Origin of the sequence: Rhizobium sp. TBD182 (genome assembly GCF_001950375.1) — a bacterium.
GTDB classification, from domain to species: Bacteria; Pseudomonadota; Alphaproteobacteria; order Rhizobiales; family Rhizobiaceae; genus Agrobacterium; species Agrobacterium tumefaciens.
Genome location: NZ_BDLN01000001.1, coordinates 1639856 through 1749130, shown reverse-complemented (window position 1 = coordinate 1749130; position 109275 = coordinate 1639856). Strand labels below are relative to the sequence as shown.

102 protein-coding genes, 1 tRNA gene, 1 other RNA gene and 1 pseudogene (1 of these 105 running past the window's edge) are annotated in these 109275 nt (G+C 59.0%); 44 read left to right on the top strand and 61 right to left on the bottom strand.

Annotation, left to right across the window (positions count from 1 at the left end; all coding sequences use genetic code 11):
• Positions 1–146: SH3 domain-containing protein (locus tag T18_RS27625; protein ID WP_323455213.1), on the top strand; the 146-nt coding region annotated here is incomplete at its 5' end.
• On the opposite strand, the gene T18_RS08745 is transcribed toward T18_RS27625, so the two are convergent.
• On the bottom strand, positions 139–1131 hold the full coding sequence (locus T18_RS08745) for an adenosine kinase (protein WP_038489318.1): 993 nt from the start codon (positions 1129–1131) through the stop codon (positions 139–141). The genes T18_RS27625 and T18_RS08745 overlap by 8 nt on opposite strands.
• Positions 1132–1666: 535 nt before the next feature.
• Between T18_RS08745 and T18_RS08740 the strand changes: the two genes are divergently transcribed.
• Entirely contained in the window at positions 1667–2611 is a 945-nt protein-coding gene (locus T18_RS08740; protein WP_013635221.1) for an AEC family transporter, read from the top strand.
• 15 nt (positions 2612–2626) lie between these two features.
• Here T18_RS08740 and T18_RS08735 read toward each other — a convergent pair whose 3' ends face one another.
• The 9 genes and pseudogenes from T18_RS08735 to rimP form a co-directional block, all read right to left on the bottom strand.
• Positions 2627–3643: a class I SAM-dependent methyltransferase gene (locus T18_RS08735; RefSeq protein ID WP_038489321.1), complete on the bottom strand. Its 1017-nt coding sequence runs from the start codon at positions 3641–3643 to the stop codon at positions 2627–2629.
• A 75-nt stretch (positions 3644–3718) separates the two neighbouring features.
• Positions 3719–5866 (bottom strand): polyribonucleotide nucleotidyltransferase, encoded by a 2148-nt coding sequence (gene pnp, locus T18_RS08730; protein ID WP_003514278.1) that lies wholly within the window; start codon positions 5864–5866, stop codon positions 3719–3721.
• 271 nt (positions 5867–6137) lie between these two features.
• Positions 6138–6407 (bottom strand): 30S ribosomal protein S15, encoded by a 270-nt coding sequence (gene rpsO / locus T18_RS08725; RefSeq protein WP_003514294.1) that lies wholly within the window; start codon positions 6405–6407, stop codon positions 6138–6140.
• Positions 6408–6570: 163 nt separating this feature from the next.
• A complete protein-coding gene (gene truB / locus T18_RS08720; RefSeq protein ID WP_038489324.1) occupies positions 6571–7518 on the bottom strand; it encodes a tRNA pseudouridine(55) synthase TruB in 948 nt (315 codons plus the stop codon).
• A gap of 3 nt (positions 7519–7521) precedes the next feature.
• On the bottom strand, positions 7522–7938 hold the full coding sequence (rbfA, locus tag T18_RS08715) for a 30S ribosome-binding factor RbfA (RefSeq protein ID WP_003507167.1): 417 nt from the start codon (positions 7936–7938) through the stop codon (positions 7522–7524).
• A gap of 75 nt (positions 7939–8013) precedes the next feature.
• Positions 8014–10761, bottom strand: coding sequence for a translation initiation factor IF-2 (gene infB / locus T18_RS08710; RefSeq protein ID WP_003514296.1), 2748 nt, complete (start codon positions 10759–10761; stop codon positions 8014–8016).
• Positions 10762–10863: 102 nt separating this feature from the next.
• Positions 10864–11565 (bottom strand): RNA-binding protein, encoded by a 702-nt coding sequence (locus T18_RS08705; protein WP_003514297.1) that lies wholly within the window; start codon positions 11563–11565, stop codon positions 10864–10866.
• Positions 11562–13178, bottom strand: a complete 1617-nt coding sequence (gene nusA, locus T18_RS08700) for a transcription termination factor NusA (RefSeq protein ID WP_025592018.1) — start codon at positions 13176–13178, stop codon at positions 11562–11564. Before nusA ends, T18_RS08705 begins: the two co-directional genes overlap by 4 nt.
• A 64-nt stretch (positions 13179–13242) precedes the next feature.
• Positions 13243–13838: pseudogene (gene rimP / locus T18_RS08695) on the bottom strand (ribosome maturation factor RimP).
• Positions 13839–14125: 287 nt separating this feature from the next.
• On the opposite strand from rimP, the gene T18_RS08690 reads away from it, so the two are divergent.
• Both T18_RS08690 and T18_RS08685 read left to right on the top strand, forming a co-directional pair.
• Positions 14126–15754: an MFS transporter gene (locus T18_RS08690; protein ID WP_075807519.1), complete on the top strand. Its 1629-nt coding sequence runs from the start codon at positions 14126–14128 to the stop codon at positions 15752–15754.
• 86 nt (positions 15755–15840) lie between these two features.
• The gene (locus T18_RS08685; RefSeq protein WP_038489340.1) at positions 15841–16302 is read left to right on the top strand and encodes a GNAT family N-acetyltransferase; all 462 of its coding nucleotides are present in this window, start codon (positions 15841–15843) and stop codon (positions 16300–16302) included.
• 15 nt (positions 16303–16317) lie between these two features.
• On the opposite strand, the gene T18_RS08680 is transcribed toward T18_RS08685, so the two are convergent.
• Positions 16318–17556: a lytic murein transglycosylase gene (locus T18_RS08680; protein WP_046205576.1), complete on the bottom strand. Its 1239-nt coding sequence runs from the start codon at positions 17554–17556 to the stop codon at positions 16318–16320.
• A 123-nt stretch (positions 17557–17679) separates the two neighbouring features.
• A complete protein-coding gene (gene recR / locus T18_RS08675) occupies positions 17680–18285 on the bottom strand; it encodes a recombination mediator RecR (RefSeq protein WP_003514308.1) in 606 nt (201 codons plus the stop codon).
• A 37-nt stretch (positions 18286–18322) separates the two neighbouring features.
• Between recR and T18_RS08670 the strand changes: the two genes are divergently transcribed.
• Complete coding sequence (locus T18_RS08670; protein WP_038489346.1) at positions 18323–18958, top strand: MOSC domain-containing protein; 636 nt, start codon at positions 18323–18325, stop codon at positions 18956–18958.
• Between the two features lie 13 nt (positions 18959–18971).
• On the opposite strand, the gene T18_RS08665 is transcribed toward T18_RS08670, so the two are convergent.
• The 3 genes from T18_RS08665 to ffs form a co-directional block, all read right to left on the bottom strand.
• The gene (locus T18_RS08665) at positions 18972–19295 is read right to left on the bottom strand and encodes a YbaB/EbfC family nucleoid-associated protein (RefSeq protein WP_003514318.1); all 324 of its coding nucleotides are present in this window, start codon (positions 19293–19295) and stop codon (positions 18972–18974) included.
• 27 nt (positions 19296–19322) lie between these two features.
• A complete protein-coding gene (locus tag T18_RS08660; protein WP_038489348.1) occupies positions 19323–21200 on the bottom strand; it encodes a DNA polymerase III subunit gamma/tau in 1878 nt (625 codons plus the stop codon).
• 162 nt (positions 21201–21362) lie between these two features.
• Positions 21363–21459, bottom strand: an RNA gene (gene ffs, locus T18_RS08655) — signal recognition particle sRNA small type.
• 65 nt (positions 21460–21524) lie between these two features.
• On the opposite strand from ffs, the gene T18_RS08650 reads away from it, so the two are divergent.
• Both T18_RS08650 and nudC read left to right on the top strand, forming a co-directional pair.
• Entirely contained in the window at positions 21525–21953 is a 429-nt protein-coding gene (locus T18_RS08650) for an HIT domain-containing protein (protein ID WP_161986907.1), read from the top strand.
• Entirely contained in the window at positions 21953–22915 is a 963-nt protein-coding gene (nudC, locus tag T18_RS08645) for an NAD(+) diphosphatase (RefSeq protein ID WP_003514323.1), read from the top strand. Before T18_RS08650 ends, nudC begins: the two co-directional genes overlap by 1 nt.
• 15 nt (positions 22916–22930) lie before the next feature.
• On the opposite strand, the gene T18_RS08640 is transcribed toward nudC, so the two are convergent.
• A complete protein-coding gene (locus T18_RS08640; protein ID WP_025592029.1) occupies positions 22931–23806 on the bottom strand; it encodes a prephenate dehydratase in 876 nt (291 codons plus the stop codon).
• Between the two features lie 11 nt (positions 23807–23817).
• Positions 23818–24573, bottom strand: coding sequence for a 3-deoxy-manno-octulosonate cytidylyltransferase (locus T18_RS08635; protein WP_038489351.1), 756 nt, complete (start codon positions 24571–24573; stop codon positions 23818–23820).
• A gap of 150 nt (positions 24574–24723) precedes the next feature.
• On the opposite strand from T18_RS08635, the gene T18_RS08630 reads away from it, so the two are divergent.
• On the top strand, positions 24724–25296 hold the full coding sequence (locus T18_RS08630; protein ID WP_003514328.1) for a c-type cytochrome: 573 nt from the start codon (positions 24724–24726) through the stop codon (positions 25294–25296).
• A gap of 78 nt (positions 25297–25374) precedes the next feature.
• On the opposite strand, the gene T18_RS08625 is transcribed toward T18_RS08630, so the two are convergent.
• The 3 genes from T18_RS08625 to T18_RS08615 all read right to left on the bottom strand — a co-directional run bounded on the left by T18_RS08625 (position 25375) and on the right by T18_RS08615 (position 29306).
• Positions 25375–26103, bottom strand: coding sequence for a sugar transferase (locus T18_RS08625; protein WP_003514330.1), 729 nt, complete (start codon positions 26101–26103; stop codon positions 25375–25377).
• Between the two features lie 302 nt (positions 26104–26405).
• Positions 26406–28709 (bottom strand): transglycosylase domain-containing protein, encoded by a 2304-nt coding sequence (locus T18_RS08620; RefSeq protein ID WP_038489354.1) that lies wholly within the window; start codon positions 28707–28709, stop codon positions 26406–26408.
• Between the two features lie 138 nt (positions 28710–28847).
• Entirely contained in the window at positions 28848–29306 is a 459-nt protein-coding gene (locus T18_RS08615) for a YbaK/EbsC family protein (RefSeq protein ID WP_038489357.1), read from the bottom strand.
• Between the two features lie 481 nt (positions 29307–29787).
• Between T18_RS08615 and T18_RS08605 the strand changes: the two genes are divergently transcribed.
• Positions 29788–29997 (top strand): cold-shock protein, encoded by a 210-nt coding sequence (locus tag T18_RS08605; protein ID WP_003514335.1) that lies wholly within the window; start codon positions 29788–29790, stop codon positions 29995–29997.
• Positions 29998–30412: 415 nt separating this feature from the next.
• Here the strand turns inward: T18_RS08605 and T18_RS08600 are convergent, their stop codons facing one another.
• Together T18_RS08600 and T18_RS08595 are read right to left on the bottom strand one after the other, a co-directional pair.
• Complete coding sequence (locus T18_RS08600) at positions 30413–31804, bottom strand: dipeptidase (protein ID WP_003514337.1); 1392 nt, start codon at positions 31802–31804, stop codon at positions 30413–30415.
• Positions 31805–32044: 240 nt separating this feature from the next.
• The gene (locus tag T18_RS08595) at positions 32045–32479 is read right to left on the bottom strand and encodes a MarR family winged helix-turn-helix transcriptional regulator (RefSeq protein WP_003514340.1); all 435 of its coding nucleotides are present in this window, start codon (positions 32477–32479) and stop codon (positions 32045–32047) included.
• Positions 32480–32893: 414 nt separating this feature from the next.
• On the opposite strand from T18_RS08595, the gene polA reads away from it, so the two are divergent.
• The 10 genes from polA (at position 32894) to T18_RS08545 (ending at position 44575) form a co-directional block, all read left to right on the top strand.
• Positions 32894–35881 (top strand): DNA polymerase I, encoded by a 2988-nt coding sequence (polA, locus tag T18_RS08590; protein WP_038489363.1) that lies wholly within the window; start codon positions 32894–32896, stop codon positions 35879–35881.
• Between the two features lie 75 nt (positions 35882–35956).
• Entirely contained in the window at positions 35957–36676 is a 720-nt protein-coding gene (locus tag T18_RS08585; protein ID WP_038489366.1) for a DUF1868 domain-containing protein, read from the top strand.
• A gap of 193 nt (positions 36677–36869) precedes the next feature.
• Positions 36870–37055 carry a 50S ribosomal protein L32 gene (rpmF, locus tag T18_RS08580; protein ID WP_003514347.1) on the top strand — a complete coding sequence of 62 codons (186 nt, stop codon included), beginning with the start codon at positions 36870–36872 and terminating at the stop codon, positions 37053–37055.
• A 185-nt stretch (positions 37056–37240) separates the two neighbouring features.
• Entirely contained in the window at positions 37241–39043 is a 1803-nt protein-coding gene (locus T18_RS08575; protein ID WP_038489369.1) for a sensor histidine kinase, read from the top strand.
• On the top strand, positions 39040–40386 hold the full coding sequence (locus tag T18_RS08570; RefSeq protein ID WP_038489372.1) for a sigma-54-dependent transcriptional regulator: 1347 nt from the start codon (positions 39040–39042) through the stop codon (positions 40384–40386). Before T18_RS08575 ends, T18_RS08570 begins: the two co-directional genes overlap by 4 nt.
• A 197-nt stretch (positions 40387–40583) precedes the next feature.
• Positions 40584–41567, top strand: coding sequence for a tripartite tricarboxylate transporter substrate-binding protein (locus tag T18_RS08565; protein WP_038492621.1), 984 nt, complete (start codon positions 40584–40586; stop codon positions 41565–41567).
• Between the two features lie 100 nt (positions 41568–41667).
• Complete coding sequence (locus T18_RS08560; RefSeq protein WP_003514354.1) at positions 41668–42129, top strand: tripartite tricarboxylate transporter TctB family protein; 462 nt, start codon at positions 41668–41670, stop codon at positions 42127–42129.
• Positions 42130–42138: 9 nt separating this feature from the next.
• Positions 42139–43644 (top strand): tripartite tricarboxylate transporter permease, encoded by a 1506-nt coding sequence (locus tag T18_RS08555; RefSeq protein WP_013635241.1) that lies wholly within the window; start codon positions 42139–42141, stop codon positions 43642–43644.
• 153 nt (positions 43645–43797) lie between these two features.
• Entirely contained in the window at positions 43798–44010 is a 213-nt protein-coding gene (locus tag T18_RS08550; RefSeq protein WP_013635242.1) for a SlyX family protein, read from the top strand.
• 13 nt (positions 44011–44023) lie between these two features.
• Entirely contained in the window at positions 44024–44575 is a 552-nt protein-coding gene (locus T18_RS08545) for a DUF924 family protein (RefSeq protein WP_038489374.1), read from the top strand.
• A 67-nt stretch (positions 44576–44642) separates the two neighbouring features.
• Here the strand turns inward: T18_RS08545 and dnaJ are convergent, their stop codons facing one another.
• The 3 genes from dnaJ to T18_RS08530 all read right to left on the bottom strand — a co-directional run bounded on the left by dnaJ (position 44643) and on the right by T18_RS08530 (position 48145).
• On the bottom strand, positions 44643–45776 hold the full coding sequence (dnaJ, locus tag T18_RS08540) for a molecular chaperone DnaJ (RefSeq protein ID WP_003514371.1): 1134 nt from the start codon (positions 45774–45776) through the stop codon (positions 44643–44645).
• 90 nt (positions 45777–45866) lie between these two features.
• Complete coding sequence (gene dnaK, locus T18_RS08535) at positions 45867–47768, bottom strand: molecular chaperone DnaK (RefSeq protein ID WP_003514373.1); 1902 nt, start codon at positions 47766–47768, stop codon at positions 45867–45869.
• Between the two features lie 287 nt (positions 47769–48055).
• Positions 48056–48145: transfer RNA gene (locus T18_RS08530), tRNA-Ser, on the bottom strand.
• Positions 48146–48365: 220 nt separating this feature from the next.
• Here T18_RS08530 and T18_RS08525 point away from each other — a divergent pair.
• From T18_RS08525 to deoA, 10 genes are all read left to right on the top strand, one after another.
• Positions 48366–48683, top strand: coding sequence for a hypothetical protein (locus T18_RS08525; RefSeq protein WP_013635245.1), 318 nt, complete (start codon positions 48366–48368; stop codon positions 48681–48683).
• Positions 48684–48760: 77 nt separating this feature from the next.
• A complete protein-coding gene (gene msrA / locus T18_RS08520) occupies positions 48761–49411 on the top strand; it encodes a peptide-methionine (S)-S-oxide reductase MsrA (protein WP_019564547.1) in 651 nt (216 codons plus the stop codon).
• A gap of 214 nt (positions 49412–49625) precedes the next feature.
• A complete protein-coding gene (locus T18_RS08515; RefSeq protein ID WP_003514392.1) occupies positions 49626–50618 on the top strand; it encodes a BMP family lipoprotein in 993 nt (330 codons plus the stop codon).
• Between the two features lie 83 nt (positions 50619–50701).
• Positions 50702–52207 (top strand): ABC transporter ATP-binding protein, encoded by a 1506-nt coding sequence (locus tag T18_RS08510; RefSeq protein WP_003514394.1) that lies wholly within the window; start codon positions 50702–50704, stop codon positions 52205–52207.
• 7 nt (positions 52208–52214) lie between these two features.
• On the top strand, positions 52215–53318 hold the full coding sequence (locus tag T18_RS08505; RefSeq protein ID WP_003514397.1) for an ABC transporter permease: 1104 nt from the start codon (positions 52215–52217) through the stop codon (positions 53316–53318).
• A 6-nt stretch (positions 53319–53324) separates the two neighbouring features.
• Complete coding sequence (locus T18_RS08500; protein WP_003514401.1) at positions 53325–54296, top strand: ABC transporter permease; 972 nt, start codon at positions 53325–53327, stop codon at positions 54294–54296.
• Between the two features lie 19 nt (positions 54297–54315).
• Complete coding sequence (locus T18_RS08495) at positions 54316–54705, top strand: cytidine deaminase (RefSeq protein WP_003514404.1); 390 nt, start codon at positions 54316–54318, stop codon at positions 54703–54705.
• Positions 54705–55505 carry a purine-nucleoside phosphorylase gene (locus T18_RS08490; protein ID WP_003514406.1) on the top strand — a complete coding sequence of 267 codons (801 nt, stop codon included), beginning with the start codon at positions 54705–54707 and terminating at the stop codon, positions 55503–55505. Before T18_RS08495 ends, T18_RS08490 begins: the two co-directional genes overlap by 1 nt.
• Positions 55506–55507: 2 nt before the next feature.
• Positions 55508–56281, top strand: coding sequence for a deoxyribose-phosphate aldolase (gene deoC, locus T18_RS08485; protein WP_003514408.1), 774 nt, complete (start codon positions 55508–55510; stop codon positions 56279–56281).
• Positions 56278–57594 carry a thymidine phosphorylase gene (deoA, locus tag T18_RS08480; protein WP_075807516.1) on the top strand — a complete coding sequence of 439 codons (1317 nt, stop codon included), beginning with the start codon at positions 56278–56280 and terminating at the stop codon, positions 57592–57594. Before deoC ends, deoA begins: the two co-directional genes overlap by 4 nt.
• Here the strand turns inward: deoA and T18_RS08475 are convergent.
• The 9 genes from T18_RS08475 to cyoA form a co-directional block, all read right to left on the bottom strand.
• On the bottom strand, positions 57587–58108 hold the full coding sequence (locus T18_RS08475) for a TIGR02281 family clan AA aspartic protease (protein WP_013635250.1): 522 nt from the start codon (positions 58106–58108) through the stop codon (positions 57587–57589). The genes deoA and T18_RS08475 overlap by 8 nt on opposite strands.
• 135 nt (positions 58109–58243) lie before the next feature.
• On the bottom strand, positions 58244–58873 hold the full coding sequence (upp, locus tag T18_RS08470) for a uracil phosphoribosyltransferase (protein ID WP_003493096.1): 630 nt from the start codon (positions 58871–58873) through the stop codon (positions 58244–58246).
• Positions 58874–58969: 96 nt separating this feature from the next.
• Positions 58970–59947 carry an adenosine deaminase gene (locus tag T18_RS08465; RefSeq protein WP_038489391.1) on the bottom strand — a complete coding sequence of 326 codons (978 nt, stop codon included), beginning with the start codon at positions 59945–59947 and terminating at the stop codon, positions 58970–58972.
• On the bottom strand, positions 59944–61164 hold the full coding sequence (locus tag T18_RS08460) for a phosphopentomutase (RefSeq protein ID WP_038489394.1): 1221 nt from the start codon (positions 61162–61164) through the stop codon (positions 59944–59946). Before T18_RS08460 ends, T18_RS08465 begins: the two co-directional genes overlap by 4 nt.
• Positions 61165–61278: 114 nt before the next feature.
• A complete protein-coding gene (locus T18_RS08455) occupies positions 61279–62049 on the bottom strand; it encodes an SURF1 family protein (RefSeq protein WP_038492624.1) in 771 nt (256 codons plus the stop codon).
• A gap of 195 nt (positions 62050–62244) precedes the next feature.
• A complete protein-coding gene (gene cyoD / locus T18_RS08450; RefSeq protein ID WP_003514416.1) occupies positions 62245–62640 on the bottom strand; it encodes a cytochrome o ubiquinol oxidase subunit IV in 396 nt (131 codons plus the stop codon).
• Positions 62640–63266: a cytochrome o ubiquinol oxidase subunit III gene (cyoC, locus tag T18_RS08445; protein WP_003514417.1), complete on the bottom strand. Its 627-nt coding sequence runs from the start codon at positions 63264–63266 to the stop codon at positions 62640–62642. The genes cyoD and cyoC overlap by 1 nt, the downstream gene beginning before the upstream one ends.
• A gap of 5 nt (positions 63267–63271) precedes the next feature.
• Positions 63272–65275, bottom strand: coding sequence for a cytochrome o ubiquinol oxidase subunit I (gene cyoB / locus T18_RS08440; RefSeq protein ID WP_003514419.1), 2004 nt, complete (start codon positions 65273–65275; stop codon positions 63272–63274).
• A 76-nt stretch (positions 65276–65351) separates the two neighbouring features.
• Positions 65352–66425: a ubiquinol oxidase subunit II gene (gene cyoA / locus T18_RS08435; RefSeq protein ID WP_003514421.1), complete on the bottom strand. Its 1074-nt coding sequence runs from the start codon at positions 66423–66425 to the stop codon at positions 65352–65354.
• Between the two features lie 306 nt (positions 66426–66731).
• Here cyoA and T18_RS08430 point away from each other — a divergent pair, with 306 nt between their 5' ends.
• The 3 genes from T18_RS08430 to T18_RS08420 all read left to right on the top strand — a co-directional run bounded on the left by T18_RS08430 (position 66732) and on the right by T18_RS08420 (position 75735).
• Positions 66732–68060, top strand: a complete 1329-nt coding sequence (locus T18_RS08430; protein ID WP_038489397.1) for an MFS transporter — start codon at positions 66732–66734, stop codon at positions 68058–68060.
• Between the two features lie 407 nt (positions 68061–68467).
• Positions 68468–73972 carry a glutamate synthase-related protein gene (locus tag T18_RS08425; protein ID WP_038489403.1) on the top strand — a complete coding sequence of 1835 codons (5505 nt, stop codon included), beginning with the start codon at positions 68468–68470 and terminating at the stop codon, positions 73970–73972.
• The gene (locus T18_RS08420) at positions 73969–75735 is read left to right on the top strand and encodes a sulfite reductase subunit alpha (RefSeq protein ID WP_075807515.1); all 1767 of its coding nucleotides are present in this window, start codon (positions 73969–73971) and stop codon (positions 75733–75735) included. Before T18_RS08425 ends, T18_RS08420 begins: the two co-directional genes overlap by 4 nt.
• A gap of 19 nt (positions 75736–75754) precedes the next feature.
• On the opposite strand, the gene T18_RS08415 is transcribed toward T18_RS08420, so the two are convergent.
• The 5 genes from T18_RS08415 to fabA form a co-directional block, all read right to left on the bottom strand.
• Positions 75755–76348, bottom strand: coding sequence for a TadE/TadG family type IV pilus assembly protein (locus T18_RS08415; protein WP_003514432.1), 594 nt, complete (start codon positions 76346–76348; stop codon positions 75755–75757).
• Positions 76345–76941 (bottom strand): TadE/TadG family type IV pilus assembly protein, encoded by a 597-nt coding sequence (locus T18_RS08410; RefSeq protein ID WP_038489405.1) that lies wholly within the window; start codon positions 76939–76941, stop codon positions 76345–76347. The genes T18_RS08415 and T18_RS08410 overlap by 4 nt, the downstream gene beginning before the upstream one ends.
• Positions 76942–77130: 189 nt before the next feature.
• Entirely contained in the window at positions 77131–77937 is an 807-nt protein-coding gene (fabI, locus tag T18_RS08405) for an enoyl-ACP reductase FabI (protein ID WP_003514436.1), read from the bottom strand.
• A 5-nt stretch (positions 77938–77942) separates the two neighbouring features.
• Positions 77943–79166 carry a beta-ketoacyl-ACP synthase I gene (gene fabB, locus T18_RS08400; RefSeq protein WP_003514438.1) on the bottom strand — a complete coding sequence of 408 codons (1224 nt, stop codon included), beginning with the start codon at positions 79164–79166 and terminating at the stop codon, positions 77943–77945.
• Between the two features lie 75 nt (positions 79167–79241).
• Positions 79242–79757 carry a 3-hydroxyacyl-[acyl-carrier-protein] dehydratase FabA gene (gene fabA, locus T18_RS08395; RefSeq protein ID WP_003514441.1) on the bottom strand — a complete coding sequence of 172 codons (516 nt, stop codon included), beginning with the start codon at positions 79755–79757 and terminating at the stop codon, positions 79242–79244.
• A 316-nt stretch (positions 79758–80073) separates the two neighbouring features.
• On the opposite strand from fabA, the gene irrA reads away from it, so the two are divergent.
• Positions 80074–80493, top strand: coding sequence for an iron response transcriptional regulator IrrA (gene irrA, locus T18_RS08385; protein ID WP_003507276.1), 420 nt, complete (start codon positions 80074–80076; stop codon positions 80491–80493).
• Between the two features lie 72 nt (positions 80494–80565).
• On the opposite strand, the gene T18_RS08380 is transcribed toward irrA, so the two are convergent.
• Entirely contained in the window at positions 80566–81204 is a 639-nt protein-coding gene (locus T18_RS08380) for a trimeric intracellular cation channel family protein (protein ID WP_003514444.1), read from the bottom strand.
• 77 nt (positions 81205–81281) lie between these two features.
• On the opposite strand from T18_RS08380, the gene T18_RS08375 reads away from it, so the two are divergent.
• The gene (locus T18_RS08375) at positions 81282–81800 is read left to right on the top strand and encodes a hypothetical protein (RefSeq protein ID WP_046205505.1); all 519 of its coding nucleotides are present in this window, start codon (positions 81282–81284) and stop codon (positions 81798–81800) included.
• A gap of 12 nt (positions 81801–81812) precedes the next feature.
• On the opposite strand, the gene T18_RS08370 is transcribed toward T18_RS08375, so the two are convergent.
• Positions 81813–82523, bottom strand: coding sequence for a YoaK family protein (locus T18_RS08370; protein WP_038489408.1), 711 nt, complete (start codon positions 82521–82523; stop codon positions 81813–81815).
• Between the two features lie 205 nt (positions 82524–82728).
• Here T18_RS08370 and T18_RS08365 point away from each other — a divergent pair, with 205 nt between their 5' ends.
• The 8 genes from T18_RS08365 to T18_RS08330 all read left to right on the top strand — a co-directional run bounded on the left by T18_RS08365 (position 82729) and on the right by T18_RS08330 (position 90091).
• Positions 82729–83670: an ABC transporter substrate-binding protein gene (locus T18_RS08365; protein ID WP_003514451.1), complete on the top strand. Its 942-nt coding sequence runs from the start codon at positions 82729–82731 to the stop codon at positions 83668–83670.
• Between the two features lie 141 nt (positions 83671–83811).
• Positions 83812–84585, top strand: coding sequence for an ABC transporter permease (locus T18_RS08360; protein WP_003514452.1), 774 nt, complete (start codon positions 83812–83814; stop codon positions 84583–84585).
• Positions 84585–85370 carry an ABC transporter ATP-binding protein gene (locus T18_RS08355; RefSeq protein WP_013635262.1) on the top strand — a complete coding sequence of 262 codons (786 nt, stop codon included), beginning with the start codon at positions 84585–84587 and terminating at the stop codon, positions 85368–85370. Before T18_RS08360 ends, T18_RS08355 begins: the two co-directional genes overlap by 1 nt.
• A gap of 35 nt (positions 85371–85405) precedes the next feature.
• Positions 85406–86143 (top strand): histidine utilization repressor, encoded by a 738-nt coding sequence (gene hutC, locus T18_RS08350; RefSeq protein WP_019564534.1) that lies wholly within the window; start codon positions 85406–85408, stop codon positions 86141–86143.
• 193 nt (positions 86144–86336) lie between these two features.
• Entirely contained in the window at positions 86337–87500 is a 1164-nt protein-coding gene (gene exbB, locus T18_RS08345; RefSeq protein WP_038489411.1) for a tonB-system energizer ExbB, read from the top strand.
• A gap of 6 nt (positions 87501–87506) precedes the next feature.
• Positions 87507–87992 (top strand): TonB system transport protein ExbD, encoded by a 486-nt coding sequence (gene exbD, locus T18_RS08340; protein ID WP_038489415.1) that lies wholly within the window; start codon positions 87507–87509, stop codon positions 87990–87992.
• A complete protein-coding gene (locus tag T18_RS08335; protein ID WP_038489418.1) occupies positions 87989–88915 on the top strand; it encodes a TonB family protein in 927 nt (308 codons plus the stop codon). Before exbD ends, T18_RS08335 begins: the two co-directional genes overlap by 4 nt.
• Before the next feature lie 186 nt (positions 88916–89101).
• Complete coding sequence (locus tag T18_RS08330) at positions 89102–90091, top strand: Ldh family oxidoreductase (RefSeq protein WP_019564530.1); 990 nt, start codon at positions 89102–89104, stop codon at positions 90089–90091.
• A 223-nt stretch (positions 90092–90314) separates the two neighbouring features.
• Here T18_RS08330 and T18_RS08325 read toward each other — a convergent pair whose 3' ends face one another.
• From T18_RS08325 to phnG, 16 genes are all read right to left on the bottom strand, one after another.
• Positions 90315–90560, bottom strand: a complete 246-nt coding sequence (locus T18_RS08325; protein WP_003514469.1) for a LuxR C-terminal-related transcriptional regulator — start codon at positions 90558–90560, stop codon at positions 90315–90317.
• A 383-nt stretch (positions 90561–90943) separates the two neighbouring features.
• Positions 90944–91984 carry an AraC family transcriptional regulator gene (locus T18_RS08320; RefSeq protein ID WP_013635267.1) on the bottom strand — a complete coding sequence of 347 codons (1041 nt, stop codon included), beginning with the start codon at positions 91982–91984 and terminating at the stop codon, positions 90944–90946.
• An 87-nt stretch (positions 91985–92071) separates the two neighbouring features.
• Complete coding sequence (gene phnN, locus T18_RS08315) at positions 92072–92683, bottom strand: phosphonate metabolism protein/1,5-bisphosphokinase (PRPP-forming) PhnN (protein WP_038489421.1); 612 nt, start codon at positions 92681–92683, stop codon at positions 92072–92074.
• The gene (locus T18_RS08310; RefSeq protein WP_003514474.1) at positions 92680–93816 is read right to left on the bottom strand and encodes an alpha-D-ribose 1-methylphosphonate 5-triphosphate diphosphatase; all 1137 of its coding nucleotides are present in this window, start codon (positions 93814–93816) and stop codon (positions 92680–92682) included. The genes phnN and T18_RS08310 overlap by 4 nt, the downstream gene beginning before the upstream one ends.
• Entirely contained in the window at positions 93813–94511 is a 699-nt protein-coding gene (locus T18_RS08305) for a DUF1045 domain-containing protein (protein WP_038489424.1), read from the bottom strand. Before T18_RS08305 ends, T18_RS08310 begins: the two co-directional genes overlap by 4 nt.
• Positions 94512–94777: 266 nt before the next feature.
• Positions 94778–96127 carry a phosphonate ABC transporter, permease protein PhnE gene (gene phnE / locus T18_RS08300; protein WP_038489427.1) on the bottom strand — a complete coding sequence of 450 codons (1350 nt, stop codon included), beginning with the start codon at positions 96125–96127 and terminating at the stop codon, positions 94778–94780.
• Entirely contained in the window at positions 96127–97113 is a 987-nt protein-coding gene (gene phnE / locus T18_RS08295) for a phosphonate ABC transporter, permease protein PhnE (RefSeq protein ID WP_046205506.1), read from the bottom strand. The genes phnE (T18_RS08300) and phnE (T18_RS08295) overlap by 1 nt, the downstream gene beginning before the upstream one ends.
• 69 nt (positions 97114–97182) lie before the next feature.
• Entirely contained in the window at positions 97183–98088 is a 906-nt protein-coding gene (phnD, locus tag T18_RS08290; protein WP_003514479.1) for a phosphonate ABC transporter substrate-binding protein, read from the bottom strand.
• Between the two features lie 85 nt (positions 98089–98173).
• Entirely contained in the window at positions 98174–99034 is an 861-nt protein-coding gene (gene phnC / locus T18_RS08285) for a phosphonate ABC transporter ATP-binding protein (RefSeq protein WP_003514481.1), read from the bottom strand.
• Positions 99035–99271: 237 nt separating this feature from the next.
• The gene (locus tag T18_RS08280) at positions 99272–99889 is read right to left on the bottom strand and encodes a DapH/DapD/GlmU-related protein (RefSeq protein WP_038489430.1); all 618 of its coding nucleotides are present in this window, start codon (positions 99887–99889) and stop codon (positions 99272–99274) included.
• On the bottom strand, positions 99886–100593 hold the full coding sequence (gene phnL / locus T18_RS08275) for a phosphonate C-P lyase system protein PhnL (RefSeq protein WP_019564521.1): 708 nt from the start codon (positions 100591–100593) through the stop codon (positions 99886–99888). The genes T18_RS08280 and phnL overlap by 4 nt, the downstream gene beginning before the upstream one ends.
• Before the next feature lie 4 nt (positions 100594–100597).
• A complete protein-coding gene (gene phnK, locus T18_RS08270) occupies positions 100598–101374 on the bottom strand; it encodes a phosphonate C-P lyase system protein PhnK (protein ID WP_003514488.1) in 777 nt (258 codons plus the stop codon).
• Positions 101371–102273 carry an alpha-D-ribose 1-methylphosphonate 5-phosphate C-P-lyase PhnJ gene (locus T18_RS08265; protein ID WP_003514490.1) on the bottom strand — a complete coding sequence of 301 codons (903 nt, stop codon included), beginning with the start codon at positions 102271–102273 and terminating at the stop codon, positions 101371–101373. Before T18_RS08265 ends, phnK begins: the two co-directional genes overlap by 4 nt.
• 133 nt (positions 102274–102406) lie before the next feature.
• A complete protein-coding gene (locus T18_RS08260; protein WP_038489435.1) occupies positions 102407–103516 on the bottom strand; it encodes a carbon-phosphorus lyase complex subunit PhnI in 1110 nt (369 codons plus the stop codon).
• A 1-nt stretch (position 103517) separates the two neighbouring features.
• Positions 103518–104126, bottom strand: coding sequence for a phosphonate C-P lyase system protein PhnH (gene phnH / locus T18_RS08255; RefSeq protein WP_038489438.1), 609 nt, complete (start codon positions 104124–104126; stop codon positions 103518–103520).
• Positions 104126–104587: a phosphonate C-P lyase system protein PhnG gene (gene phnG, locus T18_RS08250; protein WP_038489441.1), complete on the bottom strand. Its 462-nt coding sequence runs from the start codon at positions 104585–104587 to the stop codon at positions 104126–104128. Before phnG ends, phnH begins: the two co-directional genes overlap by 1 nt.
• An 82-nt stretch (positions 104588–104669) precedes the next feature.
• Here phnG and phnF point away from each other — a divergent pair, with 82 nt between their 5' ends.
• Entirely contained in the window at positions 104670–105407 is a 738-nt protein-coding gene (phnF, locus tag T18_RS08245) for a phosphonate metabolism transcriptional regulator PhnF (protein WP_038489443.1), read from the top strand.
• A gap of 22 nt (positions 105408–105429) precedes the next feature.
• Here the strand turns inward: phnF and dapB are convergent, their stop codons facing one another.
• The 4 genes from dapB to mepA form a co-directional block, all read right to left on the bottom strand.
• A complete protein-coding gene (gene dapB / locus T18_RS08240; RefSeq protein WP_038489447.1) occupies positions 105430–106257 on the bottom strand; it encodes a 4-hydroxy-tetrahydrodipicolinate reductase in 828 nt (275 codons plus the stop codon).
• A gap of 115 nt (positions 106258–106372) precedes the next feature.
• Entirely contained in the window at positions 106373–107395 is a 1023-nt protein-coding gene (locus T18_RS08235) for a glucokinase (RefSeq protein WP_038489449.1), read from the bottom strand.
• Positions 107396–107416: 21 nt separating this feature from the next.
• Positions 107417–107800 carry a methylglyoxal synthase gene (locus T18_RS08230; RefSeq protein ID WP_003514504.1) on the bottom strand — a complete coding sequence of 128 codons (384 nt, stop codon included), beginning with the start codon at positions 107798–107800 and terminating at the stop codon, positions 107417–107419.
• A gap of 101 nt (positions 107801–107901) precedes the next feature.
• Complete coding sequence (gene mepA, locus T18_RS08225; RefSeq protein ID WP_013635279.1) at positions 107902–108951, bottom strand: penicillin-insensitive murein endopeptidase; 1050 nt, start codon at positions 108949–108951, stop codon at positions 107902–107904.
• A 206-nt stretch (positions 108952–109157) separates the two neighbouring features.
• On the opposite strand from mepA, the gene T18_RS08220 reads away from it, so the two are divergent.
• A protein-coding gene (locus T18_RS08220; protein ID WP_038489452.1) for an extracellular solute-binding protein crosses the window boundary here: on the top strand, positions 109158–109275 show its 5' portion. Its footprint extends 1727 nt past the window's final position; 118 of the gene's 1845 nt are visible here — the first part of the coding sequence; it begins with the start codon at positions 109158–109160; its stop codon lies off the right edge, out of view.

Here is a 109275-nt window from a genome sequence, read left to right as displayed (position 1 = left end):
CCGTCATCGCCCGGCTGGAGCCGGGCGTCGTCTTCAGGATCGGTGAATGCAACGGCGACTGGTGCCGCGCCGAGGCCGGTCAGGCCTCAGGCTGGGTGTCGCAGGGTGAAATCTGGGGTGCTTATCCCGGCGAGGCCTTTAAATAAGGCCGTTTTTCTCGCCCAGCGCCTTGAGCGATGACATCGGACGCGGCCCGACCTGCTGAATGACGGCGGCAGCAGCAAGGCAGCCGAGTTTGCCGCAATCTTCCAGAGACCGATCCTGCGTGTAACCGAACAGGAAGCCGGCGGCGAAAAGATCGCCGGCGCCTGTTGTGTCGACCACGTCATACACTGGATAGGCTTCTACCTTCACGCGTTCCGTGCCGCGCAGGATAACGGCGCCTTCTTCGCTCATCGTTACCGCTGCGATCTTGCAATCGGCAGCGATTTTCGTCAGCGCCAGCTCGAAATCGTCGGTTTCATAGAGCGAGAGAGCTTCCTGCTTGTTGGCGAAAACGATGTCCACGGTGCCGGAACGCATCAGGTCGAGAAATTCTTCGCGGTATCGGCCTACGCAGAAACTGTCTGAAAGCGTCATGGAGACTTCACGGCCGTTCTCATGCGCAATGCGGGCGCAATCGCGAATGGCATCCTTGGCGCGCGGCGGATCCCACAGGTAACCTTCGAAATAGGTGACCTTCGTGTTCGCCACGACGTCTTCTTCTACATCTTCCGGACCGAGATCGACGCAGGCGCCGAGATAGGTGTTCATCGAGCGCTCACCGTCTTCCGTGACGAAGATCATCGAGCGGGCAGTCGGCGGAAACGTGCCTTCCGGCTTCGTTTCGAAATAGACGCCCTGCGCGCGGATATCGTGCTGGAAGATTTCGCCGAGCTGATCTTCGGCCACCTTGCCGAAATAAGCCGCCCTGCCACCGAAATTCGCCACGCCCGCCGCCGTGTTGCCCGCACTTCCGCCGGAGGCCTCGAGAGCGGGTCCCATCAGCGAATAAAGCAGTTCGGCCCGCTCCGCGTCGATGAGGTTCATCGCGCCCTTGGTGATGGCGTTATCATTGAGGAAGCGATCATCACAACGGGAAATGATGTCGACGATGGCATTGCCGACAGTCAGTACGTCGGATTTCGTCATAGGCCCTATCCGGTTTGCAGGGTGCACATTTTTGAACGGTCTTAAACAATTCTGGCGGCAAGAAAAGCCCAAAGGGGAAATATGCGGTTCTCCACCAGAGACAGAAACGCGTCATGTGCCTGTAATGTGGTTAAGCTATCACTCCGATCAGAGCAAACGGTGCGTGAATACGGACCAGAATAGAAGACATGAGGTCTTCTGGCTCACCCGTTATCTCCGTCACGGATGTACTGACGGCGTATAACGGATATGACAAAAGGCGGGGGAAACCCCGCTTTTTCTTTTGGTCCACCTTTGGTGCGCCCCTTTCTAGAGTGCCGCAAGCGGGTTTTCATTATAGACGGTACTCGAAAGACCGACCGCAGCGCCACTTGATCCAGTGACCGGTTTTGAGGGGCTTTCTGCAAAAATACCTGACGGAGCTACGTCGCGTATTGAATGAAACATCCGGGTGCAGCGTTTTCGCGATTCCATTCCCTTGGAAAAGGCTCTAAAGCGGAGTATCTCCCGCAAAAGCCGCGAAAGCTCTCCCTCCATGTCTGCCGTTGCCGCGAACGTCGCTCCGATTTTCATTCTTATCCTGATCGGCTGGCTCACCGTCAAGGCCGGCTTGTTCAGGGCTGATGCCGGTGAGATTCTCAGCGATTTTGTATTCAAGATCGCCGTGCCGACTTTGATCTTCCGCACTCTTGCGGAGGCGAATTTTCATGGCGCATCGCCCTTCCGGCTGTGGCTGACCTATTTCGCCGGCGTGGCCGTAACCTGGACGGTTGGGCATATCGTCACGCGGTACATCTTCAAGCAGGATAGTCGCATCGCCGTCATAGCCGGCATATCCTCGGCCTTTGCCAACAATATCTTCATCGGCCTGCCGCTCGTCGGGCGGTCCATCGGGGATGAGGGGCTGGTCGCCCTCTCCATTCTGCTGGCCATCCATCTGCCGGTCATGATGATTGCCGGTACCATCCTGATGGAGAACGCCACGCATAAGGCGGTGGGCGGCGAAAAGCGCAGCATGGCTTCTGTCTTCAGGCAGGTCGGCCGCAACCTCATCACAAATCCGCTGGTGATCGGACTTTTCATCGGGCTTTCGACCAATGTTTCAGGCGTGACGCTCACGCCCATCCTCAAGACCGTGGTTGATCAGATCGCGTCCATGGCGGGACCGGCAGCGCTCATCTCGCTCGGCATGGCGCTGACGAAATACACCATTCGCGGTAATCTGGGGATTGCTGTCACCATGACGGTTTTCAAACTGCTGCTTCTGCCCGCCTGCGTGTGGGCCATGGGCCATGCTCTCGGTCTCAGCCGGGAATGGACAGCTGCCCTCGTGCTCACCTCGTCGGTGCCGACAGGGGTGAATGCATGGCTGATCGCCAACCGCTTCGGCATCGGCCACAGCGTTGCGGCCTCCACCATCAGCATTTCCACGGCGACCGGTGTTCTCTCCGTGTCGCTGTGGGCATGGCTGTTGAGCTGATGATGCTCGAATTGCTTACTTCTGGGCGCTCAGGATCTTGAAGCGCGCGTTGCGGCATACCTCGGCGCTGGTGCGGAATTCCGCCGCCAGCACCGGCTCATAGGGCATGCCGCGATTGGCGACCAGCAGCAGCTTTCCACCGTTGCGAAGCGCGCCGGCAGCCGTCTTGATAAAGGCCTGACCGAGAGCGGGTTCTGCCGCCTGTCCTGCCGCGTGGAAAGGCGGGTTCATGATGATGAGGTCGTATTTTTCTTTCGGCGGCTCGTTTGCAAGGTCCTGCCAGAAGAAGCGCGCCGTCAGTCGCGGATTGTTTTCAAGAAGATTGGTCTTGGCGAATTCGAGCGCGTTCCAGTCCGCTTCGAAAAGATCGATACGCGCCGTGCGCGGCGATTTTTCCGCCAGCATGACCGAGAGATAACCCCAGCCTGCGCCGAAATCGGCGGCGTTGCCGTCAAAGTCGGTCGGCAGGCGCGAGGCGAGCAGCTCCGAGCCATCGTCCACGCGGTCATGCGAGAACATCCCGGGCATGGCGGTGAAACGGCCAGCAACCGTAACGGAATGTTGCGCGAGTTTCGACACGGCAGATGCAACGTCTTCCGGCCGTTTGAACCAGAGGGCGACGCCGTGGTACTTCGGCGTCGATTCCGCCTCGATGCCAAGCTTTGCCAGCGTCTTGCGCAGCGTCAGAATGCCGTCTTCTTTCGATCCCGCCGCCACGATCAACCCACCCGCCTTGACGCGAGAGAGCGCTTCAGCGACGCGGTTTTCGTTCTCGCCGCGATGTTTGCCGCAAAGCAGCAACGCCGCATCGTAGTCCTCGCCGGAAATATCCGGCGTGACCTCTGCGTTCTGCGCCTGAAGAGCCCGGTAAAGCGGTCGAAAATTCTGAACCGAGACGATGTCAGCGTTAAAACCGTCTAGCCGCGGGCCGGCTTCCGCTCCCAGAAACAGAACGCGCTCGCCCTCTTTCGGCAAGTCGAGCATCTCTGCGGCAAAGGGATGGAAAAGGGTTTTAACAGCATCACGGCTCATTGGAGCGTCCTCAAGATGGAATAGAAAAAAGGCGCGGGCAAAACCCGCGCCTCGATAGGGTCTGGCGAGGCTGCCTTACTCGGCAGCGGCTTCGCCATCTTCCTTCTTCTTGTCTGCGGCAACTTCCTTGCCGGTTGCCTGGTCGACAACCTTCATGGACAGGCGAACCTTGCCACGCTCGTCGAAGCCCATCAGCTTGACCCAGACCTTGTCGCCTTCCTTGACGACGTCGGAGGTCTTGGCGACACGCTCGGAAGCGAGCTGCGAGATGTGAACGAGGCCGTCGCGGGCGCCGAAGAAGTTGACGAAAGCGCCGAAGTCAGCGGTCTTGACGACCGTACCTTCGTAGATCTGGCCGACTTCCGGTTCTGCAACGATCGAATGGATCCACTTGCGGGCCGCTTCGATTTCCTTGCCGGAAGCAGAAGCGATCTTGACGGTGCCGTCGTCTTCGATGTTGATCTTGGCGCCGGTCTTTTCGACGATTTCGCGGATGACCTTGCCGCCCGAACCGATGACTTCACGGATCTTGTCGACCGGAATGTTCATCACTTCGATGCGCGGTGCGAATTCGCCAAGCTGGCCGCGGCTCTCGGTGATGGCATTCGCCATTTCGCCGAGGATGTGCTTGCGGCCACCCTGTGCCTGCTCCAGAGCGATCTTCATGATCTCTTCGGTGATACCGGCGATCTTGATGTCCATCTGCAGCGAGGTGATGCCGTCGGCAGTACCTGCAACCTTGAAGTCCATATCGCCGAGGTGATCTTCGTCACCCAGGATGTCGGAGAGAACCGCAAAGCGCTCGCCTTCGAGGATAAGGCCCATGGCGATACCGGCAACTGGCTTGGCCAACGGTACGCCAGCGTCCATCAGTGCAAGCGAGGTGCCGCAAACCGTTGCCATCGACGAAGAGCCGTTGGACTCGGTGATTTCGGAAACGACGCGCAGCGTGTAGGGGAACTGTTCCGCAGTCGGCAGCATCGGACGGATAGCGCGCCATGCGAGCTTGCCGTGACCGATTTCGCGACGGCCCGGGGAGCCCATACGGCCCGTTTCACCGACCGAGTAGGGCGGGAAGTTGTAATGCAGAAGGAAACGTTCCTTGTACATGCCGGTCAGGCTGTCGACATACTGTTCGTCTTCGCCGGTGCCGAGCGTCGCAACAACGATCGCTTGGGTTTCACCACGGGTGAACAGCGCCGAGCCGTGCGTACGCGGCAGGATGCCAACTTCCGAAACGATCGGACGAACGGTCGACAGGTCGCGGCCATCGATGCGGCTCTTGGTGTCGAGAACGTTCCAGCGAACGATCTTCGCCTGAAGGTGCTTGAAGACAGCGCCGATTTCTTCAGGGCTATACTTCGCTTCGCCTTCTTCCGGCAGGAAGTGAGCCTTGACCTTCGCCTTTACGGCGTCGACGGCGGCGTAACGGGCAGCCTTTTCGGTGATCTTGTAGGCGGTGCGCAGTTCGGTTTCGGCAAGGCCGAGCATTTCGTTTTCGAGCGCGGAGAAATCTTCCGGTTCGAACTCGCGCGGTTCCTTGGCGGCAACTTCAGCGAGCTTGATGATCGCGTCGATAACCGGCTGGAAGCCGCGATGGCCGAACATGACGGCGCCGAGCATGACGTCTTCGTTGAGTTCCTTGGCTTCCGACTCCACCATCAGGACGGCGTCCTGCGTGCCGGCAACAACCAGATCCAGAACCGATTCATCCATCTCATCAAGATGCGGGTTCAGAACATATTCGCCGTTGATGTAACCAACGCGCGCGCCGCCGACCGGGCCCATGAAAGGAATGCCAGACAGTGTGAGCGCAGCGGATGCGGCAACCATCGACAGAACGTCCGGGTCATTTTCGAGGTCGTGCTGAATGACCGTTACGACAACCTGCGTGTCGTTCTTGTAGCCTTCAGGAAACAGCGGGCGGATCGGACGGTCGATCAGGCGGGAAACCAGCGTTTCCTTTTCCGACGGACGGCCTTCGCGCTTGAAATAGCCGCCGGGGATCTTGCCGGCTGCGTAGGTCTTTTCCTGGTAGTTCACGGTGAGCGGGAAGAAGTCCTGTCCCGGCTTCGGAGACTTTGCGGAAACCACCGTCGCAAGAACCATCGTCTCGCCGTAGGTTGCGATGACGGCGCCGTCAGCCTGACGGGCAACCTTGCCTGTCTCGAGCTTCAGCGGGCGGCCAGCCCATTCGATTTCCACGGAGTGTTTATTGAACATATCTTGTCCTTGTTTGTGTATGCCCGCCTTGCGAGGGGGCAACGAACGACGCAATCACGGGCAAGACAGCCGGAGGCTTTTCAAGGTGCAAGCATCCGGCAATCCTGCCCCATGACAGGTCTGCGGTTGAAAAGGCTGCACCGGCCCATCCGGGGCTGCCTTATCGTCCGGGGGCCACATCTATGGCGAACGCCCGGAAATTGAAGATGACCTTCAAAAGGCCAGATATAAAAACCGGCGGGTATCGTTGCGAAACCCGCCGGATAAGGTTTTAGCGGCGAATGCCGAGAGCACCGATCAGCTTGCTGTAACGGGCTTCGTCCTTCTTCTTCAGATAGTCGAGAAGCGAACGGCGGCTCGAAACCAGCGTCAGAAGGCCACGACGGGAGTGGTTGTCCTTCTTGTGGTCCTTGAAGTGACCGGTCAGGTTGTTGATCCGCTCGGTCAGAATAGCGACCTGAACTTCCGGAGAACCGGTGTCGCCTTCGTTCGTTGCATATTCCTTGATGAGGGCGGCTTTGCGCTCTGCAGTAATCGACATCGGACGATCCTTTCTATTTTAAGGAAAAATGGGACGCCTAGAGCCGGGATGTCGTCCAGCTCTGGCCATTCGGCAGCATAGGCAAAGCCCAAGCTGGCGCTGCCTATAAACTATTCCGGGTACAATTGAAAGAGGCGATTGACGCCGCCCCTCAAGGCTCGTCTCAACCGAAAACGCGCTTCGGCCGGAATTCGCCCTCGCCGATCTCGCCGATGGCAATGAGCTTGCCATGCGCAGTGGCATAGGCCTCCGGGTGATTGGCCGGCGCATCACGCCCGCGCAGCAGGATCGGGTTGCCCATCTTCAGCCGGTGTGCCTGATCATCATTGATGATGAGGTGGGGAAGGGATGAAAGCGCTTCCGCCGTGTCGATCAGAAAAGCATCGAGCGCTTCAAGCCGCTCGTCGCGGTCTTCGATGGCTTCGAGCGCCGTCAAGGTTTCGAGCGGTACCATCATGTCCTCGCCGAATGGCGCGACCATTGTACGGCGCAATTGCGAAATATGACCGAAACAGCCGAGATCCCGGCCCATGTCGCGCGCAAGCGCCCGCACATAGGTACCCTTGCCGCATTCCACTTCGAAATGCGCTGTGCTGGCGTCGGGGCAGGCGAGCAGCGTCAGGCGGTGAATTTCCACCTCGCGCGCGGGAATCTCCACCGTTTCGCCTTCACGCGCCAGATCATAGGCCCGCTCACCGGCAATCTTGATGGCGGAAAACTGCGGCGGCGTCTGCATGATCACGCCGGTATAATTGGGCAGAATATCGCGGATCGCCTGTTCGTCCGGGCGCTGGTCGGAGGAGTTGACTACCTCGCCTTCCAGATCGTCGGTTGCGCGTTCTTCACCCCAGGTGACGGTAAACTCGTAGATTTTCCGGCCGTCCATGACGTAAGGAACGGTCTTTGTGGCGTCACCGAGTGCAATCGGCAACATGCCGGACGCCAAGGGGTCGAGCGTTCCGGCGTGACCTGCCTTCTGGGCGTTGAACAGCCATTTGATCTTGGAAACGGCTTCGGTTGAGCCGAAATCGAGCGGCTTGTCGAGAATGAGCCAGCCCGAAATCGGGCGGCCCTTGGGTTTGCGGTTCTGCTGTTTGCGTGGTTTGGACATGCTTCAGTTCTGTTCGTCGTCTTTTTCGTTCGAAGGTCCCAGATCGCGCTGCACCTCCGGTGACCGCAGGAGTGCGTCGATCTTCTGGTAGTTGTCGAAACTCGTATCGTCGCGGAAACGCAGTTCCGGCATGTACTTCATCTGCCGCAGCTGCGGGCCGAGGCGGCCGCGCATGAACTTGGCATGGCGGTTGAGCGCCGTGATGATGTCGGTATGATCCGCAACGCCAAGCGGCGTCACGTAAGCGGTCGCGATCTTGAGATCGGGTGACATGCGCACTTCCGAGATGGAAATGACGGTGCCTTCGATCAGATCGTCGCGGACTTCACCGCGCTGGAGAATTTGGGTCAGGGCGGCGCGCACCTGTTCGCCAACACGCAGCATGCGTTGCGAAGGGGCCGATGATGTTGCTTTTGCCATGGGTAATGCCTCAAACGGAGCGAGCGCCGGTGAAGCCGGCGCCCGACAGAAAAGTCCTGTTTTGCGGCGAGACGCTTAGAGCGTTCTCGTGATGTGTTCGACGCGGAAGCACTCGATGGTGTCGCCGGCGCGAATGTCTTCGTAATTCTCGAAGGCCATACCGCACTCCTGACCAACAGGCACTTCGTTGACTTCGTCCTTGAAGCGCTTGAGGGTCTTGAGCTTGCCTTCGTGGATAACGACGTTGTCGCGCACCAGACGCACACCCGCACCACGTTCCACCTTGCCCTCGACGACGCGGCAACCCGCGACCTTACCGACCTTGGTGATGTTGAACACCTCGAGAATTTCGGCATTGCCGAGGAAGGTCTCGCGACGTTCCGGCGAAAGCAGACCCGACATCGCCGCCTTCACGTCATCCACCAGATCGTAGATGATGTTGTAGTAGCGGATTTCGATACCGGCGCGTTCGGACGCCGTACGCGCCTGTGCGTTGGCGCGAACGTTGAAGCCGATGATCGCGGCGTTCGATGCCTCGGCAAGCGAGATATCCGATTCCGTGATGGCACCAGCACCAGAGTGAACGACACGAGCGCGGACTTCGTCTGTGCCGAGCTTGTCGAGCGAAGCGATAATGGCTTCGACCGAACCTTGCACGTCCGCCTTGATGACCAGCGGGAATTCCTTCAATCCCGAAGTCTGCAACTGGCTCATCATCTGTTCCAGCGAGCCGCGCTGACCGGTCTGACGGGCAACAGCCTTGTCGCGAGCCAGACGCTGGCGGTATTCGGAGATCTCGCGAGCACGACCTTCGTTTTCGACAACCGCAAAACGGTCACCGGCCGACGGCGTACCGGAAAGGCCGAGGATTTCGACCGGCATGGCCGGACCGGCTTCCTTCACGTGGTCGCCCTTGTCGTTGACGAGCGCGCGCACACGGCCCCACTGATCGCCGGCAACGATGATCTGGCCGGGCTTCAGTGTACCCTTCTGCACGAGAACGGTCGCGACGGCACCACGTCCACGGTCCAGCTCGGCTTCGATGACCGTGCCTTCCGCAGTGCGGCTTGGATCCGCCTTGAGATCGAGGATTTCCGCCTGAAGCAGGATCGCTTCGAGCAGCTTGTCGAGGTTGAGCTTGTTCTTGGCCGACACTTCGACATCAAGAACTTCACCACCCATCGATTCCACGAACACTTCGTGCTGCAGCAGCTGCTGGCGAACCTTTTCAGGGTTTGCCTCGTGCTTGTCGATCTTGTTGATCGCAACGACGATCGGAACACCGGCCGCCTTCGCATGGTTAATCGACTCGATCGTCTGCGGCATCACGCTGTCGTCGGCTGCGACAACCAGCACGGCGATGTCGGTTGCCTGCGCACCACGGGCACGCATTGCCGTAAAGGCGGCGTGGCCGGGGGTGTCGATGAAGGTGATCTTCTGACCGTTCTTTTCGACCTGATAGGCGCCGATATGCTGGGTGATACCACCGGCCTCGCCAGCAACGACATTCGCCTGACGGATAGCGTCGAGCAGCGAGGTCTTGCCGTGGTCGACGTGGCCCATGATGGTCACGACCGGCGGACGGGAAACCATCTCGCCTTCATCGTCAGCCTTGTTGAAGAGACCCTCTTCAACGTCGGATTCGGAAACGCGCTTGACCGTATGGCCGAATTCGACCGCGATCAGTTCCGCCAGATCGGCGTCGATCACGTCGCCCGGCTTCAGCATCTGGCCTTCCTTCATCAGGAACTTGATGACGTCAACGGCGCGCTCGGACATACGCTGCGACAGTTCCTGAATGGTGATGGTTTCCGGCAGGATGACTTCGCGCAGAACCTTTTCGCGGGTTTCCTGCATCTGGCTGCGACGGAATTTCTCCTGGCGGCGGCGCATGGATGCCATGGAGCGGCCACGCGGCGTACCATCTTCTTCCAGATTGGCGGCGGTCACGGTCAGCTTGCCACGACGGCGCTCTTCTTCGGTCTTCAGGCGGGCTGCAGGCTTGGCCGGAACCGGAGCCACGACCTTGCCACGAGCCGGAAGGCTGCTGCCGCGACGGACTGCGCCGCGATCGTCCTCGTCGTCGCCACCGGTGCGGCGTCCGCGGGGAGCGGCGGCGTCGGGCGTGGCGGGAGCGGAACGGGGAGCAACAGGCTGGGGACGGGCGTCAGCGCGTGGCGCCGGCGCAGCGGCCGCAGCCGGCTTTTCGCCGGACAGATCGGATTTCGCTTCCGTAACAGGCTGGCTCGCAGCGATCTTTGCCGCAGCAGCCTCTTCGGCAGCGCGGTTTTCGGCTTCGATCTTTTCAGCGGCGATGCGTTGTTCTTCTTCCACCTTGCGGCGGGCTTCGTCTTCGGCGCGCTGCTTGGCTTCGATAACATCGCGAGCCTGCGCTTCTATCAGCGCACGGCGGCGGGCTTCCATCTCGCCTGCGGACAGGTCGTGCAGAACGTTGCCGCGCGGACGGTCAGGCTGGCGCTGCTGCGGTGCGGACGAGCCGGGGCGCTGCTGCGAATGGGAAGAACCCGGACGCTGCTGTTGGTTGCTCGGCTGTTGAATGCGTTGCTGTGGGGCCTGCGGACGCGGTGCCGAAGGGGCAGGCGCTGCCGGCTTCGGCGCCGGAGCTGCCGCCACGACAGGCTGAACCGGCTTCTCGTCTTCGGGACGCAGGGGGCGGCGCTTGCGTGTTTCCACGACAACCGCGTTGGTGCGACCTCGACCCATGTCCTGCCGCACGGTGCCCTGATTCATCCCGCCCGGTTTCAGGGTAAGAGTCTTCTTGGCCGGCGCATTGAGTGTCTTGTCGTCGTTGTTGTCGGTCATTCCGTTCCCGTTCCTACGGACGAGAACCGGATGACATCCATCAGGTCTCGTCGTTCAATTGCTGCATCGGAACGCGGCGGCCGTTCATGTTTGGCAACCGCGTCATTGTACTGTCCGGGCAGCGTCGCGTTCCGCCTCAGGCTGACCGCCAAGGCGGTACTGCTTAAGCATCTTTGCGCGCTTCACTACACCCTCACCCGCCTGCCCCGCAAGCGCGCAAGCATGGATAAAAGCATTCTGGCCCATCAACTCGTCCATTTCGGCTTCGCTAAAGAGCCGGAAGGACGGAATTTCATTGCCGGCATCGCTGCCGAGCTCCCAGGCCTTGCGGGCCTGGTCCAGTTTTCGCACGCCGTCTGCCGCGGCATCGGTTGCGTGGAACACGGCAATCGCATTCCCCGAACGGACGGCGGCATCGACTTTCGTCGCGCCGCTGATGAACTGACCCGCCTTGCGCGCCATGTTCATCATTCCGGCAAGCTGCTGCGACATAAGCCGGTCGAGAAGAGCGAGAAGCTCCGGCCCGGCCTTGACGTCGCGTTTGAGCGCCCGTGCGAAGATCTTCTTCGCGATGGCTTTCTCTATCAGGGCGCGCTCCGGTTTTACCCAGCATCCGCGCCCCGGCAATTGGCGTTTCAGGTCCGGAACGACGTTGCCGTCCGGCCCTGCGACGAAGCGGATCAACTCGTCTGGAGATCCGCTCTGCCTTGTCACAATGCACATACGTCCATTGACGTTGCCTTCCAGCCGCCCGTCCTCATCGGTTTCGGGCAGCTCGTCCGGCTCATGCACCTGCGATGTCATTCCTGTCCGGCGGTATCCGCCTCCTCAGTAGCTTCCGCATCGACTTCTTCTTCGGAAGCCAGATCCTCGGCCGTGATCCAGCCTGCCAGAAGACGGGCCTGCACAACCATGTTCTCAGCTTCGACGCGCGATACGTCGAGCTTGGAGAAGATGCCTTCGAACTTCTTCGTCTCGCCGTCCTTGCGTTCGCTCCAGCCGACCAGATCGTCTGCGGCGCAACCGGCAAAGTCCTCGATGGTCTTGATACCGTCTTCACCAAGGGCGACCATCATCTGCGAGGTCAGGCCTTCGATCTGGCGCAGCTCGTCGGCAACGCCGAGTTCCTTGCGCTTGGCGTCCATTTCGGCTTCCAGGCGTTCCAGATATTCGCGGGCGCGGGTCTGGATTTCATCGGCGGTGTCATCATCGAAGCCGTCGATCGAGGAAATTTCGCCAAGATCGACATAGGCAAGTTCTTCAACCTGCGCGAAGCCTTCGGAAGCCAGAACCTGACCAACCATCTCGTCAACGTCGAGGGCGTCCATGAAGAGTGCCGTGCGCTCGTTGAATTCCTTCTGGCGACGCTCGGATTCTTCCTGCTCGGTCATGATGTCGATATCCCAGCCGGTCAGCTGCGATGCCAGACGTACGTTCTGGCCGCGGCGGCCGATGGCGAGCGAAAGCTGCTCGTCGGGAACCACAACTTCGATGCGCTCGGATTCTTCATCCAGAACGACCTTGGCCACTTCAGCGGGCTGCAGAGCGTTGACGATGAAGGATGCCGGCTCCTGGCTCCACGGAATAATGTCGATCTTTTCGCCCTGCAATTCGCCGACAACGGCCTGAACGCGCGAACCGCGCATACCGACGCAGGCGCCGACCGGATCGATCGACGAGTCGTTCGAAATGACGGCGATCTTGGCGCGCGAACCGGGGTCACGGGCAACCGACTTGATCTGGATGATGCCGTCGTAGATTTCAGGAACTTCCATGGTGAACAGCTTCACCATGAACTGCGGATGTGTACGCGACAGGAAAATCTGCGGGCCACGCTGCTCGCGGCGAACGTCGTAGACGTAAGCGCGTACACGGTCGCCATAACGCATGTTTTCCCGCGGAATCATCTCGTCGCGACGGATGATGCCTTCGCCACGGCCCAGATCAACGATGACATTGCCATATTCGACGCGCTTGACGGTGCCGTTGACGATTTCGCCGATGCGATCCTTGAACTCGTCATACTGACGGTCGCGTTCTGCTTCGCGCACCTTCTGAACGATGACCTGCTTGGCGGACTGTGCGGCGATACGGCCGAAATCCATCGGCGGCAGCGGATCGGCGATGAAATCGCCGAGCTTGGCGTCCGGGTTACGGTCGCGGGCAAGTTCGAGCGGAATCTGGGTCGAATAGTCTTCGGCCGTCTCTACCACTTCCAGAAGACGCTGCAGGCGGATTTCGCCGGTCTTGGAGTTGATGTCGGCGCGAATGTTGGTTTCCGAACCATAGCGCGAGCGGGCGGCTTTCTGGATAGCGTCGGCCATTGCGGCAAGCACGATTTCGCGGTCGATGACCTTTTCGCGCGCCACAGCATCGGCGATCTGCAGAAGCTCAAGCCGGTTAGCACTCACTGCCATTTTTTTGTCTCCGTAAGTCGCATAATTGCGGGGATCACCCGTTTTCCGGGCTTTTACGTTGGAATTAGTCTTCGTCTGCTTCGTTTTCGTCGTTCTGGTTTGCGGCGGCGGCCTTTGCCGCCTTGTCTGCCCGCAGCGCATCACGAATAAGGTCGTCCGTCAGAATGAGCTTCGCGTCGGAAAGCGCGCTGAACGGAATGGTGACTGTCGGTTCGTCGCCATAGGCGATCTGGTCGCGTTCCAGCTTGAAGCCGTCCGCATCCACCTCGACGATCTTGCCGCGAAACCGCTTGCGATTTTCGACCAGAATGGATGTTTCGGCCTTCACCAGATGGCCCTGCCAACGGGTGAAATCCGACTTGCGAACCATCGGCCGGTCGATGCCGGGCGAGGAAACTTCGAGATGATACGCCTTATCGACCGGATCTTCCACATCAAGAACCGGTGAAATCGCCATTGACACGGCTTCGCAGCCCTCGACGGTCATGGTGCCGTCTTCCCGCTCGGCCATCACCTGCAGGGTCTGCCGTTCTGGTTGGAGAGCCGCACGCGCACCAGAAGATATCCCATGCCCGTCAAAACAGGCTCGATGATTTCGGCGATGCGCTGGTCGATTCCCGTTTCGGTTATCAGTCGCGGTTCATGTACGGTGTCTGCCATCTGGCCTTCCGGTCTTTAGATTTTCACCGGGCGCTCAGCCCGTGGTTTCCGGTTCGCCTAACGAAAAAGAGCGGAGCCTTGCGGCCCCACTCTTCATCAAGCGATCAAGAATTTCAAAGGTCATATAGACCCATCAGGGCAGGATTGCAAGGTTTTCGCGGGCAGGGCGCTTCAGTCACGGCTTCGGCCACATTTTCACCGTCACCGTGTCGGAAAGGGTGGCATGATTTCCGGCACTGTCTATAGTTGCCGTTTGACAAATCGCAGTTGCATCAAGTGGACTGATCGTGCCTGACCGTAAATCGCCACTCGCGCCTTTAAGGCATTTGACTTACAGACGAATCTGGATCGCGAGCCTTGCCTCGAATTTCGGCGGTCTGATCCAGGCGGTTGGCGCCGCGTGGATGATGACCTCGCTGTCGAGTTCCGAAAACATGATCGCGCTGGTACAGGCCTCCACCTCGCTGCCGATCATGATGTTTTCGCTGATTTCAGGCGCACTGGCCGATAGTTTCGACCGCCGCCGCATCATGATTTCCGCTCAGATCCTGATGCTGACGGCTTCCGTGCTGCTGACGGTTTTTGCCTGGTCCGGCTGGCTCACTCCGTGGTTGCTGCTCTTCTTCACCTTCATGATCGGCTGTGGCACGGCGCTCAACAATCCGTCCTGGCAGGCGTCCGTCGGCGAAATGGTGCCGCGTGAGGATCTGCCCGCTGCCGTGACACTGAACAGCGTGGGCTTCAACATCACCCGCAGCGTCGGTCCTGCCATCGGCGGCATCATCGTCGCTGCCGCCGGCGCCGCGGCCGCGTTTTTCGTGAACGCGCTCAGCTATTTTGCCCTCATCTACGCGCTGGTTCGCTGGCAGCCGCCCAAATATGCCTCGACCTTGCCGCGCGAGCAGCTTCTTGCCGCCATATCGGCCGGGATGCGTTATGTGGCGATGTCGCCGAATATCGGCAAGGTTCTGGTGCGTGGCTTTCTCTTCGGCCTTTCCGCCAGCGCCATCCTGGCGCTGATGCCGATCGTTGCCCGCGATCTGGTCGAGGGTGGCCCGCTGACCTACGGCGTCATGCTCGGTGCGTTCGGTGTCGGCGCTATCGGCGGCGCACTCGTCAGCGCCAGACTTCGCGAGGTTTTGTCCAGCGAATGGATCGTGCGTGTCGCCTTTTTGGGCTTCGCCTTCAGTTCCGGCGTGACGGCGGTCAGCACGAACGCGATCGTAACCTCGCTTGTTTTGACTATTGCCGGTGCCTGCTGGGTTCTGGCGCTTTCCCTGTTCAATACCATCGTCCAGCTTTCTGCCCCGCGCTGGGTGGTGGGCCGGGCGCTGTCGCTTTACCAGACGCTGACCTTCGGCGGCATTGCCGTCGGCAGTTGGCTGTGGGGCGAGCTGGCGGAAGATTACGGTATTTCCTATTCCCTTCTCGGTTCGTGCGTGCTGATGCTGCTGGGCGTCGTCGTCGGCCTCAAACTCGCCATGCCCGCTTTTGCTTCACTCAATCTCGATCCGCTCAACCGTTTCGTCGAGCCGCCGCTAAGGCTCGATATCAAGCCGCGCAGCGGGCCGATTGCCATTCTCATAGACTATGAAATTCATGACGAGGATCTCGGCGAATTCCTGCCGTTGATGGCCGAGCGTCGCCGCATCCGTCTGCGCGATGGCGCGCGCAATTGGAACCTGATGCGTGATCTGGAAAATCCAGATATCTGGACGGAAAGCTACCATGTACTGACATGGGTGGAATATGTCCGCCACAACCACCGCCGCACCCAGGCGGATGCGGAAGCCTGGGACCGGCTGCTGGCCCTTCATCGCGGCAAGACACGGCCCCGCGTGCACCGGATGATCGAGCGGCAGACCATTTCGCCGACAGATGACATCTTCCACAAGCCGCATACGGACCAGCACTAAAGGGAGTTCGATCCCAGCCCTCTGGCTATTCCTGTCATCCCGCCGTTGCAGGATGCGTATATTGCCTCGAACGACAGGGGAACGATATGGAAGACCAGAAGGTTATTTCAAGGCGTGCGACACTTATGGATGCCGACGATGTCGCCGCAATTTTCCGTACGTCACGCAGGCATTTTCTTCCCTATTTACCAGACTTGCACAGTTTCGAGGAAGACAAGGACTATTTCAGCAATATCGTCTTCAAGGAAAATGAGGTCTGGGTTGCGGAGGAAGACGGCGTTCTCGTCGGCTTTTGCGCTTTTCGGAAAGAATGGCTGGATCATCTTTATTGTCTGCCCGCTCGCGTAGGCAGAAATCTGGGCGCGACCTTACTAGACAGGGCAAAGCAAGAGCAACAACTCCTTCAATTGTGGGTGTTCCAGCAAAATACACGCGCCACTAGCTTTTACGAGCGTCATGGGTTCCGCAAGGTGCGGGAAACGGATGGGTCCGCCTGCGAGGAAAAGTTGCCGGACGCACTCTATGAATGGCGCAGGCAAACCGCCTGACTGGAGCGGGGGAAATCAGCGCAGGCGGTTCTTCAGTGTCACATCGGGAAAGCAGGTCGGTGACAGACCGTTTTTCGCCTGCCAGTCGCCCAGTGACCGGCGTGTCTTGAAGCCGGCCAGCCCGTCCGCTTTGCCGACATCATAGCCCTTGGCGACGAGTGCCTTCTGCATGGCAAGAACGTCGGAGCGCAACATCGATCCGACATTGCCCCATTCGCCCTTGAACGGCCCCGCCCCATGGGAGATGCGGTCGGCGAGATTGCCGATGAACAGCGCGTAGAGATCGGAATTATTGTATTCCTTGATGACGTAGAAGTTCGGCGTGACCACGAATTCCGGCCCGTGCCGCCCGGCCGGCACAAGCATCATGCCGTCGGCGGAGACGTCGTTGGATGGAAAGGCCTTTCCGGAAATGCGGGTGATCCCCATCTTCGCCCACGCACTCACCGGCCGGGCAAGATCCGGGCCTTCCTGGGCGCAGGAGACGTTGCCGGGTATAGACACTTCGAAGCCCCAGTCGCGATCCCTCTGCCAGCCGCGCTGCGAAAGATAGTTCGCTATGGATGCCAATGCGTCCGGCACGGAGTTCCAGATATCGCGGTGGCCGTCGCCATCGAAATCAACGGCATATTTGAGATAGCTCGACGGCATGAATTGCGGCTGACCGAGCGCGCCTGCCCAGGACCCCATCATGCGCGAGGCCGCAATATCGCCGCTTTCGACGATCTTCAGCGCATCGATCAGCTCGGTGCGGAACATCTCCTTGCGGGTCGACATATAGGCTTTCGTCGCCAGCACATCGACAACCGAATGCGGCAGTTTCGCACGGCCGAAACCGGATTCGCGGCCCCAGATCGCCACGACGACATCGCCGGGCACGCCATATTTGGCTTCGATCCGGCGAAGGGTGGCGGCATGCGTCGCGGCCAGAGAGCGGCCGGTGGCGGCAAGCCCCTGCAATCGTTTTTCGGAGAAATAAGCGCCGGGCGATGAAAATTCGGCCTGGCTCTGGCTCTGTTCCTTCGGCGGCTTCTGGCCGGGGATGACGAGATCAGGCAGACTCCAGTTGATGGAAAGGCCGCTCAGCGCAGCCTCCAGCGTCTTTTGCGAAATTCCCGCCTTGCGCGCTTCCGGCCAGATTTCCTTTTTCAGCCACGCATTGAAATCGGCATCGTACCGGGCAGCAGCGGCACCTGTCGGCGCGGATTGCGCCAGAGCGTCCGTTGCTGAAAAAACGGAAAGAATGGTGGCCAATGCCTTGAGGCTTTTCCAGGAAAAGTGGAGGCCGGTTTTCCGTCTGGAAATGCGCCAAAACAAAGAATCAAATCGGTTTCGCATTCGGTCTCCTCTTCGAGTGACGGACAGGGAAAGAAGGCGTCAGATCGTTGTGCGAGCGCGCAGCGCCGCCGTCAATGTGCCCTCGTCGAGATAGTCCAGCTCGCCGCCAACAGGCACGCCATGCGCAAGCCGGGTGATCTTGATGCCGAGATCGGCCAGGCGGTCGGTGATGTAATGGGCTGTTGCCTGTCCCTCCACCGTCGCATTGACGGCGATGATGAGCTCGCGAATACCGCCGGCGCTGACGCGATCGATCAGTCCCTTGATGTTCAGATCTTCCGGCCCGACGCCATCGAGCGGCGATAGCGTGCCACCAAGCACATGATATGCGGTATTCATTGCGCCTGCTCGCTCCAGCGCCCACAGATCCGACACGTCTTCCACCACGATGATGACCGACTGGTCACGTCTATCATCGGCGCAGACCGTGCAGGGATCGATGGTATCGACATTGCCGCAGCACGAGCAGATCTTCACCTTGTCATAGGCTTCACCCATCGCGTGGCCCAGCGGTCCAAGAAGCTGTTCCTTCTTCTTGATGAGATGCAGCGCCGCCCGCCGCGCCGAGCGGGGCCCAAGCCCCGGCACTTTTGCAAGCAGCTGGATCAGTTTTTCGATTTCGGGACCGGTGACTCGTTTTGCCATGAGCGCTTTCTACTGCATAAATCGGGAAACGGGAATCATGAAGCGCGAAGGGCAGTCCATGAAAATACGGGCAGTGTGCCGGGGCGAGGCGAAGGCCTTGCCGGGAAAGACGGCGAAGACGGGTATTTTCAAACATGCCGTGCAGGGCGCGGTGATGGTGGATGCGCAAGGCATCGTCAGCGACGCTGTCTGCAATCGTAAACATCACGGCGGGCCGGATCAGGCGATCTACGCCATGGGTTCCGTCGATCTCGATTTCTGGTCGCGTACGCTGGGTTTTGTGGTTGAGCCCGGATTTTTTGGGGAAAATCTGGTTCTGGAAGGTGTCGATAGTGCAAAACTGCATGTCGGCGACAGGTTTTCAGCCGAGGAAGTGGTGCTGGAAGTGACCGCCGCCCGCATTCCCTGCGCCACCCTGTCAGCCCGGCTCGGCGATCCCGGCTTCGCGCCGCGTTTTCGGCAGGCGGGGCAGCCGGGCTTTTATTGCCGGGTTCTGAAAGGTGGAATGCTCAGCGCCGGCGAAGGCATCGCTTTCGAACCCTATCAGGGAACGAAGCTGCCGATACCGGTCATTCTCCAGCGCTTCCGCCCCATGCAGCTTACCAGGGACGAACGTGCCGCATATCTCGGCACCCCGCTTGCGAGCCGGTTCCGCGCCATGCTGGAAGTCTGAATTCGTAAGAATATCAGAACGGCAGCTTCATGCCGGGCGGGATCGGCAGGCCAGCCGTGATTTCCTTGGTCTTTTCAGCGGTGATGGCCTCGGCGCGCTCCTTGGCGTCATTGTGGGCGGCGACGATCAGGTCTTCGAGAATTTCGACGTCGTCTTCCTTGAAGAGAGACGGATCGATCTTCAGGCCCAGCAGGCTGCCCTTGCCATTCAGCTTCACGGTGACGAGACCGCCACCGGACTTGCCTTCGACTTCAAGCGCGGCGATATCCGCCTGCATCTTTTCCATCTTGGCCTGCATTTCCTTGACCTTGCCCATCATGCCCATGATGTCGCGCATGTGCCAAACTCCTGTTTTTGTTATGTATTAAAATTCGATATCGTCGCCGGGAAGGATGTCGCCCTCGCTCGATTCGGCAACCGAAGGCGGCGGGGCGATCTCGTCCGGCTCGTCCTGCTGGGTGACGCGAATGCGCACGTCGGTGATTTTTGCACCTGGAAACTGTTGAAGAATGGCTGCCACGTCAGGGTCCTGCCTCGCATCCACGAGGCGGGCGTCGCGCGCACTCCCCTCGGCTTCAACCAGCGTCGGCTGACCCTGTTCCTTGCTAAGGCTGACGATCCAGTGGATACCGGTCCACTCTTTCAGCTTCACACCAAGCTCGCCGGGGAGCGATCCGGGTGCGCCATCGCCGAGGCGCATGTCGAGCCGGCCCGGCTCCAGCCGCACCAGCCGTACGAAGTTGCGAACCTTCGCCCGCATGACGGGATCGCGATTTTTCTGGCACAGGTCGGCAATGTCCTGAAGAGAGTTGACGGGAACCTTCGGCTCCGGCCGTTCTTCGGTTTTCGGTGCCGCGACCTGCATTTCCTGCGGGCGGCTGTCAGGCACGGCGCGCAGCATGGTCGAAGGCTGCGAGCTTGCCGGCCTCTGGGCGGAAAGCTCCACAGGTCTTCCTGCGGCCACTGTCTGCCCTGAGGAATAGGCGCGAGTGCCGCCGCCATTGCCGCCACCCGAAGGCGCGCCATTGGAATAGCCGCCATCGCTGTTGGAAAGTTCGAGCAGGCGTCGCGCCGCGTCTTCCGGTGCCGGAAGATTGGCGGCGTGCGAAAGGCGGATCAACACCATTTCGGCCGCACCCGCAGGACGTGAGGCATTTTCAGTTTCCGGAATACCCTTGAGCAGCATCTGCCAGATACGCGACAGCGCAGTCACGGCGATTGTCTCGGCAAATTCCGCGCCACGCACGCGTTCGATCTCGGACAGCGAGGGATCTTCCGCCGCATCCTGCACATATTTCATGCGGGTGACGAGGTGAGTGAAATCGGCAAGGTCGTTCAGCACGACGACGGGGTTGGCGCCTGCCTCGTATTGACCATTGAATTCAGAAAGTGCCGCCGCGACATCGCCTTTGATGATGTGCTGGAAAAGATCGACGATGCGCGCCCGGTCGGCAAGACCCAGCATGCCGCGCACCGCCTCGGCTTCCACGCGTCCGCCGCCATGGGCGATCGCTTGATCGAGCAGGGAAAGACCGTCACGGGCGGAACCCTCAGCCGCGCGGGCAATCATTGAGAGCGCCTGCGGTTCGGCCTCGAAACCTTCCTTGCCGGCAATGGCAGTGAACAGGCCGACGAGATCGGCGGCGCTGATGCGGCGCAGGTCGAAGCGCTGGCACCGCGACAGCACGGTGATCGGAACCTTGCGGATTTCAGTGGTTGCGAAGATGAATTTCACATGCTCCGGCGGCTCTTCCAACGTCTTCAGAAGACCGTTGAAGGCCTGCGTCGAGAGCATGTGCACTTCGTCGATGATATAGACTTTATAGCGCGCCGAAACCGGGCGGTAACGCACCTGCTCGATGATCTCGCGAATGTCGTCAATACCGGTATGGGAGGCGGCGTCCATCTCGATCACGTCGACATGACGGCCTTCCATGATCGCCTGACAATGTTCGCCGGGGATACGCAGGTCGATGGTCGGTTTGTCGATGGTGTCGGTCTTGTAGTTCAGCGCACGGGCAAGAATACGCGCGGTGGTCGTCTTGCCCACACCGCGAACGCCGGTCAGCATATAGGCCTGCGCGATGCGGCCGGTCTCGAACGCATTCGTCAGCGTGCGGACCATCGGCTCCTGGCCGACCATCAGATCGGAAAAATCCTTCGGACGATATTTGCGTGCCAGTACCCGGTAGCCGGTCCCGCCCTGGGATTCGCTTGATGTGGTGGGTAAGGTGTCGCTCATCGCCTCGCCAGTTTATTTTGCCAGTTTGTCCTAGAGCGCCGTGCGTCCCATTGGACGCATCAGGCACGCTCTATTCCTCTAAAGTCTGCACATCATGCCGATACGCAGGGGCCGCTTTCAGGCTGAACTGGCCCGGCGAAAGCTGAGCGGAATTTAAAAAAGGTGGGAGGCTGGCACGGCGACCCGTGCCTGGCTCGTTAGGGCTGCTTCCTTCCGGACCTGACCCGGTTGGCGAGTGGCTCGTCCACCACCAACCTCCCGGGGCCACATATCGGCAATATCGAAAGCAAATGCAAGCCAAGCCTTCAAAAAACTGCTATCACAATGAAAACAAACATGGAGGACGCCTTGGAGACATTCCGGCTGGACGACAGGCTGGCGCGCGACAGTGCGCTTGTAATGCGTTTGGGACTATGCGAGCTGCGTTTGCAGAACGACAGCCGCTGGCCCTGGCTGGTGCTGGTGCCACAGAGAGGCGGCGCCAGCGAGCTGTTCGATCTTACTCCGCTCGATCAGGCCGTGCTGACGTTCGAGACCAATCTCGTCGCGTCCGCGCTGAAGGACGTTACCGGGGCCACCAAGATCAATGTCGGCGCGCTGGGCAATATCGTCCGGCAACTTCACGTCCATATTATCGCCCGCAACGAAGGCGACACCTGCTGGCCCGGCCCAATCTGGGGTCACGGGACGCCAGTGCCCTATGGCCCGGGCGAAAAGGAATCCTTGATGAAAAAAATATCCGGCGCGCTCTGATGATATCAATGACTATTTTCGAAACCACTGCTCCCCATCCCGAAGCAAGCCTGCTGACAGCCTTTTCCAAGAACGCCCTCAACCGGTTCGCCGAAAAGCGGACGGAAGACTGCGTTGCCGATGCGCTGAAAGTCGATGGCACCCATATTTTTGCCTTCTCCGGCAACCGGCTTGTCCTGAAACATGACGAGCAGGTCATAGATCCCCTGTTTTCCGCCTATGAGCTGGCGGAATTGCAGCCGGATTTCGACAATGCCGTTCTGCTTGGATACCGCGAAACCGGCGAACCGAGAATTGCGGTGCCGGTGGCCGTCACGGAAGACACGCTAGCGAGCCACTATAAGCTGGCCGATGCCCGCACCCTTTATCGCGATCATCTTCTCGATGAGGAATTGCTGAGCGAGGTAGCCCAGGCCGTCAGCCTTACGCACTGGAATGCCGACAACCGCTTCTGCGGACGGTGCGGCGGCACGATGGAATTGCGTATCGGCGGCTACAAGCGCATCTGCGCCGCCTGCAATCACACTATTTTTCCCCGAACCGATCCCGTCGTCATCATGATGACGATCGATATCGAGCGCGATCTTTGCCTGCTCGGACGCGGCGCGCATTTTGCGCCGGGCATGTATTCCTGCCTCGCCGGTTTCGTGGAGCCGGGCGAAACCATCGAGCAGGCCGTGCGCCGCGAGACGCATGAAGAATCCGGCGTCGAAATCGGCCGCGTGCGCTATCACGCTTCCCAGCCCTGGCCGATGCCGCACACGCTGATGATCGGCTGTTATGCCGAGGCTCTCTCGTTCGATATTTCCCGCGATGAGATCGAGCTGGAGGATTGCCGCTGGTTCACGCGGGCGGAGGTTGCCACGATGCTGGAGGCTGCTGCGGGCGAGGGCTTTTCCGCGCCTCCGGGCGGTGCCATCGCGCACCGGCTGATGCGCGACTGGGTGGAATGGACGAAATGAAGATTTGCGGCAGGCTCAGCTCTGGTTGAGCTTGCCGCGCATCGCATGACCCTTGTAGACGCCGAGAATTCGGACCTTCTCGGAAAAGAAGCGCAGCTCGTCCAGCGCGTGCCGCACCGGCTCGTCATCCGGATGGCCTTCGATATCGGCATAGAACTGTGTTGCCACGAACCTTCCGCCGAGCTGGTAGCTTTCCAGCTTCGTCATGTTGATGCCATTCGTCGCGAAACCGCCCATTGCCTTATAAAGCGCCGCCGGAATGTTGCGGACATTGAACACGAAGGTCGTGACGATGGTTTCATCCGGTGCTTCGCCTTGGGACTGGCGTTTGGCCCAGTTCTCATCGCGCGAAAGAATTACGAAACGGGTAATGTTGTTTTCTGAATCCTCGACATTTTCAGCCATGATATCAAGGCCGTAGAGACCGGCGGCAAGACGCGGTGCAAGCGCTGCCATGCTGCGATCACCCTTTTCAGAAACCAGTCTCGCCGCTCCAGCCGTATCGCCGGCAACGACTGGCTTCCAGCCGTTGGAACGGATGATCTTGCGGCACTGGCCAAGCGCGTGGATGTGGCTGTGAACGGTGCGGATCTCGTCTTTCTTCACGCCCGGTATAACCATCAGCTGGAAGCGGATCGGCATGAAATATTCACCGATGATGTGAAGGCGTGATTCCGGCAGCAGATGATGGATATCTGCAACGCGACCGGCCAGCGTGTTCTCGATCGGGATCATGCCGAGATCGGCTTCGCCGTTTTCGACGGCATTGAAAGCATCCTCGAATGTCGGGCACGGCAAAGGCTCCATATCCGGGAACATGTCGCGGCATGCCATGTCGGAATTCGCGCCAAATTCGCCCTGAAAGGCAATGCGGTTTGTGCTCAAGGTCATGGAATTATCCATCAGAGGGTTCGGTTTGCGAGAATAGTGCGGGCTTTTTCGAGATCGTGCGGCGTATCAACGCCAAGCGGCACGGAGTGAACGATTTCGGCATCAATACGCATGCCCGCTTCCAGCGCGCGCAATTGTTCCAGCCTTTCGCGCTTCTCGAGTGGCGAAGGCTGAAGCCTCACGAACGTTTCGAGGGCGGCGCGGCGATAGGTATAAAGGCCGATGTGATGATAAAGCGGTCCGTCGCCATAGGGCGCAGTCGCGCGGGTAAAATAAAGCGCGCGCAATCGCGTCTCGGAAAGCGGGCTGCCAACCACTTTCACCACGTTCGGATTGGTCTTTTCTTCCTCGTCGGTGATCTCAACCGTCAGCGTGGCAATGTCGACGGCGGCATTTTCCAACGGGCGCAACGAGGCGCGGATCGTTTCCGCTTCGATGGTCGGAAGGTCGCCCTGAACATTGATGATATATTCGGCGTTGCCATAGGGGTCGGCCTTCTGCAGCGCCTCGAAAATGCGGTCCGAACCGGATTGGTGATCATCTCGCGTCATCATTACGTCGAAACCGGCATTTTTTACGGCTGAAAATACCTGTTCGTCATCGACTGCAACGACGATGCGCGTCGCGCCAGCTTCACGCGCCCTGAGTGCAACCTGCACAATCATCGGTTTGCCGCCAATATCCGCGAGAGGCTTGCCCGGAAGCCGTGTCGATGCCATCCGCGCCGGTATAAGGACGACAGCTTTCTCGAATTCCCGATTCTTCATCCGACACCCTTCAAATCCCAACCGAAAAGTGTCAAAACGTCACGGAGTGGGGAATATTATTCAAGTTGCGCAGGCTGTGCAAAAGCCATAGCTTTTGAATAATTTCAAGATGCCCGGTTATATGGAGCGGATGCGAGGGAGCGCATATAGATGAATTCTTATGTAAATATGGGCGTTGGGGCGTTGCTGGGCACGGTTTTCGTTCTGATGTCGGTGTCAATTGCGTCTGAGGGCATTTTTCATGCGCCCACCCCGGAAAAGGAAGGTTACGCCATCGTCGCGGAAGCGAGCGGCGGCGAGGCTGCAGGCGAACCCGCTGCAGCGGCAACCCCGATCGCGAAATTGCTCGCCAGCGCGGATGCTGCCAAGGGTGAGGCGGTCTTCAAGAAGTGTACGAGCTGTCATACCGGAGAGAGTGGTGGTGCAAACAAGGTCGGCCCCAATCTCTTCGATATCGTCAACCGGCCGATCGCCAGCCATGCGGGTTTCAGCTACTCCGCAGCAATGAAGGATTTCTCCAAGGGCGGTTCCGTGCACTGGGATTACGATCATCTCAGCTACTTCATCGAAGCTCCCAAGAAACACGTTCCCGGCACGGCCATGGGCTTTGCGGGTGTGAAGAAGGAGACGGAACGCGCCGATCTCATCGCTTATCTGCGCACGCTGTCGGCAAACCCGGCGCCGCTGCCGGATCCGGCTGCGGCTCCCGTGCCGATAAACTGACGGAAATGGTGATTTCATAAGAAAAGCCCGGCATCGCTGCCGGGCTTTTTTGATTCTATCTGTCTGATTTCTGAAAGATCAGAAACCCTTGCCGCCGCGCAATTCGGAAATGACCGTTCCGATCATGATCTTGATATCCAGCCAGACGGAAAAATTGTCGACGTAATAAAGATCGGACACGATGCGGGCACGCGCCTTGTCACTGCGATCCGTCGGGCCGCGCAAACCCCGCATCTGGGCAAGACCGGTAATGCCTGGTCGCATCCGGTGCCGCAGGTGGTAGTGGGGAACAAGTTCCTCATAAAGACGGCCGGCGGCCAGCATGCCGATCGCATGGCAGCGCGGACCCACCAGCGACATGTCGCCTTTCAAGACGTTGATGAGCTGTGGCAGCTCGTCGACATTTGTGCGGCGAAGCACGGCGCCGATCCGGGTTATCCTCGGATCGTTCTTTACCGTTTGCGCCACGCCGGTGGCATCGCCCAGTTCGGTCCGCATCGAGCGAAATTTATAGACCCTGATCTTTCGCCCGTTCATGCCCCAACGGACTTGTGAGAACAGGACCGGCCCTTTGCTGTCGAGTTTGACCAGCGCCGCGACGGTCAACAATACGGGCGCGAGTGCGACAAGGGCGATGGACGCCCCTGCAATGTCGATCGTTCTTTTGAGCACAAACTGGCTGCGCAGGAACACCGATGTGTTGGTTTCTGAAATGGAAGGTTGTGTTTCCGCCGCGTCGAAAGTGACAGCCGCAGGATAAGGGGCGCCGTAAAACACGGCATGCGATGAGCTTTTAGTACCCAGCATAATATGAAGCCCTGAAAAGTTATTTTGAAACAAGAAAATTAATTTATATGAACGATTAATAATTCATTTACCGTAAAAAGTCATCCGAAATGTAATCGTTTTTGCGCAAATAGCAATCTACGGTTAACGTGGATGCACGCATATGTTGCAAACACAAGTGCGGTCTCCGCTCTTGGCTGCGTTGGCTGCCCATTCGGTGTAATCAAGTCTTTGGAAAATTGAGTATTTGCGGGAAAGGCGACAGGATCGTTGCCGGCCCTTCGCTTGCCGGGTAACCGGTGAGCCGATTACCCAAAAGGCAATTAATTTCCCATCAGAATATCAAGAAGGGTCGTCTGCTTCGGTCCGGAAGTTGCCGGCGCCCGGCCGCCGATATCGGCTGGCGGCACAGGTCCATTGTCGGCTGAATAGCCGGGTTCGATATCGCGGGAAGGGATGTTTCCAGGCGGCATGGGGACGCCCGGCTGACCAGCGTTTGGCGAGACGGGCGCTTCGGGATAGGCTCGAGTGTTTGTCGTTCCGCCGCCGCCGAGAGCATTGGAAATGATGTCGCCGATGGAGGAAGGCGCGCTCTCGGGCGCCGGTTGCTGTATTTCCCCAAGCGGCGGCACGCCGCCTGCGCCGAGACCGAAGAGCGGCGATGGCGAGAGCCCGGAATGGGCGGCGGTCATGAAATCTTTCCAGGCCTTTGCAGGCAAGCCGCCGCCGGTGACCTTTTTCATCGATGTGCCGTCGTCATTGCCGAACCAGACGCCCGTTGTCAGGTTGCTTGTGTAGCCGACAAAAAGCGCGTCGCGGAAAGACTGTGTCGTGCCGGATTTTCCCGCTGCCTGCCAACCCTGGAGGCGGGCGGCTTTCCCTGTTCCTTCGGTGATGACGCGCGACAACATGCCGTTCATCGTCGCGGCGATCTCCTCGCTCAGCACGCGCGGCGGGTTGTCGTATCTGTTTTCATAAAGCACCTTGCCGTCAGCATCGGAGATGCGTTTGACGATATGCGGCGTCGCCTTGTAGCCGCCATTCATGAAGGGAGCGTAGGAGGCGGTCAGCTCCATCAGCGATACTTCCGAGGTGCCGAGTGCGATGGAAGCGTTGTTCTGAAGCTCCGATTCGATACCCATGCGATGCGCCACCTGCGTCACCCGCTCAGGACCGACTTCCATCACCAGTTGCGCGGCGATCGTGTTCAGAGAATTGGCAAGCGCAGTGGCAAGCGTCACTTCGCCGCGATATTTCTTCTCGTAATTTTCCGGTGTCCAGTTTCCGATGCGGACCGGCCCGTCATTGCGAATGGTGCTGGGGGTCAGACCCGATTCGAGCGCGGCGACGTATACGAAGGGTTTGAACGCCGATCCGGGTTGCCGTTTCGCCTTCGCGGCCCGGTTGAACTGGCTTTCGGCATAATCCGCCCCGCCGACCACGGCCCGGATTGCGCCTGTGCCATCGATGGAAACGAGAGCCGCTTGCGAGGCGCCCTGCTTTTTACCATCACCCTGGAGAACATGGGTCAGTGCTTTTTCGGCGTCGCGTTCAAGATTGGGGTCGATGGTCGTATCGACGACGATGTCCTGCTTGACGTCGCCAATCAGGCCACGAACTTCCTCCATCACCATATCGGCAGCGTAATGTTCGGCACCGGACCAGAAACGTTTGGCCTTGGTCGGCGGCTGCGACATCGCGGTCTTGATCTCGTCATCGGTGATGAACCCGACATCGCGCATGGATCTCAGAACGACCTGCGCCCGCTCCTCCGCCGCCTGCGGGTCGCGCGCCGGTGAAAGGCGCGAGGGGGCCTTGAGAAGTCCGGCAAGCGTTGCCGCCTCGCCAAGATTGACGTCGCGCGCGGATTTGTTGAAGTAGCGTCTGGAAGCGGCTTCGACGCCAAAGGCGTTGGAACCGAAATAAACGCGGTTGAGATACATCGCGAGGATCTGATCCTTGGTGTATTTATGCTCCAGCCAGAAGGCCAGCAGCACTTCCTGCACCTTGCGCTCCAGCGTCCGGTCCTGTGAGAGGAACAGGTTTTTTGCCAGCTGCTGCGTCAGCGTCGAGCCGCCCTGCACTGTTCGTCCCGTCATCACATTGGTCACGATGGCGCGGGCCAGGCCGAGCGGATCCACACCGAAATGGGAATAGAACCGCCGGTCTTCGATCGCCATGACCGCTTGTGGAAGGTAGGGCGACATGTCTTCAAGCGCGAGAGCCTCGCCACCCGTGGTGCCGCGATTGGCAAGCACGCTGCCGTTCACCGAAACGATCTTCACATTCGGAGGGCGTTCGGGAATGGTCCAACTGCTGGCACTCGGCATGCGCGCGCCGTAATAAAGGACAAGACCGGCAACGCCGATACCGCCCCAGATGCCGAGCACGATGCACCAGTAAACGAGGGACCGGATAAAGCCTGTTGTGCCACCGCCGGAACTGCGTGTGCGCTTTTCCTTTTTTTGCGGTTTGGCGCGGCCGGATGTGGACTTCGGTTTTCTGGCGGGCTGCTTTGCGGTTCCGCCAATGCGCTCGCTGGCATCAAGACGCAGATCGTCACCGGATTCGTGGAAATCCCCGAAGGAAGGCTCTACCCGATCGCGTGATTTACCCTTGCCTGCCATCCAGCCGAAGTCGCTCCTTATATTCGCGAAACCGTTCGCACTTCAGGCTTCTATGCCTGCGCGATCCTTAATCCAGGATGAAGAGTTTAAATGCGGCAATTTAAGGCGGGGTTAAGTCCTCGCCGGATCAAATCGGCGTCATTGGCAGACGTCGACCCATTCCGCTCCCGTCAGTCGCGCCATCATGTCAGGCGAAATCCTTACCGCCGCATTGGTGGCACCCGCTGCCGGAACCACCTCGGGATAGTTTTTCAGGGATATGTCGCAAAACACCGGAAGGGGAGAAGGCAATCCGAAAGGACACACGCCACCGATGGGATGGCTGGTCACCGCAACGACTTCTTCCGCCCCCAGCATGCGCGGCTTGGCGCCGAAATGATCGCGGAATTTACGATTGTCGAGCCGTTTCGTGCCGGCGGCAACGACGAGAAGAATTGTGTCGCCCGCCTTCAGGCAGATCGTTTTGGCAATCTGGTCGGGATCGACGCCGTGCGCTTCTGCAGCCAAAGCGACTGTCGCCGAACTCGTTTCCGTTTCGATAACGGTCACTTCGGGGGAATTCTCGGTGAAAAACGCTCTGACGGATTCGATGGTCATGCGTATTTATTAGGCGGTATGCCAAGAGGCTTCAAGGTGTCGCGAAGTAGCTATGCATTTTATGCAATGCTGCGCTGCGATGAAACGTCTGTTTTTTGAGCGAAGATCCTGTATCTTCAAATCATCGAAGCGACGCACTCCTCCTCCCAGCGTCGCCCGATTGGACTGACAATACTCCTCCTCCCAATTGTCAGTCAGTTTCAAGAACCCGGCGCACCTCCTCCCGCGCCGGGTTTTTGCTGTTTAAGGCCTTGTTTCCCGCGACTTTCATTTGCCGACGCTTCACAAAAATCGCCGGGCTTTTTCAAAGAAACTTGACTTTCAGGCCCTTCCAACCTAGGTGTTCGCGCATCGATATTTGTTTGACGACCAGAGCTTCGGCGCCTTTTCTAAGGTGCACACGACGATCTTTCCTTCAAATTCGACCCAAGACCGCACTGCGCGCAGTGCAAATACAATTTGCCAACGGAAGGAAATCGTTATGGCGACTGGTACAGTAAAGTGGTTCAACGCAACCAAGGGCTACGGCTTCATTCAGCCTGACGACGGTTCGCAGGACGTATTCGTTCACATCTCCGCCGTTGAGCGCGCTGGTATGACCTCCCTCAACGACGGTCAGAAGCTCTCCTACGAGCTGACGCAGGACCGTCGCTCGGGCAAGATGTCTGCAGGCGAGCTCGTCGCTTCCTGATAAGCGGCTTGGCCTGAACGGGTCATTCGTATGAATATGAAAGGCCGGATTTTTCCGGCCTTTTTCTTTTGGAAGGTGCACCGGGTCCGGCCGCTCTTGAAAAAGCTGGAGTGCATACCAATATAGGGTTCAACAGTGCTCCGCACGGAATTGCTAGGCTGGTGCTTTTAAAGTGCCGCTGTTGTTGTGTTAACCAAAGATTAACCAAAGCAGCCGATCCTGGTCGTGAAAAGCAGCGTCGACTTTGTTGGCGCGCTCTGGAGCATCGGACCGTTTGAACGCTTTGACCACGGATGTACTGGCACTGACGAAAAACGGATGGAAAGGTCGGGCTTGCCCGGCCTTTTTGTTTTGAACCACCAAAATATAAGAGAACGGGGAGGCATCGGGTAACCGGCGCCTCCTTTCTTTTTGACTACTTCGCGGCCAGGGCGTCGAGAATGCGGATCCAGGAGCGGATGCCCTTGTGGAACGACTGCAGGTCATATTTTTCATTCGGCGAATGAATGCGGTCATCGGTAAGGCCGAAACCGACGAGCAGCGAATCCATGCCCAGCATCTTCTGGAAATCGCCGACGATGGGGATCGAGCCCCCCATGCCGATCACGACGGCAGGTTTGGGCCACTCTTCCGAAAGCGCGTTTTTCGCCTTCGTCAGCACTGGCGAATCATAGGAAAGCTGGATAGCCGGCGATGCACCATGCTCGTGAAATTCCACCGAGCAATCGGCTGGAATTTTGGAGCGGACATAGTTCCGGAAGCTCTCGCGGACCGCTTTCGGGTCTTGCTCTCCGACGAGACGGAAGGACACTTTAGCAGAGGCTTTTGCGGCGATAACCGTCTTGAAGCCGTCGCCGGTATAGCCGCCGATGATGCCGTTGACTTCCGCTGTTGGCCGCGCCCAGGTCTGCTCCAGCACGGAGCGGCCCTTTTCGCCCGATGGAATCGAAAGGCCGACTTCGCCGAGGAAGGCCTCAGCGGTGCGGCCCAGCGTTTCCCAGGAAGCCTTGATGTTGGCGGGGGTTTCTTCCACGCCGTCATAGAAGCCGGCAAGTGTCACGCGGCCGGTCTCGTCATGCAGGCCGGCGAGAATATCGGTCAGGATGTGAATGGGATTTGCGGCCGCACCACCGAAAAGGCCCGAATGCAGGTCGCGGTCGGCCGCCGTGATTGTGATTTCCTCGCCGACCAGGCCGCGAAGGGCGGCGGCGATGGCGGGCGTATCGCGGTCCCACATGCTGGTATCGCATACCAGTGCATAATCGGCCTTCAGCTCATCGGCATTGGCATCGAGGAACGGCTTCAGCGAGGGCGAACCGGATTCTTCCTCGCCCTCGAAAAGAATGGTGACGCGCACGGGCAGACTGCCATTGACTGCCTTATAGGCCCGGCAGGCTTCCACGAAGGTCATCAGCTGACCCTTGTCATCAGCCGTTCCACGCCCGGTGATCACCTGCCGGCCGCCGCCGATATCTTTCACGGCCGGTTCGAACGGATCGTTTTCCCAAAGATTGAGCGGATCGACCGGCTGCACGTCGTAATGGCCGTAGAAAAGCACATGCGGCGCGTCTTTTGTCGCGGCGTCGTGATGCGCCACCACCATTGGATGACCGGCCGTGTCGCGGACGGAAGCCGCAAAGCCCAGTGATTCAAGCGTTCTGACCAGCCATTCCGCCGCCTTGCGGCACTCCGCCTTGTAGGCGGGGTCCGTGGAAATGGACGGGATGCGCACCAGTTCGAACAATCGCTCGAGGCTGGAGGTGAGGTTGTCGTCGGCCGTGGAAAGAATGGGGGAAACGTCTGTCATCGCTGATCCTGTCATGTCTGTCGCAACCCGGCGATGGACGAAACATCCTGGTATCGCGCATCGCGTGGGAACAAGGGGCTGACGTGTCGTTGAATCGGCAAGCGCGCAGCCGCCGGAACGATAGAGCAGTTCAAGAAAAGTGCGAAGTGGTTTTCCGTCCTAAACTGCGCGGAAACAAAACCTTGGAGGCTGCAGGCGATAGAAGGCCAGGAGCAAAGAAAGCGTTTCGAGTTGTAAATGCTATTTCGCTTTTTTGGCGCGGTCGATCGCCCGGCGCATATATTCCAGCAGAAGCTGCTTTTCGAAACGGCGGAAATCCGCCAGCAGCGTATCTTCCGTGGCTTCGGAAGCGGCAATGGCGTTCGCCTCGAGATCCCTGCCGCGCTGGGTCAGTTCGATGATCTGCGCGCGGCGGTCGCTTGGGTGGGATTTGCGCACGATCAGCCCGTCGCGCTCCATGCGGGACAGCGTATTGGCAAGCGTCGCCTGCTCCACGTCGATTCTATCCAGCAATTGCCGTTGCGTCAGTCCCTCCTCATGCCACAGTTCGATGAGGATGGGGAATTGTCCAGGAGAAAACCCCAGCGCGGCGGCTCTCTTCTGGAGCGCCATGGTGAATTCCCTCGCCATTTTTGCGGCGAGATAGATCGCCGATTCGTCCCGGGAAAAACCCATTCATCAATCCGTCTGGCATCTGGCCGGCGCAATCGCGCGATTTCGATAGTGGGATATATATCGCATGATATGTTTATGCCAGTCAGAAACCCGGCACAAATAAAAACCGCCATGGCCGGGAGGGGACGGCCATGGCGGTCATATAAGAGGACAAAGGCCCGGAGAGGGGGGAAAGGCCTTTGTCCGGTCTGATGCGGCGGGGGACGAGCCTACAATCAGACTACGGCGTGATCAGGCGCCGTCCACTAAGAAATGTGTGTGCAAATGCGGCTTTTCAAGGGAAAATCTATTACAAATTCGTAAGGTTCACGCGAATTTTGCCGGTGCCTCCAGCGGCTTAGCCCCGCGCGCTTTGCAGTGCGTTGTTTGAACTTTCTGTGGACGTCAAAACGGCCCCGCGCTATCCATATCGCCATGAAAAAAGGCGATCATCTCTTCCTCGTTGACGGCTCCGGTTTCATTTTCCGGGCGTTCCATGCCATTCCCCCGCTGAACCGCAAGTCGGACGGGCTGCCGGTCAACGCCGTTTCCGGCTTCTGCAACATGTTGTGGAAGCTCCTGAAGGATGCGCGCAATACTGATGTCGGCGTCACGCCCACGCATTTTGCCGTGATTTTCGACTATTCGTCGAAAACCTTCCGCAACGAGCTGTACGATCTATACAAGGCCAACCGCACCGCACCGCCGGAAGATCTGGTGCCGCAGTTTGGCCTGATCCGCGAGGCGACACGGGCCTTCAACCTTCCCTGCATTGAGACGGAAGGCTTCGAGGCGGATGACATCATCGCCACTTACGCCCGTCAGGCGGAGGCGATTGGCGCCGATGTCACCATCATTTCTTCCGACAAGGATCTGATGCAGCTCGTCACGGCCAATGTGCATATGTACGACGCCATGAAGGACAAGCAGATCGGCGTTCCCGATGTCGTCGAAAAATGGGGTGTAGCCCCGGAAAAGATGATCGACCTTCAGGCGATGACCGGCGATTCCACCGATAATGTTCCGGGTATTCCTGGTATCGGGCCGAAAACGGCCGCGCAATTGCTGGAAGAATACGGCGATCTCGACACGCTGCTGGCGCGGGCAGGAGAAATCAAGCAGCAGAAACGCCGCGAAAACATCATCGCCAATGCGGAGCTTGCCCGCCTTTCCAGACAGCTCGTGGCGCTCAGAACCGATGTGCCGCTGGAGCAGTCTCTGGAAGAACTGGTGCTCGAACCGCAGAACGGGCCGAAACTCATCGCTTTCCTGAAGGCGATGGAGTTCACGACGCTGACGCGCCGGGTAGCTGAAGCCACCGATAGCGATGCCTCTGCCATCGAAGCCGCCAATGTGCCGGTGCAATGGGGCGCTGATGCCCATGGACCAGACCTCGACGCCGCGCCTGCAGTTGCCGCAGCTGATGACAAGACCGCTGTGCCGGCGTCAACCACCGCTCCGGCACGGAAGGTGACAGGGGAGGGCAGTGCGCCCACCGATCTCGCCACGGCACGGCAGACGGTTTTCTCCGCCGCCAAGATCGACACGACCGCCTATACGACGATCAGGGATCTGGCGGAGCTGGATCGTTGGGTTGCCGCTGCCCGCGAAACAGGTGTCGTCGCCTTCGACACGGAAACGACCTCGCTCGACCCCATGCAGGCGGAACTCGTCGGTTTCTCGCTGGCGATTGCCGATAACGGCAAGGATGCCTCAGGCACCGATATCCGCGCTGCCTATGTGCCATTGACGCACAAGACCGGCTCCGGTGGCGATCTTTTCAGCGATGGAATCAGGCTTGCTGAAGGACAGGTGCCGTTTGCCGAGGCGCTGACACGTTTGAAGGATCTTCTTGAAGACGAAGCCGTTCTGAAAATCGCGCAGAACCTCAAATATGACTACCTGCTGATGAAGCGCCACGGCGTCGTCATGCAGAGTTTCGACGATACCATGCTGATTTCCTACGTTCTTGAGGCGGGAAAAACCACGCATGGCATGGATACGCTTTCCGAACGCTGGCTCGGCCACACGCCGATCGCCTACAAGGACGTGGCGGGATCGGGCAAGTCGAGCATCACCTTCGATTTCGTCGATATTGACAAGGCGACCGCTTACGCCGCCGAAGACGCGGATGTCACTCTGCGGCTTTGGATGGTGCTGAAGCCCCGGCTTGCCGCAGAGCGGCTGACCAGTGTGTATGAGCGGCTGGAGCGCCCTCTGGTGCCTGTACTGGCGCATATGGAGGAGCGTGGCATCACCGTGGACCGACAGATCCTGTCGCGTCTCTCCGGTGAACTCGCCCAGAAGGCGGCTGCTTTCGAAGAGGAAGTCTACCAACTGGCAGGCGAGCGTTTCAACATCGGATCGCCGAAGCAGCTCGGCGATATCCTGTTCGGCCGGATGGGTCTGCCTGGCGGCTCCAAGACCAAGACGGGCCAATGGTCCACATCGGCGCAGGTTCTCGAAGATCTGGCGGCGGAAGGTGCCGAATTACCGCGAAAGATCGTCGACTGGCGGCAGCTGACCAAGCTGAAATCGACCTATACGGATGCGCTTCCCGGCTATGTCCATCCGCAGACGAAACGGGTGCACACTTCCTACGCGCTGGCCTCCACCACCACGGGGCGCCTGTCGTCCTCGGAGCCGAACCTTCAGAACATTCCGGTGCGCACGGCGGAAGGCCGCAAGATCCGCACGGCCTTCATCTCCACCCCCGGACACAAGCTTCTTTCCGCCGATTACAGCCAGATCGAGCTACGTGTGCTTGCCCATGTCGCCGATATTCCGCAGCTTCGCAGCGCATTCGAAAACGGCATCGACATTCATGCGATGACCGCATCGGAAATGTTCGGGGTGCCGGTGGAAGGCATGCCGTCTGAAGTGCGCCGACGTGCCAAGGCCATCAACTTCGGCATCATCTACGGTATTTCCGCTTTCGGCCTTGCCAACCAGCTCAGCATCGCGCGCTCCGAAGCGGGCGAATATATCAAGAAATATTTCGAGCGTTTTCCTGGCATTCGCGATTACATGGAAGCGACCAAGGCTTTCGCCCGCGAGAACGGCTATGTCGAGACGATTTTCGGCCGCCGCGCGCATTATCCGGAAATCCGCTCCTCCAACCCTTCCATGAAGGCCTTCAACGAGCGTGCGGCCATCAACGCACCTATCCAGGGGTCTGCAGCCGATATCATTCGTCGTGCGATGGTCCGTATCGAGCCGGTGCTGGAGGCGGAAAAGCTTTCTGCCCGCATGCTGCTGCAGGTACATGACGAACTCATCTTCGAAGTCGAGGAAGGGGAAATCGAAAAGACCCTGCCCATCGTCGTCTCGGTGATGGAAAATGCAGCCATGCCGGCTATTTCCATGAGGGTTCCGCTCAAGGTGGATGCCCGCGCGGCCGACAACTGGGACGAGGCGCATTGACGGGAATTGACCGATGGGTGTCATTGGTTTGTTGCGTGCGCAGATTAGGGGAAACATCTCAAAAGGAGTTCCCCCATGCACGCCCCTCTCGTTTCAAAAGACCTGGAATCTTTTTCCGCTGCCAGCCACTATCAGCCGCCGCGCCATCTGGGTCGCCGCTATAATACGGATGGTGAATTCCTGCTCGAGCCGGGCAATACAGTGGTTTGCCATCTCGTTGAAGGGTCGAAAACCGAAAGCGCAATCATCGGGACACGCCAGCGTTTTCTGGATATGACCGAGGCATCGCAGCTGGCCTTCACACCGGTTTCCAGCCTGCATATGACGGTATTTCAGGGCATTATCGAATATCGCCGTGCATTTCCCTACTGGCCGGAAGATATGCCACTCGATACTCCGATCGACACGATGACGGATTATTATTGCGATCGTCTGGCGGATTTTCCGGGCCTGCCTGGTTTCAATATGCAGGTGACTGGTCTCAAGCCGACGGGGCTTGTGCTGAAGGGTGCCAGCGCCGAAGACGACCGGATCATTGCGCTGTGGCGGGATACCTTTGCCGAAGCTTTCGGTTATCGGCATCCCGATCACAACACCTACCAATTCCATATTACGCTGGCTTATGTCACGCGCTGGTTCGATCCGGAGTGCCTGCCTCGATGGCAGGCGATGCTGGATGAAGAGCTGGAAAAACTGCGTGCGGCAGCGCCGATAATCGAGATGCGCGCGCCAGCTTTCTGTGAATTCAGGGACATGAACCACTTTAGGGAACTCGTGGTTTTTGATAGGAAGTGAAGCATGATTTGCAAAGGCCTGCCGCCCGCCCGTCGCAGCAAACCGGCTTAATCGGAAAAAATGCGCGTCAGGGCTGGTCAAAGCCCGTTTGGGCATGTATAAGCGCGCCAAATTTCCGATATCGAGACACCCGACATTCGGCCTTTGGTTATGGCCGGTTACGTTGTTTCGCCGCTAAAGTGGAGTAACAAAAATGGCTGTACCAAAAAGAAAAACAAGCCCGTCCAAGCGCGGCATGCGCCGCTCGGCTGACGGTCTCAAGGCTTCGACCTACGTTGAAGACAAGAACTCCGGCGAACTGCGCCGTCCGCACCATATCGATCTGAAGACCGGTATGTATCGCGGTCGTCAGGTTCTGACGCCGAAGGAAAGCGCATAAGCTTTCTGAAATAATCTTTACGGAAAACCGGCCCTCGTGGCCGGTTTTTTGTTTTCAGGCCGTTTAGCTGCTTTTTTCGGTTACTTGGAAAATCCGATCACTCCTCCTACACTCTGTTCGGGAGAGCAGGTCTGGTGCCTGCAACGGGGAGGGGAGCTTCGGTGAAATATCGCTGGATTTTATTGATGCTGCTCAGCCTCGGCCTCGGTTACGGCGCCGTGACCAAGGGCAGCGGCATCATTGCGGAAAGCTATTTCGGCGAAGTCTCCGATCAGGGCCGCACCACCCTCAGGCTGGCCGTCTCGGCTCTTGGCGGGCTTTTGAGCCGTTTCGAGCCGCTGCCCGCGCTGATCGCCGATCACGACGACATTGAGGAGCTTGTCGCGCATCCGCAGGATGAGGCGATGCGCCAGCGCGCCAATATCTATCTCAAATCCATCAATACATTGCTGGAATCCTCCGACATCTACATCATCACGCTGGACGGAGTGACCATCGCCGCCAGTAACTATGATGGACCCACGAGCTTCGTCGGTGAGAATTTCAGCTACCGTCCCTATTTTCAGGATGCCGCCAAGGGCTTCCCGTCGCGTTTCTTTGCGCTAGGCACCACCTCCCACAAGCGCGGTTATTATTTTTCCGCGCCTATTCTCTTCAACGAGGAGATCAAGGGCGTCATCGTCTTCAAGGTCGATATTGAAGGCATAGAGGCGTCGTTCGGCGATGGTGAAAACCGCATTCTCGTATCGGACCCGGAAGGCATCATCTTCATGACCGGAACGCCGCAGTGGCTTTATTCCGGCCTGATGCCGCTGACACCGGAAAGGCTTGCGCGCACGGCTGCATCCCGGCGTTACGCCAATGCCGACCTGAAGGAACTGCCGCTGAAAAACGGCAATTTCGGCTCTCATCAGTTGATGACGATCAGCCAGAACGACGGTGACAGGGAATATCTCGTCTTGTCGCAGCCGATGCCCGACGCGGGCTGGACGGTCAGCGTGCTGATGGATACCGGCTCACTCAGGACGCAGGTCAAGACGGCGATGATCGCGATCATCCTCTGCCTGTGTCTTGCGGCTGCCGTGGTCGCCGCCATGCTGCAAAGACGGCGGCGCGTGCGCGAACGCCTGACGCACCAGGCCGAGGCTCAGGCGGAGCTGGAGCGGCGTGTGGAGGAGCGCACAGCCGATCTGGCGCGGGTGAACCGTGAGATCGAACACGAAATCGCCGAGCGTCGCCAGACGGAGAAACAATTGCGCAAGATGCAGAATGACCTGGTTCAGGCGGGCAAGCTTGCAGCGCTCGGACAAATGTCGGCAGCACTTTCGCACGAGTTCAACCAGCCGCTCGCAGCCGCCAAGAATTATGCGGAAAACGCCTCTCTTCTCGTGGAACGTGGACGTCTGGAAGAGGTGACGGAAAACCTCAGGCGTATTTCGGGCCTTATCGATCGCATGGCTTCTATCAGCAGGCATCTGAGAAATTTTGCCCGCAAACCCAATGAGAAAATGGCTGCGGTCGCGCTCGATGCTGTCCTTCGCGATACGCTGGAAATTGTTGGAGCACGGCTGAAGGCCGCCGATGCGGTGCTGGATGTTGATCTTGGTCCGGTGCCGCTTGCGGTGAAGGCCGGGCCGGTGCGGCTGCAGCAGGTGCTGGTCAACATCATCTCCAATGCCGCCGACGCGGTGGAAGGGCGCGAGGATCGTCGCATCGCTTTGAAAGCCGTGCTGCACGGTCAGACGGTGTCGATTTTCATTCGTGACCGAGGTCCGGGCGTTCCTCCGGCGATTTCGGAGCGCATCTTCGATCCCTTCTTCACCACCAAGGGCGTGGGGCGTGGCCTGGGTCTCGGCCTTTCCATCACCTACAACATCATCAAGGATTTTGGCGGCCAGCTGCGTGTCAGAAACCATGAAGACGGCGGCGCGGAATTCGAGATCGAATTACCGGCAGCAGCCTATCGTGTGGAGGTGGCGGCGGAATGACCATGTCGCGGGTTCTGTTGATTGATGACGAGGAGGAACTGCGCTTTTCCACCGCGCAGGCGCTGGAACTTTCCGGTTTTGCGGTCACCATGCTGGCAAGCGCCGAACATGCGCTTGAACTCATCGGCTACAGCTTCGATGGCGTCGTGGTCAGCGATATCAGGATGCCCGGCATGGATGGCATGACGCTGCTGCAGAAGGTGCGGGAGCTTGACCCGGAAATACCTGTCATCCTGATGACGGGCCATGGCGATGTGCAGCTTGCCGTCAATGCCATGCGCAACGGTGCTTATGACTTCATCGAAAAGCCCTTCACCCCGCAATATCTCGCCGGCATCATAAAAAGAGCCAACGACCGGCGGGCACTGGTACTGGAAAACCGCCGCCTGAAGGCTGTGGCGGGCAAGCATGACGATCTCGAAACGCGTCTGCCCGGCAGAACCCAGGTCATGGTCGATCTGCGCTACCGCATTCGCGCCATCGGTGCGACCGATGCCGATACGCTCATTGTCGGCGATACCGGTGCGGGCAAGGAAGTGGTGGCGCGCGCACTTCACGATATCAGCGCCAGAGCCAACCGGCCCTTTGTCGCCATCAATTGTGCCGCCCTTCCGCAAACGCTGATCGAAAGCGAGCTGTTCGGCCACGAGGCTGGCGCTTTTCCCGGCGCGCTGCGCCCGCGCTACGGCAAGTTCGAGCATGCCCGCGGCGGCACCATATTGCTGGACGAGATCGGCTCCATGCCCTTTGAATTGCAGGGCCGGTTCCTGCGCGTGTTGCAGGAACGGGTGATCACCCGTCTCGGCTCCAATGAAACAGTCGAGCTCGACGTCCGCTTTATCGCCACCAGCAAGGTCGATCTGGAGCAGGAAGTCGCGGCAGGGCGGTTCCGTGCCGATCTTCTATACCGCCTGAACGTGGCGACGCTTCTCGTGCCGTCCCTCTCGCAGCGCAGTGCCGACATACCGCTGCTTTTCCTGCATCTGGTGCGGGAGGCTGCTGCCCGTTACGGTCGGGAAGATATGGACGTTCCGCAGCATCTACTCTCAGTCATTTCCCTGCGTGAGTGGCCGGGCAATGTCCGGGAATTGCGTAATGCGGCGGACCGTTTCGTTCTCGGTCTGGAAAGCGATGTCTCCGAAACCTCGCTGCCATTTGAGGGCGATGGCAAGGCGGCGCTTGCCGCAAGGGTCGCGGCATATGAAAAAAGCCTTATTGCGCGCGCGATCGCCGCCCACGGCGGAAATCTGAAATCCGTCTATGAGAGCCTCGGCATTTCACGCAAAACGCTTTACGAAAAAATGCAGAAATACGAGCTGCACCGGCACATGACCGAGGTGTGATGGGTGGATTTCCACCCATGGATGAGCCCGTATGGGTAGAAATCCACCCATTGCTGCCCATGATGGCGATAAAAGCGCGCCTTGCCGCAAGACCGCCGTTGCTGAACGGCAATCCCGGATCGCAAATGGCTCACCCCGGTCGCCATGGAGGAGCATGCGCGGCTGAAGTGGCGAACATTTTCATCCGGGAGGAATCGATGAAAATACTGAAGACAGTTACCGGCGTTGCTGCCGCCGCTGCCGTTTCCCTTTTTGCGCTTTCTGCATCCGCTCAGAACTACCCCGAGCGCAACATCACCATGGTCGTGCCCTTTGCCGCCGGTGGCCCGACAGATACGGTCGCGCGTCTTGTCGCTGAATCCATGTCGAAGGATCTCGGCCAGCAGATCATCGTCGAGAATGTTGGCGGCGCTGGTGGCACGCTGGGCGCTGGCCGCGTGGCGGCGTCGGATCCGGACGGTTACACCGTTCTGCTGCATCACATCGGCATGGCGACGAGCGCCACGCTTTATCGCAAGCTCGCCTATGATACCCTGAACGCTTTCGAATATGTCGGTCTGGTCACGGAAGTGCCGATGACCATTCTGTCGCGCAAGACGCTCGAGACCAAGGATCTCAAGGGTCTGATCGACTACGCCAAGGCGAACAAGGACAAGGTCACCGTTGCCAATGCCGGCATTGGTGCTGCTTCGCATCTGTGCGGCATGTTGTTCATGAGCGCGATCGAGACACCGCTGGTCACTGTTCCCTACAAGGGCACAGGCCCGGCCATGACCGACCTGCTCGGCGGACAGGTCGATATCATGTGCGACCAGACCACCAACACCACCAAGCAAATCCAGGGCGGGACCGTTAAAGCCTATGCCGTAACCTCGGCCAAACGGCTCGACGTGCTGCCGGACGTACCGACAGTTGCCGAATCGGGCCTGCCGAAGCTTGAGGTGGGTATCTGGCACGGTATCTACACGCCGAAGGGTACACCCGCCGAGATCAACGAAAAGCTCTCCAAGTCGCTGCAGGTCGCGCTGAAGGACAAGAACGTGGCGGCCCGTTTTGCCGAACTTGGCACCACGCCTTCCCCGGAAGCCGACGCGACGCCCGCAGCGCTCAAGACCAAGCTTGAAAGCGAAATCGCCCGCTGGAAGCCTGTGATCGAGGGCGCCGGCCAATATGCCGACTGATGGTTGGAGCAATTGCCGGCGGCACCCTGCCGCCGGCTTCTTGCCGTCAATTTAACGCGCGGAACGGTGTGTGACCGGCCGCAGTGGAGGGGCATCTTTCATGAAGTCGTTTTTCATTGACCCTGCCGAGGCAGCCTGTGGGGCAATTTTCATCGGTTTTGGCGCTTTTTTCGCGTTGCAGTCTTTCGGGCTGGATATCGGAACCGCCTTCCGCATGGGGCCGGGTTATTTTCCGCTTGTTCTGGCAATCGTGCTGATCCTGCTTGGCGGGGTAATATTCATTCGCGCCACCCGTGTGCAGGGCGATGCCCTCGGTGCAATCGCCTGGCGGGGGATTTTTTTCATCCTGCCCGCGCCGATCTTTTTCGGCTTCACGGTCCGGGGGCTTGGTTTCGTACCGGCGCTTTTTTTCAGCGCCCTTATCGCAGCCTTCGCCTCGCACAAGATGAGCCCGCTCATGGCCGTCATTATTTCCGCCGCCATCACGGTCTTTTCCGTTGCTGTGTTCAATTATGGTCTCGGCCTGCCATTCCAGCGCTTCGGCCCCTGGCTTAAATTTTGAGGTGCCGCAATGGAATTGCTTGATAATCTTGCTCTCGGTTTCGTCACGGCCACGTCGCTGGCAAACCTGTTTTTCTGCCTGATTGGCGTGCTGCTCGGCACGCTGATTGGCGTGCTGCCGGGCATCGGCGCAACCGCAACCATCGCCATGCTGTTGCCGATCACCTTTCAGCTTGAGCCCGTCTCATCGCTCATCATGCTCGCAGGCATCTATTACGGCGCGCAATATGGCGGCTCCACCACGGCGATCCTCATCAACATGCCGGGGGAATCCTCATCCGCCGTTACCGCCATTGACGGCTACCAGATGGCGCGCAAGGGCAAGGCGGGTGCCGCACTTGCGATTGCCGCCATCGGCTCGTTTTTCGCCGGCACGGTTTCCACCTTTCTCGTGGCAGTCTTTGCACCGCCTTTGACGGCGATTGCGCTGGAATTCGGCGCGGCGGAATATTTCTCGCTGATGGTCGTCGGCCTCGTCTCATCCATCGCGCTTGCCCATGGTTCCATCGTCAAGGCGCTGGCCATGGTCGTGCTTGGCCTGCTGCTTGGTCTGGTCGGTACGGATATCTACAGCGGCGCGCCACGCTTCACTCTTGGCATCCGTGAATATGCCGATGGGCTGAATTTCGTTGCGGTGGCGGTGGGCGTATTCGGTATCGCCGAAATCCTGCGCAATCTCGAAAACGAGCGCACGCGCTCGGTGCTGATCGCCAAGGTCAGCAGCCTGATGCCGTCGAAGGAAGACTTCAAGGCCATGGTCGGCCCGGTGCTGCGCGGTACGGTCATCGGTTCGGCACTGGGCATCCTGCCCGGCGGCGGTGCAATTCTCGCTGCCTTCGCATCCTACACCGTCGAGAAACGCGTCTCCAAGCATCCTGAGGAGTTTGGACACGGTGCCGTCGCCGGTGTTGCCGGTCCGGAATCCGCCAATAATGCCGGTGCCCAGACCTCGTTCATCCCGCTTTTGACGCTCGGCATTCCCGCAAACCCGGTGATGGCGCTGATGATCGGTGCGATGATCATTCAGGGCATCGTGCCCGGCCCGAACGTTGCGACCGAGCAGCCGGCGCTGTTCTGGGGCATCATCGCCTCGATGTGGATTGGCAATCTGATGCTCGTCATCCTCAACCTGCCCCTGATCGGGCTTTGGGTGAAGCTGCTAACGGTGCCTTATTACGTGCTTTTCCCCATCATCATGGCCTTCTGCGCCATCGGGGTTTACAGCGTTAATTCCAACGTCTTCGATCTCTACGCCGTCGCCTTCTTCGGCTTCATTGGTTATGTGCTCGTGAAGCTGCGCTGCGAGCCGGCGCCGCTGCTGCTGGGCTTCGTGCTTGGGCCGCTGCTGGAGGAAAACCTGCGACGCGCCATGATCCTGTCACGTGGCGATCCGACGACCTTCGTCACCCGACCGATCAGCGCTACCCTGCTGTTTATTGCTCTGGCCGTGCTGATCATTGTCTTCCTGCCCAGCGTGAAGAAAAAGCGCGAAGAGGTTTTCGTAGAAGAAGACTGAGCAGGTCTCGAAATATTCGGAACGCCGGTGATGGAAATGTCGCCGGCGTTTCTGCGTTGATGGGATCGCTGTGAGGAATCCGGTTCACCGAAGCGGCATATGGTTGACTTGAAGCTTTTTAGGGCCAAGGAAGGGCGGGAAAGAGAGGTCGATATGACGTCGGAAACCGAAAAACGGATCATTGCGCTTGAGGAAACGATCGCGCATCAGGCCAAGACTATAGAGGAACTGTCCGACCAGCTGACGGAACAGTGGAAGGTGGTGGAACAGACCCGCGCCAAGCTCGACCGGTTGACGGAAAGGTTCCTGAGCCTCGAGGAGCAGTCGCTGGACGCGCCCGCAATTACCCGGCCGCCGCATTATTGATGAGGGAGACCCCATGACGAGCGATACAGCCGCACTTGCCGCCGAAATTGTGGATTTCTGGAAGAAGGCAGGACCGGACAAGTGGTTCGACAAGGACGCCGCCTTCGACGATCACTTTCATGACCGTTTCCGCGATGCCCATTTTGCCGCTGCAAGGCGCGAATTGGATGGCTGGCTGGACGGTGCGGAAAGCAGCCTCGCGCTGATGCTTCTGCTGGATCAGTTCCCGCGTAACTGCTTTCGCGAGACAGCGCATATGTATGCGACCGATCCGCTGGCACGCGTGTTCGCCAGCGAGGCCATCCGTCGCGGCCACAATCAGGCGGTGACCGAGGATTTGCGGGTCTTTTTCTATCTGCCCTTTTCCCATTCGGAAAGCATCGAGGATCAGGAGCGTGCCTGCGCGCTCAACCGGCCGCTTGGCGGGCTTTATCTCCACCATGCCGAAGAGCATCGCGATATCGTCGCGCGTTTTGGCCGCTTTCCGCATCGCAACGACATATTGCTGCGGGAAACGACGCCGGAGGAACGGCAATATCTTGATGCGGGTGGTTTTACTGGCTGATATCAACGAAAAACGCCGCCAGTCCCGAAAGACGGCGGCGCTTTTTTTGGTGGGTAACGGTCGCAGATCAGCCGTCGAAGAATTCCTTCATCCGGGCAAAGAAGCCGGTCGATTCCGGATTATTCTCCTGGGACGAGAGTTGCTCGAACTCCTGCAACAGCTCGCGCTGGCGCTTGCTGAGCTTCTGCGGTGTCTCGATCTGGATCTGGATGTAGAGATCGCCAGTCTGCGCCGAACGCAGCACCGGCATGCCCTTACCCTTCAGGCGGAACTGCTTGCCTGGCTGGGTGCCTTCCGGAACCGTGACGCGAGACTTCGTGCCGTCGAGCGTCGTCACATCGAAGGTGCCGCCAAGAGCGGCCGTCGTCATGGAGATCGGCACGGTGCAATAGAGATCGGCACCGTCGCGCTGGAAGAACTCATGGGGACGCACGGACAGGAAGATGTAGAGATCGCCCGCCGGGCCGCCACGCATGCCGGCTTCGCCTTCGCCCTGCAGGCGAATGCGGGTGCCATCCTCGATACCCGAGGGAATGTTGACCGAAAGCGAACGCTCTTCCGTCACGCGGCCCTGGCCGTGACACTTGCTGCACGGATCGGAAATCGTCTGTCCACGCCCGTGGCAGGTGGGGCAGGTGCGTTCTACCGAGAAGAAGCCCTGGGCTGCGCGCACGCGGCCGGAACCCTGACAGGTGCCGCAGGTTTTGGGTTGCGTGCCGGGTTTTGCGCCGGAACCGGAACAGACATCGCAGGTTATCGAGGTTGGAACCCTGATCTGCGCCGTCTTGCCGGCAAAGGCTTCTTCCAGCGTGATTTCCATGTTGTAGCGAAGGTCGGCGCCGCGCTCGCGACCGCCGGAAGAGCGGCGTGCGCGTCCGCCGCCCATCATCTCGCCGAAGATGTCTTCGAAGATATCCGAGAAGCCGCCATTGGCGAAACCGCCGCCGCCCATACCACCGCCGCCCATGCCGCCATTTTCAAAGGCGGCGTGGCCAAAACGGTCATAGGCCGCGCGTTTTTGCGGGTCCTTCAGCGTTTCATAGGCTTCGTTGATTTCCTTGAACTTCCGTTCGGAATCAGCATCATCCGGATTCTTGTCCGGATGGTATTTCATCGCGAGTTTGCGGAAGGCGCTTTTCAGCTCTTTTTCGTCCGCGGTCTTGCTGACGCCGAGTGTTTCGTAAAAGTCTGCTTTCGCCATTAAGATAACAAGCCTCGCAAATGGATTTCCGGCTGCACTTCGGCAGCCGGATGTCTTGCATGTATCGACAGGAGACGGGAAGCCACGCTATTACGCGGACTTCTTGTCGTCCTTGATTTCCTCATAGTCGGCGTCGACGACGTCGTCCTTGCCGCCTTCTCCGTTAGCGCCGGCTTCAGCCTGCTGCGCTTCGTAGATGGCCTGACCGAGCTTCATGGAAACTTCCATGAGGGTCTGGGTCTTTGCCTGAATGTCGTCGGCATCCGGTTCGGAAGCCTCAACGGCCGTCTTCAGGCTGGCAATGGCGTCTTCTATGGCCTTGCGGTCGGTTTCGGAAACCTTGTCGCCATATTCTTTCACCGATTTCTCGGTGGAGTGAACGAGGCTTTCGGCTTGGTTCTTGGCTTCGACACCCGCACGACGCTTCTTGTCGGCTTCGGCATTGGCTTCAGCGTCCTTGACCATCTTCTCGATGTCGGCGTCGGAAAGACCACCGGAAGCCTGGATACGGATCTGCTGTTCCTTGCCGGTGCCCTTGTCTTTCGCCGAAACCTGCACGATGCCGTTGGCGTCGATATCGAAGGTCACTTCGATCTGCGGAACGCCGCGGGGTGCCGGCGGCAGGCCGACGAGGTCGAACTGGCCGAGCAGCTTGTTATCCTGTGCCATTTCGCGCTCGCCCTGCGAGACACGGATCGTCACGGCCGACTGGCTGTCTTCGGCGGTCGAGAAGGTCTGGCTCTTCTTCGTCGGGATCGTCGTGTTGCGATCGATCAGACGAGTGAAGACGCCACCCAGCGTTTCGATGCCGAGCGACAGCGGGGTCACGTCGAGAAGCAGAACGTCCTTGACGTCGCCCTGCAGAACGCCGGCCTGAATGGCGGCGCCCATGGCAACCACTTCATCAGGGTTCACGCCCTTGTGCGGCTCCTTGCCGAACAGCTGCTTGACGACTTCCTGTACCTTCGGCATGCGGCTCATGCCACCAACGAGAACGACTTCATCGATCTCGGCAGCGGTAACGCCGGCATCCTTGAGGGCAGCCTTGCAAGGGGCGACGGTGCGCTGCACCAGATCGTCCACCAGGCTTTCGAACTTGGCGCGGGTCAGCTTCAGCGTCAGGTGCTTCGGACCGGAAGCATCAGCCGTGATGAACGGCAGGTTGATTTCGGTCTGCTGCGAGGACGAAAGTTCGATCTTGGCCTTTTCGGCAGCTTCCTTGAGGCGCTGCAGAGCGAGCTTGTCGTTCTTCAGGTCGATGCCCTGATCCTTCTTGAACTCGCCGGCCAGATATTCGACCAGACGCATGTCGAAGTCTTCACCGCCGAGGAAGGTGTCGCCGTTGGTGGACTTCACTTCGAAAACGCCGTCGCCGATTTCCAGAACGGAAATATCGAAGGTGCCGCCGCCAAGGTCGTAAACGGCGATGGTCTTGCCGTCCTTCTTGTCGAGGCCGTAAGCGAGGGCTGCCGCGGTCGGCTCGTTGATGATGCGCAGGACGTCCAGACCGGCGATGCGGCCGGCATCCTTGGTTGCCTGGCGCTGGGCGTCGTTGAAGTATGCCGGAACGGTGATGACGGCCTTCTCGACCTTTTCGCCGAGATAGGATTCAGCCGTTTCCTTCATCTTCTGAAGGATCATCGCGGAAATCTGCGAAGGGGAATAGTTCTTGTCCTGAGCCTTCACCCATGCGTCGCCATTGTCGCCCTTGACGATTTCGAAGGGAACGAGAGCCTTGTCCTTTTCGACGGTCGGGTCTTCATAACGGCGACCGATGAGGCGCTTGACCGCAAACAGGGTGTTGGTCGGGTTGGTGACCGCCTGGCGCTTGGCCGGCTGGCCGACAAGGCGTTCGCCATCGTCGGAAAATGCCACCATGGATGGCGTAGTGCGCGCGCCTTCCGCGTTTTCAATAACTTTCGTGTCCTTGCCGTCCATCACTGCAACGCAGGAATTGGTTGTGCCAAGGTCGATACCGATTACTTTTGCCATGCTCTTCTCTCCTTGAAGCTAGCTGTCGGAACCCCGTGAGGCATTCCATGGACAACTCCTTGACTTGGATTTGCAGTATTCGCTGCTGTTATGCGGCGTATATAAGGAGCGATTTTTCCTGCTGCAAGGCGCAAGAGAGGGTGAAGCGCTGCAAAAAAGCGGATGAAACCCCTGTCTGTGCAGAAGCATAGCCATCAAGGCGTGCAGAAGGGCAAAAACGTGACTTTGACTGCCACGGTCATGGCGATGCGGAGGCGCGTTTATAAAGTCATTGAGGTGAGGTGAAATGGCGGACAGGGTGGGATTCGAACCCACGGTACGCTTTCACGCACACACGCGTTCCAGGCGTGCGCCTTAAACCACTCGGCCACCTGTCCTTTTTTCAAATCTGCATGTTTTGAGGAATGCAAATCACTGGAACGGCGCGATATATACCGATGAATTCGCTAGGATCAACACGAATCTGACAGTTTTTTGAATTGTCGGCAATTTCCTGCCTTTCGATGCGATTGCAAACCGGTTTTCCCGCCTTTATCGATGCAATATATCTTTCAAAACATGGCTGTCGAAACGACGGGCCGCAACCGAGGTATCCTGATGAAAGCTTTTTTGCGGTTTTTGAGCTTTCTTCTTCTCATTGCAGCTGTTTTTCTTGGCGTACTCGATTCGATCCGCTCGGTTTCCACATCCTCGGTCAACATCACCGGCATCCTGTCCGTCTGGAACTATCTTCTTCCTGCCTCGCGCACCATGGTGGAAACGGCCTTGGCTCACTATATTCACCCTGAAGCGTGGCGCTTCATTGAAAATGCCCTGTCGGGACTGCCGGCATTTGCTTTTTTCCTCGCGCTATCCCTGCTTTGCTGGATGGCCGGTTACAGGAAGCGCAAAGTGATGAGGCGTTCGTCAGTCTGAATTTATCAACTGACAGCGCGCGCGCCCCGCAGATGTGAACCCTGAGAAGCGGCATAATCGGCCGCACGGAGGACCGAATGTTCCTGTTCGATACGCTTTCAAAAAAGACGACGATGCCGACCGAAGAGACGGCTTTGCCCGGCCGTGAAGAGGCGCTTGCCGTGCCCGAGACCCATTTCGTCAATGGCCGGCCCTTGAAGGGGCCTTATCCCGATGGTTTGGAAATCATCTATCTGGGTATGGGTTGCTTCTGGGGTGCGGAGCGCCTGTTCTGGCAGACGCCGGGTGTGTGGGTGACGGCGGTGGGTTATGCCGGCGGTTTTACCCGCAATCCCACCTATCAGGAGACGACGACGGGCCAGACGGGCCACGCCGAAGTGGTCAAGGTCGTCTACGATCCGGCCGTCATCTCGCTGTCAGGCCTGCTTAAGATATTCTTCGAGGAGCATGATCCGACGCAAGGGATGCGGCAGGGCAACGACGTCGGCACGACCTATCGTTCCGCCATCTATGCCAATACCGAAGGCCAGTTGCAGCAGGCGCAGAAGGCGCACGACGCTTTTCAGCAGGCTTTGGACGAGGCGGGGCATGGCCGCGCCATCACCACCGAAATTGGACCGCTTGAAACATTTTATTACGCGGAAGACTATCACCAGCAATATCTTGCCAAGAATCCGGGCGGCTACTGCGGGCTCAGGGGAACCGGCGTAAGCTGCAATATCGACTAGATTTTTTGCACGTTGCCCAGGTGGAAAGACCAAAAAAACGCCAGAATAAAGTTTTTCCACCGGGTCAAAAAAACCGGATGAATTTTTCATTGAGCCATGCAAGGATATGAGCCAAGCACAGCCGGGATAACGGCTGGCGGTTCCGCAGACATTCCCGGTCAACGGGTTTGCGGGAGGACCCTTAAAATATCAATTGCAACAACAGGGCTGCACAATGAAAAAATCCCTTCTGACGCTTTTTGCGCTCGCCGCCATGTCGGCTTCCGCGCTTGCTGCCGATATCAAGCCGGCATTGGTTTATGGTACGGGCGGCAAGTTCGACAAGTCGTTCAACGAAGCCGCCGCGGCTGGCGCTGAAAAGTTCAAGGCAGAAACGGGCATCGAGTTCCGCGATTTTGAACCGACCAGCGATACGCAGGGCGAGCAGGCTATCCGCAACTTCGCCAGCAAGGGCTTTAACCCGGTTGTTGCCGTGTCCTTTGCCTGGACGTCGGCCATGGAAAAGGTTGCAGCCGAATTCCCTGACACCAAGTTCGTCATCGTCGATTCCGTCGTCGAGCTGCCGAATGTCCGCTCGGTCGTCTACAAGGAGCACGAAGGCTCTTATCTCGTCGGTCTTCTGGCAGGCATGGCCTCCAAGACCGGTAAGGTCGGCTTCATCGGCGGCATGGATATTCCGCTGATCCGTAAATTCGCCTGTGGTTATGCGCAGGGCGCCAAGGCTGCCAACGACAAGATCGAAGTCTTCCAGAACATGACGGGCACCACCGGTGCGGCTTGGAATGATCCGGTGCGCGGTGGCGAACTGACCAAGAACCAGATCGACCAGGGCGCTGACGTGATCTACGCGGCAGCTGGTGCGACCGGTATCGGCGTGTTGCAGACCGCTGCCGACAACAAGAAATTCTCGATCGGCGTCGATTCCAACCAGAACCACCTGCACCCCGGCTCGGTGCTGACCTCGATGGTAAAGCGCGTCGATCTGGCTGTCTACAACGCCTACAAGGATGCCAAGGACGACAAGTTCACCCCCGGCATCGTTGCTCTCGGCGTCAAGGAAGACGGCGTTGCCTATGCTCTCGACGACAACAACAAGGCCCTGATCACGCCGGAAATGACCGCCGCCGTGGACAAGGCGAAGGCCGACATCATTGCCGGCACCATCAAGGTTCATGACTATATGGCGGACAATTCCTGCCCGAAATGATATGATATGTGTCTGGGGCGCATGGTGATTTTTCACCTTGCGCCCTTTTCATATCCAGCCTTCGGAGAGGTTTCGGTTTGAGTATGGACCCAGCAATCGAACTCGTGGGCATCGATAAAAAATTCGGTGCCGTTCACGCCAATAAGAATATCAACCTGACCGTTGCCAAGGGTACGATCCACGGCATCATCGGGGAAAACGGTGCCGGAAAATCGACCCTGATGTCGATCCTCTACGGTTTTTACCAGGCTGATGCCGGTGAAATCCGGGTAAACGGCGCGCCGGTATCGATCCGCGATAGCCAGGCTGCGATCAGTGCTGGCATCGGCATGGTCCATCAGCATTTCATGCTGGTGGAAAATTTCACCGTGCTGGAAAACGTCATGCTGGGCGCGGAAGGCGGCGCATCGCTTGCCAAGGGCAGGGCGGCTGCGCGCAAGGAGTTGAAGCGCCTTGAAGACGACTACGGGCTGGAAGTCGATCCGGATGCTGTGATCGAGGAACTGCCGGTCGGCCTGCAACAGCGCGTCGAAATCCTGAAAGCCATGTATCGTGGCGCCGAAATCCTGATCCTCGACGAGCCGACTGGCGTTCTCACGCCTGCGGAAGCCGATCATCTTTTCAAGATCCTCGGTGTCCTGCGTGAGCAGGGCAAAACCGTCATCCTCATCACCCACAAGCTGCGCGAGATCATGGCGATCACGGATTCCGTCTCCGTCATGCGCCGCGGCGAAATGGTGGCGACCCGCAAAACTTCCGAAACCAGCGTTGAGGAACTGGCCGAACTGATGGTCGGCCGTCGCGTGCTGCTGCGGGTGGAAAAAGGCGAGACGACGCCGGGCGAAGTTCTCCTTTCCATCCGTAATCTGACCGTCAAGGACAGCCGCGGCGTCACCATGGTCGACGATGTCTCGCTGGATGTCCGCGCCGGTGAAATCGTCGGCATCGCCGGTGTGGCCGGCAATGGCCAGTCTGAGCTCCTCGAAGCGATCGCAGGCATCCGCAAGCCTTACTCGGGCGAGATATGGGTGGCCGGGCAGAAGGTTGATCGGCCCGATCCGTCCATTCTGCGCGAACTCGGTCTCGCACATATTCCGGAAGACCGGCACCATATGGGGCTGGTGCTGAAATTCGAGGAATATGAAAATTCCATCCTCGGCTATCACCACGACGAGCGATACGGCAAAGGCCCTTTCCTCAACCCCGAGGCCATCCGCAAGGATGCGGTCGAAAAGATCGAGAAATACGATATCCGCCCGCCGAACCCGCAGCTGAAGACCGCCAATTTTTCCGGTGGCAACCAGCAGAAGATCGTCGTTGCCCGCGAAATCGAGCGTGACCCCAAGATGCTGATCATCGGCCAGCCGACCCGCGGTGTGGATATCGGCGCCATCGAATTCATCCATCGCCGCATCATCGAAATGCGCGATGCCGGCAAGGCGATCTTGCTGGTTTCGGTCGAACTCGATGAAATCCGTTCCCTTTCGGACCGGATCATGGTCATGTTCGCCGGGCGTGTCGTTGGAGAAAAAACGGCGGAAGCCGAAGAACAGACGCTGGGCCTGATGATGGCCGGCATCGCCGCATGAGGCATGAATGAGCACCGCTTCCGTACCCCTGCCAAACTGGATCACCTACGGCCTCCTGCCGTTTTTAAATGTAGTTACCGCATTTCTGATTTCCGGCCTCGTCGTCTGGTCGATCGGTGAAAATCCGCTCGCGGCGCTTCGCCTGCTCATCGAAGGGGCGCTAGGTCGTGGCGATGCCATCGGCTTCACGCTGTTTTATACGACGAGTTTCATCTTCACCGGCCTCTCTGTGGCGGTCGCCTTCCATGCCGGTCTGTTCAACATCGGCTCTGAAGGTCAGGCCTATATTGGCGGACTGGGCGCGGCGCTGGTGGCGCTGGCGCTCGACCGTTATGTGCCGTGGTATGTGACGATGCCCTTCGCCATCATCGGCGCTGCGGTTTTCGGCGCGGCCTGGGCGTTTATTCCGGCATGGCTGCAGGCAAAACGCGGTAGCCACGTCGTCATAACCACCATCATGTTCAACTTCATCGCTGCGGCGTTGATGGTCTATCTGCTGGTGAACGTGCTGATCGTGCCGGGCAAGATGGCGCCGGAAACGCGCACCTTTCTGCCAGGTGGGCAATTGCCGAAGCTCGACTGGCTGATGGCGCTGTTCGGCCTGAAGCTCGGGCCGGCGCCGTTCAACGTCTCCTTCATCATCGCACTGGTCATGTGTTTTCTCGTCTGGGTGCTGATCTGGCGCACCAAGCTCGGTTATGAGATGCGCACGCTCGGCGTCAGCCCCTCGGCCGCCGTCTATGCCGGCATTCCCTATGCGCGCACCGTCATCATCGCCATGCTCATTTCCGGCGGTCTGGCAGGTATGATGGCGCTGAACCCGGTCATGGGGGCTTCCGCCCGCTTGCAGGTGGAATTTGTCGGCGGTGCGGGTTTCGTCGGCATCGCCGTGTCTCTGATGGGGCGAAGCCACCCGCTCGGCATCCTATTTTCGGCGCTGCTGTTCGGCATTCTCTATCAGGGCGGTGCAGATCTCTCTTTCGAGATGCCGAATATTACCCGTGAGATGATCGTCGTCATCCAGGGTCTGGTTATCCTGTTTGCCGGCGCGCTTGAATATATGTACCGGCCGGCGATCGTCCGCATCTACCAGCGCTTGGCAAAGGGGTGAGCTGATATGGATTTCTTCGATATGCTGGTCAGCATTCTCGGCTCGACCGTCCGTCTCACCATCCCGCTTCTGTTCACGGCGCTTGCCGGGCTGTTTTCCGAACGCGCGGGCGTGTTCGATATCGGCCTTGAAGGCAAGATGCTGGCGGCAGCCTTTGCTTCGGCTTGTGTCGCCTATCTCACCGCAAATCCTTGGGCCGGCCTGCTTGCGGGCATTGCCGTCTCCATCCTGTTTTCGCTGATCCACGGCTTTGCCGTCATCACAAATCGCGGCAACCAGATCGTGTCGGGCGTGGCGCTCAACTTCATTGCCGCCGGTCTGACGGTGGTTCTGGGGCAGGCGTGGTTCGGGCAGGGCGGGCGCACGCCGCAATTGCCGGGCGAAGGCCGTTTCGCACCGATCATCCTGCCTGGTGCGGATGCGATGCGCGAAGTGCCTTTCATCGGCCCGCTCTACGCCAATGTCATTTCCGGCAACAACATCCTGACCTATCTCGCCTTTCTGGCGGTGCCGCTGTCCTGGTGGGTGCTTTACCGCACCCGTTTCGGCCTTCGCCTGCGCGCGGTGGGTGAAAATCCGGGCGCGGTCGATACGGCGGGCATTTCGGTGACATGGATGCGTTACCGCGCCGTCATCGTTGCCGGCTTCCTCTGCGGTTTTTCGGGCGCCTATCTCGCCGTTGCGCAATCGGCGGCCTTCATCGCCAACATGTCGGCCGGCAAGGGCTATATCGCACTCGCCGCGCTGATCTTCGCGAAATGGAAGCCGGTGCCGGTCATGTTCGCATGCCTGCTCTTCGGTTTCCTGGATGCTTTCGCCAACTTCATGCAGGGCAAATCCGTGCCGGGTATCGGTGAAGTGCCGGTGCAGATTTTCCAGGCAATGCCCTATATTCTGACCTGCATCCTGCTTGCCGGTTTCATCGGCGTCGCCAAGCCCCCCAAGGCCGGTGGCGTTGCCTATGCGAAGGAGCGTTAAATCCATGTCCCGTGAACCAATGTCCCATCAGTTGTTCGAGGCAGCGGTGGAGGCCATGGCCTTTGCCTATGCGCCCTATTCGAAATTCCCTGTCGGTGCGGCAATCCGCGCTGAAGACGGCAAAATCTACAAGGGCGCCAATATCGAGAACCTCTCCTTCCCTCAAGGCTGGTGCGCCGAGCCTTCGGCCATCAGCGCCATGATCATGGGTGGAGCAAAGAAGATAAGCGAGATCGCCGTCATCGCGGAAAAGCTTGCTCTTTGCCCGCCCTGCGGCGGCTGCCGGCAGAAGATCGCCGAATTCGCCTCGCCAGACACCAAGGTCTATCTCTGTGACGAAACCGGTGTTCAGAAGGTCATGACCATGGATGAACTTTTGCCCTTCAGCTTCAAGACCGAGCTGCCCTGATGCCGGATACGCTGATCGATATTCTGGTGGAGCGTCTGAATGGCCTGATGCCGCGCATCGCCATCGTGCTGGGCTCAGGCCTGGGGTCGCTTGTGGACGAGGTCAGCGATGCGATCCGCGTGCCCTACGCCGAACTTCCCGGTTTCCCTGCAAGCGGCGTTTCCGGCCATGCCGGCGAGTTGGTGGCCGGTTATCTCGGTGGCGAGCCGGTGATGATGCTGTCCGGCCGGGTGCACTATTACGAAAAAGGCGATCCGGCCGCCATGCGCGCGGTCATTGAGGCGCTCGCTGGTCTTGGCGTGCAGTCGCTCATCCTCACCAATTCGGCAGGCTCGGTCAGGCAGGACATACCGCCCGGCTCGGTCATGCAGATCACCGATCATATCAATTATTCCGGCATGAACCCGCTGATTGGCGAAGAGAGTGACAACCGCTTCGTCGGCATGACCACGGCTTATGATCCGGACCTGATGCTCGCGATGCGTAATGCCGCGATCCGCGCGACGGTGCCCTTGTTCGGCGGCGTCTACATGTGGTTTTCCGGCCCAAGCTTCGAAACGCCGGCGGAAATCCGCATGGCGCGGCTGCTGGGTGCGGATGCCGTCGGCATGTCCACCGTGCCGGAAGTCATCCTCGCCCGCTTTTTCGGGATGCGCGTTGCCGCCGCATCGGTTATTACCAATTACGGTGCCGGCATGACTGGCGCTGAACTGAGCCATGAGGAAACCAAGGACATGGCTCCGGTGGGCGGCAAGAGGCTTGCCGCCATCTTGAAAGAAATGATCGCAGGAGGAGCGTGACCATGGAACTCCAGCGTCCGCGCGAAGCGGCTGCCCTGACACTATCCTTGCTGGACCTGACCAACCTCAAGGAAGACTGCACGCCCGAGCAGATTGCTGCTTTGTGCCAGAGGGCTCATACCGAATACGGCAATACCGCCGCGATCTGCATCTGGCCGCGTTTCGTCGCCCAGGCGCGTGCCGCTTTCGGAAAAGACCATGCGATCCGTATCGCCACGGTCGTCAATTTTCCGTCGGGCGATCTGGATGTTGCGACCGTGGTGGCGGAGACCGAGGCGGCCATCCGCGACGGTGCCGACGAAATCGATCTGGTCATCCCCTATCGTAAGTTCATAGCAGGCGATGAAACGGCTGTTTCCGAGATGGTGGCTGCCGTACGCAAGGTCTGCGTCGCACCCGTTCTTCTCAAGGTCATTCTCGAAACCGGCGAGCTGAAGGACAAGGCTCTCATTCGTCGTGCTTCCGAACTCGCCATTGCCGAAGGGGCCGATTTCATCAAGACCTCAACAGGCAAGGTCGCCATCAACGCCACGCTGGAAGCCGCCGATATCATGTTGCAGGCGATCCGCGACAGCAGGCAGAAGGTGGGCTTCAAGCCTGCCGGCGGTGTCGGCACGGTGGAAGACGCCACGCTTTATCTGCGGCTGGCGGAAACAATCATGGCGCCCGACTGGGCCATGCCGTCCACGTTCCGCTTCGGCGCTTCCGGCGTTCTCGATGATGTCCTGAACGTGCTGGCCGGTGGCGAACCGGCCAAGGCCGCCAGCGGGTATTGAGCTTGATCCCGCAGGAAATCATCCGCCGCAAACGTGATGGCCTGTCTCTTGCGCCGCAGGAGATTGCCGCTTTCATCGAGGCGCTGTCCAAGGACGGCATATCGGAAGGCCAGGCCGCTGCCTTTGCCATGGCGGTGTTTTTCCGGGGTATGAACCGCGACGAGATGGTGGCGCTGACACTCGCCATGCGCGACAGCGGTGATGTCCTGTCCTGGAACGATATTGGCAGGCCGGTGGCGGACAAGCACTCGACCGGCGGCGTCGGCGACAACGTCTCCCTGATGCTCGCCCCGATCGTTGCCGCCTGCGGTCTTGCGGTGCCGATGATTTCCGGCAGGGGTCTTGGCCATACCGGCGGCACGCTCGACAAGCTGGAAGCGATCCCCGGTTACGATGTGATGCCGGACGAAGCCCTGTTCCGCCGGACGGTCAAGACGGTCGGCTGTGCCATCATCGGCCAGACGGGCGATCTCGCCCCCGCAGACAAGCGCCTCTATGCTATCAGGGACGTGACCGCGACGGTGGATTCCATCCCGTTGATCACCGCCTCCATTCTGTCTAAGAAGCTTGCGGCCGGGCTTCAGACGCTGGTTCTGGATGTGAAGGTCGGCAACGGCGCTTTCATGCAGAGTGTGGAGGATGCCCGTAATCTCGCCGTCGCGCTGGTCGATGTGGCAAATGGCGCAGGCCTGCCGACGACGGCTCTTATAACCGACATGAACCAGCCGCTTGGCGATGCCGCAGGCAATGCGGTCGAAATCGTCAATTGCCTGGACTTTCTGGCTGGCCGCAAGGCGGGAACACGTCTCGAAAAGGTGGTTCTTGCCTTTGCTGCGGAAATGCTGGTGCAAGCGGGCAGCGCGGCCACTCTGGATGAAGGCGAGGCGCTGGCTGAGGCCGCCCTTTCCTCCGGTCGTGCCATGGAAGTCTTTGCGAAAATGGTCGCAGCACTTGGCGGGCCTGCGGACTTTGTCGATCATCCATCGCGTTACCTGCCATCGGCGCCGGTCATTCTCCCGGTTTCGGCTGAGCGCGGCGGCTGGCTGGCATCCTGTGCGACGCGCGATCTCGGCATGGTCGTTGTCGAGCTTGGCGGCGGCAGAAGAATGCCGTCAGACAAGATCGACCCTTCGGTCGGGATTTCCGATATCCTGCCGCTCGGCACAAAAGTGGAAAAAGGCGAACCAATCGCCTGCGTCCATGCGGCCTCTAAGCAAGAAGCGGAACTTGCCGTCAAAAGGATTACGGCCTGCTATGGGGTTGCTGACACTGCGATGGAAACCAGCACTGTGGTCCTCGAGCGAATTACCTGACCAGCCTCATTTCGCCACCCGATACCTTGAATGACGATAGTTGTTTCAGGAAGCTCATGCCAACAAGCATGTTGCTCAACGCATTATCTTTCAGCACCATGGCGTCGACATTCTGAACGCGGATCGTGCCGATTTCCACCCGGTCGAGCTTCAGATAGGCCGCCATGGTCTGACCGTTGGCGGTTGAGATCGGATATTTGAAATCGAGGCTGTTGACGCCGAAACCGAGCCGCCGGGCGATCGTCTCATTGATGGCAACCATGGAGGCACCGGTATCGACAAGCCCGTCGAAAGATTTGCCGTTGATACGGAAGGCGGCGTTGAAGTGGCCGCGTGCGTCCGCTTTCAGATTGACGCCGCCAAGCGAAACGGGTTCCGGTTTGACGGCTTCCGATTTGACTTCGGCTTTTTCCACCTTGGCTTCCGGGCGCGGCTGAAATTTTTCCACCAGCGCCGGAATCTGCGTGGCGCTGACCGAAAGACCGATGAGCAGAAAAATCGTACGCGCCAGCAAGTCGTCGCTCCTGAGAAGGCAGGGTTATCCCTATGCAGAATAGACGCAAAACATGCTGAAATCTTAAAAGAAAAAAGCCATTCGCCGCTTGTTGGTCGGCGAATGGCTCAAACGGTTAAGCGATGATGAACGGTGTTATTTCGTTCCGTACATGCGGTCGCCCGCATCGCCGAGGCCGGGAACGATATAACCCTTTTCATTCAGTTGCTTGTCGATTGCGGCAGTATAGATCGGCACATCGGGATGCGCTTCACGGAAATTCTTGATGCCTTCGGGTGCAGCCAGCAGACACAGGAAGCGGATGTTCTTCGCGCCCCGCTCTTTCAGCTTTTCAACCGCAGCGATGGAGGAGTTGCCGGTCGCCAGCATTGGATCGACGACGATGATAAGGCGGGCATCGAGGCTTTCGGGAGCCTTGAAGTAATATTCGACCGCCTCCAGCGTATCGTGATCGCGATACACACCGATATGCGCAACACGCGCCGAAGGCACGAGCTCGAGCATGCCTTCCAGAAGGCCGTTGCCGGCACGCAGGATGGAGGCGAAAACCAGCTTCTTGCCCTCCAGCACCGGAGCCTCGATGGTTTCGAGCGGCGTATCGATGGTTTCCATCGTCATTTCAAGGTCGCGCGTCACTTCATAGCAGAGCAGCGTCGAGATTTCCCTGAGCAGGCGGCGGAAGCCGGCTGTCGAGGTTTCCTTCTTGCGCATGATGGTAAGTTTGTGCCGCACCAGCGGATGTTCGATGACTGTGACGCCGTCCATGAAACTGGCCTTCCTTTTTTATCCTGTGCCCCTGTAATTCACCGAAAGCAGGCTTTTCGCAAGCCTTCTTCGCGGTTTTACCCCGCCAACCGATGCCTAGTGGCTATCGAGTTTCGCAAGCAGCCGGGCGCGTGTGACTTCATCCACAAAGGCGCTTTCCAGTGCGGTTCGGGTCATGCGGTTGATCTCGGCATCGCTGAAACCGAAAGCATCCGCAGCCAGCGCATATTCCCGGGCAAGCGAGGTAAAGAAGAATGGCGGATCGTCGGAACTGATGCAGACGCGCACCCCGGCATCGCGCAACGCCCTCAGCGGATGGCTGCCGAAATCGGGATAAACGTTGAGCGCGATATTTGATCCGGGGCAGACCTCAAGCACTGTTCCCGCCTCAACCAGCCGATCGACGAGAGCGGCGTCTTCGATGGCGCGCACGCCATGGCCGATGCGCGACGGCTTTACGAGGTCGAGCGCATCGACGACGCTTTCCGGTCCGCACACCTCACCCGCATGGATGGTCAGCCCAAGGCCGGCATCGCGGGCAATGTCGAAGGCGCGTGCATAATCGGCGACGCGGCCCATGCGCTCCTCGCCCGCCATGTTGAAACCGGTCACCAGCGGGTGTTTCGTCCGTGCTGCATATTCAGCCGCCGCGATGACCCGTTCAGGACCGAAATGCCGCTCGCCGGTCACGATGATGCGGGTTTCGATACCGGTCTTTTCTTTCGCGATCCGGATGCCCTCGGCGATACCGGAGAGATAGGCGTCAGCGCCGAGCCCGATGCGGTCGCCATGATCGGGCGAGATGATGAGCTCGCTATAGATCGTATTGGCCTCGGCAAGTTCGGTCAGATAGGTTTGCGTCAGAACCGCATAGTCCTCATCGGTCTTGAACACCTGCGCCACCGCATCGTAGCACTGGATGAATTGCGCAAAATCCGACCAGACGTACTGGCCGTCGCGCAGAAAGCTACTGGTGTCTATGCCGTATTTCTCGGCCTGTTTTGCGACGAGGGCAGGGGGTGCCGCACCTTCCAGGTGGCAGTGAATTTCCGCTTTCAGCAAATGCGATGTCAAATGAAGCTCCTGCCGTGCGAACCGGCCTCGATACCTAGATGGTGGGCGATGCTTTCGCCGATGTCGGCGTAGCTTGAACGAATGCCGACATCGCGGGAGCGGATGCCCGGGCCGAATGCCATGATCGGCACTCTTTCCCGTGTATGGTCCGTGCCCCGCCATGTGGGATCGCAACCATGGTCGGCGGTAAGAATGGCGATGTCGCCGGGCGCCATTTTGCGATGGATTTCCGGAATGCGCGCATCGAAGGCTTCAAGCGCCGCCGCATAACCGGCAACATCGCGTCGATGGCCGTAGAGCATGTCGAAATCGACGAAATTGGTGAAGACAAGATCGCCGTTTTCGGCTTCGTCAATAGCGTGCAGCGTTGCATCCATCAGGGCGCTGTTGCCATTTGCCTTGATGACGCGCGAGACACCCTTGTGGGCATAGATATCGCCGATCTTGCCGATCGCGTGCACTTTCCTGCCAGCCTCCACAAGGCGGTCGAGCAACGTCGGTTCGGGCGGCGGAACGGAGAAATCGCGGCGGTTGCCGGTGCGTTCGAAGGTTGCGACCGTCTCGCCGATGAAGGGACGGGCAATGACACGGCCGATATTCAGCGGATCGAGCAGCTTGCGCACCGTCTCGCAGAGCGTGACGAGCCGCTGCAATCCGAAATGGGTCTCGTGCGCGGCGATCTGGAACACGGAATCGGATGAGGTGTAGCAGATCGGCTTGCCGCTCCTGATATGCTCTTCGCCAAACTCCGCGATGATCTCGGTGCCGGAAGCGTGGCAATTGCCGAGAATGCCTGGAATATCCGCTTGCGTGCAGATGGCTTCCACCAGTTCGGGAGAAAAGGCGTCGCCTTCTGTCGGGAAGTAGCCCCAGTCGAAGGTGACGGGCGTGCCCGCGATCTCCCAATGGCCTGAGGGCGTATCCTTGCCCTTCGATATTTCGCTGGCAGAGCCATGCAGGCCGAAAATACGCTCCGGCGGTTCCATGCCGGCGGGAATGTCGCCGCTTGATTGTCGTGCAATCTCCAGAAGACCAAGCGAAGACATGTTGGGCAGCTTCAGCGGACCCGCCCGAAGGCCCGGCCTGTCGGCAGCACCTGCCGCGCAGAATTCGGCGATATGACCGAGCGTATTGGCGCCAAGGTCGCCATAATGCTCCGCGTCAGGCGCACCGCCGACACCGAAGGAATCCAGAACGAGAAGAAATGCTCTTGCCATAACTCACCGAAACGAAAATGCGCCGACGGGCAATGTCAGGCCGAACTGTCGTTATAGATCAGCAAAACGTGAAGAAGGAAGTGATTTTATGAACCATCCGGTAAAACCGGCTGTTCAATCCTCTTCCCGTTTCGATTTCGGCGCGTTGAGATTGCGCAGCACATACCATCCAGCGGCAATTACCATGACCGCCAGAATATACCATGTGATGGCGTAGGACAGGTGGTTGTTGGGGAAGGTAAGCATGGTCTTGCCGCCGACCGGTAGGCCGCCCGGATTGGGCGTCGCATCGGCATCGACATAAAAGGGCGCCACGCCGGAAAGGCCGGATGCCTGCGATATCTGCGGGATATTGCGGGAGTACCAGCGCCGATTTGCCGGATCGTTGGTTCGAAGGAAAAGCCCGCCGGTTTCTGACGCGCGCATCAGCCCGACGATCTCGACCTGCCCGGTTGGCTCGCCTTCCCGGCGCGAGGATGGATCGCGTTTGTCGGAAGGCACGAAGCCGCGATTGACGATGATATTCGATCCGTCATCGCGTCTCAGCGGCGTCATCACCCAGTAGCCGGGCCCGAGATCACTGACCGTATAGACCTGGACCTCCTTGTCGTTGAGGAAGGTGCCTGACAGTTTCACGCGGCGATATTCATACTCTGCGGGATCGGCAAGGGCCGGCCATTCGCGGGCTGCCGGTGCATCCACAGGTGCGGCTTGGGCGCGAGCTTCGACGCGTTCGATGAGATCGAGCTTCCAGAAGAGGCGTTGAACCTGCCATGTTCCAAGCGCCAGCAGGAAGCCTGTCAGTACAATAGTCAGAAGCAGGACGACGATTGCTGCGGGGCGGACGCGTCGCGTGTGCGGGGCGGTTGTCGACGGATCGGTCATGGTTTCACAGTCCTTGCAAGGCCATGCGGTTTGCTGCGGCAACACTGTCGGCTGTCGGCTGTCGGCATCCGGGTCTTCCAGCAAATAACCCCATAAATCGCGCCGACGATTCATGGGGTTATGCGCTGCGGGGGTCGTGTGCTGGCGCAGAAAGCGGCCCGCCAGAAATCCGGCAGGCCGTTGATCTATGGCTGCTCAGGGCAGGTTTTTCACATCCTCGATGTGCAGCGGCATCATGTTCTTGTTCATGTTGTACATGACCCAGAGTGAGCCGGAGAGCGTGATCAGCAGCACCACGACGGTGAAGATCAGCGCCATGAAGGTCCAGCCGCCTTCGGATTTGGTGTCCATGTGCAGGAAGTAGATCATGTGCACGAAGATCTGGATGACGCCGAGACCCATGATCGCGATGACCAGCAGCGTCTTGTTTTCAAGAACGTCGCCCATGACCAGCCAGAACGGGATCGCCGTCAGGATGACCGACAGGACGAAGCCGATCATATAGCTTTTGAACGTGCCGTGGCTGGCGCCATCATGGTGATGATGGTCGTCGCCATGCGCGTCGTGGTGTGCGTGTGCTTCGGAACTCATCAAAGAACTCCCATGAGATAAACGAAGGAGAAGACGCCGATCCAGATGACGTCAAGGAAGTGCCAGAACATCGACAGGCACATCAGGCGACGCTTGTTTGCGGCGATCAGACCATGCTTTGCGACCTGGAACATCAGTGTGACGAGCCAGATCACGCCGAAGGTGACGTGCAGACCGTGCGTTCCAACCAGCGCGAAGAAGGCGGAAAGGAACGCTGAACGCTGTGGACCTGCACCTTCTTCGATCAGGTGATGGAACTCGTAAAGTTCCACGGCGAGGAAGGCGAGACCGAAGAGACCGGTGATGCCGAGCCAGATCAGCGTCGTCTTCACCTTCTGCTTTTCCATTTCCAGCATGGCGAAGCCATAGGTGATGGAAGAGAAAAGCAGGAAGGCCGTGTTGATCGCCACAAGCTTCAGATCGAACAGATCTGCGCCCGACGGGCCGGCCGCGTAGTTGCGACCGACAACCGCATAGGTGGCAAACAGCGTTGCGAAGATGAGGCAGTCGCTCATCAGATAGAGCCAGAAGCCCAGCGAGGTGCCGTTCTCCGGATGGTGGTCTTCTTTCAGGTAGAAGACCGGTGTTTCCGCGCCCGCGGCGCTTTGTGCAGGTGTATGAGCCATATTCGTTACGCCTGTTCCGCAAGCAGCTTCGTACGTTCCGCCTCGACTGTCGAAACATCGGATGCAGGAATGTAGTATTCGCGGTTGTAGTTGAAGGTATGGGCGATCGAGACCGCGATGATGGCGAGCATGGACAGAGCCGCCAGCCACCAGATGTGCCACACCAAGGCAAAGCCAAGCACGACGCTGATGGCGCTGATGATTACGCCCGCACCGGTGTTCTTCGGCATATGGATCGGGATGAAGCCTTCCTTGGGACGGTCGTAACCGCGCTTCTTCATATCCGCCCAGGCGTCGACGTCATGCACAACCGGCGTGAAAGCGAAGTTGTAGGCAGGCGGAGGCGACGAGGTCGACCACTCCAGCGTACGCCCATGATAGGGATCGCCGGTCACGTCACGGAGCTGATCGCGCTTCAAGAAGCTGACGATGAGCTGGATGACGAAGGAAGCGATGCCGAGCGCGATCAGGAAGGCGCCGAAGGCTGCGATCAGGAACCAGATCTGGAGCGAATTGTCTTCGAACTGGCTGATACGGCGGGTCACACCCATCAGGCCGAGAATGTAGAGCGGCATGAAGGCGAAGTAGAAGCCGATGAACCAGAACCAGAAGGACAGCTTGCCCCAAAACGGATCCAGGCGGTAGCCGAAGGCCTTCGGGAACCAGTAAACGATACCCGCAAGCACACCGAACACCACGCCACCGATGATGGTGTTGTGGAAGTGGGCGATGAGGAACAGCGAGTTGTGGAGCACGAAGTCCGCCGGCGGAACAGCGAGAAGAACGCCGGTCATGCCGCCGATGACGAAGGTGATCATGAAACCGATCGTCCACAGCATAGGAACGTCGAACTTGATGCGGCCCTTGTACATGGTGAAGAGCCAGTTGAAGATCTTCGCACCGGTCGGGATCGATATGATCATCGTGGTGATGCCGAAGAAAGCGTTGACGCTTGCGCCGGAACCCATGGTGAAGAAGTGGTGCAGCCACACGATATAGGCGAGGATGGTGATGACACCCGTCGCATAGACCATCGAGGCATAACCGAAAAGACGCTTGTTGGAGAAGGTCGAGACGATTTCCGAGAAGACGCCGAAGGCCGGCAGCACCAGGATGTAAACTTCGGGATGGCCCCAAATCCAGATGAGGTTGACATACATCATCGGGTTGCCGCCGAGATCGTTGGTGAAGAAATTCGTGCCAACGTAACGGTCAAGGGTCAGAAGGGCGAGCGTGCCGGTCAGGATCGGGAAGGATGCCACGATCAGGATGTTCGAACACAGCGACGTCCAGACGAAGATCGGCAGCCGCATCATGGTCATGCCGGGTGCGCGCATCTTGATGATCGTGACGATCAGGTTGATACCAGAGAGCGTCGTGCCCACACCGGCGATCTGCAGACCCCAGATGTAATAATCCACACCCACGCCCGGACTTCCATCAATGCCGGAAAGCGGCGGATAGGCAAGCCAGCCAGTCTGCGCATATTCACCGATGAACAGCGAGATCATGGTGATGACGGCGCCGGCCGTGGTCATCCAGAATGAGAAGTTGTTGAGGAAGGGGAACGAAACGTCGCGGGCGCCGATTTGCAGCGGCACGACGAAGTTCATTAGACCGGTGATCATCGGCATGGCCATGAAGAAGATCATGATGACGCCATGGGCCGTGAAAATCTGGTCGTAATGGTGCGGCGGAAGATAGCCTTCCGATCCACCGGAGGCGATCGCCTGCTGGACGCGCATCATGATGGCATCTGCGAAACCGCGCAGCAGCATGACGAGTGCCAGAATGATGTACATGATACCGATCTTCTTGTGATCGATGCTCGTGAACCATTCATTCCAGAGATAACCCCACAGCCGGAAATAGGTGAGGGCGCCGACGACGGCGATGCCGCCAAGAGCCACTGCCGCGAAGGTCGCGACGAGAATGGGCTCGTGAAGCGGGATGGACTCCCATGTCAGCTTCCCGAACAGGAATGACGTTTGATCGGAATTGACGATCATTTTTAGCCTCTTGCGATTCTAAGACATAAGATCGGCGCAGCCATTGGCCGCGCCGCATAATGCCGGGACTTATCCGTCAGCCAGCGACTTGTTTCGTTTCCGGCAGCGCCGCGGGTTCGAAAGTCTGTCCTTCGATCGCAGCCGGAGTGGATTGGGGTCCGCTGGCGACACCGTAAGGTGAAAGCGGTGTGCAGACGACGGAGTTCAGCGCCTTGGCGATATCGATGCCTTCCTTGCCGCCGCCGCCCTTGGCGTCGATATGCATCATGTCACGCATGCAGAGCTTGTTGGGCTCGACACAGCGGTTGAGGATGGCATCGTAAAGCTGCGGATCGACGGAGGCGAAATATTGCACCGGCTCACGTTCCGAAGGCTTGGCAAAGTCGAGATATTCCTGGCGACCGAAGCCTTTGCCGCCATCCTTGATCTTCGCAACCCACTGATCGAAGCCCTGCTGGCTGAGACCATGGAACTTGAAGCGCATATGCGAGAAGCCGGGGCCGGAGAAGTTGGCCGAGAAGCCGTCATAAACGCCTTCCTTGTTGATGACCGCGTGCAGCTTGGTCTGCATGCCACCCATGGCGTAGATCTGGCCGGCGAGTGCCGGAACGAAGAACGAATTCATCGCGGTCGTGCCGGTGATCTTGAAGTTGATCGGAACATCGACCGGAGCTGCGAATTCATTGACGCTGCCAATGCCGAGCTCGGGGTAGAAGAACAGCCACTTCCAGTCCATGGCCACCACTTCCACCGTAAGCGGCTTGGTTTCGGCGGTAACCTGACGGTTTTCGTCGATACGCTCCAGCGGGCGGTAGGGGTCGAGACGGTGGGTGGAAATCCAGGTCACCGTGCCTAGCATCAGGATGATGGCGACCGGGGCGGACCAGATCACCATTTCAAGGCGCGTCGAGTGATGCCATTCGGGATCGTAATCCTCGGCCTTCGCCGATTCGCGATACTTCCATGCGAAGAACAGCGTCAGGGCGATAACCGGGACGATGATGAGCAGCATCAGAACCGTGGACGTGATGATGAGGTCGCGCTGCTGGATGGCGACGTCGCCCGAAGGGTTCATCACCACGAGGTTACAGCCGCTAAGCAGCAGCAGTGCGGGGATTGCCAGAAGGGCAGATGTGATTTTCTTGATCATGCGCACGTTCTTTGAACTCGTACAGTTTGGATTATGCCGCGATTAATTGCCGAACATCATTTTTGAAATGAGGTATATTGTCGCGGTGCAGCGAAACCTTCGCGATGCACCATAGGCTTAGCGGAGCCGCGTTTGAAGGCGGAGCGGCTGCATTATCGCATAGGGAGCTTGCGGAGCAAGCCTTTCTTATCAAACTTCAATTGACGTTACGTAGGGTGCATGTGACAATCCGTCGCATCGTAACGCTAAGGAAGAGGAGCCGGCGCGTTACAGGAAATGGTTCGTCCATGACGCAGGAGGGATATTATGAGTTATACTGATGCTGCTCCATCTTTTGGGCAGGCGCCGGAAGCGAAGGGACATGGGACCGATCCGGTCAAGGTCGATCCGGATCGAATTACAATTGCTGTCATTCTTGCGAGAATGACGGAGTTTTTCGACTTTTTCATCTACGCCATCGCCTCCGCGCTCGTTTTTCCGCATGTCTTCTTTTCCTTCGTCGATCCGCTGACGGCGACGCTTTATTCCTTTGCGGTCTTCTCGCTGGCCTTCATCGCAAGGCCGATCGGTTCATTGATCTTCCTCCAGATCGACCGAAAGTTCGGCCGTGCCGTCAAGCTGATGGCGGCCCTGTTCACGCTGTGCGGTTCCACGATGGCGATCAGCTTTCTTCCGTCCTATGCGGAAGCCGGCATGCTTGCCCCCTGTCTTCTGGCGGTACTCCGTATCGGTCAGGGACTTGGTCTTGGCGGTGCCTGGGATGGTCTTGTCTCGCTCCTCGCCATGAATGCACCGCCGAAGCAGCGCGGCTGGTACGCCATGATGCCGCAAATTGGTGCGGCGATGGGCTTTGGTCTTGCTAGCGCATTCTTCATCGTGTTCGTGACGCAGCTCTCCAGCGCGGAATTCTTGGCCTGGGGCTGGCGTTTCCCGTTCTTCGTTGCACTGGCGCTCAATGTTCTCGCGCTCTTTGCCCGCCTGCGCATGATTGTCACGCCGGAATTCCAGTCCATGCTTGCACAGCATGAGCTGGAGCCGCGCCCCGTGTTCAAGATGCTGCGCTCGCAGTTTCCGGTCGTGCTGACGGGCGCTTTCGTGCCGTTGGCAAGCTTCGCGCTCTTCCATCTTGTCACGGTCTTCCCGCTGAGCTGGGTTTCCCTCAATACCACCCAGCGGGTTTCGGACTTTCTGTTCGTGCAATTCGTCAGCGCCATCATCGCCGGCGGCATGATCGTCGTGTCTGGTATTCTCGCCGACAAAATCGGCCGGCGGAAGCTGCTGGCTTTCGCCGCAGTGCTGATCGGTCTTTTCAGCCTCGTGGCGCCGCTTCTGCTGAGTTCGGGCGATATAGGGCGCTATCTTTTCGTCTTGGTCGGCTTTGCATTGCTTGGCCTGTCCTTCGGCCAGGCGGGCGGTGCGCTCGCCTCCCGCTTCAGCCGCGAATACCGTTATACCGGCGCTTCGCTCACCTCGGATATTTCCTGGCTGATCGGCGCTGGTTTTGCACCGCTCGTGGCGCTCGGATTTTCGTCCAAATTCGGACTGTTTGCGGTCGGGATTTACCTGATGTCGGGTGCAGTCTGTACACTGGTCGCACTGTGGTTCAGCCGAACACTGGACATGCCCTCGGAGTGACCAGGGCAATATAAACATCTCTGCAGCCATCGCGCCGCGGAATCCTGTCGGATTTCGCGGCGTTTTTGTTTTTTTATTGCGTGGGACCGATTTTAATCTTGACTCGGCCAATCATGAAATATTATGTAAGCAATACTGACGTAATTCAATGTGTCTCACTGCCGGAATTGCCGGCCATCAGGGAACGCAATGCGAACGATGACGATCATTATTTGCGAGAAAGCGGCCAATGCCGCCACGCCGTTTGGCGGCCGCAAAACGACCGTTCGCGCCATTAAACGCCGATAAGCAGAAAAGAAGAGGAGCAGCCAGGTCGCCTGCGGCTCCGCCCGCAGAGTGCCGGCTGACGCGCCGGGTTTCGGGAAAAGGGCGATGCCGCGCGGAATGCGCAACGAGAGGAGAGAACCTTGAGCGTGACGGAGCAAAAATTCGGCCTTTACGATGCGGCTTTTGAGAAAAGCAGCTGTGGCGTCGGTTTCATCACCCGCAAGGACGGCGTGCAGACGCATGATGTGCTGAAGCGCGGTCACGAGGCGCTCTGTGCCGTGCCGCATCGCGGCGGCATGTCGGCGGAGGGCGTGGGTGATGGTGCTGGCGTGTCGCTCGATCTTTCACTCTCATTTTTCCGGAAGCTGACGGACAACGATTCCTTGCAAGCCGGCCGGTTCGGCGTCGGCAATTTTTTCCTGCCGCAGAACCCTGCTTTTCATGACCAGGCGATCGGCATCATCGGCAGTGCTCTGGAGGAACAGGGCTTCTCGATCCTGCTCGTCCGCAATGTACCGGTGAATGACGCGGCCATCCGCGCGGCCGCCATTTCCTACCAATTGCCGATCCGGCAATGGGTCTTTTCGGCCCCAGCGGAATGCGCAACCCTTGCCGAGTTCGACTGGCGTATTCACAAGGCGCTGCTCGCTATCGAGGCGCTTGCCTATACTGCGCCGGAACTTGCCGGTTTTTATCCGCTGTCGCTCAGCGCACGCACGCAGGTTCTGAAAGGGCGTTTGAACTCGCATGAGGTCATGCCCTATTTCTGCGACCTGACCGATCCGCGCCATGAAGTGCATACGATGTATTTCCACACGCGGTTTTCCACCAATACGGATCCGCACCCCTCCATGGCGCAGCCCTTTCGGCTGATGGCGCATAATGGCGAACTCAACACCGACAAGAAGAACCGGCTGTCGGAAGCGGCCGTGGCGTTGGCGAAAAATGCCAGCATCATCCGGCCGAAGGGCCAGTCTGACAGCTGCCGTCTGGACCAGACATTGCAGGCGCGGGTGATGGAAGACGGTCTCGACCTCGTCACCGCCGTCGTCTCGATGATGCCGCCCGCCTGGGAAAACGACGACACGCTCTCGCCCGGCGTCAAGGCGATGCTGGAATATTTCTCGCTCTACGAGGAGAAGAATGACGGCCCGGCTGCGCTGATTTTCGGCGACGGCACCATCATCGGCGCACGGCTTGATCGCCTCGGCCTGCGCCCGCTGCGGACCGTCGAGACAGACGATTATCTCTGCGTCATGTCGGAGGCGGGGCAGATCGCCTTTCCGGCCGAAAGCGTCATTCGTCGCGGTCGCATCGAGGCCGGCGGCATGCTTTATTACGACCACGCCGAACGGCGCGCCTTTTCCACCGTCGAGGCGCTGGAGCTTCTGGCGGCGCGGCGGGACTACCCGTCGCTATTGTCTGAAGCGCGCGTCATGCTTGCGGATTTGCCGGAGGTGCCCGCCGAAAAGCAGGGATCGCCGCTTCGATACAATGGCGATCTGGAACGGCATCAGCGCTATGTCGCCTATTCGCACAATCAGGAAAGCTTCAAGTTCCTGATGGATCCGATGCTGGCGTCGGGTGCTGAAAAAATCTCGGCCATGGGTTATGGCAATGCCATCAACGCGCTCTCCGATCAGGAAGGCGGGGTTGCCAAATATTTCTCGCAACGCTTTGCGCAGGTCACCAACCCCCCACTCGACAGCATTCGTGAGGCCGATGGCATGACGCTGCGCGTGGCGCTTGGCGCAAAGCCGAATAGCGGTGCGAAAGCGGCCCGCCAGATTGTCGTGCGCTCCCCGATCCTGACCCATCTCGACATGCTGCGCATTCGCGAGCAGTCGGAGACGCCAGTTCGTCGTTTCGAGATGCTTTATACGCCAATCTTTGATGCTGCGAGTGCCAACGAAGCGGCCTTGCGTCAGGCGATAGATGGCCTCTGCGGTGAGGTTGTGGCTTTCGCGGCCGGGGAGGGCGGTATTGCCGTCGTCACTGACCGGCACGTTTCGGCAGGTCGTGCGGCGTTGCCTATGATCATGGTCGTCTCCGCCATCAACCAGCGGCTGATCGAGGAGGGGCTGCGGCTACGCGTGTCCCTGATCGTTGAAAGTGGGCAATTTTCTTCCTCGCATCACATCGCAGCGGGCCTTGGTTTCGGGGCTTCGGCTGTCTACCCACTCGGCGTGCAGTTCCGTGCCGAGGAGAAATTCGGTGCCGATGCTGACAAGGCCTTCAAGCGTTTTGCCAAGGCGGCTGAAAAGTCGCTGATGAAGACCATGGGCAAGGTCGGGCTGTGCACGGCGGAAAGCTATATTGGCGGCGAGTTCTTCGAACCGAACTTCCTCGACACCAACGATCCTGTGCTGAAGCGTTATTTCCCCAATGTTAAGACCCCGGTCGGTGGCGTTACCTTCGCTGTCATCGCGCAGGCGGTAGTGGACTGGCATCGCAAGGCGCTGTCGGTAAAGGGTGAAAACGACATTCCGCTACTCGGTCTCTTCAAGGAGCGCGCCGAAGGTGCGGGCCATTCCTATGGCACGACGGCGGTTCGCGGTTTCGTCGATATGACGGAGGAAAAGATCAGTTTCGACAAGGGAACCGACAACGAAGAGGCGCTGCGTCTCCTGCCGCTCAACCGGCTAGAGGATGCTTTCGGCCTCAACGATGCGGCCTATTATCATAACAGCTTCGACCGGCTGACGCCCGAGGCAATCGACGCTTTCGAGGTAACGCCGGGTTACCGCGCCTTCGCACGCATGATGGCCGAAGAAAGGGCACGCCGTCCGGCAGCCCTGCGTGATGTTCTGGAATTGCCGGCTGATGTGACCTTTGCCGGTTCGGCCGAAGAATTCCGCCGCGAGATGGGGCGCTTTTCCAGACGTGGCAACAACAGCTTCATGGTGCGCGGATTGCTCTGCGAAAGTGCGGGCGAAGGCGCGTTCCGGCTGGAATTGACCGGGCCGCACGGTCATGAGCTTGCCCGGCTTGCCGCACTCGGACAGTCGCTACTTGATCGTTTCGGTGAGGATATTGCCGGCCATTGGCTGGAGGGCGGCGCGCTTCTGGTTCAGGCGAAGGGTGAAGCATTCACCTATCTGTCGCTGATCCGCACCGCACCTGACAGCATTGCGCTCGACGCTGTGCAAAAGGCGAGTGAGATCACCAAGACCCTCGCTTCGGGTGCGATGAGCCATGGCGCGCTGGTCGCAGCCGCCCATGAGGCGGTGGCGCATGGCACCAATATGGTTGGCGGCATGTCGAATTCTGGGGAGGGCGGCGAGCATATTTCCCGTTACGGCACCATCCGCGCCTCGCGCATCAAGCAGTTCGCCTCTGGCCGTTTTGGTGTCTGGGCGGGTTATCTTGCCGACCCGATGCTGGAGGAAATAGAGATCAAGATCGGCCAGGGTGCAAAGCCCGGCGAGGGCGGGCAATTGCCGTCTCCAAAGGTAACGGTGGAAATAGCCGCGGCCCGTGGTGGCACCCCAGGCGTCGAGCTGGTTTCGCCGCCGCCGCACCATGATACCTATTCGATCGAGGATCTGGCCCAGCTAATCCACGACGCCAAGGCGGCGCGCGTGCGCGTCATCGTCAAGCTCGTCTCGTCGGAAGGCATCGGCACGATTGCAGTCGGTGTTGCGAAAGCGGGTGCGGACGTCATCAATGTTGCCGGCAATACCGGTGGCACGGGTGCGGCCGCTGTCACCAGCCTCAAATATACCGGCCGCGCGGCGGAAATCGGCATCGCCGAGGTGCATCAGGCGCTTTGTGCCACAGGCCTTCGTGCCAAGGTGCTGCTGCGCTGCTCCGGCGCGCACCAGACGGCGAGCGACGTGGTGAAATCGGCCCTTCTCGGCGGCGACAGCTTCGAGTTCGGCACCACGGCGCTGATGATGCTGAAATGCGTCATGGCGAAGAACTGCAACATCAAGTGCCCCGCCGGTCTCACCACCAATCAGGAAGCCTTCAACGGCGATCCACGCGCGCTGGCGCAGTACCTCATGAACATCGCCCATGAAACCCGCGAGATCTTGGCCGCACTCGGGCTGCGCTCGCTGCGCGAAGCTCGGGGCCGCTCCGATCTTCTTCACCTCCTCGATCATCCGGCGAGCGTCGGCCAGCTTGACCTGCGGGCGATGCTTTCGGTGGTGGAGGAAGTGAAGATCGACAGCCCGGTCTATATGGAAAAGGACTTCGCGCTGGACGATGCCTTCATTGAACTGGTGCGCTCGGCTCTGATCGACAGCAAGCGGGAGAACATCGAGCTTGGCGGCAATCGTTTCCTCAACAATTGCAACAAGAGTGTTGGCGGCCAGCTCGCCGTCGATATCGAGCGCATGCTGAACCACGAACTTTCCGACGAAGAGGCGGATGCGCTTCCGGCTGTGAAGCGGGATAGCCGTGGCCGCCGTTTTCTGGAGGCGGGTTCGGTGCGCATCGACACATCAGGTTCAGCCGGGCAGTCCTTCGGCGCTTTCTGCAATGACGGCATGGTCATGGTCCATACCGGTACCTGCAATGATGGCGTCGGCAAAAGCGCCTGCGGCGGCACCATTGTAGTGCGCTCCCCCGGTGGCGGTTCGCAAGATGCTGATGGCAATGTGCTGGTCGGCAATTTTGCATTGTTCGGCGCCACCGGCGGTCGCACTTTCGTGGAAGGGCAGGCGGGCGACCGTTTTGCGGTGCGCAATTCGGGTGCGACAGCCGTTGTCGAAGGTGTGGGCGACTTCGCCTGCGAATATATGACCAATGGCGCTGTGCTTAACCTCGGCAGTTTCGGCAAGGGTTTCGGCAACGGCATGAGCGGCGGCTTCGTCTATCAATATGACCCTTACGGCGATCTGCCGAAGAAGGTGAGCCATGATTCCATCCTGCTCGGCTCCATCACCGGCGAGGACGAACAGGCATCTATCCACAATCAGGCCGTTCACCAGCTTTTGACCTGGCATGTCGACGAAACAGGGTCGGCCAAGGCCGCATGGATTCTGGAAAACTGGGAAAGCGAACAGCACAATTTCGTCTACGGCATGCCGCGCGCCCTGCTGCTTTATCAGGACAGCGACGAAATTCTGAAAGCCAAGCCCCGCAAGGAGCTGCTGGAGGAACTGGCGTCCGCGCTTGCCGCCCATCAGGTGCGGAAGTTCAAGCTGGCCTATCGCGACCGCAAGGCCGTGTTGAACGGAACCGTCCCTGGTTATGGTGAGACGGATACGGAAGACATGTATGCGCTCATCAACAACTACACGGTTTTGAGTATGGCGCAGGCCATTGCTCTCCAACGGTTGCCGATGGCATCCGGTCCTTCCGATCCCGCCATCGAAAAAGCCGTGCGCAATCTCGTCCTCACGGAGGACTATGCGCTGATGCAGCGGCTGCTGAAATATGCGCGCGAGGCGCTTTCCGATCATGATGACGAGCAGCTTGCGGTGATGATCGCCGCCAAGCGGCTCGACGATTACAAGCAGGCGCTTGCGCGCCGTAACATCTGGTCGGTGGATAGTCCCGGCACCTATGGCTGGATCATTCAGCAGAACCGCAAAAACATCGAGAAGATTGGTCGTCTGCCGGGCTTTGAGGAGCTTTTCGCGGCGCGTGCCATTCCCGACCTTGCCACCGCATCCAGCCAGAACAGGGCAGCATGATGAAGATACCTTACATTCCTCAAGATGCCCCTTTCAATGGCGACCAGCGCGCCTGGCTATCCGGCTTCCTGGCCGGGCTTCATTCCCGCGCAGCAATGGGTATGGACACATCGGTTGCCGCTGCCGCTCCCAAGGCGGCGGCCAGCGTGCTGAACATTCTCTTTGGCACCCAGACCGGCAATGCCGAGGCGCTGGCGATGGATATAGCCGACGCCGCCCGTGCCCAGGGCATGCAGCCTGTGGTGACAGCCTTGGACGATGTTTCCATGGATAGTCTGGGCGTCATGAAGCGCGTCATTGTCGTCACCTCCACCTACGGCGAAGGTGAAATGCCTGACAATGCCCAGCTTTTCTGGGAGGCCCTTTCCAAGGAGGCCGCACCCCGGCTGGATGAGATGAACTTTGCCGTGCTTGCGCTTGGCGACACCGGTTACGATGGCTTCTGCCAGGCGGGCAAGCTCATCGATACCCGCTTCGAGCAGCTTGGCGGCAAACGGATGAAGACGCGTATCGATTGCGATATCGATTTCGAAGATGTCGCCGCCAACTGGATCGGCGAGACCCTGCCACTCGCGCTCGCCATCGATGGTGGCAATAAGGCGGCGGTTGTGCCGGCGATCGCCGAGGCGCCCGCGCGGGCAAAACAGGGCTGGAGCCGCAAGAACCCCTATGCTGCGCAGGTGAGCGTCAATCGCCTTCTTTCCGGGCCTGCTTCGTCCAAGGAAATTCGCCACTACGAATTTGATCTCGGCGAAAGTGGTCTCGATTATGAGGCGGGGGATGCTCTGGGCGTCGTTCCCCTAAACGACCCGAAACTGGTAGGCGCGCTGCTCGAACGCTTCGGAGTGAGCGCGGATGGCGAAGTCGTCGGACTCGACCGTCCGGCCGGCGATGCGCTTCTCAATATGTTCGAGATATCGACACCGTCGCGTGAACTGGTCGCGGAGATCGGCAAGCGCGCAGGGCACGATGAACTCAGCCACATCCTTGCGAATGGAGACAGGGAACAGCTTGCCGCCTTTCTCTGGAGCAAGGATATTCTCGACCTGCTTAGTCTCGGTGAAAAACCCGTATTCGAGCTTGCTGAATTCGTGACGTTCCTGAAGCCGTTACAGCATCGCGCCTATTCGATCTCTTCCAGCCCTCTGGCCGCGCACAACAGCGTGCATCTGACAGTCGCCAGCGTGCGTTATCGCGCCGAAGGTCGCGAGCGTGGCGGCGTGTGTTCCACCTATCTCGCGGACCGGGTAGAAGCGGGGCAGAGTGCCGGGATTTTCGTCTCTCCGAACAAGGCGTTTCGCGTGCCTCAGGACAATGACGCACCTGTTATCATGGTGGGACCCGGCACGGGCATTGCGCCATTCCGGGCTTTTTTGCAGGAACGGCAGGCGCGGGGCGCAAATGGCCGGAACTGGCTGTTTTTCGGCGATCAGCACCGGCAGTCGGATTTCATCTACGAAGACGAACTTGGAAAGATGAGTCGCGATGGCGTGCTGACCCGTCTCGATCTCGCTTTCTCGCGGGATCAGGCCGAAAAGATCTATGTTCAGACCCGTATGCGCCAAAACGGCAAGGCACTCTATCAATGGCTCGAAGAGGGCGGCCATTTCTATGTTTGCGGCGACGCGACCCGCATGGCGAAGGATGTTGACGATGCCCTGCACCAGATTGTTATTGACGAGGCGGGCATCTCTGCAGAAGCGGCAAGCGACTATGTAAACCGGCTGAAGCGCGAAAAACGTTATCTGCGCGATGTTTATTAGAGCAAAGCGCTGAGGCGCATCAGCAATTGGAGCAGGTTATCTCAGCGTCGCGCTGCTTGAAGAAATAATCGCGTGCGATCGTGATCGATCTTACGCCGGACGAAGAAATATCTGGCATGAACATCAACAACTCATGCGGCACGGAAAGCTCGACGTGGATGAGGAAACTGTCCGCTACAAGCAAACGTGTGGGAACGGAGACTGGCGATCCCACCACATAGGGCCGCGCGTTTTTCTCGTTCCAGGACCAGGCGATAGTCGCCTGTTTCTGCTTGTCGATCTTGATGCCGCTGATCTTCAGCTGCAGACCCTTGGTGCTGTAGGGCGCAAAGACGGCAGCCGTTACGTCCTGCATGCTTGTCAGATAAGCCTTGTCGACGGAATTTGTTTTGGAGATCAGGTCGTTGATCGTTGCGGACGCGCTGCTTGCCCGCTTGTAGGTATTATAGCCGATGGTGAGTTCGAAGGACGTCAGATAAAGCGCAAGCAATATCGGGAAGACGATTGCAAATTCTACCGCACCCACGCCACGGCGATCCCTTGCGAAGCGTGCAACGAGCGCGATGAAACGAAGTCGGCCGTTCGTGATGGTGGAAACAAGACCTGCCATCATGAGCCCCCGCTCGTGGTGTATTTCTCATTCATGAAAGCGTCGGTCGCGACAATGAGGAAATGCGACGGCATCGACCCGTCGGCTGGGCGTATTTTGGTAAGATATGGTCGGATGATATCTGCGACTACACGCCAGCGATAATAGACGCGCAGCATGTTGATCGTGTCCGGCCCACCCGGCTTGAAGCCGAATTGCGCCGTGTCGAGATCGTAATATTCGCCGTTAGCTTTCAAGGGTATCGTAGTTGGAATATCCTTGAAGGCGGTGAAGGAGCGAAGGTCGATATAAAGCTTCTGTTCTTTTTTGATCTCATCATCCGAGCAGGTGATAATCACCGAAACTTCGTTGCAGAAACTCTTGCGAAAATCCTCTTTGGAAATCGAACTGCTGATCTGCCCGGTGCGCAGACGCCTCGCCATCGTGTCGGTAGCATTGACGACCACTTGCTCCGCCATCAAGGCGATGAAAGTTTCGATGATCGCGAAGACGACGAGGAAATAGGGAAGCGCCAGGATCGCGAATTCGATGGCTGCTGTCCCGTCACGCGAGAGCCCGAATTTTTCCAGCAATGGCTTCAATTTGGCCAGTCGCATATGTCGGTGTCGATCTTTAGAATATGCGGCAAGCGCAACCGTTGAATTTGTTGCGGACCATAACCAGCCGGTGTTTAAATTCAGTTACCCCGACGAGTTATACTTTATCAGTTCGCAAAAATGGCACAGGCTATAAACGCAAAAAGCCCGGCATATCGCCGGGCTTTTACTTACTGGAAAAAGGATAGCTTATTCAGCATCCGCTTTTGAGAGAACCTCAAGGGTGGGTGTGGAGGTGATATTGTAGCCGCAATCCACGTAGTGGCACTCGCCGGTAACGCCGCGCGACATGTTGGAGAGCAGATAAAGAGCCGATCCGCCGATATCGTCGATATCCGCTGTTCGCCGCAGCGGTGCGTTTTTCTGGTTCCACGCATAGATTGCGCGCGCATCGGAAATGCCGGCGCCCGCCAGTGTGCGGACCGGTCCGGCCGAGATGGCGTTGACGCGAATATCGCGCGGGCCATAGTCGGCAGCGAGATAACGCACGGACGCTTCGAGAGCTGCCTTGGCAACGCCCATGACGTTGTAGTTGGGGATGACCCGCTGCGAACCGTTATAGGTCAGCGTCAGCATGGATCCGCCATTCGTCATCAGTTCGGCGGCACGCTTGGCGATTTCCGTGAACGAGAAACAGGAGATGACCATAGTGCGGCTGAAATTCTCGCGGGTCGTATCCGCGTAAAGACCCTTCAGCTCGTTCTTGTCGGAAAAGCCGATCGCGTGCACGACGAAATCCAGCGTACCCCATTTTTCGCGGATTGCCGCAAAAAGCGCGTCAACCGAGGCGATATCCTCGACATCGCAAGGCACGATAAAGTCGGATCCGAGCTCGGCGGCGAGCGGCTTTACCCGCTTGCCGAGCGCCTCACCCTGATAGGTGAAGGCGAGCTCTGCGCCCTGCGCCGCAAGAGCCTTGGAGATACCCCAGGCGATAGAGTGATTGTTTGCGACGCCCATGATGAGGCCGCGTTTACCCTGCATGATGCCGTTCATGGCAATTATCCGTTATGACGCTGGAAGACCAGCGTGGCGTTGGTGCCGCCGAAGCCGAAGGAATTGGAAAGGATCGTGTCGATCTTGGCATTGTCGATGCGGCTGCGAACAATCGGGACGCCCGCAAATTCCGGATCGAGTTCGGAAATATGCGCGCTCTCGCCGATGAAGCGTTCCTGCATCATCAACAGGCCGTAGATCGATTCCTGAACGCCTGCTGCGCCCAGCGAGTGGCCGGTGAGGGACTTGGTCGACTGGATATGCGGGATCTTGTCGCCGAAGACTTCCCGGATCGCGCCGATTTCCTTGCTGTCGCCCACCGGCGTCGAGGTGCCGTGGGTGTTGATGTAGTCGATATCGCCCTTGACGGTGGAAAGGGCCTGACGCATGCAGCGGATCGCGCCCTCGCCGGAAGGAGCCACCATGTCGTAACCATCCGAGGTTGCGCCATAACCGACGATCTCGGCGTAAATCTTGGCGCCGCGCGCCTTTGCATGTTCCAGCTCTTCAAGAACCAGTACGCCAGCACCGCCGGCGATGACGAAACCGTCGCGGTTGACGTCATAGGCGCGGGAAGCGAGGTTTGGCGTCTCGTTATATTTGGACGACATCGCGCCCATGGCGTCGAAGAGGTTGGACATGGACCAATCGAGGTCTTCATGGCCGCCAGCAAACATCACGTCCTGCTTGCCCCACTGGATCATCTCGGCGGCGTTGCCGATGCAATGCGCCGATGTGGAGCAGGCCGAAGAGATCGAATAGTTGACGCCGTGGATCTTGAACCAGGTCGCAAGTGTAGCCGATGCGGTCGAGGACATGGCCTTCGGCACGGCAAACGGGCCAATACGCTTCGGACTGTTGTTCTTCAGCGTGATATCGGCGGCTTCGACGATGGTGCGGGTGGAAGGACCGCCCGAACCCATGATGATGCCGGTGCGCTCGTTGCCGCTGATGTCGCTTTCCTCGAGACCGGAATCGGCAATCGCCTGCTTCATGGCAACGTGGTTCCATGCGCCGCCCTGCGAAAGGAAGCGCATGGCGCGACGGTCGACCAGTTCGGTCGGATCGAGAGACGGCTTGCCCCATACCTGGCACTTGAAACCGTGTTCAGCAAAATCCGGTGAAAATGAAATGCCGGATTTGGCGTCGCGCAGGGATGCGGTGACTTCGGCGGCATCACCACCGATGGAAGAAACAATGCCGAGGCCGGTGACAACAACTCGTCTCATGAAATGGACCTTTTCTTAAGATTTCGGCTGGACGACCGAAGCCGCCCGGCGTTTGCCAGGACTATTCCGTCCGCTTCAGGCGGTCTTTTCCTTCGACAGCCCCACACGAAGGTCCGTCGCTTGATAAATGGTTTCGCCGTCTGCCTTTAGCCATCCGTCTGCGGTACCCAGAACGAGACGTCCGCGCATCACACGCTTGAAATCTATGCCGTACTGGAGGAGCTTCGTCTCCGGGCGAACCATGCCCTTGAACTTGACTTCGCCGGTGGAGAGCGCCATGCCGCGGCCTTCTTCGCCCAGCCAGCCGAGGAAGAAGCCGGTCAGCTGCCACATGCCGTCAAGGCCGAGGCAACCCGGCATGATCGGGTTGCCCTGGAAATGGCAGGGGAAATACCAGTCGTCTGGGCTGACATCGTATTCAGCGCGGATGAAACCCTTGTCGAACGCGCCGCCGGTTTCGGAAATTTCGGTGATGCGGTGAACCATGAGCATGGGAGGCAACGGAAGCTGGGCATTTCCCGGGCCGAACAATTCGCCGCGTCCGCAGGAAAGGATCTCCTCGTAATTGTAACTTGATTGCCTCGTTGCCATACCGCTTTCACTTCCTCAATCACTGGTGTTTATCGACTTCACTAGAGCAAGTTAGGTTCAAAATGAAGCGCTGCAAGGGCAGAGGCCATTATGCCCCCATTCTTTGTCTTCGAACCTTCTTTAGAGAAGTCATTACCTCAATATGCCGTCCGCATACAGGAACCATCCGGCAGGAACCAGAGGAAATTTGCAAGAATGGCCGGTTTGCAGCCATTTGCGACACTCGGCGACGCTGAAACTATTGAAAGCATACACCGCAAAAGATATATGCTATTGCAATTGATGGGTTTCACCCCTGTGTTTGGAATGGGATTGCATGGCATTTGACGCCACATTGGATATCGGGACGAGGCTGCGGCGCTCGGGGCTGCGGCCCACGCGCCAGCGCGTTGCTTTGGGCGATCTTCTTTTCGCAAAGGGTGATCGCCACCTGACTGTCGAGGAGCTGCATGACGAGGCGGTGACCGCCGGCGTGCCCGTTTCTCTCGCGACGGTATACAACACGCTGCATCAGTTTACCGAAGCCGGCCTGATCCGCGTTCTGGCCGTCGAAGGTGCGCGCACCTATTTCGACACCAACGTGTCCGACCACCATCACTTCTTCGTGGAAGGAGAGAACGAGGTTCTCGACATTCCCGTCAACAATCTCCAGATCGACAATCTGCCAGAGGCGCCCGAAGGCATGGAAATCGCCCATGTGGACGTGGTCATTCGCCTGCGTCGCAAGCGCGGTTGAAGCTTCGGCTTGATAAACAAAAAAACATGGCGCCTGTGGGCGCCATTTTTGTTTCAGGCAGCCTTCGCCGCCTCACTTCAATATATCTTCGGGCCGTCTGCCGGGCTTGCCCTTGTAGGGCGGAAAGGTCCATCCGAAGATCAACGCTCCGGACCGGACACCGAAAGCCGTCAATACGCCGATGCCCGACGCGACATAAAGCGGCGCGCCGAGGAAATAAGCGCCGGTGAAGATGGAGGCCCCCAAAAGCGCGCAGGTGATGTAGATTTCCGGGCGCAGCAGCACGGAGGGTTCTCCCGCGAGAACATCGCGCAATACGCCGCCGAACGTCGCTGTCAAAACGCCTGTCACGATCGCCACGGTTGCGGAGCCGCTTGCAGCCAGACCCTTGGCGGCTCCCATGACGCAATAGGCTGAGAGGCCGACGGCATCGAGCCAGATGAGCACCCGATACCGGGATTCGAACAGGTAGGCGGTGAAGAAAAGCAGAACCGCAACCGATACGCAGACCAGAATATAGGTCGGGTTCAACACCCAGAACACGGGCGCCCTGCCCAGCACGAGATCGCGCACCGTGCCGCCGCCGATCCCGGTCGCGGCGGCGAAAAACAGGAAGCCGATCAGGTCGAGCTGCTTGCGTGAGGCGGCCAATGCGCCGGTTGCGGCAAACACGGCAACGCCGGCATAATCGAGAAAACCCAGCAGTGTCATGGAAAAGGTCCCCCCGGAAATTTGGATGCGTTTGCGTCAGTGTCGCGCAAGCACGGAACTCTAGGCTGGCCGCCCGGATGATCGCAACATCCATAAACGAAACGGATGCAAAGGAAAATGCCGTGCGAATCGCTATCGTTGCCACTCTTCAGGCGCTGGTCCTCTTGATGTTTCCGGTCGCGCTGGCGGCACAGCAGCAGCTGGTGAACGATCCCGAGATCTATGAAAAGGATCATTTCCGCAAGGAGTGCAAGACGGCTGGCTTCGGCGATGATTTCATCACCAGACTGGATATCAACAATGATGGCCTGATGGATGCCGTCGTCAATCACGGCGTGCTGGATTGCGATGGCGAAAAAGGCCGCAGCTGCGATGACGAAGGTTGCCCTTACAATTTTTACGTCCAGGTCAAAGAGGGCGGATATCTGATGATCGCGACGGCCCGGATTTACGGCTACGATTTCATCAAACGTTTCGGCAACATGGTCTTCGTACTGAAGATGCACCCGCGTTATTGCGATCGAACCGACAAGGAAGCCTGCCTGATGACGGTGCGGGTGCGCGGCACAAAATTCGTCACCATCTCACGCAAGTGACGACGCAGTCCGTCAGGGCGCGATGCGCCTGATCCGGACCCTTTGGTTATAGCGGTGGCGAAGCGAACGCGGAATGACGAGTGTGGCGATGGCGACCGCAAAAACGGTTGCCGCAACCACCCACAGGGCATCGTACTGCAGCGTGGCGCCCAACACCGCCCCGCAGATTGCGCCGCTTATCATACCGAGCCAGGGCACGATCTGGATGCCCCAATCGAGGCTTCGCTCCCCCAGAAGATAGCGACCGATGCCACGGCCAAAACGGGAAAGGGCGCCGGTCACGTAGGTGAGGCCAATAGGCAGCCCCTCAATATGTTCGACGGCAGCGTTGACCATCCCCATGGCGAAAACGACAAGATAAAACTGCGCCAGGGCGGAAGCATCGCCGCGCAGCAATGCGGCAATCGCCACCAGCGACCCGACGGCCATGAGAACGGCAAAGATACTCCGGTCGAATTTATGCGCGACCACGATACCGCCAGCGTTGCCCGCCACGAAAGCGATGATCGCGAAGAGTAGTTTCGCCGCATGGGAATAAACGCCAGCTTCCACCGAAATGGCCGCGCGGGTGGTGTTGCCGGTCATGAAGGAAACGAAATCGCCGGAAAGATGAAGACCCACCGCATCTGTCATTCCGGCGATGAATGAAATGGCGGCGACGAGCGCAATGCCGGTGCCGGTGCGCCTTGCCCTGATGATGTTACGGCGTCTCTGTCTGGTCATGGAAAAGCTCGATATGGAAAACAGCGGGCCGATGCGCCGGGCTGTGCTATCCTATGTCTAGAATGCCGGGCGGCTTGTTTGCAATCTTTCTGGAAGCGTTTGAGCGCCTCTATTTTGTCTAGACAAATGTAAAATCCCTGCCTAGCATGCCTCAAATAAAGCGAAAAAAATATCGCACAAAAAGAAATCAAAAGGGGTTCCGATCATGAAAAAGACATGGGTTATCGCAGCAATCGCGACGCTTGTTTCATCTGCTTCCGCCTATGCCGAAACATCGGTTACAATAGGCATGTCCGGCTGGACCGGCTTTGCGCCACTGACGCTTGCCAAGCAGGCTGGCATTTTCGAAAAGAATGGCCTCAAGGTCGATATCAAGAAGATTCCGCAGGCAAGCCGGCATCTGGCGCTTGCTTCCGGTGACATCCAGTGCGCCGCCACCACGGTCGAAACATGGATCGCGTGGAATGCCAACGGCGTGAAGTCCACCCAGATTTTCCAGATGGACAAGTCGCACGGAGCCGACGGCATTGCGGTGCGCAGTGATGTTGCAAAGGTGTCGGACCTCAAAGGCAAGACGGTTGCCGCTTCTGCACCGGGCACATCCCCCTATTTCTTCCTTGCCTGGATACTGAAGGAAAACGGCCTGACCCTGAAGGACGTGAAGGTCGTCAACCTCGAGCCGGGACCGGCCGCGCAGGCATTCGTCGCCGGCCAGAATGAAGCCGCCATGACCTATGAGCCTTATCTGTCCACAGTGCGCGCCGCACCGGACAAGGGGAAAATCCTTGCGACGACGCTGGATTATCCCGCCGTCATGGACACGTTTGGCTGCACGCCGGATTTCTTGAAGGCCAATCCGCAGGCGGCAAAAGCCCTTGCGGACAGCTATTTCCAGGCGCTCGAGCTCATCAAGACGGACCCTGCAAAATCCTATGAGACCATGGGAGCGGACGTAAAACAGACCGGCGAGGCATTCGCAGCTTCGGCGAAATTCCTGGAATGGCAGGACAAGGCCGCCAACCAGAAGTTCTTCGACGGTGAATTCAAGACATTCTCCGAAAAATCGGCTGATCTGCTTCTGGAAATCGGCGTGATAAAATCGAAACCCGATCTTTCGACACTCGCGGACACGTCCTTCATCAAGTAACAGAAGCAAACTGCTGCTTTTCCTTCGGGGATTATTGCAGCCAGTGAGAAGCCTTACAGCGCCTGTGCGTCATGGACGACGCACGGCGCCAAGATGGTGCGGCGATAGAGTGCCGCGCCCGTTTTCCGGACAGGCGACAGAATGCAACCTCTTCAACCCATAAAGAACAGCACGCGGATTTTTCTCGGCATTCTGTTCTTCGTGCTTTTTTTCTCCGCCTGGGGCTTTGCCACGCTCGGCGGTTTCGTATCGCCGACCTTTCTGGCTGACCCGATCACTATGCTGAAGGACGGCATCTATCTGCTGACCGATCAGGGATTTGCCAGCGATATCGGAATGACGATCTGGCGTGTTGTCGGCGGCTTCGTGCTGGCCTCGCTCGTTGCCGTACCAGTCGGCATCGCCATGGGCGCTTACAAGCCGGTCGAGGCGCTGCTTGAACCCTTCGTCTCCTTCGCGCGCTATCTTCCGGCTTCTGCCTTCGTGCCGCTGCTTATTCTCTGGGCCGGCATCGGCGAGATGCAGAAGCTGCTGGTGATCTTCATCGGCGCAGTTTTCCAGATCATTCTCATGGTTGCCGTGGCGGTTGCCGGCACAAGACGCGATCTGGTGGAGGCTGCCTATACACTTGGCGCAAAAGACCGGGGCGTGGTCCGCCGCGTTCTCATTCCCGCCAATGCGCCCGATATTGCGGAAATTCTCCGTCTCGTCCTCGGCTGGGCCTGGACCTATGTGATTGTTGCCGAGTTGATCGGCGCGTCGTCGGGCATCGGCTATATGATCATCAACAGCCAGGCGCTGATGGCGACCGGGCAAATCATCTTCGGCATCATCGTCATCGGTGTCATCGGACTTATTTCTGACTTCGCGTTCAAATCGCTGAACCGGAAGCTTTTCGCCTGGAGGCTTGCCTGATGAGCGAACTCGTTATCAAGGGCGTCAGCCGCACTTTCCCCGGCGTTCAGGGCGGCCAGCCAACGCTGGCCTTGCAGCCCACGGATCTGGAAATCTCCCGCAACGATTTCGTCACCATTCTCGGCCCGTCCGGATGCGGAAAGTCGACCTTGCTGCGCATCATCGCCGGTCTTGACCGTCCAACGACGGGTGAAGTCCTTTTGTCCGGCCGGGCAGTGACAGGGCCGGGGGCGGATCGCGGCATGGTGTTCCAGTCCTACACGCTGTTTCCGTGGCTAACGATCCGGGAAAATGTCGCCTTCGGTCTGCGCGAGCGTGGTGTGGCCGAGAAGGAAAAATGGGAGATCGTCGACAGCTATATCGACAAGGTTGGCCTGCGCGGCTTCGAGAACCATTGGCCGAAACAGCTGTCCGGCGGCATGCAGCAGAGAACAGCCATCGCGCGCGCTCTGGCAAACGGCCCGAAGATCCTGCTGCTCGACGAGCCTTTCGGCGCACTCGACAACCAGACGCGCGGGCTGATGCAGGAATTGCTGCTCGGCATATGGGAGCGCGAGCAGAAGACCGTCATTTTTGTGACGCATGACATCGAGGAGGCGGTGTTCATGGCGTCGCGGGTTGTGACGATGTCAGCGCGGCCGGGGCGCATCAAGTCGATCATGCCGGTCGACCTGCCGCATCCGCGTCACTACACCGTCAAGGCCAGCCCGGAGTTTTCGCAGCTACGCGCCAAGTTGACGGAGGAAATTCGCAGCGAGGCGATTGCCGCCGCTGCCCATGGATAGTTGATCCATAGAACCGGGAGGAAGGAAGCATCGGTATGAGGAGTACAGGCGCCGATCTTCAGGAAAAATCACTGCACGAGCGCATCCGCAACGATGTCGAGCGCCACATCATGTCGGGCGAGTGGCCGCCGGGGTACCGTATTCCCTACGAACACGAGATGACCCGGCAATATGCCTGCTCGCGCATGACGGTGAACAAGGCGCTCGGCGAACTGGTGCAGCGCGGCCTTATCGAGCGCCGCCGGCGTCTCGGCACTTTCGTTCGCCAGCCCCATGCGCAATCGGCCGTGCTGGAAATCCACGATATCGAGCGGGAGGTGCAGGCCCTCGGCCTCGTTTACGGTTACCGTCTCGACAGACGGCGACTGCGCCCTGCGGGGGAAGAAGACGGCGCGGCCATGGCGCTTGCCGCGGATGCCTCAGTTCTGGAACTCACCTGCACGCATTTTGCCGGCGGCGTTCCCTTTTGCCTCGAGGAACGCATCATCAATGTCACCGCCGTTCCGGAGGCTGAGGCAGCGGATTTTTCACAGATCGGGCCGGGCACTTGGCTGCTGAAAATGGTTCCCTGGAGTGCCGCGGAACATCGCATCAGCGCAGTTTCCGCTGATCGCAAAAATGCGACCGCGCTCGGCATTGCTTCCGGTGCGGCGTGTCTGGTCATCCACCGCCGCACCTGGCACGGAGCGGATTATGTCACCAGTGTTCGGGTCACCTATCCCGGCGACCGACACGCGCTGGTGGCGCAGTTTTCGCCTTCGCAAAACACCTGAAGACCGCAGGTCGGTCAATTTTTTGTAAAGAAGAGTTTACGGGTCGTCTTTTGGCAATATAATAGTTGTCAAAAGAACTCAGGTTTATTATCGGAACGTCAAGCTTTCACGACGGCATCCGTTCATGGCCCCGGTTTTAATGAACCGGTCAATCTGCGGATGAGTTCATCGACGGAAATCCGGGATAAAAATTATGTCAGCTGAGACCTCAACTTCTTCCGCGTGCTTCACCAGAGCAAACAAAACACGGCATATCTCACTTGCCATGACGGTCACTTTGCTGGCCGGCTTGAGTGCCGGAGCGGTTTTTGCTCAGTCGGCATCCGAGACCCAGATCCAACCAGCACCTGCACCGGCAACGGAAACGATGCAGCCCGCGCAGTCGCCGGCTGAGACGCCGAGCGCTCCGGCAGTCCAGCCTGTGCCGCCTTCCGCTGCCGCGCCCACACAGCCCGCGCCGGCCCAGCCTGCGCCCGCCGCAAGTAATCCCACGCCGGCAGCCGAAGGTGTTTCACCGCAGCCGACACAGACGGAGCAACCCGCTCCGACGAACGGTACGGCAGCGCCGAACGAGGTCTCCACCCCGGTTGAACCGGTAGTCGCCGAACCCGCAAGTGCCGGACATCGTGCTGATATCCCGCACAACCTGTCTCCCTGGGGCATGTTCATGGCGGCAGACTGGGTCGTGAAGGGCGTGATGATCGGTCTCGCTTTTGCATCGCTCGTCACCTGGACGGTCTGGGTGGCGAAGTCTATCGAGCTTGCCGGTGCACGGGTGCGCGCCGGTGCGACACTAAAGGTTATTCGCAGGGCGAAAACCCTGAACGAGGCGACTGAGGCCGTCGAAAAGAAGGGCGGGCCGGCAGCGCTGATGTTGCGCATGGCAACTCACGAAATGCAGCTTTCCGACGCGGTGGTCGAACACACCGACGGCGGCGGGATCAAGGAGCGTGTCTCCTCGGCCCTGTCACGCATTGAAACCCACGCCGGTCGCCGCATGTCGCGCGGAACGGGCGCCTTGGCGACCATCGGCTCCACCGCTCCCTTTGTCGGTCTGTTCGGTACCGTCTGGGGCATCATGAATTCCTTCATCAGCATCTCGGAATCGCAGACCACCAATCTCGCCGTCGTGGCACCCGGCATTGCCGAGGCGCTGCTTGCCACGGCAATCGGCCTTGTTGCTGCTATTCCAGCGGTGGTGATCTACAACGTCTTCGCCCGCTCGATCACGGGATACCGGCATTTGCTGGCGGATGCCGCAGCCGGCGTGGAACGCCTCGTCAGCCGTGACCTCGATTTCCGCCGCATTCCGCCGGGCAGCAGCAGCAAGCCCGCAGTGTCGTTGGTTGGGCGGTGATCGGTCATGGCTGGCGGTATTCGCGAAAATAGCGGAGACGATCTCTCCGAAAACCACGAAATCAACGTCACGCCTTTCATCGACGTGATGTTGGTTCTGCTCATCATCTTCATGGTTGCTGCACCGCTGGCGACCGTGGATGTGAATGTCGATCTGCCCGCATCCACCGCCAAGCCGGCGGAGCGCCCGGAAGAGCCGCTTTATCTGACCGTCAAGGATGATCTGTCGCTCAATCTCGGCAATGATGCGGTTGCCCGCGAAGCCCTGGCAGCGGCGATCGACCGGCAGACGAGCGGCAAGAAAGATACGCGAATTTTCCTGCGCGCCGACAAAGCCGTCGACTATGGCCACTTCATGGAAATCATGAACCTGCTTCGCGATGCCGGATATCTGAAAATCGCTCTGGTAGGGCTGGAAAATGCCGCTGCGGCAACGCAGCCAGCCGGTGCCGTTCCGCCCGCCGCGCCTTCAGTTCCAGGAACCGCGCCATGACTGAAAACGGCTACCCGCAGTCCCGACATTCCCGCCTAGGGGAAGCGGCGTTGTGGTCCGCCGCAGCACTGCTCATGCTGGGCGTTCATGCGGGTTTTGCCTATTACCTGATGCAGGAACCAGAGGAACTGGATGCCGGCGGGCCGCCGCCTGCCGCAATCATGATCGAAATGGCGGCCATACCGGAAGCCGTCAACACCGAGGAAACGACGCCTGCGCAGGACGTTGAAGATGCCGAAGAGGTAAAGAGCGACAACAGCCAGCCGGTAGAGGAAGTCACCCCGGAGGAGCCGCCGCCGCCTGAGCCGGTTGTGGAAACGCCGCCGCCGGAACCCGTGCAGCCGCCGGAACCGCCGGTCGAGGAGATCGTCGAACCGCAGGAAATTCCCGAACCGGTGGAGCCGATCGATCCCGTGCAGGAACAGATGATGGCGGAACTCGAAAATGTCGAGGTTCCCTTGCCCGTCATCCGGCCACCGCCGCCGCCGGTCGAAAAGAAGGTGGAGAAGAAAGAAACGGACGACAAGAAGAAGGTCGAGCGCCAGCGCCCCAAACCGCAACAGGCATCGGAACTGCGCGAAACGGCCAAGGCCGAGACACAGCAATCCGACCGGACGGCGGCATCGCGCAACAATGCCGGTTTCTTCTCTTCATCCTCCGCCTCGCCGGCAAAATGGGGATCGAAGGTTCGCTCGCATATCCAGAGGCGTAAGCCCCGCTCGCTTCGCAGCGATGCGATGACAGCGACCGTGCGGTTCCGGGTTAACGATACAGGCGCCATCAGCGGTGTCAGTGTGGTGCAGTCCACTGGTGATTCCTCCATCGACCAGCAGATTGCGGCCTGGATCCAGAGCGCGTCACCCGTGCCCGCGCCGCCACCGGATGCAAATAAGACAATCACCTTGCCGATCAGCATCCGCTAGATCAATTCCAAGGCCACGTCGCGGTTCTGCTGGAATAAGCTCTTGCCTGGCATGACGCCCTGCCGAAGGGCGAATGCGTGCCCGACCGGTATTCTCGATAAGATATCCATTTGGGCCTGAATTGCATTTCGCGAATGTTTTCGATGGTGTAGGTCTTGTCGACTTAACACGCAGAGGCATTCCGGAATGAAATTCTCAATCGCAGAGGCGGAGGATCTCGTATCCTCTATCTTTGAGCGTAACGGCGTTCTGCCGCAAAACGCCCGCTCCGTGGCGAAGGCGCTCGTGGCATCCGAGGCTGCAGGCCAGGGCGGCCACGGTTTTCGGCGTATCCCCGTTTATGTCCGTCAGGCGCGGGTTGGCAAGGTCAATGGCAATGCGCGGCCGGTGGCAAGTCGTGTCAAACCGGGTGTGCTTTCAATCGACGCTAACAACGGTTACGCCTATCCCGCGATCGACTGCGCCGTAGACGAGTTGCCGGACATGGCCCGGCAGCAGGGCATCGCGCTTGCCGCGATCCATCGCTCCCATCATGCAGGCGTCATGGCACTTACAGTCGAGCGTTTCGCGGAAATGGGCCTCGTGGCGCTGATGTTCGCCAATGCTCCTGCATCCATGGCGCCTTGGGGTGGCACCAAACCGCTCTATGGCACCAATCCGATTGCGTTCGCCAGCCCTGTTGGCGAGGCAGATCCGCTGGTGATCGATCTGGCGCTTTCCAAGGTTGCGCGCGGAAAGATCATGGCAGCCCGCCAGAAGGGCGAAACCATTCCGGGCGACTGGGCGCTTGATACGAATGGCCGGCCCACGACCGATCCCGAAGAAGCCCTAGCCGGAACGATGGTGCCTGCGGGCGAGGCCAAGGGGGCTGCCTTGGCGCTTATGGTGGAGATCATGGCCGCCGCGCTCACCGGTGGAAGCTTCGCCTTCGAGGCCTCTTCCCTTCTGGACGACAAGGGTGCGCCACCCTCTCTCGGCCACACGATCATCGCCATAGACCCCGTATCGTCGGGCGGTGCGGCCTTTACCGAGCGACTGGCGCTTATCGCCGGAGAGATAGAGAAGCAGGAAAACGTGCGTTTGCCCGGTCGGCGAAGCCAGGGCATTCGAAGGCAGGCGCTGGAAAGCGGTATCATCGTCGAAAGCGATATTCTTGCCGAGATTCAGTCGCTGTGAGGAACTGAAAATGAAAACCCGGCGGACCGGAAAGTCCGCCGGGTAAACCGTGTATGGCTGCCTTGCAGTTGCGCCGATAGGCCGGAAATCATTTCCGACCGGCCTTTTGGTCCGCCGTCCCGCCATCAAAATGGTGGGTTTTTGGCGCAGAAAGCAACACATCCGGTTTTGGCTTACGGGAAGGGGACGATTTCGCGTAAGCTTTTGGAGCGAGAGGGAACCTCTAAATATCCTGTTCGATCAGTCCACGCAGCAGGGCGATGCTGACGGCATTCAGCAGATTGGCCGCACCTAGCCTTAGGCGGACCCGTTCCAGAGTATCTTTAACATCCGCTTCGTCCGCTCCCGTTATCAAGGCAATGTGAGAAGGATGTCGGCCCCGCGCAACGAGCCCCAGATATTGCCGCTCACGATCCGAAAGGACGATTTCACGCGCCTGGTGACGTTCATGCTGCGTTTTTGACGACATAGTCTTTCAGCCTCAAAAGAGATTGACCTTCCCAAAGCGGGATGTGGCCTCAGGAACCAGGCAATAAGCAGCTGATCTCGCAGCCAGCCGGTCCCGGCATGGGCATATCCTCGGCGATGAAAGAATGACTGCATCGTCCTTCCCAAAAACCCGAAATCGGTTCTTGTCCAGAACAATGTAAAATTCAAAGCTTTGGAATATTTTCCGTCATGCCCGAAGGCATATTGCGGCGTTCTATTAGGCGGTCTGCCATCTCAAGAGAATAACATCTCACGCCAAGTTTTGCGTTTTTATTGTTATGTTTCGATACATAATCCAAAGAACGCCGACATATTTCCCAAATTTATTTTGGATATATGGAATATTGATGCTGGGAATGGGCCCTATACGGCGGAATGATGCGCGTGTTTCTTGCGAATGTCCGTGGGCGTTGCCCCGAACCAGCGGGAAACGGAACGCGAAAACGCACCCGGCGTAGAATAGCCGAGCCTGTAGCTGATATCGGAAACCGGAAGATCGCTTTCCACGAGGAGCTTGAAGCCGGCATTCTTGCGAATGGCGTCCTTTATCTCGTTGAGATTAGTCCCAAGCTCGGCAAGCCGTCTTTGAAAACTGCGTTCCGACAGGTTGAAATAGGGGGCGATCTCGCTCAGCGAAAGCTCGGCATCCGACAGCCGCACCTGCATGTAACGCTTCACCTGATCGATGAAATGCGTGGCGTCTGCCGATGTCTCCGGCCGCAGCATCCGGCATTGCAAGTTCATCAGCTCGAACAGCCGCTCATCTGCATTTGGGTTGACCACGTCCAGAAGCGATGTGGGAAGACGCATGGTATGGATGGGTTGCGAAAAGCTGACGCGCTTGGTCATTCTTTCTTTAAATAGCTGAATATTAACCGGTTTCGGCCGTTCCAGACCGATCTCGATCAGGTTGACGCGCTCCCCCAGAATATCGCGAAGGCGCTGGATCAGAGCTGTCAGCGACAAATCCACATATTGATCGCGTTTGGCGATGACAGGCGCAAAGGACCACGACAGGGTTACGTGCGCGGCATCCGTGACCATGGTGAAATTGCTGTTATTGGTCGCGTAATAAACGTGATCCTGAAGAAAACGCAGGAAAGCCCGCACTGTCGGCGCGCTCATCAGGCCATATCCGAACGCGCCGGATGCGCCGGCGGGAAAGGTGGACGCGCATTGCAAACCAAAGGCGTCGTCGCCGGAAATCAACGCACATGTCTCGAGCAGGCGGCAAAATCGGTCGAGGCTGATGCGCTCCGTCACGCTGCCGAAAGTGGCGGGATCGATATCGAGAGCCTTGCAGATGGGGGCAATATCGATGCCCCGCGACCGTGCATAATTGGCGACGCCGGCGGCCAGACCGGCCACCACTGTTATCTCGTCGCTGACCCTCTTTTCAGGCATCCCTCGCCTTGGCGTACCATGTTTGGAAATTGTCGCCTGATGGTAAGCGTTGGGAAGCCATTTGTCGAGCAGTTCGGCCTGTGGAGTTTAAATGTGGCGACGGCCGCTCTGCTCAAGCACCTGCATGATGGTTTTGCCCGCATCTTCCATGGCACCGCTATTGTCCACGGTCGTCACATCAAAATCCCCGACGACCGTGAGCGAACTGCGTTCCAGCCGCCGGAGAATATCCTCCCGGCTTTCCCGCCCGCGCTGCTCCAGCCGCTTCGCCAGCACGTCCGGCCGTGCAACGATGTTCACGACCTTGAGGCGTGCAAAGGCGGTGCCGAACTGGGGCAGGGCTGAGCGGGAGCCGTTGGCGATGACCACGTCTCCCGCATTAAGATGACGATAGACGGCGGCCGGAATGCCATATTTCAGCCCGTGCGCCTGCCAGGAAACGGCAAAAGCACCTTCGTCTTCCAGCCGGTTGAACTCGTGCATGGAAACCGCATCGTGATTTTCGCCGCCGGCATCGCCGCTGCGGGTAATGACCCGGCGTGTGAAATGAAAGCCCGGCCGCCCGGACAGCTGCGCTGCGGCATAATCCATCAGCGTGTCCTTGCCGGCCCCACTCGGGCCGACAATTACGATCATGGTTCCGGGCACAGTACCCAGTGTCTGGCCGTCAAGCCGGCTATCCTGTCCGTTGCCGGTCATGCCACGCGTTTGCCCTGACGCCAGACCGAGCGGGCGACGGGAACGCCGTCCTCACGGTGAACTCGGACCAGATCGGCCCGCAATCCCGTTGCGATGCTGCCGCGATCGCGAAGGCCCACCGTTCGTGCCGGCGTGGAGGTAACCATGCGCAACGCTTCCGGCAGAGTGATGGCTTCCACCTGGTCGGCGAGCAGGAACGGTGCGTAAAGCAGGCTGAACGGCACATAGTCGGAAGAGAGAACATCCAGCACGCCAAGTTCGGCAAGATCACGCGCGGCGATGTTGCCGGAATGGGACTTGCCGCGAACGATGTTCGGTGCGCCCATCAGCACGCTCATGCCGGCGCTGTGCGAAGCCTTTGCCGCCTCGACGCTGGTGGGGAACTCCGCGAGTTTCACGCCGTGCCCGATCGCTTCGCCCACATGCGCTTCTGTAGCGTCGTCATGGCTTGCAACGGTTATGCCGCGCTCGGCGCAGCGGGCCGCCAGGTAATCCCGGTGCTTGGCAGAAAACTCCGCCGATGCCGTCTGCCGGCGTCTGACGAACTCGGCGAAAGCCTCGTCGCTCAGTCCGCGCTTCTTCTGGTAATAGAAGATATATTGATCCATCGACTGGAACTGGCGCTGCCCCGGGGAGTGGTCCATCATCGAAATCAGCCGCACACGCGGATCGGTCTCAAAATCTTCGAAATGCTCAAGCACATCGGCGGAGGCGACTTCACAGCGCAGGTGCAGCAGGTGATCTGCCCGCAGGCGGTTCTGATCGGCAGCGGTTTCAATGGCATCCGCCATTTCCCGCATCTCGCCCTTCTTGAACCCGCCATCTTCGTCGGAGCCGAGCCGCAGGCAGTCGAAAACAGTGGTAATGCCTGATGACGCGACCTGCGCATCGTGAGCCTGAATGGCGGCGATCTTATCCCAGATAACCCCGGGACGCGGCGAATAGTGCTGTTCCAGATGGTCGGTGTGCAGTTCCACCAGACCCGGGATGAGGAAATCGCCTTCGAGATCCTCACCGGTCTTGGAGGCGCCTTCGCTGATATCGGCGATCTTGCCGTCACGGATCAGAACGGATCCCAGAATAATATCGTCTTCCAGAACGATACGGGCGTTGGAAAGGGCATGCTCGGTCATGGGTCAGCATCTTTCTTTGGCGGCTGGCCAAGCGGGTGCCAGCGATGAACGGTAAATGGTGCGCCGCGCGTTTTCTCAACGAACAAAGCGAGGCCGGAAATGGTGAGAGGCCGGTCGACGAACTCGGAAAACTTGGTCGAAAGCACATCCTGGATAGCGGGCGCGTCGCTTTCGTCGATGCGGCCCGTCAGCGTCATATGAAAGCGGAAGTCGTCCATGACATGCGGATAACCCCAGAGCGACAGATTTTGCCGCTGGCTTTCGGTCAGGTTTTGCGGGCGCCGGCGGGCAATGTCGGTCTCGGACAAGGGCGCGCGAAAACGGTCGAAATGGTCGACGATCTCAGCGGCAAAATCCTGCAGCGGCTGGTAGGTGCGATCCGGAACGAGCGCGAAAAACGGCCCGAGTGCGCCGATGACAACACGCGGAATATCGAAGACGGACTGGCTGGCCGCAAACTGTTCGAGGGCGGCGACGAGATCCGCTTCGCTGTATTTTTCGGAAAGCTCGAAGGGGGCTTTCAGCGTCGCGTGGAAACCGTAACGGCGCGGCTCCTCGGTCATCTCCGCATAAGCGGCATGGTCATCATGTTGCGCGCCGGAAAAGGCATTGCGTCCCAGCCAGCGCGACGCCGCTTCAGTCAGTGGATGATCTTTAGCCGGAGAAAAATAGATGGCGTAGCGCACGGCAAGCACTCTTCGGTGTCATGGAAAACCTGGATGAAAAGCTATTTGGCGTGACTCGCCCGCTTCCCGCAAGGTCAGGAGTGCGAGGTAATCGCTTTCCGTGACAGAATGATGATGCCCCAGGAAAAAAAGCGCTTGAAACGCTGCGTGTCTCTCGAATGTCCGCAAGACGGATGCTGGCGCATTGAGGGGATGTATCTGACTTTGCAAAGAGGTTCCGGTTTTGCGCACGTCTCGGGAAGCGGGATAGCGAAATCCCGCTCCTGCTTTATGAATTAATGCTGGGTTTTCCCGATCAGGCGCGACCGCAGGGAATTCGAGATGTGGTCGAACAGGAAAACCACGAAGAGAATGAGCAGCACCATATAAGCGACCTTGTCCCAGTCGGCATTGGTACCCATCGCTTCCAGCAGTTTCAAACCGATGCCGCCAGCGCCAACCGCACCGATGATCGTGGCGGAACGGGTGTTGCTTTCCCAGAAATAAAGCGACTGGGAAATGAAGACCGGCAGGACCTGCGGAAGCACGCCGAAACGATTGACGGCAATGGGAGAAGCGCCAACCGATTTGACGCCCTCGCGCTGCTTGTCGTCAACATTCTCCAGCGCCTCGGCATAGACCTTGCCGAGCGCGCCGGTATCGGTGAAGAAGATCGCGGCAATGCCGGGGATCGGCCCCGGACCGAAGCTGCGGGTGAAAAACAGCGCCCAGATCAGCATGTCGATCGAGCGCAGGAAGTCGAACAGACGCTTCATGCCCCAGTTGGCGGCCCTGTTGGCGGTGATATTGCGTGCGGCGAGAAAAGCGAGCGGCAGGGCAACGAGCGTGCCGAACAGCGTGCCCACAAAGGCCATCACCAGCGTCTGCATCAGCTTGGAAAGAATATCGGCGTGCTGCCAGACACCATTGTCGAGGAAATCATCGACCATGTGGCTGATGTTTGAGCGCGTGGGATCGAGCCTTTCCCCCCACAGCGCCAGTGCGGCAAGGTCGCCGTAGCTCTTGCCCCAGAATTCCGATTTGGTATCGAACAGGAAGTTCGCCCATCCGAGGAACCGCCGCTGCACGTAAACCTGGCTGGTGCGGATTTCCGCCTGTCCGGCAAAACCGTAATGCACGAGAACCTTGTTGCCGTCCTGCGTGATCTCTTGCGGCAGGACCTCAGGCGCCAGGGCCTTGTCGCCATTGATGATGACGGGATAGTTCTTGCCGTCGACATAGACGTCCACCCGGGTCGGCGTTACGTCCAGACGGTTTTGCGTGCCCGCGTAAACGACGCTGTAGCCGCCATCCGGCAAGGGTTGCAGCCAGTCGATCGGCGCATCGGCGGGATATTGCATCCGGCTTGACCACTGCGGGTTCACCTTGCCGTCTTCGAAACGAAGGCGTGGCTGGGCCCGCCAGGAATACCAGTCCTGAATGTAGCTCGAAGCGCGATCCCATCGGCCCTGCATGAAAGCGGGGCCGACATTGAAGAAGAAAAAGCAGGCGGTGAGATAGACGAGGACGGCGACAATACCGGTCAGCAAGCCGTATCGCTGCATGAAGCCGCGATTGAAAATTGCGGGATGTGCGGCCGTCAGCCTCTCGCGGTCTGCGGTATTGAGAATGAAGCTGGACGACATCAGGCCGCTCCCCGTCCGAATTCGAAGGATTGATGGCCAATCAGCCTGCGGCGCAACCAGCTGGAAAACTGGTCTACGGCGATGATGGTGATCAGCAGCAGGATGATGATGGCATAGGTCTTGGAGGCGTGATCGTTACCGATCGACAGCCGGAAGACCTCGCCAATGCCGCCACCACCAACGGCGCCGATGATGGTCGAGGCGCGTACGTTGATTTCGGCACGCAGCAATGCATAGGACACGAAATTGGGCAGGACCTGCGGCACGATGGCAAAGCGAACCCGCTCCAGCCAGTTGGCACCCGCGGCACGCAGGCCTTCATCCGCCTTCATGTCGGCATTTTCCACGACTTCGAAGAATAGCTTCCCCAGAGCCCCGATGGTGTGCACGGAAATCGCGATGATCGCCGCGATCGGCCCGATCGATAAGATGGCAGTCAGCAATCCCGCGACGACGATCTCCGGAAAAGCGCGCAGGATCTCCATTACCCGGCGAACCACCCAGCGCACGAGGCCGGCACCGATAAGGTTGGTGGAGGCAAAGAAGCACAGCACAAATGCGAAGGTCGTGCCTATTATCGTCGAGACCAGCGCGATGTTGAGCGTGATGATCAGCTGATAGATGAAATGCGGTATGTAGAAACCGTTGGTGATGTAAACGCGATCCGCGACATAGTTGTATTTCAGCGAACCGTTGTCATAGGGCGACGGCAGGTCGAACATCGCCCGGAAGACCTCGAGCGGGCTATCTGGCACGAATGTTTTCATGAAGTCGAAAAAATATGGCAGGCGCTCGAAGAACTTGCCCGAATTGGCCTCATTGGCGAAATTCAGTGAGGCGGCAAGGACGATGAGGAAGATAACGAGCGACATAACGGTATAAATCCGCCGTGTCCTAAGCTGCTGTTGATAATGACGCATCACCGTTCGGGACGATGTGCTCAATCCCTCAGGCGTGAGGGTACCATGTTGCAGTGTGGTCGCCATGCCGCTTTCCTTTATTGGCAAAAGCGGCGATGCCGCAAGGCACCGCCGCTTCCGCATATGATCTGAGGATCAGCCGCCGATAACGGACTTACGGGCGTCGATGATCGTCTGGTAGAAAGCCGGGTCGACCTTGATGTAGGCAGTGTTCTTGCCCTGGGTGTAACCCTGGAAGCAGGCGAGATCCTTCTTCGGCAGTTCCATGAAGAAGTCTTCGACCTTCTGCTTCATGCTGTCACCGATCTTGTTGGCAACGAGAAGCGGACCGTTCGGGATCAGCGGGGATTTCCAGACCTGAACGATATCGTCCATGTCGAGGTTGCCCTTCTTGACCATCTGGTGAAGGTTGCCGCCGGAGTAGCCTTCTTCCCACTTGCCGACGCCCGAACCGAATGTCGTGCCGACGTCGAACTTTTTGTCGAGAACGGCGAGAACGAGGTTCTCATGGCCGCCGCCGAAGCCGGTTTCGGAGAAATATTCCTTGACCGGAACGCCGGTTTCCTTCGGGATCGATACGTTCGGGACGAGGAAGCCCGAGGTGGAGTCAGGGTCGGCGAAGCCGATCTTCTTGCCCTTGGCGTCAGCCAGAGACTTGATGCCGCTGTCCTTGCGGGCAACCATGATCGTGTAGTAGCCGCTGGAACCGTCAGAGCCGGTATAGGTCAGGATCGGATCGACGGCCTTGGGATCGGCAATGGCGATCTTGGCGTAGGAAGAAGCGCCCATGGATGCAATGTCGATGGTGCCGCCGAGCAGGCCCTGGATAACGCCGTTATAGTCCGGCGACGGGAAAACCTGAACTTCGGAAACGCCGGTTGCAGCCTTGAGGCCATCGGCAACGCACTTCGTGTTGCGGATCTGGTCGGCTTCATTTTCCGAACCGTCGAGGCCGATACGCAGGACCTTGACGTCCTGAGCCATGGCCGAACCGGCCAGAACGCCAAGGGCGACTGCCGAAAGAAGGATTTTCTTCAACATGGACTTTCTCCTGTTTCCCGGCGAGCCGGAGTTTGTTGTGAAGTATCGGCCCTTGACGCGGGCGCAAACGATGCTGAGCGGTTCCTCAGAGCCCGGCGAGAGCCAGCGGTTCGGGACCGGCAGATTGCTGAACCGGACGCGCGGCAAGCTGCGCGCCGGGAATATTGATGCTGGTCGAGGTCATGGTCTCGTCGATGCCGGCGCCGTGTGAATCCGTGCCGTAAATCTCCGTGACCGCCGCAGCCGTCAGTTCGGCGGGTGTTCCGTCGAAAACGACTCGACCCTGCGACATGCCGATAATGCGTTCGCAATAATTGCGCGCCGTATCCAGCGTATGCAGATTGGTGATGACGGTGATGCCTTCACGCTCGTTGATGTCGCGCAGGGCGTCCATGACGATCTTGGCGTTCAGGGGATCGAGAGAGGCGATCGGCTCGTCGGCGAGAACCATCTTCGGAGACTGCATTAGTGCCCGGGCGATAGCGACGCGCTGCTGCTGGCCGCCGGAAAGCGTGCCCGCCGCCTGCATGGCTACGTGCTCGATGCCGAGCCGCTCGAGGGCGGCAATCGCCATCAGGCGCTCTTCATCCGTGAAGATGTTGAACAGGCTGAGCACGGTCGAACGGTGGTTCAGGCGGCCGAGCATGACATTGGTGAGCACGTCGAGACGCGGCACCAGATTGAACTGCTGGAAGATCATCGCGCAGTCGCGCTGCCAGTTGCGCAGGGCGGCACCCTTCAACGAAGAGACTTCCGTGTCGTTGAAATGAATGGAACCCGAGGAGGGATCGACGAGGCGGTTGATCATTCGCAGCAGCGTTGACTTTCCTGCGCCAGAACGTCCAATCACGCCAACCATCTGGCCTTGCGGAATTTCCACATTCACGGAATCGACCGCAGTGTGGTTGCCGAAACGGCGCGTGACTTGCTTCAGGTGAAAGCTCATTTCCCCGTCCAATCTTCTTCTGATGGGGTTCGACCTAACAGCGGTGCGTGAAGCGTGAATGTCAGTTTGATGAAGAAAATATTACAGAATGCGCAGATAAGGCGTGCGCGTGGTCGCCTGCGAACCTTTTAGTAGTCGTGCCACCGGATTGAGGCCGGCGGGTGTCTCGCAGACATGGTTAGAGAGACCCCGGAGCACGACCCCCGGAATCTGCAGTTTCTTCGGTGTGGCGCGATTTTACCCGGCGTATTTCGCCACGAAATCCTCGGCGGCGAGGGTGCGGAAATCGTCCAGTGCGCCGCGCAGCGTTGCGTGGTCCCAGTCCCACCATTTGAGATCGTCCATGCGCTGGCCAAGGTCCGCCGGGAAGCGGTTCCTGATCAGCCGGGCGGGTACGCCGCCGACGATGGTATAGGGCGCAACGTCTTTCGACACGACCGCACCGGCCCCGATTACCGCACCGTTTCCGATTGTGACGCCAGGCAGGATGGTCGCGCCATGGCCAATCCAGACATCGTGGCCGATCACCACGCGCTTGGCGCGGCGGGCGGCGAAGAAGTCATTTTCATCTTCGGCGTCGTCCCAATAATTGCGGGCACGGTAGGTGAAATGGTGAAGTGTGGCGCGCGACATCGGATGATTGGTCGCGTTGATGCGGACGGATGCGGCGATGTTGACGAATTTGCCGATGGTGGCGCACCAGATCGCACCGTCCTGCATGACATAGGAATAGTCGCCCATCTCCACTTCCTCGATGCGGCAGCGTTCCGAAATTTCGGTATAGCGGCCGATCGATGAATTGGTGACGCGGGCACTTTCGTGGACAACAGGTTCGAGACCGACCTTCACACTCATGCCGCTGCCTTCCGGGGGGAGAATTGCGAGACATCCAGAACGCGATCGGCCACGGCTTCCCGCACTTCCTCGTCATGGAAAATACCGAGCAAGGCCGTCCCTTTGCACTTCTTTTCCGCGATCATCTCCACGACCACCCGTCGGTTGGCGGCATCCAGGGATGCGGTCGGTTCATCGAGAAGCAGGATCGCGTGATCGGTGATGAAACCGCGTGCGATGTTGACGCGCTGCTGCTCGCCGCCGGAAAAGGTTGCTGGCGGCAGCGACCACAATTCCCGCGGCAGGTTGAGTTTCGAAAGCAGAACGGCTGCCTGCTCGCGGGCCTCTTCCGCGGCAACCTTGCGCGCAAAAAGCGGCTCGGCGACGACGTCGATCGCCGGAACGCGCGGCACGGTGCGCAGAAACTGGCTGACATACCCGATGGTGCGATGGCGAATCTCGAGGATGGTGCGCGGCGAGGCGCTGCCCATGTCGATGACCTGATCCTCGTGGCGGATGAGGATTTGGCCGCTGTCGATGGCATAATTGCCATAGAGCATTTTCAGGATCGAGCTTTTGCCGATGCCGGACGGGCCGCCGAGCACGACACATTCTCCGCCGGACACGGAGAAACTGACATCGCGGACAACAGGCAGTTCGATGCCATCGCGAAGATGCATGGTGAAGCTTTTGAAGACTTCCGAAACGATAAGGGGTGTCGGCATGGCGTCAAACCTGCAAAATGGAGGAAACAAGCAATTGCGTGTAGGGTTCGCGCGGATCATCCAGCACCCGGTCTGTCAGACCGTGTTCGATGACGTCACCACCCTTCATCACCATCATGCGATGGGAAAGCAGCCGCGCGACCGCCAGATCATGGGTGACGACGATAACGGCGAGGCCGAGATCGTTGACGAGACCACGCACGAGATCGAGCAGGCGTGCCTGCACCGAAACATCGAGGCCGCCGGTCGGTTCGTCCATGAAGACGAGTCGTGGTGAGGTCACCAGGTTGCGGGCAATCTGCAGACGCTGACGCATGCCGCCGGAAAAGGCGCGAGGCTGGTCGTCAATGCGGTCGGTGCCGATTTCCACCCGTTCCAGCCACTCGCTGGCTGATTGCCGGATATTGCCGTAATGCCGGTTACCGACAGCCATAAGCCGCTCGCCGACATTGGCGCCGGCCGAAACCGCCATGCGCAGTCCATCCGCTGGGTTCTGGTGCACGAAACCCCAGTCTGTCCGCATCAGGAAACGCCGTTCGGCCTCGCCCATATGATAGAGGTCTCGCACCGAGCCATCGCGCATGCGATATTCCACGCTGCCAGCCGTCGGCACGAGCCGTGTGGAAATGCAGTTGAGAAGCGTGGTCTTGCCGGAGCCGGATTCACCGACGATTGCCAGAACCTCGCCCGGATAAAGCTCGAAGGAGACGTTGCGGCAACCGGCGCGGTCGCCGTAATATTTCGAAACGTCCCTGACTTTCAGAAGCGGTGCGTCGCTCATTCTGCGGCCTCCTTCACATCCGCCAGCAAATGGCCCTTGTGGCCATGGGCGCGGCGGTCTTCGCAATGGTCGGTGTCGGAGCAGACGAACATCCGCCCGCCCTTGTCGTCCAGCACCACCTCGTCCAGATAGACATTCTCCCCGCCGCACAGCGCGCAGGGCTTGTCGAAGCTCTGGATTTCAAACGGATGGTCCTCGAAATCCAGGCTGACGACATCCGTGTAGGGTGGCACGGCATAGATGCGCTTTTCGCGCCCGGCCCCGAACAATTGCAGGGCGTCCGACAGGTGCATTTTCGGATTGTCGAACTTCGGGGTTGGCGAGGGGTCCATCACATAGCGCCCCGCAACCTTCACCGGATAGGCATAGGTGGTGGAGATACGGCCGTTGCGGGCGATGTCCTCATAAAGCTTGACGTGCATCAGACCGTATTCCTCCAGCGCATGCATGACGCGGGTTTCGGTCTCACGCGGCTCGAGGAACCGCAAGGGTTCAGGAATGGGAACCTGATAGACAAGCACCTGCCCCGAATGCAGTTCTTCTTCGGGAATGCGGTGCCGCGTCTGGATGATGGTTGCATCCTTGGTGCGGGTGGTGACGGCGACATCAGCGACCTTCTGGAAGAAGGCGCGGATGGAAACGGCGTTGGTGGTGTCGTCGGCGCCCTGGTCGATAACCTTCAGGACATCGTCTGGACCGAGGATGGCGGCGGTCACCTGCACGCCGCCGGTGCCCCAGCCGTAAGGCATGGGCATTTCACGGGAAGCGAAGGGAACCTGATAACCGGGAATGGCAATTGCCTTCAGGATCGCCCGGCGGATCATCCGCTTGGTCTGTTCGTCCAGATAGGCGAAGTTGTAGGCAGCCAGCCCGTCGTCGAATGAAACTTCTTTAAGCATTGCGCGTTAACCTTGCGAAAAAAGGAGTACAAGCTCATGGAGATTGGAATTCTTGCAGCCGTGTTCTTTGCCGCTTTTGCAGCATTGACCGTCTTTTGCGCCTATTGGTTCGGCGAGCAGCACAGTCGCTGATTTATTCGGCGGCATCGCTCATCCATTCCCCGGCATCGGTGTCGGTCGCGTCGAAATCGGCGCGCATTTTGCGCACCAGGCCCAGTTCGGCCTGAAAATCCACGTAGTGCGGCAATTTCAGATGTTCGACAAAGCCCGTCGCCTGCACATTGTCGGCGTGCGAGATGACGAATTCCTCGTCCTGCGCCGGGGCAACCACATCCTCACCGAATTCAGCGGCGCGTAGCGCCCGGTCGACCAGTGACATGGCCATCGCCTTGCGCTCGCTCTGGCCGAACACCAGACCGTAACCGCGGGTGAATTGCGGAGGTGCCTTGGCAGAACCCTTGAACTGGTTGACCATCTGGCATTCGGTGACCTTGATGTCTCCGAGCGAGACAGCAAAACCGAGCTCCGGCACATCCAGTTCGACCTCCACCTCGCCGATTCGGATTTCACCGACGAACGGGTGTGTGCGGCCGTAACCGCGCTGCGTCGAATAGGCGAGCGCCAGAAGAAAGCCCTCGTCGCCGCGTGCAAGCGATTGCAGGCGCAGGTCGCGCGCCATCGGAAACTCTATCGGTTCGCGTGTCAGATCGCCGGCAACATGGTCGTCCGGCATGTCGCCGTCACTTTCGATCAAGCCTTCTTCGGCGAGAATGTCGGATACGCGCATGACGTATTCTGTCTCGCCTTCACGGATGGCAGGGATCTCGACAGCTCCGTCCTCCAGCAGCGAGGGATCGAGCAGGCGGTGGGTGTAATCGAAGGTCGGTCCCAGCAATTGCCCGCCCGGCAAATCCTTGTAGGTCGCCGAAACGCGCCGTTGGACCGTCATCTTCGCAGTATCCACGGGAACAGAATAGCCGAAACGGGGCAGGGTCGTGCGGTAGGCGCGCAGCAGGAAAATCGCTTCTATCATGTCGCCGCGAGACTGCTTGACGGCAAGGGCGGCCAGCGACTGGTCGTAAAGCGAAGCCTCCGCCATGACCCGGTCAACGGCGAGCGAAAGCTGCGAAACGATCTGCGCCACCGTCATGGCGGGCAGGTCGCGGTCTCCGCGCCGCTTGTCTGCCAGAAGCCGGTGGGCGTTGGCGATGGCGGTTTCCCCGCCTTTGACAGCAACATACATCTTATGCCTCCACGGGTTGAATGCGCGTCGTGCGTGGCAGGCAGACGAATTTGTCGCCAGCCGTCAGGATGATGTCGATGCCGCGCGGGAAGATGGCGTTGTTTTCCGCCCATAGCCTCGGGAATATGTCCGGCAGGCCGAATGGGCTAATGATGTTGATATGGCGGATGCCGGGGCCGGACAGCAGCAGTTCCCGTCCGCCGTCAAGATCGGGCAATTCGATGATGACCGTCGTGGAACGGTCGGGGTATTCCTGACTGCCCTGGGCAAAGAGACCGAAGGAGGCAATTGCGCTTCCCGCCTCAATGACGGCGAAATGCGCCGCGCTTTTTTCCTCTGTTGTAACCGCCCCGGTGTGAAATCCGATCCATCCCGGCACCGTGGTTTTGCGTAGCGCGCCGCTCAGCCAGACCGGCGTGTCATGGTCGCAAAGTGCAAGAAGAACGGCGCCGCTGGCCGCACCAAGCGGCAGCGGCGGGGCAACTGTTGTTTCAATCGTTTGCGCTGTGCCTGGCCGGGCCATGCCGTCCATGAGCTTCTTGAAGATTCGCTGTGAATCGAAAACGGCGTCGGAAAAACCGCCCGTCAATGCTTCGGCTTTCACGCCCATCAATCCTCTCCTCGAACCATGGTGAAGAAATCCACACGAGTTGCAGCTGTTTCTTTCGTTTTCCGATCTTTCTCCTCGGCCAGTCTTTTTTCGACCGGTGAAAGAAGCTCGGTCTCGATGAAGCCGCGTGTCGGGTTTTCCTGCCAGAGCGCATCGAAAACCGCAGCGTACCAGACCTTCTTGCGACCGGTGCCGAGCACATGCGCATGGCCGACGGTGCCGGATGCAAGCTTCACGGTTGCCCGGGTCACGGTGGTTTCGCCCAGATTAAAAGGCGCACCGCCGCCGCCGATACGGCCTTTGACCATCACGAGGCCGGTTTCAGGCCCCCGCACGTTTTCCGTCTGCGGGCTGGCATCCTGCCGGCTCCAGACGGCCTCAAGTTCCTGAACGGTGGCGCGGGCAAGAAGTGCCGCCACCCGTTTCCTTTCCGCATGTGAATTCGCAGCTTCGTTATTCATCGCTTGACCTCTAATGTCTATTGATATAGACAACTATACAATATAAGTTACAATTAACGTCGATGAATGACAAGCGTGTGACATGAACCCTTCGGCAGCGATGAAAAGAAAGAACGGCGTGGCGCTCTGGCGACAGATCGCCGACAGGATCAGGGGCGAGATCGCAGCGGGCGATCACGACGAAACCGGCATGTTGCCGCCAGAAATGACGCTGGCCGAAAAATTCGGTGTCAACCGCCATACCGTCAGGAGCGCCATTGCCGCGCTGGCAAGCGAAGGCATTCTCGAGGCGAGGCAGGGGCGCGGCACGATGATTGCGCGCAAGGAACGACTGAGCTTTCCGATTTCACTGCGCACACGGTTCACGGCCGGTATCAGCGATCAGGTGAAGGATATGCAGGCGCTGCTTCTTTCCCACACCACCGAGCCGGCAAATGCCGACCTGGCGGCACGGCTGCAATTGCAGCCGGGTGCACCGCTTGTGCGTCTGGAAACCCTGCGAAAGGCCGACAGCCGGCCGGTTTCCCGCTCGACCACGTGGTTTCCGGCGGACCGTTTTTCAGGGATAGGGGAAGCCTATCAAAAAAGTGGGTCGATCACCGCCGCCTTCGAAATGCTGGGCGTCGCGGATTATGTGCGCATCTCTACCGTTATTTCCGCGAGCCACGCTGATACGCAGGATCTGGCCGATCTCGAATTGTCGCCGGGCGCAATCCTGCTCGTCACTCAGGCGCTGAACGCGGATATGGACGGCGTTCCCGTGCAATATGCCATCAGCCGGTTCTCGGCAGATACGGTTGAGTTTACCGTGGAAAATTAAGGCGCAGACATAGACTGAAGCGTTATTCTGCCTGCGAAAGGCCGAGAACATCCAGCATCGAATAGAAGCCCGGCTTCTTGTCGAAGGCCCAGACCGCCGCCGCAATCGCGCCGCGTGCGAAGATGGAGCGGTCGCCGGCGTAGTGGGAAAGCTCGACGCGCTCTCCCTCGCCAGCGAAGATCACCGAATGTTCGCCGATCACCGAGCCGCCGCGCAGGGTCGCAAAACCGATTGTGCCCGCTTCGCGCGCACCCGTATGCCCGTCACGCACGCGAACGGAGGAGGTGGCGAGATCGACCTTGCGGCCCGCTGCCGCCGCTTCGCCGAGCAGCAGCGCTGTTCCGGAGGGCGCGTCCACCTTGTGTTTGTGGTGCATTTCAAGGATTTCGATATCCCAGTTCTGCGCATCCAGTGCCTTGGCGGCCTGCTGCGTCAAAACGCTGAGGAGATTGACGCCGAGGCTCATATTGCCCGATTTGACGATGCGGGCATGGCGTGACGCTGCCTTGAATTTTTCCTCGTCGCCCAGTGAGCAACCGGTGGTGCCAATGACGTGAACGATGCGGGCCTGCGCGGCGAGACCGGCGAAAGTGACGCTGGTTGCAGGCGAGGTGAAGTCGATCACCCCTTCCGCATGCAGGAATGCCTGCAAGGGATCGCTGGTGACCTCGATGCCGATTGGTCCGAGACCGGCAATCTCGCCGGCATCGCGGCCAACAAAAGCAGACCCTTCGCGTGCGACGGCGGCATGCAGTGTTACACCCGGTGTCTGGTGAATAAGGCGGATCAGCGCCTGTCCCATGCGGCCCGCCGCACCAACCACCACCAGTTTCGTATCGCTGCCGCTCATGCCTTCACTCACTTTTCACGTCCTGCCGTTCAAGGTCGCCATTCAATTGACTGCCCCATACCTCACCGACGTTAAAGACCGCCCGCCCGCTTCGCAAGCCTGTCCCAAGCGCAGATCAGGCTCTCCAGCGCCGCCCGTCGAGTGAAAGGCCGAAATCCGAAGGGGTGCGCGCGTAGGTGGCGAGACCGGAAAGGGCCGCCTGTGGATGGGTAACGACGAAGGTGGGAATGCTGCGCATCAGGGCACTGTGCGGCGCCTTGTCTTCGAACGCCGCCCGGAATTCAGCGCTTTTCAGCGCCGGAACGATTTTCTGCGAAATGCCACCTGCGAGATAGACACCGCCCTTGGCCATGAAGATCAGGGCAAGGTCACCCGCCACACGGCCGAGATAGGTGCTGAAAAGCGAAAGCGTCTCTTTCGCCTGCGGGTTCTGGCCCGAAAGCCCCTGCGAGGTTATGTCGGCCGGATCGGAAAAGATCGGCTCGATGCCATCGGCGGTGCAGATGGCCCGGTAAAGATTGACCAGCCCGCGCCCGCAAAGGATCTGTTCGCCGGCGACACGGCCCTCGATGGTCTCGATATGCGGAAAGACCGCATAGTCACGCGCGCTTCTGGGGCCGATATCGATGTGGCCGCCTTCGCCGGGTACGGGAAACCACATATGTCGGGCGTAAACCAGACCGGCAACGCCAAGGCCCGTGCCTGGTCCGAGAACGACGCGCGATGCCAGCATGTCTTTTTTGCCGGAGCCGATAGACTCGCGGTTGTCGTCGTCGAGCGCGGCAATAGCCAGTGCCTGCGCCTCGAAATCGTTGATGACGATGACATCCTTCAGGCCGAGTTTGGCCAGCATATCTTTCGGCTTAACGACCCAATGGCAGTTGGTCAGCGGAATCTCGTCGCCTTCGATGGGGCCGGCAATCGCAAGGATGGTCGACACGGGCTGAAGCGAGGTCTTGTCCAGAACCGCCTGCTGGATGGCGTCGTCAATTGTCGGATATTCCGCTGTTTTCACGGTGGTGAGGTGCACCGGTTCCGCAAAGGAATCGATCAGAATGGAAAAGCGGGCATTGGTGCCGCCGATGTCGCCAAGAAGGATCGGAAAGGAAAGATATTCGGTATCGGACGTCTTCGGCATTACCTGTTCCATGTTGGCGCGTCATTCGGCGAGGTTGAAGTCGATCAGGTTTTCTGCGGTGGCGCGATTGAGCGCCATGGGAATGTCGTAAACCGTGGCAAGCCGCGTCAGCGCCTTCACATCCACATCATGCGGCATCGCCGTCAGCGGGTCGGTGAAGAAGATAAGCATATCGACCTCACCGGTGGCGATCATCGCACCGATCTGCTGGTCACCGCCAAGCGGGCCGCTTTTGAGGCGAATGACGCTGAGGTCGGGGCAGGCTTCCTGAACGCGCCCGCCGGTGGTGCCGGTGGCGACGATCTTGAAGCCGGAAAGCACCTTTTGGTGATGACGCGCAAAATCCGCCATATCGTCTTTTTTCTCGTCGTGAGCGATGAGTGCGATACAGCGTTGTCCTGCCATGTCCCCAGCCTGTTCCCATAAAGAATTAAATCGATTTGAAGCCTTCTATAACAGCTTGTCCCCATTTGAAAAGGGAAGCTGTTTAATGCCGCATTTCTGTTTCAGTTCAATGTCGGGCGCTGGGTCGGAAGCGGAATATCCGCAGGTGGCTGAATGGCCGGAGCGTTCTGGATTATCTGTTCCACGCCTTGCTGGCGCACGGCCTGGGCCGGGGAATATGCCTGCGCAGCAAAACCTTCCGTGTTGGCGGATGGGGCGGCGGCCACGGCGGCACAGGCTGCGGGCAGATCGGAGACCATGACCTGACGGGGTTTCACAGGCTTGGCATTTGGGTCTTTTTTCGGCGGCGCCCATGGTTCCTTGGTGAACCACCAGGCCAGCGACTTGTCGCAACCGTCACCTTTGCCAACTTCGGCCTGAGGTTTGCAGTTGGGCGCGCCGGGCGGGCATTCCAGCCGGATGTGGAAATGTTCGTCGTGACCGTAGATTGGCCTGATCTTGCCCATGAAGGTGCGGTCGCCGGTCCATGTCTGGCAGAGTTTCTGCTTGATTGCCGGGTTCACGAAGACCCGCTCCACCTGCGGATAGCTCGCTGCCATCATTACCAGCCGTGCATTGAGCGGCGACCATTTGCGGTCATCGACCGTCAGGAACTTGGACTTATCAAGCATGGAAATGAAAGGCAGCGTCTCGCGCTGCTGCACCGTCAGCCTTGGGTTCGGCATGGGCCGCCACCACACATCGACATCGAGGCCGATCTGGTGCGAGGCATGGCCTGTCAGCATCGGTCCACCGCGCGGCTGTGAGATATCTCCGAGCAACAGGCCCGGCCAGCCGATTTTCTGTGCATCCTGCGAAAACCGCTCGAGGAAGGAAATCAGCTGCGGTTGGCCCCAGTTGCGATTGCGGGAAAGGCGCATGGCTTGCCACGTCGGGCCATCTGCGGGCATGGCGATGGCGCCGGACTGACATCCCTTTGCATAGGAGCCGATCGGCTGGGAGCTATTCGCAGATGGCAGGTCGATGTGGCCGAATACTTCTTTCGCGGGCCTGTCCTCGGCCGATGCGATTTGCGTCTGCAACTGGAGCGCCGAAACGACCGAAATCGCCAGCATGGCCGCCTTGAAAACTCTGGATGATCCCGCCGTCATATATTCGTGCCCGTTCCGACTAAATGATTCTCTCGCCCCTCAGGATAAACTGGATCGGGATTTTGTTGAAACCATGTTTCAAGCCGCCCGCACCAAGGCATGCGAATAAAGGCCTCAATAAAGAGCTTGTGAGCCGGAGCATCTGTTTTTTGCCAATGTTTGTTTTATGCTCTCTTCAACAAACACGAAAACAGGGAACGTCCCGAATGAAATTGGCACCGTTGAAATCCCGGCTCCTCGTCGCTCTTGCGGCCTCTGCCATGCTGATGCCGGCGGCCGCCTCCGCACAGTCTGCGGATGTGTGGCGAAAGGGAATCTCGACGG

What these genes read in the sequence shown, in the direction of transcription:
- T18_RS08325 (WP_003514469.1), bottom strand. Translation starts at nt 90,560, where the DNA reads ATGTCGTCAAAAACGCAGCATGAACGTCACCAGGCGCGTGAAATCGTC.
- T18_RS08545 (WP_038489374.1), top strand. Translation starts at nt 44,024, where the DNA reads ATGACGAGCGATACAGCCGCACTTGCCGCCGAAATTGTGGATTTCTGG.
- T18_RS08495 (WP_003514404.1), top strand. Translation starts at nt 54,316, where the DNA reads ATGTCCCATCAGTTGTTCGAGGCAGCGGTGGAGGCCATGGCCTTTGCC.
- exbB (WP_038489411.1), top strand. Translation starts at nt 86,337, where the DNA reads ATGTCAGCTGAGACCTCAACTTCTTCCGCGTGCTTCACCAGAGCAAAC.
- phnC (WP_003514481.1), bottom strand. Translation starts at nt 99,034, where the DNA reads ATGAGCTTTCACCTGAAGCAAGTCACGCGCCGTTTCGGCAACCACACT.
- deoC (WP_003514408.1), top strand. Translation starts at nt 55,508, where the DNA reads ATGGAACTCCAGCGTCCGCGCGAAGCGGCTGCCCTGACACTATCCTTG.
- T18_RS08735 (WP_038489321.1), bottom strand. Translation starts at nt 3,643, where the DNA reads ATGAGCCGTGATGCTGTTAAAACCCTTTTCCATCCCTTTGCCGCAGAG.
- T18_RS08310 (WP_003514474.1), bottom strand. Translation starts at nt 93,816, where the DNA reads ATGACCGAGCATGCCCTTTCCAACGCCCGTATCGTTCTGGAAGACGAT.
- recR (WP_003514308.1), bottom strand. Translation starts at nt 18,285, where the DNA reads ATGGCAAAACGAGTCACCGGTCCCGAAATCGAAAAACTGATCCAGCTG.
- T18_RS08685 (WP_038489340.1), top strand. Translation starts at nt 15,841, where the DNA reads ATGGAAGACCAGAAGGTTATTTCAAGGCGTGCGACACTTATGGATGCC.
- T18_RS08360 (WP_003514452.1), top strand. Translation starts at nt 83,812, where the DNA reads ATGCAACCTCTTCAACCCATAAAGAACAGCACGCGGATTTTTCTCGGC.
- phnK (WP_003514488.1), bottom strand. Translation starts at nt 101,374, where the DNA reads ATGAGCGACGCACCGCTTCTGAAAGTCAGGGACGTTTCGAAATATTAC.
- pnp (WP_003514278.1), bottom strand. Translation starts at nt 5,866, where the DNA reads ATGTTCAATAAACACTCCGTGGAAATCGAATGGGCTGGCCGCCCGCTG.
- T18_RS08330 (WP_019564530.1), top strand. Translation starts at nt 89,102, where the DNA reads ATGAAATTCTCAATCGCAGAGGCGGAGGATCTCGTATCCTCTATCTTT.
- T18_RS08525 (WP_013635245.1), top strand. Translation starts at nt 48,366, where the DNA reads ATGAAAGCTTTTTTGCGGTTTTTGAGCTTTCTTCTTCTCATTGCAGCT.
- T18_RS08740 (WP_013635221.1), top strand. Translation starts at nt 1,667, where the DNA reads ATGTCTGCCGTTGCCGCGAACGTCGCTCCGATTTTCATTCTTATCCTG.
- nudC (WP_003514323.1), top strand. Translation starts at nt 21,953, where the DNA reads ATGATATCAATGACTATTTTCGAAACCACTGCTCCCCATCCCGAAGCA.
- T18_RS08335 (WP_038489418.1), top strand. Translation starts at nt 87,989, where the DNA reads ATGACTGAAAACGGCTACCCGCAGTCCCGACATTCCCGCCTAGGGGAA.
- infB (WP_003514296.1), bottom strand. Translation starts at nt 10,761, where the DNA reads ATGACCGACAACAACGACGACAAGACACTCAATGCGCCGGCCAAGAAG.
- dnaJ (WP_003514371.1), bottom strand. Translation starts at nt 45,776, where the DNA reads ATGGCGAAAGCAGACTTTTACGAAACACTCGGCGTCAGCAAGACCGCG.
- T18_RS08505 (WP_003514397.1), top strand. Translation starts at nt 52,215, where the DNA reads ATGAGCACCGCTTCCGTACCCCTGCCAAACTGGATCACCTACGGCCTC.
- T18_RS08490 (WP_003514406.1), top strand. Translation starts at nt 54,705, where the DNA reads ATGCCGGATACGCTGATCGATATTCTGGTGGAGCGTCTGAATGGCCTG.
- T18_RS08500 (WP_003514401.1), top strand. Translation starts at nt 53,325, where the DNA reads ATGGATTTCTTCGATATGCTGGTCAGCATTCTCGGCTCGACCGTCCGT.
- truB (WP_038489324.1), bottom strand. Translation starts at nt 7,518, where the DNA reads ATGTCCAAACCACGCAAACAGCAGAACCGCAAACCCAAGGGCCGCCCG.
- T18_RS08320 (WP_013635267.1), bottom strand. Translation starts at nt 91,984, where the DNA reads ATGCCTGAAAAGAGGGTCAGCGACGAGATAACAGTGGTGGCCGGTCTG.
- T18_RS08605 (WP_003514335.1), top strand. Translation starts at nt 29,788, where the DNA reads ATGGCGACTGGTACAGTAAAGTGGTTCAACGCAACCAAGGGCTACGGC.
- irrA (WP_003507276.1), top strand. Translation starts at nt 80,074, where the DNA reads ATGGCATTTGACGCCACATTGGATATCGGGACGAGGCTGCGGCGCTCG.
- rpmF (WP_003514347.1), top strand. Translation starts at nt 36,870, where the DNA reads ATGGCTGTACCAAAAAGAAAAACAAGCCCGTCCAAGCGCGGCATGCGC.
- nusA (WP_025592018.1), bottom strand. Translation starts at nt 13,178, where the DNA reads ATGGCAGTGAGTGCTAACCGGCTTGAGCTTCTGCAGATCGCCGATGCT.
- cyoD (WP_003514416.1), bottom strand. Translation starts at nt 62,640, where the DNA reads ATGAGTTCCGAAGCACACGCACACCACGACGCGCATGGCGACGACCAT.
- T18_RS08585 (WP_038489366.1), top strand. Translation starts at nt 35,957, where the DNA reads ATGCACGCCCCTCTCGTTTCAAAAGACCTGGAATCTTTTTCCGCTGCC.
- T18_RS08630 (WP_003514328.1), top strand. Translation starts at nt 24,724, where the DNA reads ATGAATTCTTATGTAAATATGGGCGTTGGGGCGTTGCTGGGCACGGTT.
- T18_RS08550 (WP_013635242.1), top strand. Translation starts at nt 43,798, where the DNA reads ATGACGTCGGAAACCGAAAAACGGATCATTGCGCTTGAGGAAACGATC.
- T18_RS08415 (WP_003514432.1), bottom strand. Translation starts at nt 76,348, where the DNA reads ATGATGGCAGGTCTTGTTTCCACCATCACGAACGGCCGACTTCGTTTC.
- T18_RS08640 (WP_025592029.1), bottom strand. Translation starts at nt 23,806, where the DNA reads ATGACCTTGAGCACAAACCGCATTGCCTTTCAGGGCGAATTTGGCGCG.
- T18_RS08625 (WP_003514330.1), bottom strand. Translation starts at nt 26,103, where the DNA reads ATGCTGGGTACTAAAAGCTCATCGCATGCCGTGTTTTACGGCGCCCCT.
- phnD (WP_003514479.1), bottom strand. Translation starts at nt 98,088, where the DNA reads ATGTTGAAGAAAATCCTTCTTTCGGCAGTCGCCCTTGGCGTTCTGGCC.
- exbD (WP_038489415.1), top strand. Translation starts at nt 87,507, where the DNA reads ATGGCTGGCGGTATTCGCGAAAATAGCGGAGACGATCTCTCCGAAAAC.
- cyoB (WP_003514419.1), bottom strand. Translation starts at nt 65,275, where the DNA reads ATGATCGTCAATTCCGATCAAACGTCATTCCTGTTCGGGAAGCTGACA.
- fabI (WP_003514436.1), bottom strand. Translation starts at nt 77,937, where the DNA reads ATGAACGGCATCATGCAGGGTAAACGCGGCCTCATCATGGGCGTCGCA.
- T18_RS08420 (WP_075807515.1), top strand. Translation starts at nt 73,969, where the DNA reads ATGATGAAGATACCTTACATTCCTCAAGATGCCCCTTTCAATGGCGAC.
- phnN (WP_038489421.1), bottom strand. Translation starts at nt 92,683, where the DNA reads ATGACCGGCAACGGACAGGATAGCCGGCTTGACGGCCAGACACTGGGT.
- T18_RS08230 (WP_003514504.1), bottom strand. Translation starts at nt 107,800, where the DNA reads ATGGCAGGACAACGCTGTATCGCACTCATCGCTCACGACGAGAAAAAA.
- T18_RS08280 (WP_038489430.1), bottom strand. Translation starts at nt 99,889, where the DNA reads ATGAGTGTGAAGGTCGGTCTCGAACCTGTTGTCCACGAAAGTGCCCGC.
- T18_RS08370 (WP_038489408.1), bottom strand. Translation starts at nt 82,523, where the DNA reads ATGACCAGACAGAGACGCCGTAACATCATCAGGGCAAGGCGCACCGGC.
- T18_RS08670 (WP_038489346.1), top strand. Translation starts at nt 18,323, where the DNA reads ATGAAGCGCGAAGGGCAGTCCATGAAAATACGGGCAGTGTGCCGGGGC.
- T18_RS08600 (WP_003514337.1), bottom strand. Translation starts at nt 31,804, where the DNA reads ATGACAGACGTTTCCCCCATTCTTTCCACGGCCGACGACAACCTCACC.
- hutC (WP_019564534.1), top strand. Translation starts at nt 85,406, where the DNA reads ATGAGGAGTACAGGCGCCGATCTTCAGGAAAAATCACTGCACGAGCGC.
- T18_RS08355 (WP_013635262.1), top strand. Translation starts at nt 84,585, where the DNA reads ATGAGCGAACTCGTTATCAAGGGCGTCAGCCGCACTTTCCCCGGCGTT.
- phnG (WP_038489441.1), bottom strand. Translation starts at nt 104,587, where the DNA reads ATGAATAACGAAGCTGCGAATTCACATGCGGAAAGGAAACGGGTGGCG.
- dnaK (WP_003514373.1), bottom strand. Translation starts at nt 47,768, where the DNA reads ATGGCAAAAGTAATCGGTATCGACCTTGGCACAACCAATTCCTGCGTT.
- T18_RS08615 (WP_038489357.1), bottom strand. Translation starts at nt 29,306, where the DNA reads ATGACCATCGAATCCGTCAGAGCGTTTTTCACCGAGAATTCCCCCGAA.
- T18_RS08650 (WP_161986907.1), top strand. Translation starts at nt 21,525, where the DNA reads ATGAAAACAAACATGGAGGACGCCTTGGAGACATTCCGGCTGGACGAC.
- cyoA (WP_003514421.1), bottom strand. Translation starts at nt 66,425, where the DNA reads ATGATCAAGAAAATCACATCTGCCCTTCTGGCAATCCCCGCACTGCTG.
- T18_RS08460 (WP_038489394.1), bottom strand. Translation starts at nt 61,164, where the DNA reads ATGGCAAGAGCATTTCTTCTCGTTCTGGATTCCTTCGGTGTCGGCGGT.
- rpsO (WP_003514294.1), bottom strand. Translation starts at nt 6,407, where the DNA reads ATGTCGATTACTGCAGAGCGCAAAGCCGCCCTCATCAAGGAATATGCA.
- T18_RS08265 (WP_003514490.1), bottom strand. Translation starts at nt 102,273, where the DNA reads ATGCTTAAAGAAGTTTCATTCGACGACGGGCTGGCTGCCTACAACTTC.
- T18_RS08515 (WP_003514392.1), top strand. Translation starts at nt 49,626, where the DNA reads ATGAAAAAATCCCTTCTGACGCTTTTTGCGCTCGCCGCCATGTCGGCT.
- cyoC (WP_003514417.1), bottom strand. Translation starts at nt 63,266, where the DNA reads ATGGCTCATACACCTGCACAAAGCGCCGCGGGCGCGGAAACACCGGTC.
- T18_RS08260 (WP_038489435.1), bottom strand. Translation starts at nt 103,516, where the DNA reads ATGTATGTTGCTGTCAAAGGCGGGGAAACCGCCATCGCCAACGCCCAC.
- rbfA (WP_003507167.1), bottom strand. Translation starts at nt 7,938, where the DNA reads ATGGCAAAAGCAACATCATCGGCCCCTTCGCAACGCATGCTGCGTGTT.
- phnL (WP_019564521.1), bottom strand. Translation starts at nt 100,593, where the DNA reads ATGCCGACACCCCTTATCGTTTCGGAAGTCTTCAAAAGCTTCACCATG.
- T18_RS08565 (WP_038492621.1), top strand. Translation starts at nt 40,584, where the DNA reads ATGAAAATACTGAAGACAGTTACCGGCGTTGCTGCCGCCGCTGCCGTT.
- T18_RS08410 (WP_038489405.1), bottom strand. Translation starts at nt 76,941, where the DNA reads ATGCGACTGGCCAAATTGAAGCCATTGCTGGAAAAATTCGGGCTCTCG.
- fabB (WP_003514438.1), bottom strand. Translation starts at nt 79,166, where the DNA reads ATGAGACGAGTTGTTGTCACCGGCCTCGGCATTGTTTCTTCCATCGGT.
- T18_RS08705 (WP_003514297.1), bottom strand. Translation starts at nt 11,565, where the DNA reads ATGACATCGCAGGTGCATGAGCCGGACGAGCTGCCCGAAACCGATGAG.
- dapB (WP_038489447.1), bottom strand. Translation starts at nt 106,257, where the DNA reads ATGAGCGGCAGCGATACGAAACTGGTGGTGGTTGGTGCGGCGGGCCGC.
- T18_RS08235 (WP_038489449.1), bottom strand. Translation starts at nt 107,395, where the DNA reads ATGCCGAAGACGTCCGATACCGAATATCTTTCCTTTCCGATCCTTCTT.
- mepA (WP_013635279.1), bottom strand. Translation starts at nt 108,951, where the DNA reads ATGACGGCGGGATCATCCAGAGTTTTCAAGGCGGCCATGCTGGCGATT.
- T18_RS08455 (WP_038492624.1), bottom strand. Translation starts at nt 62,049, where the DNA reads ATGACCGATCCGTCGACAACCGCCCCGCACACGCGACGCGTCCGCCCC.
- polA (WP_038489363.1), top strand. Translation starts at nt 32,894, where the DNA reads ATGAAAAAAGGCGATCATCTCTTCCTCGTTGACGGCTCCGGTTTCATT.
- T18_RS08560 (WP_003514354.1), top strand. Translation starts at nt 41,668, where the DNA reads ATGAAGTCGTTTTTCATTGACCCTGCCGAGGCAGCCTGTGGGGCAATT.
- T18_RS08635 (WP_038489351.1), bottom strand. Translation starts at nt 24,573, where the DNA reads ATGAAGAATCGGGAATTCGAGAAAGCTGTCGTCCTTATACCGGCGCGG.
- upp (WP_003493096.1), bottom strand. Translation starts at nt 58,873, where the DNA reads ATGGACGGCGTCACAGTCATCGAACATCCGCTGGTGCGGCACAAACTT.
- T18_RS08365 (WP_003514451.1), top strand. Translation starts at nt 82,729, where the DNA reads ATGAAAAAGACATGGGTTATCGCAGCAATCGCGACGCTTGTTTCATCT.
- T18_RS08745 (WP_038489318.1), bottom strand. Translation starts at nt 1,131, where the DNA reads ATGACGAAATCCGACGTACTGACTGTCGGCAATGCCATCGTCGACATC.
- T18_RS08510 (WP_003514394.1), top strand. Translation starts at nt 50,702, where the DNA reads ATGGACCCAGCAATCGAACTCGTGGGCATCGATAAAAAATTCGGTGCC.
- T18_RS08595 (WP_003514340.1), bottom strand. Translation starts at nt 32,479, where the DNA reads ATGGGTTTTTCCCGGGACGAATCGGCGATCTATCTCGCCGCAAAAATG.
- phnE (WP_046205506.1), bottom strand. Translation starts at nt 97,113, where the DNA reads ATGGCGACCACACTGCAACATGGTACCCTCACGCCTGAGGGATTGAGC.
- phnE (WP_038489427.1), bottom strand. Translation starts at nt 96,127, where the DNA reads ATGTCGTCCAGCTTCATTCTCAATACCGCAGACCGCGAGAGGCTGACG.
- T18_RS08430 (WP_038489397.1), top strand. Translation starts at nt 66,732, where the DNA reads ATGAGTTATACTGATGCTGCTCCATCTTTTGGGCAGGCGCCGGAAGCG.
- T18_RS08660 (WP_038489348.1), bottom strand. Translation starts at nt 21,200, where the DNA reads ATGAGCGACACCTTACCCACCACATCAAGCGAATCCCAGGGCGGGACC.
- T18_RS08555 (WP_013635241.1), top strand. Translation starts at nt 42,139, where the DNA reads ATGGAATTGCTTGATAATCTTGCTCTCGGTTTCGTCACGGCCACGTCG.
- T18_RS08665 (WP_003514318.1), bottom strand. Translation starts at nt 19,295, where the DNA reads ATGCGCGACATCATGGGCATGATGGGCAAGGTCAAGGAAATGCAGGCC.
- T18_RS08620 (WP_038489354.1), bottom strand. Translation starts at nt 28,709, where the DNA reads ATGGCAGGCAAGGGTAAATCACGCGATCGGGTAGAGCCTTCCTTCGGG.
- T18_RS08380 (WP_003514444.1), bottom strand. Translation starts at nt 81,204, where the DNA reads ATGACACTGCTGGGTTTTCTCGATTATGCCGGCGTTGCCGTGTTTGCC.
- T18_RS08570 (WP_038489372.1), top strand. Translation starts at nt 39,040, where the DNA reads ATGACCATGTCGCGGGTTCTGTTGATTGATGACGAGGAGGAACTGCGC.
- fabA (WP_003514441.1), bottom strand. Translation starts at nt 79,757, where the DNA reads ATGGCAACGAGGCAATCAAGTTACAATTACGAGGAGATCCTTTCCTGC.
- T18_RS08375 (WP_046205505.1), top strand. Translation starts at nt 81,282, where the DNA reads ATGATCGCAACATCCATAAACGAAACGGATGCAAAGGAAAATGCCGTG.
- phnF (WP_038489443.1), top strand. Translation starts at nt 104,670, where the DNA reads ATGAACCCTTCGGCAGCGATGAAAAGAAAGAACGGCGTGGCGCTCTGG.
- msrA (WP_019564547.1), top strand. Translation starts at nt 48,761, where the DNA reads ATGTTCCTGTTCGATACGCTTTCAAAAAAGACGACGATGCCGACCGAA.
- phnH (WP_038489438.1), bottom strand. Translation starts at nt 104,126, where the DNA reads ATGGGCGTGAAAGCCGAAGCATTGACGGGCGGTTTTTCCGACGCCGTT.
- T18_RS08575 (WP_038489369.1), top strand. Translation starts at nt 37,241, where the DNA reads ATGCTGCTCAGCCTCGGCCTCGGTTACGGCGCCGTGACCAAGGGCAGC.